The following is a 115343-nucleotide window of genomic DNA, read 5'->3' as shown; positions in this document are numbered from 1 at the left end:
CACGGTTATGCCTTCCTTTTTACCGGTTCAATTTTTCCGCCTAACCACAACGAAATTAATGCTAGTGGAACTAACGCCGCACCTAAAATAAAGAATGGCGTATAGTCACCGCCTTTGGTCATCATTGGCACTAATTGGATGGTGATAATTACACTTAATACTGCCGATGTACCACTAATACCAGCTAAGGTTCCGACAGTTTTACCGGAGAAGTAATCACTTGGTAATGTTTGAACGTTGCCTATAGCTGTTTGAAAACCAAATAAGATAAGCGCTATAAGGCCCATTGCCATCCAAGGCGTTGCAGCAAGAGATGTCAGTAACAGTGCTGGCAGCATAACCATACAACCTAAGACAATTGCACTACGACGGGCTTTATTCACCGACCAGCCTCGGCTCATCAAGTGGCCACTAAACCAGCCACCAAATAATGCTCCGATGGCAGCTCCGACATAAGGTAACCAAGCAAATGCGCCAATTTGTTTAACATCAAAGCCAAATTTTTCGTTTAAATACAATGGTAGCCAAGCAACAAATAACCACCAGATAGGGTCGATAAAGAAACGTGCTGCAATCACTCCCCAAGTTTGACGGTGGCGTAATAACTGTCCCATAGTGGGCACGTATTCTTTGTCCTGTTGTTTTTCTGAAGTGCATCGTTGTCCGGTTAAGATATGTTGGCGTTCTTCTTCAGTGATCCATGGATGTGAGTCTGGTGATGATTTATAAACAATCAACCAAGGTAAAATCCAAAGAATACCCAAACTACCAATGACGATAAAGGTTGCCTGCCATCCTAAAAAGGCATACAAAAAAGCAATTAATGGTGGGGCGATAATCGAGCCTAAAGACGCACCAGCATTGAAGATGCCTTGTGCTAGAGCGCGTTCTTTAATCGGAAACCATTCAGCATTCGCTTTGGTTGCGCCAGGCCAGTTACCCGCTTCACCTAGCCCGAGCATGGCTCTAAAAATAGCAAATGAGGTAACGCTTGCTGCAACAGCATGGAGGGCGATTGAGACCGACCACACTACAATGGATAATAAAAAACCTAGGCGTGTACCAATAGCATCAAATATCTTACCAAATAGAGACTGACCAATTGCGTATGAGATCATGAACACGGTAATAATGTTGGCATAATCACTTTTATCTAAACCTAAATCTTCTGCAATGCCTGGCCACATAATGGCAAGGGCAGATCGGTCGATGTAGTTAATGACGGTAGCGAGTGCCACTAAGCTGACAACAAGCCAACGTAGGTGCTTCAATTTAAGGGGAACTTTTTTCATGCTAAACCCTCAACAAAATCTTCTCTAGCCGGGCTAAAGGTATCAATTAAAATGCCACCAGTTGGGCAAACTGCACCATGGTCTACATGAGGTGGCACAAAGAAGCTGTCTCCAGCCGTTAGCACCTTAATCACACCATCGACATTGACATGAAACTCACCTTCTACCACATAAGATACTTGTGAATGGCGATGAGCATGCACATAGCCTTCTGCTCCCTTATCAAACCAAATCTTTACTGCCATGAGTTCATGATTAAATCCAAGCATTTGGCGCTTTAACCCTCCGCCAATATCTTCGATTTCTGTTTGTTCCCCAAATGAAAAATGTTCACTTTGCTGCATGGTGTTTATTCCTTTTTATTTTAATTTTGTGTTACTTGAATTCTTTAATGTCTAATAATTCGGCGCGTCCGCTAAATGGGTATTGCACCCCATTGACGCTAATGACACTTTGAGTTTCTTGAGTCACAGCGATATCTGCGTGGTTGATTGCTAATAGATATTGTTGTCCATCGGTAAAGCGTATTTGCACCGCTTCTAGATCAGCTTGTTGATGATGAATCAGCTCAGCAATACTGCTGGTGGCTTCTAAGGTGTATTCTTTTGATGGGTTGTACTCGCCGTGTGGCTCCATCACGCTGACATAAGTATGATTAGTAGCATTCACTCGGTGAATGAACGACTGCTGTTGGCGTAAGTTCATATCCGGATCGTTGGCACCCAATTGGGTGAATAACATTTGCTCGTCAGTGGCGTTGTTAAAGTTAGTATTAACTAACGTGCTAAGGGTATAAAAATGGCCGTTATCATTTAACCAAGTGACTTTAGCCAGTTTATTAGCGGCTTTGTCTTTGGCTAGGTTAGCAGTTGCTAACAACCATAGATGTTGATAACCATTTTCGGTACCCAAAGCAGACAATTGAGTCAAGGATGCCTGTCTGTCAAAGTTGGTATCGATTAATTGCCCTTGATAATGCACGGGTAAGTCGTATTGATGTGGCTTGTTAGCTGTAACACGCATTATATCGATGCCAATTACCGCATCACGTTGCTTGATGTTGACTAAGGCGAGAGTGCGCTTAAATGCGACATCATCATAAGCGGTATCGATAGAAGCCGACGCGATGGTGAGGTCTTGCTTTGCTGAGTAGAAGTGTAATGTAGGGTTATTTTTGTTAGCCGCTTTAAGCTTGCCATTAAAATGACTTTTCTCGTCAACAATTAAAGTGTTATGGGCAATGGTTTGTTTAGCCCATGATTCATTTTCAGGTAAATAACGGCCACCAAATTTTGCCTCAACATTTAGAAAACGTGCAGCGCCATAATCGGATACGATTTCATTACCAGCATCGTAAAACTGCCAGGTTAACTTATCAAAATGACCATGACCTAAACCTTGCGCAGTCGCTTTAAATACAATGGCTTGGTCGGTTGCTTTACCTTGACGCATAACCACTAATGCACCGTCATCACCTTGTTGGCCATCACGGAATAATGTCGAAACGAATGGAAAGGGCTGTTGTAGTTTATTGTCTAACCCTTGTGCAACTTTAAGCCCATCACCCGTTAATAAAATATTGTGTTGTTGCTGTGCAATATCTAATAAACGTGGATCGCCGTTGAGACCATAAGCAATGGCGACGCCGTTGACGAGTTCAATAGTGTCGATGCCTTTGCTTTTAATCGCATCGTTAAGGGGAAAAAACAGCTGGTTATAACTGAGTTCAACTGTGCTGGTAATGGCTTTAAGTAAAATACCGTCACGGTATTGAAAAATCTTACGCTGCGGTTCGTTTTGCTCAATAGCTTTAGCAAACGTCACAAATGGCATTAATGCATAACGTTGATAATATGGCCCTTCATTGTAATAACCGTCTGGTGAAAACAATTCGTCCAACTGACGCATAAAACCGCCTTTTTTGGCGAGATTTAAGTCGTATAAAGCACGTTCAACCCAAAGTGGCTTATCGAGTACATATCCGCTCATGCCAACCGCAGCAGTGGCCCAAGTGCCGTGGTTATGAACTTTATTAAAGGTGTGCGGCGATTGTTCTGACAAAAAGAGTGCAGCGGGTATTATTGCACCCGTTTCGATGGTATTACGTTCTGCAGGTGTTAACGCATCATAGATAAAGTCGTACGCCTGAATGGTGTGTACCAACCAAACTGCTTCATTGAGTCCTTGCCAGAAAAGTTTACCTTCATTGTTACTTTTACGCATAGGGTGCAAAGGTAGCGTTGGGTAAAGTGTGGCATATTGCAACAGCATGTCTTTAACGTATTCGGCATATTTTTTATCGCCAGTCAGCTGATAAATAATGCCCGTGTCATACATTTGTTGGTAATTACTTTTATGTTTTTCGTGGGTATAACCACCACCGGCATCTTTGGGTACTGGTACTTCAATTGGCTGAACCAGTCCTTTATCGACACTATTCTGTGTGGCATTGAAAGCATTTTGAAATGTCCCAGGTTGAGTGATGGCCTGTTTCATGGCTGCCACATCTTGCTGGTTGATGACTAAGTTTGGATGTTGCGCAGCCATAACGGGTAATGAAATAACGCACGTCATTGACGCCAATAGCGCTATTTTTCCTACTTGCTTAATGACACGCGTCATCGGGCTTACGCCTGCGGCTATATTGAAGTTATTCATAATTTTTGCACTTTATTATTGTTGATATCTGCAGTGTGTTTACCTATTGCAACTAACTCCGTTACTTGTGGGCTAGGTGTATTAGTAAACTGATTATGCGTAATGCGGGTTTGTGGTTCACCGACGGTGTGAACAACAATAATAGCGGAACTGTCGTTAAATTTATTGTGCTCTATTTGGCTCATTTGAACCCCATGTAACTTCAGTGACGCGCCTGTTTTATTGCGCTTACCTTGACCGACTTTAATGAACACATTGTTGGTTACCGATACATGGGGACCAAAGGTACTCTCATCCGTTCCACCGCGGTATACCGTGGCAATAGCACCTTCAATATCGTCAAACTGGTTATTGTCCAATATGAGGTATTCGGTGTTATAAATTCCTAGGTCGTCGGTTTCTTTGTCGAGGCGAAATAAATCCCCGCTAATATGGCGGAACTGGCTATTGCTGACATTAATACTATCTGCAAAGGCGCGACTGCCCGAATCGAAAAAGTGAAATGAATGATTCACATTGAGTTGCTCAACAATGCTGTTTGTCATTTCAAAACGATAATTCGTTAACATGCCCCATTTGCGGGTTCTTACCACGCTATTACCCGCAGCGTCAGGGCTATTTAAACCCGTAATGACTAGACCATCGAGTTGCAAACTACCATTGTCTTGAATTTCAAATAGACTAGGGCGTTCAAAGCTGATTATTGCTTGGTGAGCATTAGCGGCTTTAAAGCTTAACGTTTTGTTGATCGCCAGTATTCTGCTGATGTTATATTTGCCATCACTGAGTAATAAAATATCGCCTGGTTGAGCTCGTTCAACTGCGCTTGCTAATTCATCGTCACTGGCGCTAACCTTGATGGTGTTGCCAGATTGAAATGCGACAGTAGGCTCTGCTTTTGGATACCAAGATGTGCCGGTATCTTGCTTTAATGTAGGGGTCAGTTTTTTACTGGCACCATATGCTGCAAAATTTTCATCACTTGGGTATAACAAGCCATTAGCAGCGCGTTTCATGGTGATATCTTGTGAACGAATACCTTTAGCCATGAATGGGCTTAACGTTTTGGTCGCAAAATTACTCAGGTTGTCGTTAAAGCTAAGTCCGCTAATATCATCGTATAAAGTAAATGGCGCGGTTGGGCTAATAAACAGATTGTGGTTTAATTTACTGTCTAGTGGCACTGCTGAACGTTCGCTGTCACTGCCCGCGGCCAGCTCAATATGGTCAAGATTAATAAAGCTGTTGTTATTAACATTGGCGTTAACCACCTGATGATAGCGATTAATTGATGAATTTGGCACGCCATTCATAATAGTAAAACCACTGCCAAATCGATTGCCGGTTAAGCCTTCTAGATAGTTGTTAGTAATGGTTTGATCGCGGTTAATCACGCGGATCCCGCCGGTATGTTCAACGCCATTACCCAAAAACACATTACTATCGATAATATTACCGTTACCGTGCCTTAAGGTTAATGTGCCTCTTGATTCATAAAATACGTTATTTTGAATACGGTTTTTACCCGATTTGACTGAAATAATTTCGACTTCGCCATCGCAGCGATCAAAATAATTATTTTCAACCACAGTAAAAGAATCCGTTAGTGAGTAATGGCTGGTGCCAATTCTGAGGGTTTCGCCACCATTAGAGCCTAAGATTGGGCGAGGACCAAAATAGTTATGATCAATTCGGTGATGGTTTTGCTGGCTGTTCTCACTGTCTAAACGCACCGCAACAGTTACGCCAACATTGCGTTTACCAACAAAGTGGTTGTGATCAAGTCGGTTATTTTGTCCATATAAGCTGACCCAATAATCAGACTCTTGGCGATCTAGATTGCTGTAGTTATCGATAACCACTTCGGTTACTCGTGAGTGATTGGCTAACTGAGTTTTACTTTTACGAAAAGCAATAACTTCATTACTTGGCGTAGAGCCATTTTTAAATACTAGCCCCGATACCTGTAAATATTCACCAGCCAGTTTAAGGTTCGATTGGCCAGACAGGATCACTTTACCTTTAGTTTCGGCAGTTAATTCAATAGGCGCATTGGCGGTGCCTGTCGCCATAAACAACACTTCAAAATTTTGCCATGTACCATTTTTTAAAATGATTTTATCGCCAGGCTCAACCAGCTTTAGTGCTTTTTTGTACTCAGCCTGGGTAGTCACTAAGCGATCTTTTGCCTGCACATAGATAGATGGGATGCAAAGCATTAATAAGACTAACAACTGCGTGAATAACCAATGCCTTGACGATGACGTATTGTTATTTGAATGATTCATCTAGTCTCTCGTTTAATACTGTTAAAATGATATCCCCATGGCTACATTAAGTAGTTATCAAGGGGGAAAGGCTCAAAATTACTTTTTCACCTTAGAATTCGTTAGCGCCATAACGTGAATAATCAGCAACTGTGGTGTTATTTTTATTGGGAATTATTTTGAGTTTACCCAACATTTTCATGACTTTGAAACAACATGACAAGAAATCTGCCACTGTAACGTTAGCCAAAAAATTGAGGTCGTCCACTGTCATGCGCATCGTGATAAGAGCTGTCTGGAAATGGTAAGTTATTTGGCTGGGTGTCACTCTCACGGTATTGCTAAGTAAGCGTAACCGTAATTAAGCGTAGCCTAGTCCAATTACCTAGCATTTAAGAGACTGTGACGTGCTGTTTTTGTATTGACTCGTTTGTCTCTGTCGCACGTTCATGATTGCTTAATAGAGATATTAGTGCCGCGTCGTAAATTGCTGATCTTGATTGCGACTTTAATCCTGTTAATCTCAAAGTATTGCTTGTCTTGATAAATTTCACGTTAACCTCCCCAGATTAGTTGATTTCCTTTTCTTTACGTACACACACAAAGTCTAAATTATTCTGTTAATGGATTATTTGTGCTTGAATAGAAACTAACCAATCATTAAGATTATGTCAATAAATTGTTTTACCAATTACTATGATTTTACATTTTTAGTATATTACCAATATTTTTAAAGGTATGACAATGTGCTATTATTTCTATATTGAGATTAACATAACATGTAATTTAGTTGTTTGCTGCTAAGGTATTAACCGATAATATGTCAGCATTAACCAGTAAATTGGTTTTACTTTTCGAAGGAAGGTATATGAAAAACCGTCGTTTATTTTGGCGAATAGTCGATACGATTGAAGCCGCTATCGCCAGTGGCGAGTATCCGGTAGGCAGTCGTTTACCCCCAGAGCGTGAGCTTGCTGAAAAGTTTGAAGTAAGCAGGCCAACCATTCGTGAAGCTATTATTGCACTAGAAGTGCGTGAAAAAGTGGAAGTGAAAACGGGTTCTGGCGTGTACGTGGTTGACCATCAGCAAAAACCGGTAGCGGTGAATAATGTTAACGCATTTGAATTAACCCAAGCACGTGCTTTAGTTGAAGGTGAAATAGCTGCTTTAGCAGCAAAAACCATTACTGCAGAAGAACTTGAAAAACTCCATGACACATTAGTAATGATGAAAGATATGCAAAATGTCGAAGAGGCAGACGAGCTGTTTCATCAGATCATCGCATATTCTACTCGTAACGGCGCGTTGATAAATTTGTTTGAAAACATGTGGGCGCTGCGTTCATCAAGTAATGAAATCATTGAAGATTATAATATTGTTTGTAGCACAGATAATAATAAAACCTTAGCAGAGCATACCGCAATTTATCAGGCATTATCACTGCACGATGCCGCTGAGGCTCGTTTAGCAATGCATAAGCATTTTAATCGCTTAATCAATGTATTGTTTGATAAATTAGAACAGCAGGCATTAGAAGAAGTACGCCGCAAAAATAGTGCTAATCGCGACTTGTATTCAATTGAGAGTTTAGTAAAAACAAAAGGTTAATTGCTTTTAAAGCGGATTAGCTTATTGCGATAAAATTAACGCGCTCACACTTAAGTGTTGGCGCGTTTTTTATGGTTTTTTATGAGTAATGTTATGAGGGATGTTGACCATAATATCGGTAACGATGACTTCATGATTTCAACTGCCAGCTTGAGATAACAAGCAATTTAGTTAACGCCATCAATAATCCTATCCCCAATGCAATGATGTGTCGCATTTTCAGCGGCCACTTTAGCTATTTTGTTACGTGACTTGTTTCTTGCGCTAATGGAGTTGCAACATTCCACATAAATGGCGACCAATTAAAGCAACTTGGTTAGGGGCCGCTGATCTTCATGGTCAACTTACAAAGAAAAGAGGCTGTTAAATTGGTCTTTCAAAAAACATAAAAAACCACTATTAACTTTAATATTATTGCAGAAAATTAGCTTGATTGTTTATTACAGCGGCTATTCTACCTATGGAAATATGATTGAGTTCTATTGTTAACGCCATTTATACCCAGTTTGGTAATGTTATTAGAGGTGTTTTTTATGCTTTCGTGTTAACCAATTATGTTTTCTTGGTAATGCCTGATGTGGATTGTTAAGGCACAGATTGGCGTTCGTCATAAGGTCATTGTGTCTATTTATCATTGTGTTCATTTATCATAGAGGCTATTGATGCCTCGTTATTGCCAACGAGTGCTCAAATCAATGCGGCATATAGTTATTTATTCAAGGGATATGCACATCTAAAAGCGATTTGCTTTTGGTCACAACAAACCAGACCTGTATCGCCGTTTACACTGATGAATGTTCAGTGGTTATTGGTGTCCGTTAATGTGAGTGTTCGAGATAAACAAGGTGTAGCGAGTAGCAAATACATACGAGTGAAGGGCTGCACATAAATTGTGTCGGCCCTCGCTCGTTACTATCAATATTGGTTTAGTTTTATATGCAGGGCCATGCAGGGCCATTTAGGGGAACATGACCTTGGTGCCTCATTCATGGCATTATTTTATCGCTTGTAAAATGACAAACTTACCATTAGAGGCTACCGTGGTGCAGTTTTTAAAAATGCGGTTTATTTTAACGTGGTAGGCTAAATGTCGATTACCAACGATATGTAATAAACCGCCTTTTTTTAGGCGCTTATGTGCATCAACAAACATTTGCCAAGCGATATGGTCGGTAATGGCTTCACCTTGATGAAACGGAGGGTTACATATCACTAAATCTGGTTCAACATCAGCTGGTAAATTACTCAGGCAATCGTCCCAATGGAAAAAAGCTTGTGACGTTTGTTCAGTTTGAGGATCTTGGGATTGAAGATCTTGAGATGGAGTATCTAGCGCGTTCGCTTGCCAATTATGCTTTGCCGAGGCGATGGCCATATCAGAATCATCCACAAAGTGGATTTGCGCATTGGGATAACATTGCTTGGCGTGTAATCCTAAAATACCGTTACCACAGCCTAAGTCTATAATGTGCTTGAATTCACCTTTGGGCATGTTGTCGAGCATAATCCTTGCGCCAATATCGAGCTTATTGGCAGCAAATACATTCGCAAGGTTACTGATAGTGAGTTTTAGCTCATCGACATTCCAATTCACGGCTTTTGCTAATGGCCGTTTTTTACCATCGCTAATACAGCTAATTACCCGTGTTTTTTTCCACGCTAAACTGGCGGATGCGGGACCTAGATTTTTTTCAATACTGGCCAATAATGCTGGATTGATTGACTTGGCTTTAGCACCAATCAGTATTTGGGTTCCCGCAGGAAGCACCGTTGATAAACGCGCAAGCTGCTGGCCAAAATAGTGTAGATTTTTTGGTAACTTCATCAGCACTAATTGAATATTTTGTGGCAGCGTTTCGCGGCTATTTAGCCAATGTATGTTGGTTGGTGCGAGTTTGTTGTGTAATAAATTTTGCTGATAACCTAATAAGCTGGTTTTAGCATCCGTTTCGACAAGCAATTCACTGTGTGGATGTTGCATGGTTAATGCACACGTTAGTGCCCCAAAGTTGTCATTAAGAATGGCGGTTGTGGTTGCTGTTATTTCGGTGTCGATTAAGTACTTTACTAGGTGTTCATCAGCGGCATCCCATGCTTGTAAGTTTGATGCTTGTTGGCTTGGATAACGAAAAAGCTCAAGCTCTATACCTGAACAAGCAAATTGGGTTGTCATAACGGTGTTACCTAATAAAAAAGAATATCGATAAAATAGCCCGATATTATCTCAGATATCACTTACCAGCGCGAGGCTTAGGCTTAAACAAGTTGATAAGGGGAATTTTGTGGAGTGGTGCTAGTTTTATTGAATATCAAAGTTTCTCTGTTTAACTCGTGTTAAACGACATGTTGAATGTAGGATACAGAACAAGATGATATTGATTGTTAACTTTGAAACTAAAACCTAATATCACGAACATGATTGTACTGCAGAGATGATTGCTATTAATTGTACGGTTCAGTAACATCAATATATTGACTTAAGATAATGGTTTCAAGGGATATTGATGAAAGGTGCTGGTGGAACGTCAGGTGGAATGGGTCAGTTCTTTATTGGGCTAGTGATGATGTGCGGTGGCTTTTATATGCTATTAAATGCCATTAAAGTGACAAGCTCATTTGGCTTTAGCAGCCATTTATATCAGCTGGGCGGCTTTGGGCTTACCAGTGGAATGGTGATGATACCCTTTATGTTTGGTGTTGGACTGATGTTTTATAATGGCAGAAACATACTTGGGTGGTTACTGACATTTGGCTCGTTAGTGGCATTGATTTTTGGCGTGATAAGCTCGATTAATTTTAGATTTTCTTACATGAGTGCATTTGATTTAATCGTTATATTGGTACTTTGTGTGGGGGGTATAGGGTTGTTTTTACGTTCGCTAAAAGCGATTGAAAAACGTTATCCTGAGTCTTAATGTTATGGTTTTTTAAACCCATTGATGTCTAACATCCGCTTGTTTGAACATCTATAACAGGTCGTGCGGTGGCTGATGTTACTTGCCTGTAACGTAAATAACATGCCGCAACGCCCGCATCCTCTTTAATGACACCATGCCAATATACCCATGCAGTTATAGGCAATGTACTTTTGCGTTGTTGCCAATCACCTTCGGGAATATTCATTAGCATTGCAATACCAGCGGCAGTTCCATCGGGATAGCCATAAGCTAAGTTAACATTGACCCCATCAATATTAAGCGTCGTAGTCGCAAGTCTTTCTACACCAGCAATAGCGGCTTTTGAATAGGTTAACGTTGCAGCTGATTGCATTGCTGTTTCCATTCCTACCATGGTAGATACAATTGCATCTTTGCGTAAGCTAATGAATTTACTGCTCGCGACAACGGCCAATAAGGCCAAAATAATAATCACAACAACCAACTCTATTAATGTAAAACCGTGCGATGGTCTCATATTATTTCTCATACTATTTTTCATCTTATTTCTCATACTATTTTTCATGTTATTTTTTAGTCGATACTAGCATCATTTTTTCGGCGGTCGTAATCCTGCTGGCCGGCGCCTTATTGTTAAGGCATCTACAATGTTGTGTTTTATTGGTACTATCAGAATATCTTAGTTATATATGCTGGTTAATACTGTGACGAATCCAACGACGACTTCAACTGAGTCAATATCTTCTGCTAAACCTCCTTTAAAACATTCTGTTCTACCTTGGATTTTACAATTTCTGTCTCCTTATCGTATGAAAGTAGTGGCGGCGATTGTATTTCTGTTTATTGGATCGCTGGCATGGTTATCGCTTGGCCAAGGTGTTCGGTTAATGGTCGATGAAGGATTTATTGCCGATAATGCAGGGCGATTGAATGAGATCATGTTGTTTATTATTGCTATTACAGCAATCAGTGGAACTGCGGTTTTCTGTCGTTTTTATCTGATGACTTGGCTTGGCGAGCGGGTCAGTGCGGATATTCGGTTACAGGTTTACAATCATTTATTATCGTTATCGCCAGCTTTTTTTGCGACTCAGCGTACCGGTGAGGTTATTTCACGTTTTACGGCAGACAGTACCTTGTTACAAAGCGTTGTCGGTTCAAGTTTATCTATGGCGTTGCGTTCAAGTGTGACCGTGATTGGTGGCATCGTTATGATGGCGTTTACCAGTGTTAAGTTGACAGCATTAGTGTTGTTAGCCGTTCCTTTGGTATTAGGCCCGGTGATCTTTTTTGGCCGAAAAGTCAGAACCTTGTCGCGTAAAAGTCAAGATAGGGTAGGCGATCTTGGTGCTTATATTGATGAAACCTTACATGAAATTCATACCGTGCAAGCGTATACCCACGAGGCTAAAGACCGCCAGCTATTTGCTGACAGAGTCGAGGCGGTAATGGATGTGGCTAAAGGCCGTATTATGTATCGTGCGCTGCTTATTTCAACGGTAATGTTTTTAAGCATTGCAGCAATTGCTTTTGTTACATGGATTGGGGCGCAAGATGTGATGTCTGGCAGTATCACCGGTGGTGAGCTGTCTGCATTTATGTTTTATGCCGTGATGGTTGCAGGTGCTGTAGCGACCATCAGTGAAGTGTTTAGCGAAATACAACGCGCCTCTGGTGCGGCTGAACGTTTAGTTGAATTAGTCAAAACGCCCGTTGATATACCTCAGCAAGTTGTACCAAATAAGTTATTGTTGCCTGTTAATGGCTTGCTCAGTTTTGATAATGTGTGCTTTGCTTATCCATCTGATCTGGGTCAAGACGTGATCCGCCAATTGTCGATGGACATTGCACCGGGAGAGCGAGTCGCGTTAGTGGGCCCAAGCGGTGCAGGCAAAAGCACCTTATTTGAACTGATGATGCGTTTTTACCAGCCTAAACAGGGGCGGATATTATTAGATGGTATTGATATTTCGACGCTGTCGTTGGCAGATTTACGCCAACAGTATGCTCTTGTGCCGCAAGAGTCGGTGATTTTTGCCATGAACGTACTCGATAATGTGCGTTATGGTCGCTTAGATGCCAGCGATGAAGAGGTGAAGCAGGCTTGTATTGCGGCTAAAGCGGATGAGTTTATTCGCGAATTTACTGATGGTTATTCGACTTACTTAGGTGAACGTGGTGTGCGTTTGTCGGGTGGGCAAAAGCAACGTATTGCAATCGCAAGAGCGATTCTTGCTGACAGACCAATATTACTACTTGATGAAGCGACGAGTGCGTTAGATGCGATAAGCGAAATCAAAGTAAAACAGGCCCTCGATTCACTTATGGCCAAACGTACCACTGTGATTATTGCCCATCGTTTAGCTACCGTGATCAATGCAGACCGGATTTTCGTGATAGATAAAGGACAACTTATTGCCAGTGGTACTCACAACGAATTAATGGCAAGTAATGAGCTATATCGCGAATTTGCCAGTTTACAGTTATTGATGGATAACGAGCCGTCATAATGGTTACTGCTTGGTGCAGTGAGCGTGTCGTTGAGAAATAAAAAAAGATGCCGAAGCATCTTTTTTATTTTCGAATCAATTAACTGTTTCAAATGACATTAATCGCAGTTTGATAATCAGTTATTGCTCTGCATTGAGGTTAGTTGCATAGCGTTTTAAGCAAGATAATATCTACTCTACTAGCGCAGTTTTTTCTTGCTTGTGAAGTTCTTACTTACGTAGCTCTTATAACGTAGCTCTATTTACGTAGTTCTCGACGCAAAATTTTTCCTACAGCACTTTTCGGTAACTGTTCAGTAAACTCAATAATGCGTGGCACTTTATAAGCCGTCAGTTGGCTGCGGCAGTAATCATTAATCGCCTTTTTGACCGCCTCGATATCCGCTGGCGGCTGTTTTAATACAATCACGGCTTTTACTGCTTCGCCAGAACGTTCATCTTCAACCCCGACAACAGCACACTCTAAAACTAACTCATTAGTTGAAAGTACGTCTTCAACTTCATTAGGATAGACGTTAAAACCAGAAACAATAATCATGTCTTTTTTACGATCGACAATGGTGTGATAACCATCTTCGCTGGCAATGCCAATATCGCCAGTTTTAAAGAATCCGTCTTTTGTCATGACGTTAGCGGTTTCCTCTGGTTTATTCCAATACCCTTGCATAACTTGCGGACCGCGCACGGCAAGTTCGCCAGCTTGACCGATAGCCACTTCATTATCATCCATATCGAGCACATGAACTTCAGTGCCCAATACCGGTTTACCAATAGTACCAAGGCGTTGATACCCTGGTGCATTAAGGCTGACAACAGGAGATGTTTCAGACAAGCCATAGCCTTCTGAAATCATACATTGGGTGGTTTGTTGCCATAAGTTAGCTGCTGCACTCGTTAATGCGGTACCACCCGAAATGGTTATTTTCATTTTACTGAAATCTAAGGCTTTAAATTCCGGCTGATGACATAAGCCAACAAATAGAGTGTTTAAACCCGCAAACCCAGTAAATGGATAGGCTTTCATGGTATTGATTAGCCCTGCAATATCACGAGGATTAGGAATTAATACTGAGCAACTACCTGACTCAAAATACAGCACCAAATTAACCATAAATGCATAGATATGGTAAATCGGTAATGGCGCGACAAATACATCATGTCCTTCGGTCATGGTGCTAGCTATTCGTGATTTTACTTGACCAGAATTAGCCAAAAGGTTGCCATGATTGAGCATAGCGCCTTTTGATAAACCGGTTGTGCCGCCAGTGTATTGCAGAGCAATTAAATCATCATGGTTAGGTTTTATTGACTGATAAGGATGCTTAGCACCTTCAACGAGCACAGAGGTAAATGCCACTTTGTTAAACGGGGTTTCTGGTTGAGGTTGCGGTTGGATAAGATCCATTGCGTGGGTCGAAATCACCAACTCTACTGTTGTTTTGTCGATCACGTTAGTTAATGTGGGTAATAAATCCGACAATACGACTAAGGCTTTTGCCCCTGAGTCGTTAAATTGGTGAATGAGTTCACGCTCGGTGTACATCGGATTGGTATTGACTAGCACCATACCGGCTCGAATTACCCCATAAGCCGCAATCACAAACTGAGTAATATTAGGCAATTGTATCGCTACTCTGTCGCCAGGTTGCAATGAAGTGCTGTGTTGCAAATAACTGGCAAAATGGCGCGAGCCTTGTTCTATTTCACGAAAACTAGTGCTTTTCCCAAGACATGCATATGCAATATTGTCTGCATACTTGTCACAAGCTTTTTCGATCAAATCAACTATGGATGTGTATTGGTGTAAATCAAGTACTGAATCTGCATCATAAGCCATGCATACCACCTTAGATATTTTTGGTTATTATTATAAATCAAACGTCCGTTTAGATTATTTTTACTAACCTACACGGGTCAATATCAATTGGCAAAGGTTCACTGAAATTGAATCAATATTAGATTACTCGTTTAATACATCACCATCAAAACACGATTTTTTGTGTAAACTAATGGTTACACTTGTGTTTTGTGTTGATTTAGTTAAAAAAGTTTACTTCTAGTAAATAATTCGATATGTGATCTATATCACTAAAAATCAACTGCTTAGAGTATTTTTTTGTAAATTGCTATTTAGCGCTTACTTATTTATCCCAAAAAGTGTTAGCAATTGTTTTTCAATTGTTATAAAAATGTAGTTGAGATAGGGAGTATTTCGATAGGGATAGACGTGTTTTTCATTCATTTTGTGAGAAACATCGTCGACAAACAACAATAATAAGCAGTTGAGAACATAATAATGATGCAATCAAAAAAATCTAAATTTGGTATCAGCTCTTTGAGCTTAGCCATTTCATTTGCACTTGCCGGATCTGTAGTTAGCACTCAAGCATTCGCAGCCGATGAAGAAGTTGCAAAGAAAGAAAACGTTGAAAAAATCGCAGTCGTGGGTTCTCGTGCGGCACCTCGTTCAATTGGTGACTCACCAGTTCCAATTGATATCATCAGCAGTGATGATTTAAAGAAAAACGGTTCGACCGACATGATCGACATGTTAGTGACATCAGTGCCTTCTTTTAACTCTCGTGCACAACCGATTAGTGATGCAGCAACGCTAGTTCGTCCGGTTAACTTACGTGGTTTACCGTCTGACAGTACGCTTATTTTGGTTAACGGTAAACGCCGTCATCGTGCGTCAGTTATTGCTTTCCAAGGTGGTGGCATTAACGATGGTGCACAAGGTCCAGATATATCTGTTATTCCTGGTGTGGCATTAAAGCAAGTTGAAGTATTACGTGACGGAGCGGCTGCTCAGTATGGTTCGGATGCGATTGCTGGTGTAATGAACTTCGTATTAAAAGATGCTTCTGAAGGTGGTTCTATCACTGTCAGCCAAGGTGAATACTACGAAGGTGACGGCGCAGCAACCACAATTGACGGTAACATTGGTTTACCTTTGACTGATGATGGCTTTGTTAACATCAGTGCACAATATAAAACGGCAGATGCGACTAGCCGCAGTGTACAGCGTCCAGATGCAGCAGCTATCGCTGATGCGGGTAATACCTCAATTCTTAATCCAGCACAAACTTGGGGTAACCCTGAGATCAATGATGATTTTACTGTATTCGTAAACTCCGGTTTTGATATTAACGACAATACCCATTTGTATGCGTTCGGTAACGTGTCATCACGTGAAGCAACTGGTGGTTTCTATTATCGTAACCCGCATAACCGCGGTAACGTTTATTCTGTAGATGGCGGCGAAAGTTTATTAGTCGGGGATGTTGGTTTGGCTACCGATGGGGTAGCAACATGTAACAACATGAATGTCCCTATTCCTAAAATAGATATCGATGGTGATGGCATTCCAGATCAAGACGGAAACGTGTTGGGTACTGACGCTTATCAAGCAATGGTTGCCGATCCTAACTGTTTCTCTATGAACCAAATTCGTCCAGGCGGATATACACCTCAGTTCACCGGTAAAATTGAAGATATGTCTTTCTTCGCTGGTGTAAAAGGCGAGTCTGGCGAGTGGATGTATGATGTGAGCGCTGGTACGGGTAGTAACAAAGCCAGCTTTGGTTTAAAGAACTCATTAAACCCATCAATGGGTTTAGATACACCAACTGACTTTGATACTGGTTCATACGAGCAAGTAGAAACAACTTTTAATGCTGATTTTAGTCGATTCGTTACTATTGGTAGCTTAGAAGACATTAGCTTTGCTACTGGTTTTGAATGGCGTGAAGAGTCATTTGAGATTGGTCAAGGTGATGAAGCTTCATGGATTGCAGGTCCTTATGCTGATCAAGGCTTCAACATTGGCTCACACGGCTTTAAAGGTTTTGGTCCAGAATCAGCCGGTAAAAATGACCGAAGCAACATTGGTGTTTATACCGATATTGAAGCGTATTTAACCGAAGACTTATTATTAGGCTTTGCACTTCGTTATGAAAATTTCTCTACTTTTGGCGACACATTAAACTACAAGTTAACAGCGCAGTATGTTGCAACCGATGAATTATCATTCCGTGCATCGCACAGTACCGGTTTCCGTGCGCCAACCGTTGGTCAAGAAAACGTAGTTAACACTCAAACATCGATTGTTAACGGTGACTTGATTCAAACCTTCATTGCTCCACCAACAAACCCATTAGCGGCTTTCTATGGTGGTGAAGTACTTAATCCTGAAGAGTCTGTTAGCTATGCAGCAGGTTTTGTATACCAATATGATAACTTGTTCTTAACTGTTGATTACTACAACATTGAAGTAACTGGTCGTATTGCACAATCTAGCCAAATTTCGGTTGAAGCTAGTGACTACGATGCATTACGTGCCGCTGGTGTTGAGTTCCCTGAGTTGATTTCTGCGGTAACCTTCTACACTAATGATTTTGACACAACGACTCAAGGTGTTGATGTTGTAGCGTCTTATACTACAGAAATGTTATCAGGTGATGCGAAATTCAGTTTAGCCTACGGTTGGACTGATACCAGTGTTGATAAATATGACCCTGAAACAACTGATGCAGGTAAAGTTCGTCGTTTAGAAGATGGTATTCCTGCACACCGTGCAACCCTTACTTGGGGCCAAAGCTGGGATGATTTAAGCATGTCAGTTCGTGGTAATATGTTTGGTGAGTACTACGCTACACACGCTGATGATACTTCTGATTGGGGTTCTGAGGTGGCAGATGCTGCTGTGACTATCGATCTTGAAGTGAGCTATGCGGTACTTGATAACTTAACGGTATCAGTTGGCGCAAACAATATCTTCGATCAAGAAGCGCAGAAGCTAAAAGATGGCACTCTGGGTGAATTAGGTGCGGTGTACTACGAAAGTGGTCCATTTGATTACAACGGTGGTTTCTACTACGGCCGTGTTAATTATCGCTTCTAAGCGTTAGCGACATTCAATAACTAAATCAATAACTAAAAAGACTGCTTCGGCAGTCTTTTTTATTGTGAAAGTTTTCTAGGCTTTTTGCTTGAAGATTACATATTCTGTTTTGAAGATTAAGTGTCTTACTTGACGACTAAAGCTAATGCTCGATACACATCGTCGATAATCAGCGCTTTGGGCAACTCAATGCCTTCTGGGTAAGACGGGGCATAGATTTTATTAAACGGCGTGCCAGCAACTGCCTGTTGCCCCATATACTGTTCAATGACGGTATCGGCTTGAGTCCAATTACCTTGCATGAGAATAATGTGTGGCTGGTTTAATTTATTTACGACTTGTTCGCGATGAAGTACGTTGGCTTTATTTGTTTGGCAGGGAACACACCAGTCGGCTGTAATATCAACAAACACAATATTACCTTGTTTAACATAGGCGGCAATTTTTTCAGGTTCAAGTGGTTGCCAATTCAATGTTTGATATGCTTGATAGTTTTCACCTTTATTAACAAATGCAATGATCCCCGCAAAACAGATCCCCATCAAAATGAGCATGACTATCACTAAGGTCGGAATCGATTTTCCTTTTATTTTAGCCCAAATCAATATTACTACGGCAATAAAAATAACCAAGAGTAATATCAGCATTAATGTCGTCATAGGTTTCCTCTGTAAATACGTTATTATACTCATCCATATAAGTGACGATACATTAACAACGCATACTTAACTGGTTGTTAAAATGTATTTTTGCAAAATATTAATAACTGGATAGTTGCAAATAAAGGAGTGTTATGACGTTAAGTGCTTGGCTGGGATTATTAGCGATATGCTGTTTGGGTGCCATGTCTCCAGGCCCGAGTTTAGCCATGGTAGTGAGGCATACACTCAGTGGTGGAAGATTACACGGCATAGTATGTGCTTGGGCGCATTCAATTGGTATCGGTGTGTATGCGCTGGTGACTCTATTGGGTTTGGCTGCAATATTAAAAGCATCACCATTAATGTTTAATGCCATTGCGATAATCGGAGCAATTTACTTAGCTTGGATGGGTATTCAAGCGCTTGGTTCCAAAGGCGGGATGCAGCAAAAATTAGCCGCTGGGGAAGCCACTAGTTTATGGATTGCAGCTCGTGATGGACTCGCTATTTCACTGCTTAACCCTAAAATATTATTATTTTTTCTAGCCTTATTTAGTCAGTTTGTCTTGGCAGCACAAACGACCACTGGCCAAGCATTGATTGTATTTACCCCGTTAATTATTGATGGCTTGTGGTATACCGTTATTGCATTTGTGTTATCACATTCTGCTGTATTACCTAAGTTACGAGCAAAGGCAAAACTGATTGATAGGCTCTCAGGTATTGTATTGATTTTGCTTTCTATTAGGGTTATTTACACGTTGTTATAGTACTGGCATCTACTCGGTTAACCGTGATTAATTATGTTGGTTATGCATAGGTCTAGTTGTTAAAGCGAACAGCGACAATAGTATGCGGTGAGCGGGGAGTGTTAAATGTGCTTTATTTTAAAAAGTAATCCCCACCAGATGTGCGGTAGGGATTATTGATTAACGGCTAATTATCAGTGACGTTGTTAGCGAATGCTAGGCACCTTTGAACATTTGTACGCTATCATCGCTTTTCTGCTCTTGTTGCGGTGCTGCTACAGGAGGATTAGCAATATGATCTTCTAAGTTTTCTTTTAACATGGCTTTAAATTCATCAGAAAACCAAGCTAATGCATGATCTTTTTCAGCGGCAAGATCAGCTGATTTAATTGAGGCTTCGAACGCATTAAAGCGTGCTGAAGCAAATCTCATTGCCGTACCCACTTTACCAATATCATTTTCTTGTTGGCTTAGTTGATTGGCTAGGGCAATAAATTGGTCAGCTATTTGATACATTGTTAATTCTGTTTTGGCTTCAGACATCAGATCCACTTTTTTGTGAGTTAATTTTCCATTGAGTGTAACGTCTTTATTGGAAAATATCAGGTAAAAAATTAGCTATTGGGATCTGAATCTACCAAGACTTGGCCGTTACGTGAGTCATAATATATCGACATAAGTGATAGCAAGTTGTAGTTATATCGGCATTGATCTGGATTGATATATTCGGCTTGGTAATCAGATGAACCTTTATCGGTACTGATAGAAACGCTTGGACCATCCTGCAACAGAGTCGGCCAGACGGAAAGGCAGTCATTAACATTATTCAGTCTTGGAGAGGCTTCATAAGGTGGATAATTTTGCGCAGGATAGCCCCATTGGTTCATATCCAGTTCGCCATCGGTTCCGGCTTGACTGAAAATTGCTAAATTATCTGCTGGGCCTGAATACCCCATCGCGGCCCATTTCAAATGAGCCAAGGTTATTGCTGAAGAAAATGCCCCGCCAGTTGCTTTTACACTGGCTATTTTAGCGTCTTGGCCTAAATCGATGAACTTAGGCAAAGCGATAATTGCGATGATCCCAAGTATGATAATAACAACGACAAGTTCAATAAGGGTAAAACCGTTATTAGCAGTGCTTTTGTTATTATGTAATGGCATCATATTATTCATAAGGGTGATTAATCTGTTAATAGTAAACCAAAGACTAAGCAGTTCACAAATTTGTCGTTTTCATTTAAGGAATACATCGAATGACTTCCCATTGGCAAGAGCTGTTTGAGCAACAACAATCGCAGGCATATTATCAACATTTTCAACACTTTATAGCCTCACAAAGAGCCGATAATAAAACCGTTTATCCGCCTGATGATGAAGTATTCGCGGCTTTTGATTTAACACCGCTGTCAGAGGTTAAAGTCGTGATACTGGGGCAAGACCCTTACCATGGGCCCAATCAAGCTCATGGGCTTTCTTTTTCGGTTAAAAATGGCATTAAACCGCCACCATCACTAGCGAATATCTATAAAGAATTAACCAATGATATTGAAGGCTTTGTGACTCCCGAACATGGCAATTTAACCTCTTGGGCTAAGCAAGGCGTTTTATTATTGAATACGGTATTAACGGTAGAGCAGGGGTTGGCTCATTCACATGCTAAATCTGGCTGGGAGACATTTACTAATAATGTATTGCAGCGATTAAACCAACAATCTTCGCCGATTATATTTGTGTGTTGGGGAAATCATGCTATCAAGAAAGGCCGTCTGATTACGGCTGCGCATCACCATGTATTGAACGGCCCACATCCATCGCCATTATCTGCTTACCGAGGTTTTTTTGGTTGCGGTCACTTTTCAAGTATTAATCAATTATTAATTGAACAAGGCAATCCAGCCATAAATTGGCAAGTTTGATCATAAAAAAAGGTGTGAATTGAGTATTCACACCTTTTTATGCATCATCATCAACAATGAATTCATGATTGATTGTGGTAGTTACTAACTAAATGTTACTAACTAATTGTTACTCACTACTGTTAATTACTATTAACTGCTGCGATTAACTGCTGCGATTAACTGACAAATGAGCTAACGAAATGAGTGCTTGCTTGTAGTTACTGTCAGGAAAAACACTGAGTGCATCTATGGCCTTCTGTGCTTCTGCTTGAGCTTTATCCTGAGTATAAACTAATGCGCCAGACTCCTCTAACGCCACCAAAATTTCATCAATTGCTTTGGTGCCATCACTTTGCTCAATTGCATCTCGAATGAGTTTTTTAGCCGTGTCAGATCCGTTTTCCATGGCATAGATTAGCGGTAATGTTGGTTTGCCTTCAGCAAGGTCATCACCGATGTTTTTACCTAGTTCGTCAGCGTTAGCAGTGTAATCCAGTAAATCATCCGTTAATTGAAAAGCTGTGCCGAGGTATTTACCGTAATCAGCTAATGCTTGTTCTTGCTCAGCGCTCACATTGGCTAAAACACCGGCTAACTGAGTTGCCGCTTCAAACAATTTTGCGGTTTTACAGTAGATCACCCGCATGTAGTTTGCTTCGGTGGTATCAGGGTCATTACAGTTCATCAACTGTAAAACTTCACCTTCGGCAAGTACGTTAGTGGTATGAGCAAGGACTTGCAGTACTTTCATGTTATCGAGCTCGGTCATCATTTGAAATGAACGAGTATATAAAAAGTCACCTACTAGTACGCTAGCACTATTACCAAATAAGGCATTGGCGGTTTCACGGCCGCGACGCAATGTCGACTCATCAACAACATCATCATGTAACAAAGACGCAGTATGGATAAACTCGATGATCGCCGCGAGTTTAAGGTGATGTTCACCTTGGTAGTCAACGGTTCGTGCGGCTAATACTGATAATAACGGACGTAAACGCTTACCACCGCCATTGATAATGTAAAAGCCTAATTGATTAATTAGGGCTACATCAGATTCAAGTTGTTTGTATATCAGCTGATTGACTGCTTGCATATCAGTGTCAGCCAGTTGACGAATGGCGTTTAAATCCATAATAGTCTCTGGTTGTTGGGCGACAGGCTTGCACCCTTAATTAGTCATATCGAATTAGAGCGCATATCTTACAGGATATCAGTGCTATTTTTCAAAGTATGTATTTCCACAATTGAACATACAGAATCCTGATTTTACGATAGTTAGTAGGATTCTGACCAATTTAATTATAAAACTTAGGTATAAATTAACATGGTCATGTTAACTAAATTTTAAAGAAGGCACATTAGCTATTAATGAATAGTGTGCAGTGATGAGGTCTTTTTTATTTGATAGTGAATTAAGACTTGCCTGATGATAATTCTTCGCGTAGAATCCGCGCCCATTGTCATTAAAAGTTTTTTAGCACCTAGTCTCGTCAATAATATGAGTTAGTGTGTTAGTCATTTGGAGTAAAATAGCCATGTATGCTGTTTTTCAAAGTGGCGGAAAGCAACACCGTGTTGCTGAAGGTCATACAGTTCGTTTAGAAAAATTAGAAGTTGCTACTGGTGAAACCATAGAATTCGATCAAGTTTTGTTGATCGCTGATGGTGAAACAGTACACGTTGGAGCTCCTTTAGTTGCTGGCGGTAAAGTCGTAGCTGAAGTAGTTGGCCACGGTCGCGGCGAAAAGGTAACTATTATCAAGTTCCGTCGTCGTAAGCATCACGATAAGAAGATGGGCCACCGTCAGTGGTTCACCGAAGTTAAAATCACTGCGATTAGCGCATAATTTAGGAGTCTAACTCATGGCACATAAAAAAGCTGGCGGTAGTACTCGTAACGGCCGCGATTCGGAAAGTAAACGTCTTGGTGTTAAGCGTTTTGGTGGTGAATCAGTTCTAGCTGGTAACATTATCGTTCGTCAACGTGGTACTAAGTTCCACGCTGGTGTAAACGTAGGTATTGGTCGTGACCATACTTTGTTTGCATTAACAGACGGTAAAGTAAAGTTTCAAGTTAAAGGTCCTAATAACCGTAAGTTTATTAGCATCGAAGCTTAATTCTTTCTAAGCTAGATCTCGAAAGCCCTGCCTATGGTGGGGCTTTTGTGTTTTTTATATCATTAAACTGTTATTGATAGTTTAATGATTTTGTTTATATGCAGTAGGCGATATCGTGATGAATGCTATCTTCAGCGCTTTCCTGCAAATTCCAGTGATTTGGGATTATAATTACAGATTAAGTGGCGTCAGGAGTCAGTATGAAGTTTGTTGATGAAGCGAATATTCGCGTAGAAGCAGGTGACGGCGGAAGCGGTTGCGTGAGTTTTAGACGCGAAAAATATGTTCCAGATGGTGGTCCAGATGGTGGTGACGGTGGCGATGGCGGCAGTGTATATCTGCAAGCTAACGAAAACTTGAACACGCTGATTGATTATCGTTTTACTCGTTTTCATATGGCTGAACGTGGCACCAATGGTCGTGGCCGTGATTGTACCGGGCATGGTGGTAGTGATTTGGTTCTGCAAGTACCAGTAGGTACTCGTGCTATCGATCAAGAAACAGAAGAGTCACTTGGCGATCTTACTGTAAATGGACAAAAGCTGCTTGTTGCTAAAGGTGGTTTCCACGGTTTAGGTAACACCCGTTTTAAAAGTAGTACTAACCGTGCTCCGCGCCAAAAGACATTAGGTACCCCTGGTGAAGTACGCTCAATTAAACTTGAGTTATTGTTACTTGCTGATGTGGGTTTACTAGGGATGCCAAACGCAGGTAAATCAACCTTTATCCGCTCTGTATCACGTGCGACGCCTAAAGTTGCGGATTATCCGTTTACGACTTTAGTGCCAAACCTTGGTGTGGTTAATCCGCGTCCAGGTCAAAGCTTTGTTATTGCCGATATCCCAGGTCTAATTGAAGGTGCTGCTGAAGGTGCCGGCTTAGGTATTCGTTTCTTAAAGCATCTTGAACGTTGCCGTATGTTGTTACACATTATCGACATCGAACCTATTGATGGCGTAGACCCAGTTTATTCTGCTCGTGCAATTGTCGGTGAACTTGAAAAATACTCTCCAAAACTAGCGGCAAAACCGCGTTGGTTAGTGTTTAATAAAACTGATTTACTGCTAGATGAAGAGATACAAGCTAAAATCGATCGTATTGTCAAAGAGTTAGATTGGCAGGGTGATGTTTATACTATGTCAGCTTACAATCGAACTGGTACTGAAGAGCTAAGCATTAAGATGCTTGACTACATTAGAAGTTTACCGGCTATTGTGGAAGAAATTACCGCTGATGCTGACGTTGAGTTTAAATGGGATAATTACCATAGCGCTGAAGATGAAAACGCTAATGAAAATTATGATGATGACTTTGACGAAGATTTTGATGATGATGACTATGATGTAGAAGTCATCTATCAACGTTAAAGAGCTCATTTGAGGACGTCGTGTACGAAGATAGCCAAAATGAAATTACCCGCCTTGTAGTACGCTGTGCGCAGCTACTACTGGCATATGGTGCTGAGTCTGATCTCGTTGAAGAGATTAGTCAGCGCCTTGGTAAAGCACTCGGTATTGCTAGCATTGAATTATCAATATCATCCAATGCATTAGTATTAACTAGCTTGGTACACGGTAGATGCATTACCACAACCCGTCGTATTCGTGCTCATGGCATTAATATGATGGTGATTTGTGAGCTTCAACGAATTTGCATACTAGCCGAAAAAGGTATTTATGGTGCCAATGACGTTCGTAGACGCCTCGCTCATATTTCTCCTAAAACATACCCCGCAATTGCCGTAGTTCCTATGATAGGTTTGTCGTGCGCAAGTTTCTGTCACTTATTTGATGGCGACATGATGGCATGCTTGATCACATTTTTTGCCTCAGCGGTTGGAATGATAGTACGCCTTTTTCTGGCATCTCGACATTTCAATTTATTGGTTAACTTCTCACTGACTGCATTTGTGATCACGGCTATAGCTCAAATCGGCTATCTTGGATCTATCTCCGAAACACCTCAAGCAGCAATGGCGGCCAGCGTGTTGATGCTAGTACCAGGGTTTCCGTTGATTAATGCAATTTCGGATATGGTCAAAGGTCACATGAATGTGGGTATTTCCCGCTGGGGTCATGCAACCCTATTAACTTTAGCATCGGTTATTGGTATTACCATTGCGATGCAAATGGGAGGGATATTTTAATGTTATCCTTTCTAAGTTTATTGCTGCATGATGCCTTTTTTTCGGCGATACCTGCGGTCGGTTTTGCGATGGTGTTTAATGTCCCTAAACGCTATTTAATTTATTGTGCCATCGCAGGTGCTATTGGCCACAGCTCAAGAACTTTCTTATTACATTTTTCAATGCCAATTGAATGGGCGACATTCATCGCCGCAGCTATTGTTGGCTTGATTACTATTCAGTTTGCCAAACGTCACCTTGCTCCACCATTGATGTACGCTGTTGCTGCCATTATTCCAATGGTACCAGGAACGTATGCATTCAATACTGTCATTGCATTAATTCAACTCACAGCACAGAGTCAGGTTAGTCCCGAACTCACAGCTCAGGTCATCGTCAACGGTTTAAAAACAGTATTTATCTTAGGTGCGCTGGCGGTAGGGTTAGCGTTACCAAGTTTGCTTTACTACCGTAACAGACCAATTATTTAACCATAAGGATTTTGCTTCAATGCGTATCGCAATGATTGCCGCAATGGCCAACAATAGAGTTATAGGTAAAGACAATAAAATGCCTTGGCATTTACCTGAAGATTTACGCCACTTTAAAGCGATGACCTTGTCAAAACCTGTTGTTATGGGGCGCAAAACCTATGAGTCAATTGGTCGACCATTGCCCGGGCGCCACAATATAGTGATTAGCCGTAATAGTCAGCTGAGTATTGAAGGTGTTACCTGTGTAAAAAGTTTCGATGAAGCTATCACTGCCGCGGGTGATTGTGAAGAAATGGTGGTGATTGGTGGTGGTCAACTTTATCAACAACTATTGCCTCAAGCTGACGTATTATATCTAACGTTAATTGATGTCGATGTAGAGGGTGACACGGTATTTCCTGCCTGGGATGATGGTTCTTGGGATTTACAGAACTCAGTAACTGCAACAAACGACAAAGGATTGCAATATAGCTTTAACACTTTAGTTAAAAAGTGTTAAATTAGTCGGGTTTACCCCTGAAATTAATATGTAAAAGTGATCTAAAGCATGATCTCTATACATAGTTATATAACTATAAAATATAAAGGAGTGTCAGATGCGTCTATTGCCTGTAGCTATTGCAGCCCTGATTGCAGCATCTTTTGTGTCAGCCCCTGCTATCGCCGATACAGATCAATTAGTTGCAAATATTTGTGATTATGTGAAATCAGACGACAAAAGCCGTTTACGTAAGAAGATGAAAGAAAGTCGTGTTAAATTACGTAATGTTTATTCAGGCATTTCTTGTGATGGCAGCAGTTTATTGCGTACTGCCTACAATTCAAATGCTAATGATGTCGGTGAGTTTATCGCAAAGCGTCTACCTTCAAGTGATTTAGCTATTCCTGAGGCTGATGGCAAAACTATTCTAGATTGGGCAGCTGCTAATGGTCATGACGGTAGCCCGATTACTGCCGCGATTAAAGACCGAGTTGGTGGCTAATTCTGGCGATGTGTCATCGTTGAGTCAGTCAATGTAATTAGAAATGCCGATAAGTAATTATCGGCATTTTTTATGTCGATAATTTACCCATTAGGTTGATTAGCAATGACGGATTACATTCGCCTTATATTTATTTGTTGTTTGCTTTCAATTTTCAGCCTGTTTACTGATAACTTGCTACTTACGGCGACCTATCTGCACATCAATTTGAGTCTAAAATCCATGTTTTATTAATGCCAGACAAGCCATTGGTTTCTGGCTTGCGTTACCAATTACAATCAAGGTTAACACACGCGTGAGTTGATAGTTGAAAGCGTGCTCTGTGGCTGTTCAGCGACTAGTTTAGGCATAATATTTTGCTTGTTATAAATCGATTTATTTCATTTACCATCAGAGTGTCAGTTACTCGTAATCAAATATTACAGGCAATAAAAAAGGCCCACTAAGGGCCTTTTGTGAATACTAACTTATATTGTATAGATTAAACCTTGAACTCGCGTACCGACGCTTGTAGTTCTTCAGCAAGCATCGCAACTTGCTGACTTGATTGTGCCGTTTGATCCGCACCTATTGAGGTTTCTTCTGAAATAGAGGCAATATGTTCGAGCTTTTCTGAAACTTGTTGGCTAACGATATTTTGCTCTTGGGCTGCTTGGGCAATATGGTTACCAGAATCAAAGGCTCTGTGAACTGACTTACTAATGGTCTCTAAGGCAAGATTTGATTGTTCATTCTTTTCAACACAGCTCTGTGCTTGAGTACGACCCAATTCCATCACTGCAACGGCTTCTTGCGTACCAAGTTGCAATACTTCAATCATTTGCTGAATTTCACTGGTTGAGTGTTGGGTACGTGATGCTAAGTTACGCACCTCATCAGCCACAACAGCAAAGCCTCGTCCTTGTTCTCCAGCTCTTGCAGCTTCAATAGCCGCGTTTAGCGCAAGTAAGTTAGTTTGATCTGCAATCCCACGGATCACATCTAAAATAGAGCCGATTGACGCACTATCGGAATGGACTTTATTAATAACAATACCGGCTTTAGCGACTTCTTCAGCAAGGGCAATAATGGTATTTTTGCTTTCTTCTGCAAGCGTACGCATATGCTGTGTTTCTTGGTCAGCTTGTTTAATCTCATTCAGTGCTTGATCTGCGCTCATTGATACCTGTTGTGCACTCGAGCTCAGTTCCGTGGTTGCAGCAGCAACTTGGTCCACTTGGCTCTTTTGCTCTTGAATACCGATAGTGGTTTGCGAGGTAATTGCAGAGGTTTCTTCTGCTGCAGCAGCTAACTGATTTGAGCGATCAACTATTCCAATAATAAGACTTCGTAGGCTGTCGACTAACCGGTTGCAGTTTTTGGCTAATTCTGCGAATTCATCATGGCCAGTGTCATCTAATTTATGGGTTAAATCACCTGAAGCTAGCACATTTAACGCTTTATTGACTTTCTCTAACGAGCGGGTCAATGGTTTAACAACAGCAATACTGACAATAATGGCAACGATAATGGCAGTTAATACTACCAGTAACGTTTTAATGGCTGCTGAATCAATGATTTCTAAGGCAGTGGTGCTGATATCACTCGCGAAAGTGTCGATGGCTTTTGCCAAAACAGTCATTTTCTTGTTGACGTCTTTTGCTTCGCTTTGTGTATCGATTAACTGTTTAGCGGCCGCAAACTCGTGATTTAATTGTTGTTGTTTTAGCTCGATAATTGAACCGCTGCCTTTTAGCAACTTAAATACTTTTGCACTTTCAGCGGTTAAATCTTCTAAAACTGAACTGCTGACAATACCACTGCCCTGACGACCAATATGATCTAATTTTGATGAAGCTTCGCTGACCATGTAATCGAGTTCTTTGATGATAAGGTCATATTTACTTTGTTCAGTTGAGGCCACCAAATCATAAATTGTGGTAATGATATTGATGAATGTACCATCAACTAAGCTGGCTGACGCAGCCAAACTGCGTTCAGTTTCATCTTCGCTGGTTTCTAGATCGATGATGTCTAATAAAATAGATGAAGAGTCATCTGCTGCATTTTCCAGGTTACTGCGCATTTTGAGTAACTTCTCTTGCAAGCTAAGAGCACTCTCACGCTCTACGATCATTTTTTTTGCACTCGTTTCATACACTGTGTAGCTTTTCGTTAACGCAGCTAATGGCGCAGTAAGCTGATTCTGTTTGCTTACTAAATTATTTAAGCGAGCAAGATCTTTTTCAAATGCGTTATCTAAATCAGTGAGCTTCTTTTCTATCGCTGGAATCTTTGATGAATGCGCACTGTAATAAGCGAGTAACGCTTCAATTTGCTGGGTGCTTAAGTTTTCACTTAAAATACTCGTCGATTCAAGTGCCGGTAGGCTGATCGTCTTAAGAATAGTCGTCCCGTCTTTAATACTGTTGTTGCTCAGCATGGTCACGCCACCGAGGACCATCAATAACAGTGTCACCACGGTAAAACCGCCAATGACCCTGGTCGCTACATTAATTTTCATACAGTACTCCGGCTATTATTATTTGATCCTGATTTTTATCTTGTATGTGCTATCGCATACCACGATAGGAATTTATTAAAGGGCGATTGTTTCTCAGGCAAGCGTAATAAATTCTACATTTAGCTATCGGCTAAATGGTACTTTAGTTTAACGTTAAATTAACTTTTTTTGGGTAATTTTTTCATTCTTTTCAAGATGCCATAGTGTTAAATGCTCTCCCCAGCAGCAGCCAGTATCTAATGCGAGAACGTGCGGATTACTTGTTTGGCCCATTAAGGCCGCCCAGTGCCCAAATATGATGGTGTTTTGCGGTACTGTTTTTGATTCAAATTCAAACCATGGACGTAACTCGGCAGTATGCTGTTCGCTGGGTGGTGATTTACATTTAAAATCAAGACGGCCATCAAGGTGTAAAAAACGCATACGTGTTAATGCATTGATACAATAACGTAGTCTGTCAATACCGTGCAAAGATGGAGACCAGTGCTCAGAATCTTCTGTGTACATTTTGGCAATTAATGCACTTAGATAATCATTTTGCTGTAATGCAAAGCTGACTTGCTCTGCTTCATGTTCAAGGGTTGCTATATCCCACTGTGGAGGCACTCCCGCATGGGTCATGATGATATTATGTTCAGGTAAGGTTCTGACTAAAGGCTGTTGGCGGAGCCAATTGACTAAATTATCAATATCAGGAGCGTTGAGTAATTCATCAAGATGATCTTGTGGGTTGGCTCGTTTTAGCTTCCCGTGCAGAGCCAAAAGATGTAAGTCATGATTGCCCAGTACCACTTTTGCTGAATCTTGTAATGATTGGAAGAAGCGAAGGGTTGCTAACGATTCAGTACCTCTGGCCACAAGATCGCCAACCGCCCAAAGTTGATCTTTGGATGGGTTAAAGGCCACCTTCTGTAGCAATAGTTGTAACTCGGAGTTACATCCCTGAACATCGCCGACAAAATAGTGTGCCATGGGTTATTGAAATATCCCAGGAACAGCAAGACGAAAAGGTGGAATGGTCGCTAAAAAGCGCTCGCCTTTATGATTTTCCATACCATAAGATCCTTGCATAAAGCCCACCGGCGTTTCCATCACAGTGCCACTGGTATACTGGTAAGCAGTATTGGGTGCAATAGTGGGGGTTTCACCAACAACGCCAGGGCCTTTTACTTCATTCTGTTCGCCGTCAGCATCGGTGATGATCCAATGACGGTCTTTAAGAGTCACCTTATTATCACCTAAGTTGATGATGGTAATGGTATAGCTAAAAAGGTATTTATTATCGGCAGCATCGGATTGTTGTTCTAAATATTGGGTGTCGACTTTAATCTTAATAGGCGATTCAACTTGGGTCATGTTATGTCCTAAAGCAAAAGGGCATGCTCAATATGCATGCCCTTATAATTAATCTTTTTTATCACACAGCATATTAGCCATTGCCACATATTGTGGGACACTAATTTGTTCTGGCCGCAGACTTGCGTCAATTTGCAGTGTTGCAAAATCTTCGTCTGAGATTAAGGTTTTTAAATTATTACGCAAAGTCTTACGGCGCATATTAAATGCTGTCGTGACTAAGTGTCTTAATACATCGACATTTTTACACGGCCAAGGTTTGACTTCAAAAGGCAATAATCTTATCACTGCAGAATCGACTTTCGGAGCAGGAGTAAAGCTTGTTGGTGGCACTTCTAAAACGGGTACCACTTGGCAATAATATTGTGCCATCACCGTTAAACGGCCATAAGCTTTGGTGCCAGGACTTGCTGATAAGCGCAAAACCACTTCTTTTTGCAACATAAAATGCATCGTTTCTATTTGTTCAGCAAACTCAAACAAATGGAACATCAGTGGCGTTGAAATATTGTAAGGAAGGTTACCAAACACTTTCATTTTCTTGCCAGGCTGTTGCAACTGACCAAAATCAAACTGTAATGCATCACCTTGGTGAATGGTCAGTTTGTCTTTAAGTATTGGGTGATATTGTAAGCGTTTCACCAAGTCACGATCTAATTCAACAACGGTTAAGTTATCAATCATATCTGCAACAGGTTCAGTTAATGCACCTAAACCAGGTCCAATTTCAACCATTACATGATCATTATCAGGTGCAATAGCGCCTACGATGCTGCTAATCACGCCTTGGTCGGTTAAGAAGTTTTGTCCAAAACGCTTTCTGGCCGTGTGGCCTAAATGTACTTTATTACTCATTAAAATGGGTTACTTACTTTTTGAGGCCAATTCGATGGCTTTGTTTAATGCACAGGTAAAACTGCCGCAATCCGCTTTACCACTGCCGGCCAATTCTAGCGCGGTGCCGTGATCGACTGAGGTGCGAATATAAGGTAAACCTAAGGTGATATTGACCGACTTGCCAAAACCTAATGATTTAAGCACAGGTAATCCTTGGTCATGATACATAGCTAATACCACGTCAGCTTGTTCGAGATACTTAGGCTGGAATAAGGTATCGGCTGGCAACGGGCCAACAATATCCATGCCTTGTTCTCGTAACTCGTTGAGCGCAGGTATGATGGTATCGATTTCTTCACGGCCTAAATGGCCGTCTTCTCCTGCGTGTGGATTGAGTCCACACACATATATTTTGGGTGAGCCTAAACCAAATTTACTGACCAATTCACGATGCAAAATGCTAATAATGTGATGTAGTCTGTCGCGGGTAATGGCTTTTGCAACGTAAGCTAATGGAATATGTGTGGTCATTAGTGCCACTTGTAACCCTGGGGCTGCAAGCATCATGACGACATCTGCACAATTAGCTTGTAGTGCAAAAAATTCGGTATGACCGCTAAATGGAATACCTGCTTGGTTAATAATGCCTTTGTGCACAGGACCGGTAACGACCGCGTCGAATTCATTCGACATATTTTTTTCACCGGCGTAGCGCAAAGTTTCTACTACATAAGCGCTGTTAGCTTCATTCAGTACACCACACTCAACTTCTTCTGCTACTGCAAAAGGAGCAATGGTTAATGTGCCTGCTGTTTGCGGCTTCGGTGGTTGCGATGGTTGATAAGGCCTGAGTTGTAAAGGCAGTCCAAGCATTTTTGCTCGTGTCATGAGCAAATTTTGGTCGGCACAAACAACTAACTCAACAGGCCAGGCCTGTTGAGCGAGTTTGATGACTAAGTCGGGACCAATACTTGCTGGTTCGCCTGGAGTGATGGCAATACGTTTAGTCATTAATTTTGCTTAGCCTCGTTTGCTTTCTGGCTCAACGATTTCGATATACGCTTCTGAACGCATTTCGTCTAACCAGTTTTGTAGCTCTTCATTAAACTTACGACGGAAGATTAATTGATGAGCACGGTTACTGTTAAATTGTTCGGTTGCATCAGTTTTACGGCGCGATTCAAGTTGCACTACATGCCAGCCATGAGTTGTTCGGAAAGGCTCACTGTATTGGCCTTCCTGAAGACTGGCTAATGTTTGCGTAAACTCTGGCACATACATGCTTGGGTCTGCCCAACCTAACTCACCACCTTTAGCTGCAGAACCTGGATCTTCAGAGTACTGAGTGGCTAATTTAGCAAAATCTGCGTCACCTGCACGAACTTGAGTCAAAAAGTTAGCTAACATCGCTTTTGCGCGATCTTCCGATAATATCGGCGATGGCTTTAACAGGATATGGCGTGATTTTACTTCTTCAACTTCTTGGGTTTGTAAACCACGAGTGTCGACTACTTTAATAATATGGAAGCCTGAACCCGATTTAATCGGACCGATTATGTCACCTTTTTTGGCGTTACTGATAACTTCAGCAAACAAGGTTGGCATTTCGTTAATGTTCATAAAGTCCCAAATCCCGCCTTCTAACGCTTTAGGACCTGATGAAGACGCAATAGCGGTACTACGGAAATCGTCGCCATTGTTTAAACGTTTAAGCACGATTTCTGCACGGCGGCTAGCACTTTCAAGTTGTTCGCTCGTTGGGTTGCTTGGTATTTCAATCAGAATGTGACCAATTTGAAACTCAACATCTTTTAAGCCTTGCTCTTGAATCAATTTCACTAAGCCACTAATTTCTTGTGGTGAAACCTGAATACGGCGTTGCACTTGAATACGCTGAATTTCACCTAGAGTGACTTCTTGACGTAACTGTTCGCGATATTGGCTAAAGCTTGTGCCTTCGCTTTCAATAGTTTGTTGCATTTGCGCAACGGTTACTTTTTGTTCTTTAGCGATGTTTTCAATCGTTTGGTCTAATTGTAAATCACCAATCTGCAAGCCGATACGTTCAGCCATTTGCATTTGCAAATGAGTTAAAATGAGACGTTCGATAACCTGGGTACGTAAGGCATCATCAGACGGTAATGTTTGTTTAGCTGCTTTAGCATTGGCTTTAACAGTTAAAACCATGTTGGTGATTTCACTCTCAAGAATGATGCCATCATTAATTTGTACTGATACGCGATCTAATGGCATTGGCGCAGCAACACTGGTGTTACTCATAGCTAATGCTAGTAATGCAAAAATTATTTTTTTACTGTGTTTCATCCACAAAATCCTTGGCACATTCGATTCAATATAAACTGGCAATACATCACCAAAATAAGGTTACTACTTCATACTCAACAGCATGTTTGTTGTTATTGGACTATGAGTTTGTTGCTAGGTTCAGCAATCTATCACAAAAGAATGCTAATTCCTCAAGTAAAGTGGTTTACGGTAGTTAAATAAGCCTTCATTTAACATGTCGTCTACCCCTAACGGACCTGATCCGCCTAAGCCTTTAATGACAAAGTTTAGGTAAACACCGCTTTCAAACTCTTCGCGTCCGTCAACGCTTTCTGATAAATCATCATCGTAGTTGGTTTTGATACGATAATGATAACTTAAGCGCAATGCCCAGCAACATGACTCGTATTGTACGCCAGTGTAAGTTTCAATATTACGAGATTCATTGAGGTCGTAATAGTAGTTACCGACAAAATATAAGTTGTCACTAATAGGCCACGATGTGCGCACGCCTGCTTGGGAAATATCAACTTGATCATTGGTGTTGGTATTTAATAAGTCGGGTACATAACGGTAGCTTAACTGCAATAGTCGGTCGCTACTTGGGCGATAATCCAAAGTGATTTCATTCTTTTTGTTTTCACCCGTTTCAGTGTCGTGTTGTACTGAACCACTCACAAACCAATCGTTGTATAATTGGGCATCTAATTCAGCCGCTAATACCGATGTTGACTGGGTTGTTTCTTCGAAAGCATCGTCAATACTGACTTTAGAGTTTTCCAAATACATGATTTGCCCCACGCTAAACTTGAGTTTTTCGCGGTTAGTTTGATCAAACAAACGAGTGGTAAAACCTAAGGTAAATTGGTTGGCATCAGCAACACGATCTAAGCCTGAGTATTGGCGATCGCGGAACAGACCATAATAATCTTCTTGCAATTGTGCTGTGTCATAAATACCAATATTAGATTGGTCTTCATAGCCGACATAAAGATATTGAATCTGAGGTTCAAGGGTTTGACGGTATTGTTCATCAAACAATTGGGTTGCTCGCTCAAAATTCACCTGACCGTGTAAACGCGCTTGAGGAATCGTACGGCTTATACTGTCGTCTAATGTTGAGTCTTCGTCGATGTTTTGCTGCCAATACTGAGTTTGCAGTAATTTAACTTCACTGGTAAATGAACCTGCTGGTCCTTGTATTGGCCAAATTAAGCTAGGCACTAAATGTAAGCGGGTAGCGGTATTATATTCATTATCTTGATGACGGAAATTGGTCAGTTCTGAATTAAATTTAAAGTCGATAGAGTTAAAAATGTCTGCAGAACGATAATTAAAGTTTAGCTGTGGCATCACTTGATACGGTTTTTCATCTTCACCGAGCACTTTAATGTCTTGCACGCGCATGTTGAAGTCCCAGTTGCGTTCAAAATAACTGGCTTCACCGATCCGTGATAACTGGTTGTCGGTTGACTGATTAACGTCGGAATTTAAATCGTTGAAATAATTGTTATCAGACACATCGGTATAGTCTGATCTTACTCGCCAGTTTTTGTTGACTGCGCCTTGATGGCTCCAGTGATACAAATAACGGTCAGCATTAGAGGTTAGCTTACTGTCGCTACCTAAATATTCGACATTGAACTGGCCATTTTGCTGTTCGCCAGCGAGATAGCGAAATTCCGTTTTGGTATACAACCCACGCGAAGACATGAAGTCCGGGGTGAAAGTTAAGTCAAACTCTGGGGCGATATTCCAATAATACGGGGTGCTAACTTCTACACCGTTAGTGGTGCTGGTACTAAAACTTGGGAATAAAAAGCCGGTTTTACGCTTATCTGATACAGGCACTGTCATATACGGGATATATAATACTGGGATGTTGGCAATACGCAGCTTGGCATTCCAAATTTCACCCCATTCTTCTTTGCTGTCAATTTTGATCATATCAGCTTCAAGTAACCATGATTCATCACCAGGAGGGCAGGTAGTGAAGTTGGTTTTTGTTAGCAATAGATTATTGTCTGAAGTTATCTGTAGTTTTTCTGCATCGCCATGTACTTGTTGTCCATGTAGCCAATACTGAGCTCCTTTTAAGGTGGCATTATTAGTGCTCATTTGCGCTTCTAAGGTATCTGCTGTGACGGTAAATAACTCATCTTTAAAGATAAGGTTACCTTCTGCATTTAAGCGTTGTTGTTTTTGATCTAATACCGCATTGTCAGCAGCGATATGGCGAAGTCCCTGGCTGAAACTCACATCACCCGAAAACTCAGCTTGGTTATTGTAAGCAACGGCAGAGTGATCGCTAATGATAACAATTTGATCGTCTGATATGCCGGTTAATGCTGCACGGTCTTCGAATGAACGAGACACAGGCGGAGCAACAACGCATTGCAATGAAGGCGCTTCTGTCGTTGTAGGCTCATCGGCCAACACGATATTTGGGAGTAGGCTTAGTGCCAGAAAATAACGGATCTGCATTGTTGTCAATAATTTATGAATTCTGATTCCGGAAAGTTTTGGAGAGAAAAAGATACTCAGCTAGATGAAACATTCCATTCTTTAGCTGTTTCCAAATGTTATGCTGGCTATAATAAAGCAATTTTTCGTTAAGAGCCATTGAGATGATTTTATCTGACCCAAGATTTGTCGCGTTAAGTAACTGGTTATACCAATATTTCGGCGATAAAGTTGCCATTAACTTGATCTGCGGCGACGCCAGTTTTCGACGCTATTCTCGTCTTCATCATCAAGGTATTGATTACATTGTTTCAGATTCACCGATCGACTTAGTGCCCATCGCGCCATTTGTGGCAATGGCCAAGGCTTATAAACATGCAGGCTTACTGGTACCCGAAGTGCTTGCAACCTGCGAAGACTATGGTTTTGTCTTACAAACTGATGTAGGCGAATTACAACTTTTGTCGGTGCTGAATAAAGACAATGTGAGCGACTATTATAAGCAGGCATTAAACTTATTGCCGGTCATTGCCACGGTAACGGAAACCGAAGATGGACCGTTAGCTGATTACGATGACGTTTTTGTGGCAAGAGAATTAGCTATTTTTGTCGATTGGTTACTAAAAGAGCATTTAGATTACGCATTGACGGATAATGAGCAACAAATGATTGCGGCTACGTTTGCAGCCTTAACCGACAATGCACTGGCGCAGCCAAAAGTGGGCATGCATCGTGATTACCATAGCCGTAATTTACTGATAAATGATCAAGCGTTAGCGGTGATTGACTTTCAAGATGCAGTGCATGGGCCAGTGACTTATGATGCGGTATCATTGCTGCGCGATTGTTACGTGCGTTGGCCAGATGATATCGTTAATCACTTGATGAGATATCATTATCAGCTCGCTATAGATCACCAATTAATGGATGAAAATGTTGATTACGCTACTTATACCCAGTGGTTTGATTTAATGGGATTACAACGTCATATCAAAGCTGCGGGTATTTTTGCGCGGTTATATCATCGTGACGGTAAGCGCGGTTATCTGGCTGATATTCCATTAACCTTGCAATATGTCGCAGATATTGGGATGAAATACCCACAAATTACCGATTTTAGTCTGTGGGTTCACAGGGTGATTTTACCGTTAGTAAACCACAAAAATACTAATGAGGCGGTAAGCGAAGCATGAAAGCGATGATACTGGCAGCAGGACGCGGGGAGCGTTTGCGCCCGTTAACAGACTCCTTACCTAAACCATTAGTGAGCGTTGCAGGTAAACCTTTAATTGAATATCACTTAGAAAAGCTCGCGTTAATTGGCGTGACTGAGGTTGTGATCAATCAAGCTTGGTTAGGACATAAGTTACCTGAAATGCTAGGCGATGGGAGTCGATGGGGTTTGCACATTAACTACAGCGAAGAAACCACGGCGTTAGAAACCGCTGGGGGTATCAAGCAAGCATTACCTTGTTTGGGGGACGAACCTTTTTTGGTGATCAATGGTGATATTTTTATCGATCACTTGCCCGACATCAGCTTGGCTTATCAACGCGTTTGCCAAGGTGAAGCACAAGCTTTTTTGTGGTTAGTGGATAATCCAGAACATCATCCACAGGGCGATTTTGCTATTGATGCCCAAGGTCAATTAACCTTGAGCGATGAACAAAGGTTAACGTTTGCTGGACTGGGGATTTATCATCCTCAATTATTTAGCCAGTTGCCTGAAGGTAAACAGGCTTTGGGGCCTTTGCTTAAACAAGCCATTGGCCAGCAACAAATACAAGGTGAGCATTTTGATGCTTATTGGTGCGATGTCGGCACACTTGAGCGCCTGGATAAATTACAGCGCCGGTTAGTTGATATAGAGACTCAGTTACCGTTTTAAGCTACGCCTTTGATAATGGCTAGCTGTTTATTAATTATTAACCGTAGTGGAAAACAACATGCGAATTTGGGGTAAAGTTTTTGGATTTATCATTGGGTATATGTTCGGGCGTTTCTTTGGTGCAATTTTAGGATTATGGTTAGGCCATGCTTTCGATAGGCGCCAAGGGTTAACCTCGATAATGCGTAAAGGCAGTGAACGTCAGGCGATGTTTTTTAATTCAACATTTGCCGTAATGGGCCATGTTGCTAAAGCGTCAGGGCGAGTGACTGAAACCGATATTCGTATAGCGACCATGTTAATGGATCAAATGAAGTTGTCTGGTCAGTCACGTATCGATGCGCAAACGGCTTTTCGTCAAGGCCGCCAAGCTGATTTTGATTTGCTAAAGCAGCTAGAACTGTTTCGACAAGCCACTCAAGGACGAGTCGAGTTAGCGCAAATGTTCTTGGAAATCCAAATTCAAACAGCCTTGGCCGATGGTGAATTACATGCCAATGAAAAGCAAATATTGTCGGTTATTGCCACTAAGCTTGGTCTTGCTGCGCAACTGGATGCTTTACTGGCTCGTTGGCAAGCTGAATTTAGTCATCATCAGTCGCCACAAGGTAATAAAATGCCGCTTACTGATGCCTATGTGCTACTTGGCGTGCAAGAATCCGCTAGCGATCAAGACGTAAAACGAACTTACCGTAAGTTGATGAATGAACATCATCCAGACAAGCTTGTGGCTAAAGGCTTACCTGAAGAGATGATGGAATTAGCCAACACCAAAGCACAAGATATTCAAGCCGCTTACGAGCGCATTAAAACCTCTAGAGGAATGCGTTAGCGCAAGCCAGTAACGTATTTTTGTAAACAATGGAATGGGGTAATAAATGAAAATAGTGGTATTAGATGGTTATACACTTAATCCGGGTGATTTGAGTTGGCAAGCGCTTGAGGCTTTAGGCGAATGTGATATTTACGACCATACCACACTCGAACAAATCGTCAGTCGCTGCCAAGGTGCGCAAATCGTGCTGACCAATAAAACGCTATTGAGTGCCGCGACCTTAAAGCAACTGCCCGCATTAAGCTATATTGGTGTTCTTGCCACAGGAACCAATGTGGTCGATGTTGATGCAGCAACAGCGCAGGGTATTGTTGTCACTAATATTCCTGCTTATGGTCCTGATGCCGTAGCACAAATGGTGTTTGCCCATATTTTACATCATAAGCAACAAGTTGCCTTACATGACCAAGCCGTAAAACAAGGACAATGGGTAACGCAACGAGATTTTTGTTTTACCTTATCACCCTTAACCTCATTAAAAGGCCTCACGCTGGGTGTGGTAGGTTATGGTGATATTGGCCAACAGGTTGCCAATTTAGGTGTCGCGTTTGGCATGAAAGTGTTGATTACCAGTGCTAAACCTAAAACCAATTTACCTGATGCTATTCAATGGTGTGAACGCGACATCCTGCTTCAACAAGCCGATATTATTTCGCTGCATTGTCCGCTGAGTACAGCAACCAAATACATGATCAATAGCGACAGTTTACGCTTACTTAAACCGGGTTGTTTATTAGTGAATACCGCCCGTGGCGATTTGATTAATGAAAATGATCTCGCTCAATGGCTTAACAATGGTAACGGCTTTGCGGCAGTTGACGTGTTATCCACTGAGCCGCCAAGTAGCAATAATCCGTTACTTAGTGCAGCCAACATTACTATCACGCCGCATATTGCATGGGCGACATTACAAGCTAGACAAAATCTACTTAATATTGCGCTTGAAAATGTTCTCCATTTTCAACAAGGTAAAATGTTGAATAGAATTAACGGCTAAAGCTATCACTAAACCAACCACTTTTAACCAGTTTAGTCTCGAGTTTAAAGCTTAGATTAAAATTTAGAGTCTCGAGTTTAGAGTCTCGAGTTTAGAGTCTCGAGTTTAGAGTTTAGAGTTTAAAGCTTAAAGCTTAAAGCTTAAAGCTTATAACTTAGATATAGTGCTGGGTGTTTAGATCTGTCATTTATAGCGTTCGATTAACACTCACAACTAGAGCGGATAACGACACATGTCACTATGGAAAGTCCTGTTTGATTTTGTTGATAAAGAACGTAGCAGATTTAATAATGTGCGCCACGATACCCATGCGCTGCAATTTGAAATTGAATCAAATATTCATTTTGTTGTGGATGGTTTGGCGCAACAACTCAGTGCAGCCGAGATTATCAAGGGGCTAGAAACCCAAGCGTTCGATAAAGCGATACTGTCGGGATTACATATTCGTCAGGCTAAGTTAGTACCGCGAACTATTGAGGGTTATAAAGAGTTCGATAAATACCTAGGTGAGCCAAGCGGCGTGTTGATTAAAAAACTGTACATAAAAATAACGGTACTGAAAAAACTGATTCACGCGGGTAAGCTTGATCAAGATCTTAAACTTAAAGCGCTGTTTCGTTTGCTAATGTTAGTCCACTTTCACTTAGCAGATAAACCACTGCCTAAACCAATGCCAACAGTAAAAAACTAAGCCGCAGATACTCCACGGCTTAGTTCATCGATATTCAGCTAGGTGACAGAACAATATCCTGTGACGTTAAAATAATATCCTGTGACGTTAAAACAGTACCTTGATATGGCTGGCAACGGTTTTCGCTTTTTCGACCGCTTGTTCTACCGAGTTATCGCGGGCTAGCGCTACACCTAAGCGCCGGCGGCCATCAATGTCTGGCTTACCAAACAAGCGTAATTGAGTATCGGCTGGCGCTAAGGCGGCAGCCATACCCTGGTAACGGATATTGGTGGATGTGCCTTCAGCAAGAATAACCGCAGAAGCACTCGGACCATGCTGCACAATATTGCTTATTGGTAAGCCTAAAATCGCACGTACATGCAAGGCAAACTCAGATAAATCCTGGCTGATTAAGGTCACTAAACCTGTATCATGTGGCCTTGGCGACACTTCAGAAAAATACACTTCATCACCACGAATAAATAGCTCAACACCAAAGAGTCCATATCCACCTAATGCCTCAACAACTCGTTGGCTCATGGCTTGTGCCTTGTGTAATACCTCAGCCGACATCGCCTGCGGTTGCCACGATTCACGATAATCGCCATCTTCTTGTCTATGGCCAATTGGGTCGCAAAAATGGATGCCATTTACGGCGCTAATCGTCAGTAAGGTAATTTCGTAATCAAACGGAATAAAAGCTTCAACAATTACTCGTCCTTTACCTGCACGACCACCTTCTTGGGCGTAAGCCCATGCTTGCTGAATGGTTTGTGCTGACTTAATCACACTCTGGCCTTTACCAGACGAACTCATCACTGGCTTAACCACGCATGGAATACCAATGTCGGTAACGGCCTGTTCAAATTCAGCTAGGGTGTCACAGAAAAAGTACTTTGATGTTGGTATCGCTAAGGTTTCTGCCGCAAGTCGGCGTATGCCCTCACGGTCCATAGTGAGTTTGGCTGCGTTAGCGGTTGGCACCACATGTAAACCTTGCTGTTCTAGTTCCACTAACGTTTGGGTGGCAATAGCTTCAATCTCAGGGATCACTAAATCCGGCTTTTCAAGCTCGATAACTGCTTTTAATGCTTTTGCATCCAGCATGTTAATCACATGAAAACGATGGGCAATTTGCATTGCTGGGGCATTGGGGTAGCGATCAACTCCGATAACTTCAATTCCGTAACGTTGAAGCTCAATGGCAACTTCTTTGCCGAGTTCACCGCAACCTAATAGCATCGCCTTAATCGTGCCAGAAGTATTTGCTGTGCCAAATGTAGTAGCAATAGACATGGTATTTTACAGCCTCTGTGTAGGGATATTCTTATATGCCGAACAGTGTAACGAGATGAGGTATTAAAAATCCAATATAAAATACACTAATTGGCTAAAAACGCCTGTATTTCGAGGTTTTTTGTGATGAAAGATTGTATTTAATTACGACAAGTCTAGATGTATCGGTGTGTAGAAGTGTCGTTGTTGAAAGCACCAAGTGTGAGTGGGTAAGTGTCATAACACTATAGTGTTGTATTAGAGGGTGCTGACTCAAAAGAGTAAGTTAAAAAAGCCAACATTATTGGATTAATGTTGGCTAGATTCTATTTGAATTTGGCGTTAACTAAGGTTTAACGAGTAACTCTGCAGCGGTTAAAATTAGCTCTGGCGCAGGGCGAACCTTGTAGTTTGGATTCACATATTGAAAATGAATTAAACCACTTTTATCTGCCAAATAGACAGCTGGCACGGGTAACACTAAGCGTTTTTCACCCTCTGGGGTAGTAAACAGTTCATTGGTTACCGCTAAACTGGCAGTATATTTTTTAGTGATATCTGCACTGGTGTAATAGGCTAAACCAAATGCTTGCGATGCCGCCATTGAGGTGTCAGACAGCAATAAATAATCGAGTTCTTGTTTATTCATCGACGCGCGCATCTTTTCTGGCGTGTCTGGTGAAATACCCACTAACTGGAAACCCATTTCAAGCAATTTAGGTTCAATTGCTTTTAGCTGACCCATTTGCGAATTACAAAATGGACACCAACCGCCACGGTAAAAGAAAAATATAGTCGGCTTTTGCGCCACAAGTTTACTGAGTTCAACCGCTTTACCATCAACATCTTGCAGGGTTATTGCTGGTATTTGGTGGCCATTGAGCAGTGGCATGACATTGTTCTCGTCACTGGCAATAGGCTTAGCCACACTGGCTAAGGTGGTTAACGTAAGTGCGGTGGCAATAAGCAGAGTTTTTAACATGATAAGTCCTTATAGAGTAATGTCCCGACTAAAGTAGACCTCATAATCACACAATTCATTTCATTCAAACACAAAAAAAGCGCCTAAGCGCTTTTTTCGATTACCATTAACTCTTTCGAGTTGAGTTATTTAATCTTTTTGTATTTAACCGTGCTGCTGACTTTACCCACTTTAACACGACGTCCGTCCATGTTTTTCTCAGCAATCATCTGGGCGCCAGCGTTATCTCCACGTTGTTGTTTTTTAGCAAAACTACGGCGCTTTTCAATCTGCTTAAGCAGTACTTCACGGCTACCGACTTCATAACCCGGGACTGTGACTCGACGAATTGGCTGACCGATTAGCTTTTCAATATCAGCTAGGGTGCGTTCTTCTTCGCGGCTCACAAACGAAATTGCCACACCGGTTTTACCTGCACGACCTGTACGGCCAATACGGTGCACGTAATCTTCGGCTAAAAATGGTAAATCGTAGTTAACAACGTATTCAAGATTTTTAATATCAAGGCCACGAGCGGCGACTTCGGTGGCCACTAATACGCGAATTTTACCTTCAACAAATTCACGTAACGCACGACGACGGCTGCCTTGTGCTTTCTCACCATGAACCACACCCGATGGAATACCATCTAAGTTAAGCTCTTTGACCAATTTGTCTGCAGCGTCACGAGTCGCGGTAAACACCAACACCTGTTGCCAGTTTTTGGTACCAATAAGTTCAGATATTAATTCACGCTTACGACGCTGCTCTACTGGATATACCACCTGGCTAACGGTGTCGGCAGTAGTATTTTGTTTATCAACAGTAATCACTTTAGGCTTTTCAAGCATGTCATTCGCTAGCTTTTTAACCTCAGAAGAGAAGGTCGCAGAGAACAACATGTTTTGACGTTTTTTGTTTACTGCTTGGAGAATCTTTTTAATGTCAGCACTAAAGCCCATATCAAGCATACGGTCGGCTTCATCGAGTACTAAAAACTCAACATTCGACAAACTTAAGTTACACGCCACAATGTGTTCAAGTAAACGACCTGGTGTAGCAACAATAACGTCGGCACCGCGTTTAAGTTTTTGTGATTGGGTCTCTATTTTAACGCCACCATAAATGGTTAATACCGTTAAATTAAGATGCTTACTGTAAGCGCTAATGTTGTCTGCAACCTGTGCGGCAAGCTCACGAGTTGGAGTCAGAATTAAGGTACGAGTGTTAGACGGCATCGTCTCTTTTGGGTTATCACACATTCTTTGTAATATAGGCAGTGCAAATGCTGCTGTTTTACCCGTGCCTGTTTGAGCGCTTGCTAGGACATCTTCACCACGACGGATCGCTGGGATCGCTTGTTGTTGAATTGGCGTCATAGATTGATAACCGCACTCAGCGATCGCGCGTAATATTTCTGGGGCGAAGCTAAAAGATTCGAATTTCATGGTGCGGTTCCTGTATGTACATCAAAACAAAGCGATTTAGTTGCAACAAGCTAAGTTAGCTGCACAAGGTCAATCTAGAGTATTTGGGCCGATAGCCATTGTTAATGGCAGATATCATGCTTAACTGGGTTGATTAACGTCTTAGGATAGTTGAAAAACGTTAAGCTTGAATGATACACCCCATTGAGTGCCATCGATAAGCGGCCGCGGAGTATAACAAACTTTTGTTTAAATCCTGAACTTTATCTGTGTCAAAAGGGAAGATTTTTTAGAACAGAATAGTTTAGATGATATGGATTGATAGTCATGGCAATTACAGCATCTTAAGTGCGGGGCTGCTAACTCGTTTTTGAACATTTCCGAGTTAGAACATTAATCAATTTATATTTTTTCAGATAAGGTTTTGTACTGAAAACTGCTGAGTCAGTGGTAAAATTCACAGCTCGACTTCACAATTGCACAGACTACTGTTCACAACTGATACCTTCTACTGGTGAGCTCGGCACATTCTGCTGATTAAATTGCCTTCTTCAGCGCAACAAAAAGCCCCAATGATTGGGGCTAATTTAGGAGTGAATAAGTTAACAACATTAAACGCGACCTAAATTCGATTGGTCATACCTGTCCTGATAAATATTCTCTATTGGTTTTTTACACATTCACTAACAATAACTCCATAATTAGATATGTCTTTTCGCACCCTTAAGAAAATATTCCAAGTCCCCTTTATTACTTTTGCTATTCCTTTTACAACCTCACCACAAGAAATATCCAACCCACCACTCTCCTTTAGGGCTACATAGCTTCCAAGCCTAATTGATTTCTGATAGAGCTCTTTTGCTTTAGTTAAATTAGGTTGAACACCATGCCCGTAACGATAAATACGAGCTAACATCAATGTGGCTACTAGTCCGTCCATATTCGCAGCTATCAAATACAACTGTTTTGATTTTATGTAGTCTTGATCCACACCGACACCGAAAAAGTAAAGCCTTCCAAGAGCTGTATAAGCATACATGTCATCACTTAAATCAATCGCTTTTTTATAATATGTAGCCGCTTTTGAAAAGTCTTGTTCAATAGTCGCTGTTGATGGCATTTCATACAGCCGCCCTATTTCGACCAACGCCTCATCTATTCCATTTTTAGCCATACTTTTATATAGATAAATAGCTTGGTCGTATTTATTTTCACTCACCAGACGTATTGCATCATCCCATAAAGACAGTTCATCATACTCTGGATGCATTATAGAGCCCTCTTCAGTTTATTCCTCCCCCAACACCAGATATTGAAACACATTAATGGTATGAGGAAAAGTAAGCCAAATGAAGTTCTACTGAACTGAGTGGGTAATCGGCCCTAACATTGAAAGGGGCATAAATGATTTGCATACCTTGCTCGCAATTGGTGTGATTCAACTCAGAACTTGAGGACGTTGAAGAAAATAGCGTGAGCCTGACAGGACGTCAGGCTAGCTTTCGTTGGCCAGGGATGGCCTATCGGAAGCGTTAGCATTTTCGAATAAGGCCGAAGCAAGTTTCAAATGAAATTAAAAGCTCATTCAATCCCCATGGCGACCTTTTCGCAGCTGTTGTTTTGTAAATAGCGAAAATGTTGCGGGGCGGCTGGGAGTTCCAAGAGGGAATAGCCGTTGATTTCCTCTTGGTCTGGTGTGGGCGAAGCACCACGACGTTAGTGACCGCAGGTCATAGCCTAACCAACGTTGGGGCAAAACCAAGTTAGCTTATATAGTTGTTGAAAACAAAAAGGCCAGCCTCGGCGGCTGGCCTTAATATTGAATTTATAATTGAGTTTACAATTGGGTTAAATCGCCCAGCCACCCATGTAAAAGGCGACTAAACCAAGGGTGATTAAGATAACCCCAAGTCGCAGTTTACGCCATTCGCCGCTGCATATGCGGCCAATAACCAAGGTAACAAAACCAAGCATAATCCCAGTAACGATATTACAGCTTAAAATGATAAATACCGCGCAGGTTAGGCCCGCCATTGCGTCCACTTTATCATCAAAATTAAGCTTGGTGACGTTACTTAGCATTAGTAATCCAACATACATTAGCGCTGGAGCTGTCGCATAAGCAGGTACTAAAAAGCTTAACGGCGCTAAGAACATCATTATCAAAAATAGTAAGCCGACGATGGTCGCGGTCAGGCCGGTTTTGCCACCTGCTGCGGTTCCTGCTGCGGATTCAATATACACCGCTGCTGGTGCGCCGCCGACCACGCCTGCAAAAATACTGCTGACTGAGTCTGATGTCAGTGCTTTTCCACCACCAACAATATTGTCTTTATCATCGAGAAGTTCCGCTTGCCCTGCAACCGCTCTAATTGTGCCTGTTGCATCAAAAATAGCGGTCATCACTAATGCCAACACAATAGGCAGTACCACTGGATTCAGTGCGCCCATAATATCGAGCTGGCCAATTAGCGACGTTTCAGACATCAAGTCAGGTAAAGCAAATAGGCCTTGATAAGTCACGCTAGGATCAAATATTAACCCAAAGATCGATAGCCCGACGATGACCAACAATATGCCACCCGGTGTGCCTCGGCGCTCAAGCCCAATTGTCATAGCAAGACCAATTATTGTTGCTATAACCGGTAAACTATTAATATCACCAAGCTTTACGGGTAAACCGGCATCGTTTGATACAATCAATTTCACGCTATTGGTCGCGATAAGGAGTAAAAACAAACCAATACCAATACCTGTACCGTGAGCGATGCCGGTTGGCAAGTTAGTGAGTACCCATTGACGAATACCGGTGACACTTACAAGTGTAAATACGATACCCATTAGGAAAATAGCGCCAAGGGTGACAGGAATCGATATTCCCTGGCCTAGCACCATGCTAAATGCAGTAAATGCAGTGAGTGAAATTGCACAACCAATGGCCATTGGCAAATTAGCCCATAGCCCCATGAGCAACGAACCAAATGCGGCAATTAAGCAGGTAGCGATAAATACCGCCGCAGGATCAAACCCCGCAGTGCCCAACATGTTTGGCACCACAATCACCGAATAAACCATAGCCAAAAACGTCGTTAAGCCAGCAATGACTTCACGTTTTAAGGTACTTCCACGGGCAGAAATATTGAAATAGCGATCCAAAAACGAATCAGAAACAGCAGCAGTATTAGAGAGAGTCTGTTCAGACTTCATAGTGATGATACCTTTTGATCTCTTAAATTATCAGTTAACCAATGGTTATTCATTGGCGACACGGCTATGGCAGGTAGAGCCCCAAACGAGAACGACTTAGGTGAGAGATCCACTTGGCGCATATAGCGTTAGTGACCTGCGAGTATTGTGGTAAACAAATTTGTTATACACATGTCTGGTAAAATTTACTCTTACCAACACAGCCTTTGTTGGCGCGGAGTTTACAACAATCGACAATGGGGAAATAGGAAGCGGCTAACATTTTTTTGCTATGTGGGTAAAAAACGCACCACAAAAACAGATTGCTCGTATATCTCACCATAAAAGTCACTCGTTGTAGTAATGACAGCTTTTGAGCATTTATCACTAATAACTGATTACCGTCTTGGCATGGCAATTTAATACCATTTTTTAGGAATTATAATGTTTGCTGTGAGTAGGTAGATTCACTGGCGTTTTAGTTTGCACTTGATGGTGCTTTATTTAAAAGGGCTTTGGACGTGTTATTGGTCCAAAGCCCTATATTTAATGCTAAAGCGTTATGCTGAATTGGATGGCGCTTAAATCGCGACAGTCACTTTATTGAGCCATGCTAACTCGTCACCTTGCATTAATGGCGCTAAGGTTTGACGTACTTTTTGTTGATATTGATTAAACCAATTCACTTCAAAGTCGGTTAGCAATGATTTGTCGATTAAGCGTGCATCCATTGGAATATGGGTTAATACATCAAACTCATACATTTCACGCTCTGCACCTGCCAATGCTTGGCAATGTTGCACTGTGACGAGGTTTTCGATGCGAATACCAAAACCATCGGCGCGGTAATAACCAGGCTCATTCGACAATACCATGCCTGGCAGTAATGCCACGCCATTGACGTTTTTACCAATGCGCTGCGGGCCTTCGTGAACACTTAAAAAGTGACCGACTCCATGGCCAGTACCGTGGTCATAATCAAAACCATGTTGCCATAAATATTGGCGAGCAAACGCATCGAGTTGCACACCAGAGGTGCCTTTAGGGAAGCGTGCGGTATCAAGGGCTATGTGGCCTTTTAATACCAGGGTGACCATTTTTTTCTGTTCGTCTGTCACCTTGCCAATGGCGATGGTGCGGGTGACGTCGGTGGTGCCGTCTATGTACTGAGCGCCAGAATCGACCAAGTAAATACTGTCCATGGTCATGGTGCTTGGGGTGCCATTATTATGGTTGTAATGACACATTGCGGCATTGGCACCAGTGGCAGAAATAGTGTCAAAGCTTGGCTCGCGATACAGCGAGTCTTGCAATCTAAAGCTCTCTAATTTGTCAGCCAGTTGTGCTTCATCGTGCATAATGTTTTGTTCAACTTGGCTGTCTAACCAGGCTAAAAAGCGGCTCACCGCAACACCATCACGAATATGACACGCTCGTATACCAGCTAATTCGGCGTTATTTTTTTGTGCTTTAGGTAATGCAACCGGGTCGGTACCCACAATCAGTTTAGCACCGCCTTTTTGGGCCAGTAATTGCGAATAGGCGTTGGCAGAATGTGGGTCGGCCAATAGCTTAACGCCATTCATTTGCGCTAATACGGTTGCCAGTTCTGCTTCATCTTTAAAGCTCACCCCAGCACCTACGTGTTGTTCAATATTTTGCGGCACTTTAGCTAAATCGGTAAAAAAGGTCATGTCGCCATTACTAGATAATAATCCGCAGCCAAGTATGACGGGGAAGCGTGGAACATCGTTTCCACGGATATTTAGTAGCCAACAACATGAATCTAATGCGGCAACAAGGGCAACATCGGCGCCTTGCTTGTTAACCAGCTGACCAATTTGTTGACGTTTGTCGACACTATTACGTCCTGCACCTTGGTGGCTCAATAAAGTCATGGTGGATGCTGACGGTGCAGGGCGGTCTAACCAACTCACATCAATCGGGTTGCTATCTACTTCAACTAAATTGATTTGGGCTTTATCAAATTGTGCTTTGGTTTGTTGATACCAAGCAAGGGTATGTAAGCGACTGTCGATGCCGACGTTAGCGCCTGCAGGTAATGTATCGATTAACCAGTCAATTTGCGGGTCGTCATACAGGCTTAAATATTCAAATAAGTTACCGTCTACTTGTTGGCGTACTTGCACTGTGTAACGGCCGTCGGTAAATATTGCTGCGCGGTCTTTTAACACAATTGCCATGCCAGCAGAACCGGTAAAACCAGTGGCCCAATGTAAACGTTCATTACGAGCAGGGACATACTCACCTAAATATTCGTCAGCTCGAGGAATGATGAATGCATCTATTTGGTTTACTTCAAGCTGTTGGCGAATGGCGTTAAGACGCGTAGCAATAATATTGGACATGGTTTCTCCGTTGGAGGCGACTGATGAACTCAGCTCTGTAGAATGAACTGCGATTATCGCAAGCGTGACGGCAAACTGGCAAGTGAAGTCGCTGACATAATGTGGAGCAGACTGATTAAAATTGTAAACTTATATTGTATACAATGGTAACAAAGCGATACAGACGGTATCCTTGTTGATATTGATTATCTTGTATATTTAAACAAGGTAAGATGATTTGATTTCCACAGACTCTAAATAAATAACAATAAAAATAACCAAAGGAAAACCTATGACAATCGGTGTCGGCGGCGTTAGCCCGCAACAAGCATTAGCCACACTCACTAATATGACTCACGGTGTAGCAGCGATAAGTGATGATGAATTTAATCAACGAATTCAACATGCACAACGATTGATGGCGCAACATGGTTTAGAAGCAATCTATGTGAATGCTGGTACTAATTTGTACTATTTTACGGGTACTCGTTGGTTTTCTAGCGAACGTATGGTGGGTGCTATTATCCCCGCTGTGGGTGAGGTTCAGTATATTGCACCTGCATTTGAACTCGACACGTTACAGGGTTATATGACCATAAAAGGTCAAGTAAATACGTGGCATGAAGATGAAAGCCCATATCAGTTATTTGCCGATGTGCTGGATAACATCGGCTTGAGCCAAGCAAAAATCGGTATTGATGAGTCAACCGCCTTTTTTATTAGCGATGGCATTGCCCAAGCAGCTCCTCAGCATCGATTTGTAAGTGCGACAACAGTAACGGCAGGATGTCGGATGATTAAGTCGGTTGCCGAAATTGCCTTAATGCAACGCGCTAAAGACATGACCCTTGAAGTGCATAAAGCCACTGCCAGTATTTTACGTGAGGGCATCACCACTGCAGAAGTGGAAGACTTTATTAACCAAGCTCACTATGCCGTGGGCGCAGCCAAAGGTTCGTATTTTTGCATCGTGCTATTTGGTGAAGATACAGCGTATCCGCATGGGGTTAAATCACCTAAAGCGCTTGAGAAAAATGACACGGTATTGATTGATACCGGTTGCCAATTACAAGGCTATAACTCTGATATTACTCGCACTTATGTATTTGGTGAGCCTAATGATCGTCAGCGTCAATTATGGCAACTTGAACAGGATGCACAAATGGCTGCGTTTGATGCTGCTACCTTAGGAACCTTGTGTAGTGAAGTGGATGCAGCTGCTCGTGTCGTGTTAGAAGCCGCAGGCTTTGGTCCAGATTACAACGTGCCAGGTTTACCTCATCGTACTGGTCATGGTATCGGTTTAGATATTCATGAATGGCCATATTTGGTGCGTAATGATGTTACGCCACTGGCGGTTGGTATGTGTTTTAGCAACGAGCCAATGTTATGTGTACCAGGAGAATTTGGGATCCGTCATGAAGACCATTTTTACATGACCGCGCAAGGGCCTAAATGGTTTACAGCGCCAGCGAAGTCGATTGATGATCCGTTTTATCTAGCATGATATTTTTTTAATTATCACTGACAAATATAGTCAGCTTAACGTCGTGGCGCTTCGCCCACACCCGACCAAGAAGGGAAACACTGCTTTCCCCTCTTGGATCACCCCAGCAGCTCCGACAAAGTGTTGATCCTCATAGCATAACAAAAATCGCCTAACGGCTCAGATGGTACATCTGATGTGAATGGACTGACGAATGTCGTGATGACATGGATGTCACTGAACGACCATGTACCCCTGAGTCTGTGTCATATCTGCAAGACAGGAGTCTACATGCCTTGAAACACATGGATGTGTTATAAAGGCCATGATGTCACTACGGCATTTTTATCACGCTATTTCGGACACTTCGGACGGAGAATCCTTGAAGCTGCAGATTTATGAGTTTTTATTAAGTTGTTTTCGGGGAACTGGAGGATTAAGAAAAATTAGCTAAGTGGTATGAGTCAAGCAATAGCAAAAAGCCTCCGCTATGGAGGCTTTGGGTTTTTGGTGTAGTTCTTAGTGTGAAAACTATGTCATCTATTATTTAATTTTTAGTTAATTTCAAATAACTCAACATCAAAAATCAATACTGAACCACCTTCAATTTTACCGGTTGAGCGATTGCCGTAAGCCAATTGGCTTGGAATATAAAAACGGAATTTATCGCCAATACTCATGAGTTGTACACCTTCGGTCCAACCGGCTATCACTTGATTTAAACCAAAGCTGATTGTTTCGCCGCGATCAACAGAGCTGTCGAATACGCTACCGTCAATGAGTGTGCCGTGATAATGCACGGTAACCTTACTTTTTGCGCTAGGGTGTTCAGTATTATCGCTTTTAACGAGTACTTCATATTGTAAGCCAGATAAGGTTTGGATTACGCCTTCGCTTTTGGCATTATCAGCTAAAAAAGTCTTACCTTTCTCAATATTTTCTTTGGCGGCTTTAGAATTGTTAGATTGAGTGAAAAAATAAAAAATAACGCCCGCAATGACCAGTACGGCCAAAATCATACGCATAATTGATCTCGAATTGTTGGGTAGATAGTGCGACTAGTTTAGCGTAAAAATTGCTGAGCTAATACTCATCAACACGATTGAAGCGACAATTGAACCAACAGCTTAACGGTATGCATCGAATAACGGATACCACAGCTGATAACACAATAAGCTGACCCCAACTGAGTTGAGTACGATGCAACACCACAATATCCGTTTAAAAGACGATTTTTGGGTTTTATGACGTAAGTGATACTGACCGAGTAGCGCTGCTGGCCAGCCGCCAATTAAAGAAAAAAATTGTAAGGTGCTTTCTTTTATGCGCCATTGCCCCTGTTTAGCGGCAGATTTATCACGATAATACAAACTATAAGTGACCAGATTAATTAGGCCATATACCCCAGCTAACCAGGGCTGAATAGTGGCAAAAATAGCGCCAATGAGCAGCAACATCAACCAAGCAAACTTATTCATTTTAGTGCCTGCTCTGTGAGATTAATTTTATCATATTGATTTCGTCATACTGATGAGACCAATCAGCATTGCACACAATGGTAGTTGCATAGATTCTTCTTTTAAATGTATATGTTTCATTAGCTTGTGCGGGAGACTAACACACGCCAAAGCTTTTCTAATGGGCCTTGATTGAATTTTCGTAAATAGACATCCGCTAACAACAGTTGAAATACACTGTAGATAATCGCAATTGAGACGTAACCTATCCTGTCTAGTGAGTACAGCCAGTCTGGTGCGATATAACGTAACAGTAAAATACCGACTATTGACTGGAGAATGTACAAACTAAACGCCATCCGCCCGACGTTTTGCAGTATTTTCAGTCTATGTGGCGTATTTTGGCAGAATTTAACAATAATGTGGATATAAATCAAAGCTGTCGCAATAGCGCTGAACCACAATAAAAGATCAGACATCGACTCCAACATCTGATTGCCACTTAGACTTAATATCGAGTCTAATGATGCTAATGTGATGGCCCAAAATACACATTGCCACAGGGTTTTATTATCCAATCCATCAACAAAGATATTGCGTTTATATAACGCCATCCCTAAAAGCATTAAGCCGGTGATATACCACATTAACGTTAATGGAATAACCGCCAGCATGTACGCAAACATGGTTAGGTGCAGGGTCAGTTGTTGTTGGTAGCTGCCTGTCCAAGCAGCAAGTTGCTCGATGAAGAAAGCAGAATCTCGTGAATAAACTTGATCGTCTGGCATGAGCGAAATAAGTGCGATGGGTATAAATGATAAAAAGATAAACCATTTAGCTTTACGGATTAGTTCATCGGCACTGAGGCTAATGTAGCGAAAAGCTAATAATCCACTGACACCATAAGACAATAATATATCGCCAGGAAAGATGAAAATAGCGTGTATTACGCCAAAGGCAATTAACCAATACAGACGGCTTTTTATGCGTTTATTCTGCTGAGTAGTGGTGGCTGTCTCCATTCTCATTTGCTGGCGTTGGTATTGGATTAGCATTCCCACCCCAAAAATCATCGCAAATAGGCTAAAGAAACGACCTTCTAAAAAGAAATTGCTAAAAATGAGTAGGATAATGTCGCTGGTGGGTTGAACCTCATGAGGAGCGTAACCGAAAAAACTATTGCCCATAAAATAGATATTAAGGAAGAAAATACCTAATACGCCAAGCCCTCTGATAGCGTCAAGATTAGCCAAACGAGCTTGTTGGACCGGAGCGCTATGCTCATCCATGTAGGTTGCAGTGTTAATCGCTTAATTCCTTTTATTTTTAGCTGTTTATAAACCCTCTTTATTCATTAAAGAGGCGCTGTTAGAGATTACCAGCCAAAAGCGGTAATGCAACTAGATAATACGTTTAGGTGAGGCAAGATGATGATAAAAAAACAAGCGTTCAGTATTAATACCGAACGCTTGGTTTGTGAAGTATGCAGTTTGGTTTATTTGGTTGTTTGCACTTCAAGAAACGGGATAGTACCAGTAGGTAGCATGGTTGTTGGTAAGCGCCCATCCCAACGTTCTGCTTTAGTCAATTCAACTAAATTTTGATTTTGCGCTAGCGCTTCAGCACGAATTTTAATGGCTGATGCTTCTGCGTTACCTTTAATACGGATACTTTCTGCTTCGGCAATTGCGCGGGCCAATTGTGAATCTGCTTCCGCTTGTGCTTGAGTGACGGCAATTTGGGCACTAACACGCTCTTTTTCAAGATTCTGTAATTGGGTTTGTACTTCTACTTCTGCACGCATTCTGTCTTCTACTGATTTCTCGTATGCGTTGCTAAAGTCGATATTTTCAATCTGTACCGAATTAATGGTCACCGGGCCTTTAATAGGTATGCATTCTGGGGGGATTCATCCTGGACGGCAGAAATAGCAGTGTATTTACCAAAAATATTCTCAATTTGGGTTGGCACTTGGCGGTCGAGTAAGCGCGACACCATTAAGTCGATACTTTTGAAATTAGCATATACTTCTTCAACACGATCTGGCGGTATGCTAAATGTGACTGATGCGCGTAAAGTGGCAGGTTGTTGATCGCGGCTATATGCCTGTAAACCTTGGTAGTTTGCGGTATGAGTTTGGGTTGATATTTTAACCACGGTATCCATCAGTGGAATTTTAAATCCAAGACCGGGTTCTGCAGTATCGATAATTTTACCGTTACGCAGCAATACCCCACGTTCACCCTGATCAATGGTATACCAGCTACCATATAAACTGATCAGCATTAGCAGTAAAACTGCGACAGGAATGATTTTACCGAGATGATTTGTGTTAGCTTGCGCCAGACCATTTTTTAACATTATGCTTCCCTAGCAAAAGTGAATAAAGGTGATTAAATTACTTGGTTATTTTTGAGGTTTCTCTGAAATCCATAGCTTAATATGCCCTTGGACCACCACAACACCATTAGTGTCATAGGCTTTTACGTCGACTAACATATCACCCACTTGCCATTGCTCTGGTTTTACCTCTGCAACACATAAAATGTCGCTGCCCGCTTTGGCGGTGTAATCAACGCTCATGCCTTTAGGGATCCAGCGTAAATGAGCCGGGATAGATGCTTCTGCCATCGTACCCATGGCCATTTCAAGACCATTACAAATGGCAATCACATGCACGGTTCCAATATGATTTTGGACTTTCTTGCGCTTTTTGATTAAACATTCGCAGCGGTTAACGCGTAAATCACTTATGTAAGGGTGTACTGTGCCAAAATAGGGCGCCATTCGAGACACCATTTTAGAAAAAATCTGTTTACCAAATGGATAAGCAGTGACTTTCTTATACAGCGACATGACTTTATTGGGTTTAGTTGGGATCATAAATGAACTCTAATCGTTATCTGGTCGGATGAGATTAACATTGTTGTAACCTGCGGAAAAGCCCCGTTGAATATTTTCCATCGCTCATTGCAAAGGGCACAGGTATAATTTACGTGATTAGACACATTAAGGATGAATTTTGAAAACTGACTCACTGTTATTGAATTATTTCAAAGGTATGGCCATGGGCGCTGCAGATGTTGTGCCGGGCGTGTCGGGTGGCACTATTGCGTTTATTACCGGTATTTTAGACCCATTATTGGATGGCATTCGCAAAATAAACTGGTCGTTAGTGGGCATTATCAAACAAAAAGGCATTAAAGCCGCCTTTTTACACATTAACGGTCCTTTTCTCGTGTGTGTATTTGGTGGGATCCTCACCAGTATTTTTACCTTAGCTAAATTGATTTCTTGGCTATTGGTCACTCACCCCATTCCTGTGTGGTCGTTCTTTTTTGGATTAATTTTATTTTCAGTGGTTCATATGCTTAAGCAAGTGAACAAATTCACTGCTATGCGGATTGCCATGTTCATTGTCGGTGTCGCCTTTGCGTGGGCTATTACAGTGTTACATCCTATTGAAATGCAGGTGAGTTACCTTAATTTCTTCTTTTGTGGTGCTATTGCTATTTGCGCCATGATATTACCTGGGATTTCAGGCAGCTTTATTTTGTTGCTTTTAGGGATGTATCCAGCGGTATTAGCGGCAGCTAAAGGCTTTGATATTGTTTATTTAGCCTGTTTTGCGATTGGTGCTGTGGTTGGATTATTAAGTTTTAGTCATGTGTTATCGGCCTTGTTACGTAAATTCCATGACACGACGTTATTATTTTTAACGGGATTAATGCTCGGGACGCTAGGTAAAATTTGGCCATGGAAACAAGTGATCAGTTGGCGCGAGAATTCTAAGGGTGAATTAGTGCCTTTGGTTGAGCAAAATTTATCTCCGTTTCAGTTTGAGCAAATCACTGGCGAATCATCACAAATTATCATTGCCATAGTGTGTCTGCTGGTGGGGATTGGTTTGGTGTGGGGATTAGAACGCGTCGGCAACAAAGCGAATAGTTAATCCTGTTGAAGCTTAATCTGGGCCGTTCAGGTGGAAGACAAGTAAAAGATGAATAATGAAGCAGAACTTAGGTTCTGTTTTTTTGTGTGCGTTATTTGACTAATATGTAGGCTCATATTGCAAAAACGATAAATAACCCTATAAATAATGAACTTAATGGGTGTTTTATTCGTATTTTTGCTTAATAGTATATGTAGTTAGCATGACATCTTTTTTTATCCCACTTTGGGAATATTACAGTTGCCACAGGAGTGCATAATATGCCAAATATCGATACATTTGTGCCAGAAAAAATCCAAATTGGGATCAGCAGTTGCTTGTTGGGTAACCAAGTCCGCTTTGATGGCGGACACAAAAACTCTTATTACTGTAGACAAGAAATAGAACCATTTTTTGAATACACCACTGTTTGCCCTGAAATGGCGATTGGCATGGGCGCACCACGCAAAAGTATCCGTCAAATACGAGATGGCGATGTAGTGCATATTCGCAGTGCTGATGGAACGCTCGATGTGACAGACAAGCTTAATGAATACTCCCAAGCCAAAGTGGAAGAGCTTGATTACCTTGGCGGTTATATTTTATGTGCCAAATCACCAACCTGTGGCATGGAAAGGGTTACCGAGTACAAAATTGGTACCAATCATGGCACTAAAACCGGCATCGGTGTTTTTGCAAAAAAATTAATGGAACGCTACCCATTTCTGCCAGTAGAAGAAGAAGGCCGTTTACATGACTTGCCATTAAGAGAAAACTTTTTTACCCGTGTATTTGCTTATAACGATTGGAAGCAAATGACTAAATCGGGCATCACTAAACATAAGCTAATGCAGTTCCATTCGCGTTATAAGTATTTATTAATGGCTCACAGCCCAAAGTGGTATCGTGATTTAGGGCCTATATTGGCCGATATTCAAGATGTTGAGCAAACTGCGCAACAATATTTTGAAGGCTTTATGACGGCACTTAAAATTATTGCCACCCGTAAAAATCACACCAGTACTTTGCAGCATATTCAAGGCTATTTTAAGAAGCAGTTAACCGCTGAACAAAAAGAAGAGTTGAGTGAGTCAATTTTAAAATATCGCCAAGGGCTGCTGCCTTTGCTAGTGCCAATTACCTTGATTAACCATTATGTGCGTGAGTTTCATACCCCGTATATTCAAGACCAAGTGTATTTAAATCCACATCCAGAAGCGCTTAAGCTTCGTTATGCTTATTAGGTCGATTGTGAATGACTTCTATGAATAGTTTAATGTGGTTTAGGCAAGATTTACGCTTGGCGGATAACCCTGCTTTAGTGGCTGCGTGTGAGTTTGCTGCCAGTAATCATAGTCATGTTCGAGCTGTGTATTTTGTCACACCAGCACAATGGGCGCAGCATGATGTTGCACCGATACAAATTGATTTTATCCAGCGACATGTCAATTTGTTAGCGCAGGCATTGGCGGTGTTAGGTATTCATCTAGATGTGTTGCACGCACAAGACTTCGATGAAGTACAAACCCTGTTAGCCGCTTATATCGAGCAGCATGATATAGCAGCTGTGTATGCAGCCAATGAGCCTGAAATAAATGAACGTCGTCGAGACCGCGCATTAATTGATAGCGGTGTACCATTAACGTTAATCGACCAAGATTGTGTATTAGCAGCTGGGCAAGTGAAAAACTTGGCTGGTGATATGTACAAAGTCTTTAGCCCTTTTGCTAAAAAGTGGAAAAGCATTGCCGGCCAGCGCGCGATTGTTCCGGTCGCGGTGCCTGCGCCAATCGCTGCAGTACTGGCAACTCCCAGTGAAGTGGTATTTAACTGCGATAAAATGTCTAGTGAGCAATGGTCTGCTGGAGAAGGCGCAGCAAAGCGAATACTCGATCAATTTCTAGCAAACCAAGTTGCAGATTATCAAGCCGAAAGGGATTTTCCTGCCCTTGAAGGAACCAGTCGGTTATCGCCATTTTTAGCTATTGGGGTTATTAGTTCCCGTCAATGTGTCGCAGCGATATTAGCGCGTTATCCTCAAGCCTTAGTTGATGACACTTGCCCCGCAAAAACGTGGTTAAATGAATTAATTTGGCGTGAGTTTTATCGCCATTTACTGGTGGCATTTCCACGCTTATCCATGAACCATAACTTTAATGAGTTAGGCGACGGCATTGTGTGGCGTAATAATCTTGCTGAGTTTACCGCCTGGTGTGATGGCCAAACAGGCTATCCAATTATTGATGCTGCTATGCGTCAATTAAATCAAACCGGTTGGATGCATAATCGATTACGCATGGTGGTAGCCAGCTTTTTAACTAAACACCTATTGGTGGATTGGCGTTGGGGCGAGCGATATTTTAGGCAAAAACTAATTGATGGTGACTTAGCCGCCAATAATGGTGGTTGGCAATGGTCAGCCGGAACAGGCTGCGATGCGCAACCTTATTTTCGCGTATTTAACCCAATGACCCAAAGTAGCAAGTTCGACCCTGATGCCAGTTTCATAAAGCGTTATGTACCCGAATTGTCTACTTGGCCTTTGGCCGATATTCATCAACCCAAAACCATCAATGTGAATGACTTATTTGCACAACGCCAGGATGACCGATACCCACAACCTATTGTCGAACACAAGATGGCACGCTTGCGGGCGATAGAAGTACTAAGTGCGCTAAAGCGTGGTTAATTGTTTCGATCAACATTTAACGCAGTTCGCAAGACAAAGGGCTGTTTGAGAGCCGTTTGTTATCTTGAACTCAGGTTACTGAGTCCATTTTAGTTCGAGAAATCAGCAACAACACAATTAAGCCGCTATTATCTCTTATGATAATAGCGGCTTTTTTTGCGTTAGATCACACTATGAGCTTGGCTGGTGAGTGGATTGATGAGTATTGATTGAAGCACATCAATTAACAGCATAGAATGGCCATATTAAAGATTTATATATTATGCATGTTTAAATCTTGTTGATGTTAATCCACTAAGTGAGTGCACTGCTTATGCTGAATATTGATGATCCTGCTGAAATTGATAACACTCCTGCAATATGGCGTTTGGGTTTTAGACCGTTTTTTTTAGGTGGAGCAAGTGTCGCAGCGTTATACATCCCGTTGTGGTTAATGGGCTGGTTTACTCCGCAATATAGCTTATTTAACAGTGAATTTTGGGCCAACGTTGTGCCGCTATGGTGGCATCCTCACGAAATGTTATTTGGTTTCGCTATGGCTATTGTGTGCGGTTTTTTACTCACAGCAGTGCAAGCGTGGACCAATCAACCCACTATTACGGGGCGCGCGTTAATGGTCACCTTTGGTTGTTGGCTCATTGCCCGCTTAATGTTGCTATTACCAATGAACATTCCTTTGATATTACCTGCAATATTTGACAGCTTATTTTTAGGATTAAGTGCGTTGGCATTATGGCGCTGTATTTATCCGGTTAAACAATGGCGCAATATAGGTTTTCCTATCATGCTGGTGGTCGCATTGTTGGTTAATTTAGCCAGTTATTACGCCTTGTCCGAACGTAACTTTTCGTTGTCGACCCAATTATGGCAAGGAATGATTTGGTGGCTTGCCATGGTTATTACCATTGTTGGTGGTCGAGTTATCCCCTTTTTTACCGCAATGAAAATTCAACAACCCAAGCCTGATCCCATTAATGTGTTAGAAAATACATTATTATTAGCAATGGGTTTACTGTTTATTCAAGCAATAAGTCATTGGTTTCCAAAGGGGATTGAACAAGCACTGCTTGCAGTAGCAGGCATATTGCATTTAGTCCGTTTTGCTCGTTGGCAAGCACATAAAACCCTAAAAGAGCCGATGCTGTGGTCATTGCATATTTCGTATCTATCGTTGCCAATCACATTGTTATTGATGGCAATCAACATTGATAACGAATATGCCTATCGTACCTTACTGCATTTGTTTGCTATCGGTGGCATCGCATCGTTATGTTTATCAATGATTTCACGCGTTTCACTTGGGCATACTAGTCGCAATATCTATCAAGGCCCTAATATGACGTGGGCATTTTTATGTTTGCCTCTCGCCGCTATTTTACGTGCAGGAATGCCTTTGTTGATGCCTGAATACACCCAAATTTGGTTATGGGCAGCTGGAGCATGTTGGTTTATCGGTTTTGGTTTATTTGTATGGTTTTACGCGCCGATTTTACTGCGTCCACGTCTTGATGGTCGTCCTGGATAACGTGAGCTAAATTGATGACGCTATACTAAACAGTTCAAAAGTAGTGCTACAGACTTATCGAACAATGTAGCGCTGTAAATTAAGAGATTGGAGAAAGGTTAGCAATATGATGGATCTACTTATCGATGTAATAATGAAAGCGACTCGGCCAATGCGAAGCAAGGTAGGGTTAAGCATTATTATTAGCGCAATGGCATTGCTGAGTCTAACGTCTTGGTCGCTTCAAAGTGCTGAAGTGGATCCTAATCAACTGAAGTTTCCACAACAATATGATTCTTGGCAAGCAACAGAAGAGCAAGTCGAACGAGACGATATACTGGCACAATATCCTGCCAATATCATTTTGTGGGCAGGTTCATCATTTGCCAAAGAATACCATAGCCCTCGAGGGCATCAGTTTGCTGTTGCTGACGTGACGCATACCTTGCGTACTGGTGTTGCAATAGCTGAAGGCGACAAAGGTTTATCTGCCAGTTGCTGGACCTGTAAAACACCTGATGCCCCTAGATTGATTAAAGAAATGGGTATGCAAGGTTTCTCAGATGCCAATTTTGTCGATTTAGGCCGTGAAATCAAATCCGTTGTTTACTGCAGTGATTGTCATGTTGATGGCAGTGCTAAACTCGCATTACCACGCCCTCATGCTCAAAATGCGATGGAAAAAATTAAACTGCCTTTTGAAAAGCAAGACCGCAGCATGCAAGGCGCTCAGGTTTGTGGTCAATGTCATGTGAGTTATTATTTCCAGCCTGAAAATAATAACAAAGTTAATATTCCATGGATTTTTGGCAGCACTGCTGATGAAATTGAAAAATATTACGACACTCGTCGCTTTTACGAATGGATCCACCCAATTTCTAAAACCCCAATATTAAAAGCGCGTCATCCAGAGTTTGAGCATTGGAGCCGTTCGGCTCATGCTAAGCAAGGCGTGACCTGTATAACTTGTCATATGCCGCCTGCGACCGATGAAAAAGGCGCTACATTTACTGACCATAAGGTGGGTGGCGCATTAGACAATTTTGATCGTAGTTGTGCAAATTGTCATAGCAGTAAAGCGGCCATCACCAAAAAGCTTGATAAAACCAAAGCCAATATTGATGCTAAATCACGAAATGTAGAGTCATTACTGATTAAAGCACATTACGAAGCCAAAGCAGCATGGGATGCCGGAGCCACATGGCCGCAAATGAATGATGCGATTATGGCTATTCGTCATTCACAATGGCGCTGGGATTTTGCCACCGCATCGCATGGTATGTACGCTCATAATCCTAAAGAAGGGATTGAGTTACTGGATAAATCAACTGAACAGGTTACGTATGCCCGTGAAGCATTAGCCCGCATATTGAGTCAAATGTCTGTTACCGAAGTTGAGTATCCAGATTACAGTACCAAACAAAAAGCCCATGCCGCTATTGGATTTATTGAAGCTGATGCCATTAAAGCCAAACAAGCTTTTATTAAACAAGAAGTTGATAAGTACTGGCAGCCGGTAGCCAAAAAGGGTTACTAAAGAACAGTTTCAATTTATAAACGTTATTAACGCCTAAGCCATGCTTAGGCGTATTACTTTGTGATTCGTTTAAAGGGTGATCTACTTCCTGCGCTATCTCGTATAAATACCAAGTTAGTTTTTATTTACTGCACGGCCATGAAATACTGTTATCTTATTGTCATATAAGGCATTGTTATATCTGGTTGCGTGTATTCTTTCTTGGTCGTGTAATAGGAGTCCGTTAATGCAAGGTGCACAGTCGACAGTTGATACTCAATCCGAATCATTAAATGCTGACAGCTCTGCGTCCGTTAATGGTCATCCAATTATTGTTGATGATTTTATTAATATGTATCAACAGCTTAATAAAGATAATCTATTTTTACTACGTCAAGTTTATCGGGATGATATTTGCTTTCGAGATCCCATGCATCATGTTGAGGGAATCGAAGCATTAACCGAATACTTTGCCAACATGTATCAAAATGTCACTCACATTGAATTTGATATTAAAGAAGCGGTGATCAGTGCTGATAAGCAACAAGCAGCATTGTATTGGACTATGAGCTATTCACACCCTAAATTAAGTAAGGGACAGCTGATTAATGTTGAAGGCATGTCGCAACTTAAATTCTCTGATAAGATTTTTTCTCACCGTGATTATTTTGATCTGGGCCAAATGCTGTACGAGCAAGTGCCGTTTTTAGGTGGGTTAATTGGCTTACTCAAAAATAGGGTGACTAAGTAATGGCAATGGTTCCTGCGGATACAACAGCGGTTTTGATAACCGGTGCAAGTTCTGGTATTGGTTTAGCTTTAGCGGAGCATTATCTGGCTAAAGGCGTGGCCGTTATAGCCTGTGGTCGAAATGCCCAAGCCTTACAAGCCATAACTGGGGCCACTCCGCTTGAATTTGATATTACCGATAGTTCTCAGGTACAAGCCGCCGCCGCCAAACTTAAGCAACTGTTACACGATAATCACTGGCAGTTGCAGCAGGTGATTCTTAATGCTGGCAGCTGTGAATACATTGACGATGCATTGCATTTCGACTCAGCGTTATTTGCCAGAGTCATCAATACTAATGTGGTTGCCATGGGTTACTGCCTTGAGCATTTTTTACCTTTATTGAGCCGTGGTGCACAACTGGGGTTAATGAGCTCAAGTGCCACTTATTTACCGTTTCCGCGTGCCGAAGCTTATGGTTCATCAAAAGCGGCTATTGGTTATTTAGGCCGTAGTTTACGAGTTGACCTTGCTCAGCATGGTATTGGGGTGAGCGTTATTTGTCCGGGCTTTGTTAAAACCCCGTTAACCGCCAAAAACGACTTTGCTATGCCAATGCAAATCACCGCTAAGCAAGCGGCTGAGGCTATTTATAATGGTATGCAGCGTCAACGCCGTGAAATCCATTTCCCAACTAAATTTACTTGGTTACTTAAATTAGCCTCTTTATTGCCAGAAAAATTACTAGTATTTTTGCTGGCACCTAAATAGTAAACCCAAGTCAATTCACCATAAGAACAAGTATTAGCGTCAAGGATTAACTAAATGAAAAATATTGCTGTAATTGGTACTGGGATTTCGGGGTTAACGTGTGCCCACCTATTAAGCCGTGAACACACGGTAACCGTGTTTGAGGCTAATGATTATATTGGTGGCCATACAGCGACCATTGATGTGGAAGTAGCAGGGCAGCAATACGCAATTGACTCTGGTTTTATTGTGTTTAATGATCGGACTTATCCGCTGTTTGAAACATTAATGGCGCAACTTAATATTAAGTCTTTACCGACTGAAATGAGTTTTAGTGTGAATAATGCACTCACAGGACTTGAATATAACGGCCATAATTTGTGGAGCTTATTTGCCCAACGTCGTAATTTGTTACGCCCAAGTTTTTACCGGTTTTTAGGTGAAATTGTTCGTTTCAACAATGGTTGTAAAGTTATTTATGAGGCCGACAATTACCCAACGTCTTCACTCGGTGAGTATCTTGATCAACAAGGTTTCTCAGCCTTTTTCTGTGAGCATTACATTTTGCCTATGGGCGCGGCGATTTGGTCTGCCAGTATTGATGATATGCGCGGCTTTTCATTGCGATTCTTTATTCGTTTTTTCCAGCATCATGGTTTATTAAATATTAATGATCGCCCGCAATGGTATGTACTTGAAGGTGGATCGCGCAGTTATATCCCAGCCTTAACCGCACCGTTTAAAGAACGTATCCAGCTTAATTCTCCAGTGAGTGGTATCAAACGTAGCGATGATGGTGTGTATGTTCAGGTTGCTAACGGTGAATGGCAGCACTTCGACGATGTAGTGTTGAGTTGCCATAGCGATCAAGCGTTAGCGATGTTAACCGATGCCACTCAAGATGAGATCGACGTGTTAGGCGCAATGGAATATCAGAATAATGAAGTGGTGCTGCACACAGATATTAATTTATTGCCTAAGCGTAAAGCGGCATGGGCAAGTTGGAACTATCGTTTAGATGGTGTTAATCAGCAAGATATTGCTCAGCGTCCGGCTAGCGTGACGTATAATATGAATATTTTGCAGTGTTTACCGAATAGTGCACCTACATTTTGTGTCACCCTAAATCAAACTGCATCGATTGATGAAAGTAAAATTTTGCGAAAGTTTAATTATGCTCACCCAGTATTTAATGATGCCAGCATGAAGTCGCAAGCGAAAAAATCACTCATTAATGGTAAACATAATACCTATTTTGCTGGTGCTTACTGGCATAATGGATTTCATGAAGACGGCGTTCGTAGCGCAGTTGAAGTATGCGATCTGTTTGGGATTAGTCTATGAGTCAAACCACATCGATAATGGAACATGATCAATTAAACAGTGGCATTTATTGCGGCAAGATAAACCATCGCCGTCATACGCCTAAGTTGCACAGTTTTGGTTATAACATTGCGATGATGGCAATTGATTTAGATGAACTGCCGGCAGTAACGGCAGTCAGTAGATTGTTTTCCACAGACAAGTTTACTCCGCTTAAATTTAATCCTAGCGATTACCTCAATTCCCTAAAGCAACAATTTGGTGAGCAACTCGTGCTGAGCGGGGCGAGCAAGGGGGATGATGCTGCTGCATTAAAGCAACGCGTGCTGGCAACCATTAAGCATTTAGGTGCCACACAGATATGCGATAAAGTGATATTTTCTGGGCAGATACGCCATTTTGGTTTTTATTTCAGTCCGGTCAATTTTTACTTTTGTTATCATCAAAATGACATGGTTTATATGCTTGCCGAGGTCAGTAATACCCCTTGGAATGAGCGCCATTGTTATCTGGTTGATATTGCGAATACCGTTCAAACAGACAAAGTCTTTCATGTGTCTCCGTTTATGAATTTAGACATGCATTACTTGTGGCGTATTACGCCTCCGGCCAAAAACTTGAAAGTGACCATTGAAAATCGAAATGCCAATAACGATAAATTATTTGATGCCGGTTTAGTGTTAAAACGCCAATCGATAAATTCGCGATCTATGCGCCGATTTATGCTGAATTATCCCTTGATGACTAGCAAAATTATGCTGGGTATTTATTGGCAGGCAATGAAGCTATTTATTAAACGAATCCCTTTTGTAGGCAAGCAAACGATTAAAGCTAACTAATTTTACAAAATGTAAACCAAATAGATGCTTATCACGTATTACTCTTTAATTACGCCAATAAAGCGAACGAATTAGACAGTGTATGAACTGGAGAGATGACATGGAAAATACGGCGACAGAAAGCAGCATGACTCAAGCGAGTTTATCTGACAGCCTAGCAAGGAAAATTCTTCTTCGTGCATTAGCACATCTTGCAGAAGGTCATTTAACCATTGTCGATGGTAATCAAACATCAGAGTTTGGCGATCCCAAAAGCGAAGTTCACGCAACTATGCAAGTTCAGCATGCCAACTTTTATCGTCAAGTGGTATTTGGTGGTTCAATTGGGGCTGGCGAAGCTTATATTCAAGGCCATTGGTGTAGCCCTGACTTAACCAAAGTGGTGCAGGTTTTTGCGCAAAATTTAGCATTACTAGACAACATAGAACGTTATTTTTCATGGTTGAGCAACGGCGTTAATCGCATTAAGCATATATTTAATCGTAATTCTGAAACGGGTTCAAAACGCAATATTCTGGCTCATTACGACTTAGGTAATGACATGTATAAGGAGTTTCTTGACCCAGAAATGATGTATTCAAGTGCGCTTTATCCTGCAGATGACAGCAGCTTGAATGAAGCGCAATTACATAAATTGCACACCATTTGCGAGCGCTTAGAGTTAACCCCAGGTCAAACCTTGCTTGAAGTGGGAACTGGTTGGGGCGCGTTGGCCATTTATGCTGCAAAACATTATGGCGTACATGTGACCACTACTACCATTTCTGATGCCCAGTTCGATTATGCACAGGCGCGAGTAAAGCAAGAAGGGCTTGAAGACAGGATTACCTTGCTAAAACAAGATTATCGTTTACTGACTGGTGAATATGATCGCGTGGTTTCAATTGAAATGATCGAAGCTGTGGGACACGAATATTTAGCAGGATTTTTTGAAAAGCTACAACATCTGCTTAAGCCAAGCGGTCGCATGCTCATTCAAGCCATTACTATTGCCGATCAACGTTACAACAGTTATCGTAAGAGTGTTGACTTTATTCAGCGTTATATTTTTCCCGGTGGTTGTTTACCGTCGGTGAGTGAAATGACCAAACATATTGCCAAGAAAACCGACATGGTAACCTGGTCTATCGACGATATGGGCAAGGACTATGCGCGTACCCTAAAACACTGGCATGAAAATTTTGATGCTGCCTACGATAAAATAAAAGCCTTAAATTACGGCGATGACTTTATCCGTATGTGGAAGTTTTATTTGAGCTACTGCGAAGGTGGGTTTTTAGAGCGCACTACTAGCACGGTTCACCTTGTTGCCGTTCGACCGCAATACCGCCCACTATAATATAGTTCTACAGCCCAATAGCCATTATATTCCCCGGTAATACGTTGCCGGGACGTCTCATCCTGTTAGTGTGAGGTGTTATGTCTTCTTACGGTATTCCTCCAAAATTATATATTTTAATCAATGCATTGTGCTTTCAATTGGTGTGGTGGGCAGGCGTATTAGCTCATAACCAACTTATCTTACTGTCTATTTTATTGCTCATTGGCCATTTTTTGTTATCAACATCAGTTCGTCATGATGCACTGGTAATGTGTGTCTGTGGTGTGATTGGCATCGCGGTTGACAGTCTATTGGTGTGGTTTGGCGTATTTAAGTTCGCCAATATTCCTTACTGGTTGGGATTGTTGTGGTTCTACTTTGCGCTTTGTTTGGATTACAGCTTAGCTTTTTTTAGAAAGTTTCCTATTTGGTTACAAGCCTTATTTGGTGGTGTATTTGGCTGTTTAAGTTATCTCGCAGGAGCTAAATTTAACGCAGTAATGTTGCCTTTAGGCGAGATGTGGAGCGCGTTTATACTGGCATTGATCTGGAGTTGCTTATTTCCCGTATTGCTAGCTGTTAGCTCTCGAATCACAACGGTGGATCTTGCTTTGGAGAATCGTAGATGAAAACTTTACATAATGGCGTCAAGTCGCAACCACACATTAAGTTACATCAATCATCACATTGGTTGGTCGAACTACTGTTCGGTGTGGTGGGCGCATTAGTGTTAACGTTGATTGTTGCGGTGAGCATTAACGATGCGTCTGCAAATGATATCAACGATAAGGGCGAAAAAAGCGATATAAGCGACAAGAACGACAAGAACGGTATAAGCGATAAGAGCGATATAAGCGATATAAGCGATATAAGCGATATAAGCGATATAAGCGATATAAGCGATATAAGCGATATAAGCGATGCGACATTGATTCAAGTTGGCACTGCTGAAATGAGTCTGTTATGGCTTGATATTTATAGTGCGAAGTTATTCTCTATTGACGGTAAATACCAAGCTAATCGCTTTCCAATGATTCTCGACATTCAATACCACCGCGATATCGATGCTGTTGATTTGGTTGATGCCACTATTGAACAATGGCAGCACTTAGGTTTTACCGAAGCCAATATTGAATTGTACAGGCAGCAGTTAGTTAATGCCTGGCCAGATGTTAAACAGGGCGACAGGCTGACCTTTAAGGTTAACACCCCTGAAGATGCGGCATTTTTACTCAACGACACCCCTTATTATCAAGTCAGTAATGCCCAATTCCCAGAGGCGTTTCTCGACATTTGGTTGTCTGAAAAAACCAGCCGTCCTGAGTTACGTAACCAACTGATTGGAGTTAACTAATGCACGCGATTCTATTATTCATCCGCCAGCAGCGACATTTTTGTGCCCGAACGCTTATTCAAGGTGTAACTCAACCCTTAACTAAGCAATTAGCGCGAAGGCTGGCTCAAACCGGCTTATATGTAGGACTAGCATTAGGCGTTATGTCATGTTCATCAGCATCGATTGAAGATTATCAACAAACGACTCCAACGTTAGATTTAGCCACATTTTTTGACGGTAAATTAACGGCAGCTGGAGTAGTGCAAGATTTTTCAGGTAAGGTGACCCGCAAATTTACCGTCACCATGGAAGCGCACTGGGTTGATTCGCCTGAAGGTAAGCAGGGTGTGATAAACGAATGGTTTATTTACGATGATGGCGAAAAGCAAACTCGTGTGTGGAACATTACTGACAAAGGAAATGGCCTCTATGAGGGCACCGCCAATGACATATTAGGCATTGCTCAAGGTGAGTCTCGCGGTAGTGCATTGCGATGGCGTTATGACATGATATTGCCAGTTGATGGTAGTGAATATGAAGTCCATTTTGATGACTGGATGTTTCTGGTCGATGAGCAAACCATTATCAATAAAAGCGATATTATTAAATTTGGTATCACAGTCGCCCAAGTCACCTTGGTGATTTCTAAACAGCCTGACTAAGTGGTATCGTTAAGTCATTGAATAGTTAAATCGACTAAGCATAAAAGCTGAGCCCTGAAAGTATTAAGCAATAGTCGGGCACTAAGTTAGAGCGTACAGTCACTTTTACTAAATCTAAATAGACATGAAAACAGACACAAAAATGGACTCATTAGAGTCCATTTTTCGTTTGCTCAACAGGCCATGTTAGCCTTTAAGTTTAGACGCGTCTGACTGTTTCTTATCGTAATACTCAAATGGAAACTGGTTACGAATTTGCTGGACTAAGTTATCGCCAATATTGGCCGACACGTGTAAACGTACGTCACCAGATTTTTCAGCTCTGACCGTGCAAGTCAGTTTATTAGATTTGGCTATGGCACGACAATCACGTTCAAACTTCTCCGGTATTTTTCCTTTATGCTTATTGAGCTTGCCATCTTTAAAATGCATCTCAAAAAGTGTTAATCCACGGTTACCACTAAAAATCAGTTTATAGGCCAGAAAAAATAACCCTGCGATTATCAGTATTTTTATGATGGTATCAGCCATAGTTCGCTCCTTTGTGCCGTATATTCAACGGTTGCTATAACAATAAGATACTCTGGTATGCCATGGATGCAATGCTATTTTATTGAAATCTATGCGCAAGATCTAAATTATATCGCATCAATAAAACCTCATTTATGAATCCATCAAATGTTGTCATATCATTTTTTCATATAAGTGCTTTAGATTAGCAGTTCATTGTTTGACTCATATTAATTGAATGCGTGTTTCTTTTTTATGAAACAAATTTCTTTTAAATCAGCTAAAAGCTTAATTGGTATGTGTGTGGCGTTTTTTTAAGCTGATTTACGGTGTAAATATAGCTTTCTAAAAAAGTGTGCTGTGCTACATTAATGTACATACATGAACGCATGTAAACGGATGTACAACTTATTTAAGGATTGAAAAATGCCATTATCTAATGCTGATCGTTGGGCCGAAATTTGTGAGATTCAATCATCACTGATGCGTAATTTAGCCAGCCAGTTTCCGCAACGAAACGAGCAATTACAAAATCTTGCAGATGGTTGGCAATGCGTTAAAAAACAAGCACTAGGGCAGCCGCTAACAGGTTTGAATACTAAGTAATTTCCGTTTTTTCTTTTGTTGTATCGCTACTGTTTTTCGTTAAATATTAGTCATAAAAAAACCGCCATTGGCGGTTTTTTGTTTTTAAGACTGACTTGTAATCATGGGTACTGATTAACTCACTCGGCTTAGAACGCGTAACTAACGCTCGCTAATAAAGTACCGGTGTTTTTATATAGATCAGAACTTACTTCATTATCACCATCAATGTCGGTGTCTAAATACGCAACCGAGATGCCAAAACCTGACACTTCTGTTGATACACCAATAGAGTAGTCTGAATAGCTGTCAAAGCCTTCTCCGTCATCAATGGCGTCGCCAAAATTGTAACCATAATGCAAATCTAGGCTCCAGTTTTCAGCAAACTCCCAGCCATAATTGATTTCGGTGTAATGTAGGTCAAGATCGCTGCCACCATAATCATTAGTAAACCAGTAAGCGGCTCTAAAACCACTAAAGTCGATACCTGCGCTGACTTCTAGATAGTCTAAATCACTTTCTCCAGGGTAGTTATAACGGTACAAGGTTAAGTCATAGCTAGTGTCATCGTTAATTTCACCGTAATAACCAGCATACAAATCAATCTCTACATCTGGGCCATTGTATTCAGGCTCATCAAAATCAATGGTACTTGCCCAAGCACCGACGAAAAATCCGCTATCATGGCTCCAGTCAATATTACCTTGTAGTGCGGGATCTGCTGCACTTTGTGACACACCTCGGAAGCGGTAGTCGTTGGTTACAGTGATTGCACCAGAGACTTCTGCCGTAGCGAGTGGAGCCAGTAGGGTAGCTGATAATGTTAATCCAGTTAACAGTGCAATTCGCGTTCTTTTTAATGTGTTCGACACGATATTATCTCCATTTACATAAAATACAGTTGTTGGTATTTAGGTACACAACGGCTGCGAATGCCACTTATCAGACCTAAAACCGTAACGATTTAGTCTGTACCGCATGGCGGTTAAACACTATGTTTGTTCAAGCTGTTGTTCAAACATAACGTAGATTTTTTTACAATGATTGACGACTTCCCATGTGCCGGTAAAGCCAGCAGGAATAACAAATTTATCACCAGCATTGACGGTTAAGCTTTTGCCTTGGCTGTCGGTGATAATGCTACAGCCTTCGAGAATATCGCAATACTCATATTCGCTATAATTGATATTCCAACTGCCTGGTTCACTTTGCCAAATGCCAACATTAAACTGCTTGCACGGGCTTTCGAAATGGTTTTGCATTGACTGCAGTGGATCACCAGTAAGCAGTTTTTCATCCGTTAAGTGATACGACTCAACCGCAGTTGATTGACTACTAAAAAGCGTAATATCGTTAATATGCTTCATCGTTGGCTTCACTTATTTCATGGTCGGCATAATAAATGCCGAAGGTTCATTAGTGTCGGTTTTAGCTTGTGGCCAGCGAGCGGTAATGGCTTTGCGCTTGGTATAAAAACGAACGCCATCGGGTCCGTGCATGTGCAGCGGCCCAAATAGCGATCGTTTCCAACCGCCAAAGCTATGAAATGCCATCGGCACCGGGATCGGCACATTAACGCCGACCATGCCCACTTCAACATGGTGACAAAAGTGACGAGCTACTTGGCCACTTTGAGTAAAAATAGCGGTGCCATTACCAAATTCGTGTTGGTTAATCAGCGTCAATGCATCGGCATAGTTGTCGACGCGGACGATGGCTAACACAGGACCAAAAATTTCCTGTTGGTAAATGCTCATCGTTGGCGTGACATGGTCAAATAAGCACGCACCTAAAAAGTAACCTTGCTGGTGGTCTTGAATACTGATGTCTCGGCCATCAACGACTAATGTTGCACCTTCCTTAACACCCGCTTCGACATAATCGCGTACTTTAGCTAAATGCTGGGCCGAAATTAACGGTCCCATGTCCATTTCAGGGGTAATACCGCTGCCAATTTTTAAGGCACTAATTTGCGGTAATAATGCCTCGACTAATTTGTCGCCCACATCGCCGACCGCGAGTACCACCGAAATAGCCATACAGCGTTCACCTGCACTACCATATGCTGCCCCCATTAATGCATTGACCGCTTGATCTAAGTCAGCATCTGGCATTAATAACATGTGATTTTTAGCCCCGCCCAATGCTTGCACTCGTTTACCGTGGGCAGAGGCGGTGCTGTAAATGTATTCGGCAATCGGGGTTGAGCCAACAAAACTAATCGCGTGAACATCGGGATGAGTTAATAAAGCATCAACGGCTTCTTTATCGCCATTAATCACGTTAAACACGCCATTTGGCAGGCCTGCTTGTGTCAGTAATTCGGCAATAAACATTACTGCACTGGGGTCTTTTTCAGACGGCTTCATGATAAAGGTATTACCGCAGGCTATGGCGATAGGGAACATCCACATTGGCACCATGACCGGAAAGTTAAACGGTGAAATACCTGCGACGACACCCAACGATTGGTTAACAGACCATGAGTCAACGCCACCACCCACTTGTTGAGTATGTTCACCTTTGAGTAAATGCGGAATGCCGCAAGCAAACTCAACAACTTCAAGCCCTCGGGTAATTTCACCTTTAGCATCATCCAACACTTTGCCATGTTCAAGAGTGATGAGTTGGGCCAATTTATCAATATTTTGCTCTACTAACGCTTTAAACTTAAATAATACCCGAGCACGATTAAGTGGCGTCACTTGCGACCAAGTCTGATAGGCATTTTTGGCAACCGTTACCGCCAAGCTTACTTCATCGTGACTCGCCAGTGATACTTGGCCACGAGTTTCCCCCGTAGCAGGATCATAGATGGTTTGATTACGTTGACTGGCTGGGGTGTGTTGCCCATCGAAAAAATGAGTGATGTTAAGCATGAACGGGATCCTTTTAAGCAAAATATGTATTCAGAAAATATTAACTAACAGCGTTAACCAACAGCGTTAATTGCATCGGTAATGTGATTAACCATGTCGTCGATTTGTGACTTTTCCACTATAAGTGGCGGAGATATTGCAATAATGTCAGCCGTTGCCCGTACTAACGCGCCATGCCTAAAGCAATGATCAAAAATGTCATAACCTCGTTTACCCACGCCTTTATCACTTGGTGCTAATTGAATACCTGCAACTAAACCGGTATTACGAATATCAATGACGTTTGGTAAACCTTTAAGGCTGTGAACCGCTTGCTCGAAATAAGACTCAAGCCCTTTTGCGCGTTCAAATAATTGCTCATCTTCATATATGGATAAGGTCGCAAGTGCTGAGGCAGCCGCGACCGGATGACCGGAATAGGTATAACCATGGAAAAATTCTATTAATTCATCAGGGCCATGCATGCAGGTGTCGTGAATGGTATTGCTAACAAATACCGCCCCCATTGGAATTGCACCATTATTAATGGCTTTGGCTGTGGTTATCATGTCTGGGGTAACTTGCCAGCGCTCGCTGGCAAAGGCGGCACCGACTCGGCCAAAGCCGGTGATCACTTCATCGAATATTAATAAAATGCCGTGCTTTTGGGTGATTTCGCGTAACCGCGTTAAGTATCCATCTGGCGGTAAAATAACCCCAGCAGAACCAGACATAGGCTCAACAATGACCGCGGCAATGTTCTCGGCGCCATGTAAGGTAATCAGTTGCTCAAGCACTTCGGCTTTATCCAAACCGTGTGGCGGTAAACCGTGGCTAAAGGCATTATTGGCAATATCGAGCGTATGAGGCAGGTGATCGATCCCCTGGAGTAATTGCTGACTAAAGGTTTTGCGATTATTACTGATCCCACCGACTGAAATCCCGCCAAAACCGACACCATGATAACCAAGCTCGCGGCCGATAAACCGAGTACGCGTGGCTTGACCATTAGCGCGATGATAACAAAGCGCCATTTTTAGGGCGGTATCTACCGATTCTGAACCGGAATTGGTAAAAAACACCTTATCCAATCCGTCAGGGCTCAGCTGACTGAGTTTATGCGCTAATTCAAAGGCGAGCGGATGGCCCATTTGAAAAGACGGTGCATAATCCATTTGGCTAATTTGTTGGCTTACCGCTTGGGAGATTTCTTGGCGGCCGTGGCCAGCATTGCAACACCATAAACCGGCAGTAGCATCGAGTACTTTATTGCCTTCAATATCGGTGTAATACATTCCTTGTGCCGAAACCAAAAGCCTAGGATTAGTCTTAAATTGCTTATTGGCAGTAAACGGCATCCAAAAATGTGCCATGTTCGGCAATGTTTGCGATGAATCGCCAGTTCCATTTTGCTGATATTCGCTCATAAATTGACTCTACATTGATAGCTACAATTACTAGGGATTCATCTCAAATTGATTAAATAATGAGTGACGAATATTCGCTATGCTATGTCAAAAATAATGAACGTTAAAGTGTTTTGTGCATTTATTTAAACTAAATGTGCCTATTTTGTAAAATATATTGAAAATATCTTGCTGTTGAGCATGATCAGGTGACAATATTCATCAAGGTTATTGTGTCGATAATCCATTTTATGTGGCACAAATTTTAGGTTTAGCACCTGCTTTTTAGCGCAGTTTGGTGCTTATCAATCCATTTATTATTTCGAGGTCACAATGAGTACTCCAACAAGTCGTAGCGATTGGGAAGCACTAGCAGCAAGTCTAAAAATTACTGGGCAAGCTTTCATTAATGGTCAATATCAAGGTGCCGCTTCTGGTGACACATTTGACTGTATCAGCCCTATTGATGGCCAAGTATTAGCTAAAGTGGCTAGTTGTGATTTAGCCGATGCTAACCTTGCTGTCGCGAACGCGCGTGAAGTGTTTGAAGCGGGTACTTGGTCAATGTTACCGCCAGTAAAGCGCAAGCAAGTAATGATTAAGTTTGCTGATTTACTCGAAGAAAATGCCGATGAATTGGCGTTACTTGAAACGCTTGATATGGGTAAGCCGATTCAGCATTCCAAAGGCGTTGATGTGGTCGGCGCTGCCCGTGCTATACGTTGGTATGGTGAAGCGATAGATAAAATTTATGATGAAATTGCTCCCACTGCTCATAATGAAATAGGCATGATCACTCGCGAACCCGTTGGTGTGGTTGCAGCCATTGTGCCATGGAATTTCCCAATGATTATGGCATGTTGGAAGCTTGGGCCTTCACTCGCCACGGGTAATAGTGTGATTTTAAAGCCATCTGAAAAATCACCACTTACGGCTATTCGCATGGCGCAATTAGCGATAGAAGCGGGTATTCCGGCAGGGGTATTAAACGTATTACCAGGCTATGGTCATACAGTTGGTAAAGCGTTGGCACTGCACATGGATGTCGATACTTTAGTATTCACTGGTTCAACTAAAATTGCTAAGCAGTTAATGATTTACGCAGGCGAGTCGAACATGAAGCGCGTGTGGTTAGAAGCGGGCGGTAAGAGCCCTAATATTGTGTTTAATGACGCGCCAGACTTAAAAGCCGCTGCAGAAGCCGCCGCAGTCGCCATTGCTTTTAACCAAGGCGAAGTGTGCACTGCAGGTTCTCGTTTATTGGTTGAGTCAGGGGTAAAAGATGAGTTAATCAAGCTTATTGTTGAAGAAATGCAAGGGTGGCAACCTGGGCATCCACTTGATCCTAAAACAACCTGCGGTGCAATGGTTGATCAACAGCAACTGACTAACGTGCTTAATTACATTAAAGCCGGTAGCGAGCAAGGTGCTACCTTGGTTGATGGTGGTAAGCAAGTGATGGCAGAAACTGGCGGCATGTATGTACAACCTACCATTTTTAGCAATGTTAGAAATGACATGACCATTGCCAGCGAAGAAATCTTTGGCCCTGTGTTATCAGTTATCGAGTTTGATGGCATGGAACAAGCCGTCAAGATTGCCAACGACACTATGTATGGTTTAGCGGCAGGTGTGTGGACATCAAACTTAAGCAAAGCTCACAAAACAGCCAAAGCGCTGCGCAGCGGTATGGTATGGATTAACCATTATGATGGTGGCGACATGACTGCACCGTTTGGTGGTTATAAACAGTCAGGTAATGGCCGAGATAAATCATTACATGCGTTTGATAAGTACACCGAAATCAAAGCAACTTGGATAGCCCTATAATAGGCATTTCAATGTAGATTAATAGCAAGCCCTTTAGCAATAAAGGGCTTTTTTATTGGTCATATTAGCGCTGGACAACTCATAGCAATGACTCAAATTTTGTTTAACAAGTGCATCTATATTGCTGAGGCCTTAATGCGAGCGGAGGTTAAGCAAAATTAACGCTAAAATGCTAACTATTCGTTGTAGACTCAAAGGCATTATTTACCTCAACATGTCATACACGGATGAATACAGATGACCCATAAGAGCTTCTCTCGTTTAGCTATTATTGTTGCTGGTGGCTTTTTTAGTTTTATTTTGTGGATTATTTACCTCGCCAATACTGGCAGTCAAAGTGTGTTTTTCGACGTAATAAAACATGTTCCCTATGGTGACAAGATTTGTCACATGTTGTTATTCGGGTTATTAACTTTTGTGGCCAATTTAGCGCTGCAGAGTCGTCATTTTTGTATCGGGCGTCTTCCGCTTTATTACGGCACTGTGTTAGTGTCGATATTCGTCCTGAGTGAAGAAATCAGCCAGGGTTTTATCCCATCAAGAACATTAGACATCATCGATTTAGTTGCCGATGCTGTAGGTATAATTTTATTCAGTTATTTAAGTGGGTTAACTCAGCGTTATATAGACAATCATCATGAGAGTACTCGTGTGAGTTAGCATCAATATTTTCAATCAATATTTGCCATCAATTGTAAGAGAGGTTTAATGTGAATTTTCCTTTAGTGACCACCGATTGGTTAGCGCAACACTTAGAAGACCCAGACCTTGTATTACTAGATGCCAGCATAGACATTGTGCTGGGAAAAGAACCACTTGTTTATGATGAGCTTTACGTTATTCCTGGTGCATTATCGTGCCAAATAGATAAACTTTTTTTCAATCATCAATCTCCACAAACTCACGCTATGCCCACGGAAGATCAATTTACTGTTGCAACTAAATCATTAGGAATAAGCCATAATAGCACCGTAGTTATTTACGATGACCAAGGCATTTATTCTGCACCGCGTGCGTGGTGGACCTTTAAAGCAATGGGATTTGATAAAGTATTTGTACTCGATGGCGGTTTACCACAGTGGCGCAGTGAAGGGCGAGACACAGTGCGTCAGTTTGCGACAGCAACTGACTCTGGTGATATTAAAGGCCGCTTGCAGCAATATAAGGTGTGTGACACTGAGTTTGTGTTAACCCATCTTGGTCATGCAAAAGTTGATATTATTGATGCGCGAGCAGCAGGGCGGTTTAACGGTACGTCACCAGAACCTCGTGTTGGCATGCGCAGTGGTCATATACCCGGTTCACTCAACTTGCCTTTTGCACAAGTATTAAACGGTTTTAAAATGAAATCTATCCGTGAATTACATACAATTTTCGCTAGCTTAGATACCAGTAATAATGCTCAACGGGTGTTTAGCTGTGGTTCAGGAATTACCGCCTGTATTTTGATTCTGGCTTCGTATGTAGCAGGGCATCATCAAGCGGCTTTATATGATGATTCTTGGGCGGTATGGGGCGGCGATGCTGCGCTTCCTATTGAATAATAGGCTTAATTTTTTATGGCCTGTGGCCACTAACGCTTAAGATCGCAAGGTTCCACCCTGCACGGGCTATTAGATTATGGCCTACGGCCACTAACGTCGTGGCGCTTCACCCACACCAGACCAAGAGGAAACCAACGGCTGTTCCCTCTTTACTCTTTATAAAAGAATTGGCCCAGCCGCCCCGCAACATTTTCAAACAGCGAAAAGGTCGCCATGGGGTCAGATCCAGCTTTTGACCTCTCTTATAGACAGCCTCGGTCTTATTCGAAAATGCTATCGCTTCCGATAGGACATCCATAGCCACCGAAAGCTAGCCTGACGTCCTGTCAGGCTCACGCATTCTTTTATAAAGAGTCTTCAACGGCCTCAAGTTAAGAGTTGAATTTGGATATTTAAAGCAAACAAACTACGCGTTTGGACAATAATGACTTAGAACTTATCTTTTTATAAAAGTTTATGCGGACCCAATTAAATTCCCAGCTTTTAACTTCGTCTGAGTGTTCTTAGGCCAACTCTTTATGATAAAGAATGAAAATGCTAACGCTTCATATAGGGAGTCTGATGTGAATGGATTCACAAATGTCGTGATGGCATGGTCAATGATGTTCCCTACATCATTATGACATTTCCAATATCCATATAGGTCAGATGTGCGAGAAAGGCCATGTCAGGCTCACGCATTCTTTTATAACACGCATTCTTTTATAAAGAATCTTCAACGTCCTCAATCAAGCTGAAACCGGATGGTTAAAGTAGCAAAATAATCTTAAAGCTATATAGTCCAACGACCTGCAATGAGAAGTCTCTGGCGATAATGTTCAGTTAGAGTCTGATTAATCAATATCATCGAGGAATTGAAATTATTTACTTGTGAATAATGAGCTTGTTATGCTAATTTTTTGCGAACTCAACATCATGATGGAATATGAATGCGTTATCTACTGCTAGCCATGCTGCTAACCTTAACTGGTTGCGCAAGTAAACAACCCTCTTTTAGTCTTGTTATCGACCCCTTATTGCCCTCTGTCATTAATTATAGCGGTGAAATTGATCCAGATAATGTTGCCGCTTTTGAACAAGGCATAACAAATAGTCCAACTCAAATAACCTCATTGGTTATTAACAGTGGTGGGGGAGATGTACTTGCTGGCATACGATTAGGTGAGTTGGTATATCAGCACAAATTAAAGGTTACAGTTGATAAAGTCTGTGCATCATCGTGTGCTAATTATGTTGTAACCGCCAGTGATGAAGTGACTATAAAACAAGATGCCCTGTTAGGTTGGCATGGTGGGGTGTTACAACCACTATTATACGGCTCGGAAGACTTCCATAAGTACAACAAAAGTATGGTTGAATATATTATGGCGTGGGCAGAGGCCGAGCGCGTCTTTTTTGACATGGTTAAGGTTAATCAAGCTGTCACGGTATTGGGGATGATGCCAGGCTTAAAAGGTAAACGAAACACGCCATTATATAGTTATGACCAGCAAACGTTAAAGGCGTTAGGTTTACATATCACTTTTGAAGACAAGCAAGCAACGGTTTCTAAAACTGGCGAAGAAATTGTACAAATATTTAGCTTAAGCCCTGAAGTATTAGACACTTTACTGATGAAGCATGCACAAAGGTTGCAGCAATTGTAATTAAGTTAGCTTGTCTTTTAAGCGATGGCCTACAGGCACTAATGTCGTGGCGCCTCGCCCACACTAGAGCAAAGGCCTCAACGTGTTCTCATGTTTACGTTCAGATTAACGTCAACTATTAACAAGCAAATAAATCAGGACTCAATCGAGTATATTTTCTCATTGGATCAGCTAGACTAAAAAAATGTGATGGAACACCAAACGATAAAGGAATTTCAATGAATATGTACAATTCAATCCAATTAATCAGTTCAAAACTGCTCTACAGCCCAGATCCAGCATCAAAAAAATCAAATTCCTATAGCATAAAGAGTACTAATTAATCTGGATTCGGCATAGGCCAAGTTCAACAAGTGATTTAAGCCATGTAAACAACGCAATGTATAAATGCTAAAACGTTATATGACAAAGTTAAATGTCTTAGATTTTGACGATTGATTAGAACCGTTACTTTTAGGGAAAATAATATGGATGTTTTACAAGCTTTTTTTGTCACAATTGTATTGGTGTTATTTAGTAATACATATGCATTTGGCTCATCAGACATGGAATTTGATAGTCAGAAAAATGATATTTTTGCTGCTATAAAAAAAGATGAAAACTTAAAGCCCCATTTTACTTATGAAAGTTCTATATCGAACTTTGTTAGTAAAGATCAATGTATTCGTATTAATCATAACCTTCACAAAGGTGAACGTCAAAAATCCAAAAGGGCATTCAAGTGGGTAATCGATGTGCCCACAAAGGGAAAGGTTTCAAGTAAAGAAGCCATTGGTATTAAAGAACTAAATGCCTTAGTCACAGTAAAGCTTCTCTCAAAAAAAACAGTCTATATAGATATTGATTCCATAAAACAAAAATTTAATAGGTATCGCCTTACTGTGAAAGGTTGGAAGGAGTCGGTTGGTAGGGATTGTTTTTACCTTGGTAAAGCGAAACACCTTTCCGTAACCAAGGTAAAAAAAATCCAAGTACCGATTAGCCGCGACAGTAAAGAAACTCTTTATAAAGTAACTACTATAGTCGGGATTGCTAGAGAACAAAAGTTACCTGATTGGGCAAATCATCAAGATGTACGACAGGCTTTCCCTCTTGTTGATAAATTAGTTAAAGGGTATGAGCGAATAATTTCAATGAATAAAGTCAATGGTCAGTGGGCTGAATATCTGTCACCGTCTTCTATAAAACGAATGGCTAAGTCAGGGAGGACCCAATCGAGCAATTATTTTAATACCAATGCGTCAATCACAAAAAAAGAAAGCATGCTTGATGCATTTGAAATTGAAGAGCATAGAAATAAATATTGGAGTTGTATCAGTTTACCAGGACAAAGTTCTAATGGAGTTAGGGTTGATAAGGAACTTAAATCAAGTAGTCAATACAATTATAGCGTAGCAATATTTGATAATATGAAACGTTCTAAATGGGATGATATTGAGATAAAAACAAAGCCTTACTTAGAGCGTCTGGTTGATGCGGGTTTATTGACGTCTCATTTACAAAAAGGAATTGAAGGAGATAAAAAGAACCGAGGAAAATTATTTAATGGTACCGTTTATCAACTTAGCTCTAATTATAACCATATTATTGATAAAAATAAGGGGTGTATCTACTTAGGTAAAGGAAAGGTAAACCTAGTCGAACTAAAAATAATTGCAAGTAATGCTAGAGGTAATCATTCTCTACAAGAAATAGTTAAGTACAAATATATAATGACATATCCCGAACCTCCAGAATGGGTAAAAGATCCTGTCCTTCAATCTCAATGGTCTGATTTAAAAGGTGCGCTTGATTACGGGCTTGCCTGTGATGGAACATTTGAAATTGATTTGACAGAAGAAAGAAAAATGGGGGCAGGTAGTGGAAGTTGCTGGTGGGCTTACGATAGCGTTGCAGAGCTATAAAAATATGATTGTGTGCTTAGCGCTAATAGTAAGTGTTGCCATATAATCGGGTAGCCTAAAAAATTTAGTGGGGTTAGGGTAAACTTTTATAAAAAGTAAATTGAAACACTGGCTTTTCTAAAACGTTTATGTCCAAAAACAAGTTGTTCTTAGCTTTCAAATGCCCAAATTCAACTCTGAACTTGAGGTCGTTGAAGAAAATGATGTAAGCCCAGACATGGATGTCTGGCTAGCTTTGGAGGGGAAGGGACGCCCCATCTGAAGCGTTAGCATTTTCGAATAAGGCCGAAGAACACTAAAATGAAGTTCAAAGCTGGATTAATCCCCATGGCGACCTTTTCGCTGTTTGAAAATGTTGCGGGGCGGCTGGGAGTTCCAAGAGGGAATAGCCGTTAATTTCCTCTTGGTCTGGTGTGGGCGAAGCGCCACGACGTTAGTGGCCGCAGGCCATAAAGTACAAAAGTACAAAGCAAAAATAATACCTGGATTCCGGCTCAAAAGCATTGCCGGAATGACGCCGTATTTGGCCTGTGCAGGGGGGAACCTTGCGATCTTAAGCGTTAGTGGCCGCAGGCCATAAAAAGAACAAAGGTTGACCCTTTTGCCAACCCGCAGCAAATCCATCAACCTATAGTAAATCCTTCATCCTGTGATAAAACATTCCAGCTGCAAGCAATGGTGATCGCAACATGGGTCCGCCTGGGAAGGTCATGTGTTTAATGTCATTAAACACATCAATACGTTGTGATTGCTGGCTAATGGCTTCAGCAATTAATCTTGCTGCCATATGCGTAGCGTTTACCCCGTGGCCAGCATAGGCTTGAGCAAAGTAGATATTGGCTGCGTCAGGTAAACGGCCGATTTGTGGCATGCGATTGGCGCCGATGCCCATCATTCCGCCCCATTCATAATCAATTTTGATGCCTTTTAATTGTGGGAACACTTTTTCAAGATTAGGTCTTAATTCGGCTTCAATGTCTTTTGGGTCTTTACCAGAATAAGTGCATAAACCACCAAACAATAAACGACGGTCTGCTGATAAATGGAAGTAATCTAACGCCACGCGCATATCGGCAAATGCCATGTTTTGCGGGATGATACTGGCACATTGTTGCTCGGTTAATGGCTCAGTGGCTAATAAATAGGTGCCTGTTGGCAACACTTTTCCACCAAGGAAAGGGCTTAATTTATTGCCGATATAACCATTACCGGCCATGACTAGATAGTCACAAGTTACTTCGCCTTCAGCGGTAATGACTTTGGGTTTAGGGCCTTTAATGATTTTTTCTGCGGCGCTGAATTTAGTGGGGTCAGGGTAAACTTTTAGGAATTTAGTGGGGTCAGGGTAAACTTTTATAAAAGTAAATTGAAACACTGGCTTTTCTAAAACGTTTATGTCCAAAAACGAGTTGTTCTTAGCTTTCAAATGCCCAAATTCAACTCTGAACTTGAGGCCGTTGAAGAAAATGGCGTGAGTCCAGACATGGATGTCTGGTTAGCTTTCGGTGGCCATGGATGGCCGATCGGAAGCGTTAGCATTTTCGAATAAGGCCGAGGCATGCTACAAATGAAGTCCAAAGCTGGATCAATCCCCATGGCGACTTTTCGCTGTTTGAAAATGTTGCGGGGCGGCTGGGAGTTCCAAGAGGGAAAAGCCGTTGGTTTCCTCTTGGTCTGGTGTGGGTGAAGCGCCACGACGTTAGTGGCCGCAGGCCATAAAGTACAAAAGTACAAAAGTACAAAAGTACAAAGCAAAAATAATACCTGGATTCCGGCTCAAAAGCATTGCCGGAATGACGCCGTATTTGGCCTGTGCAGGGGGGAACCTTGCGATCTTAAGCGTTAGTGGCCGTAGGCCATAAAAAGAACAAAGGTTGACCCCTTTTGCCAACCCACAGCAAATCCAGCAACCTATAGCAAATCCTTCATCCTATGATAAAACATTCCAGCTGCAAGTAATGGCGATCGCAACATGGGCCCACCGGGGAAGGTCATGTGCTTAATATCATTAAACACATCAATACGCTGTGACTGCTGGTTAATCGCTTCTGCAATTAACCTCGCGGCCATATGCGTGGCGTTCACTCCATGGCCGGCATAGGCTTGAGCAAAGTAGATGTTGGCTGCGTCAGGTAAACGGCCTATTTGCGGCATGCGATTGGCGCCGATGCCCATCATTCCGCCCCATTCATAATCAATTTTGATGCCTTTTAATTGTGGGAACACTTTTTCAAGATTAGGTCTTAACTCGGCTTCAATGTCTTTTGGGTCTTTACCAGAATAAGTGCATAAACCACCAAACAATAAACGACGGTCTGCCGATAAATGGAAGTAATCTAACGCCACGCGCATATCGGCAAATGCCATGTTTTGCGGAATAATACTGGCACATTGTTGCTCGGTTAATGGCTCAGTGGCTAATAAATAGGTGCCTGTTGGCAACACTTTTCCACCAAGGAAAGGGCTTAATTTATTGCCGATATAACCATTACCGGCCATGACTAGATAGTCACAAGTTACTTCGCCTTCAGCGGTAATGACTTTGGGTTTAGTGCCTTTAATGATTTTTTCTGCGGCGCTGTATTCAAATAATTGTGCACCAAGTTCGCGGGCGACACGCGCTTCGCCTAGGGCTAAATTAAGTGGGTGTAAATGTCCGCTGCCCATATCGACCAAAGCGCCTTGATAAAAGTCTGAACCGATAACTTCACCAATTTGTGAACGATCAAGCAGCTTGATTGTTTTTTGATAACCTTGGTCTTGAAGATCTTGGTATTCTGCCGCTAAATCATCCATGTGCCGTGGCTTTACGGCTAAATCACAATAACCCATGTGTAAGTCGCAATCGATTTTGTGCTCGGCAATGCGCTCGGTGACAATATCAACGGCTTCAAAACCCATTTGTTGAATAGATTTTACACCTTCGTCACCAATTTCATTTCGAAATTGACTAGCGTCATGACCGATCCCACGGATAAGTTCACCACCATTTCGGCCAGATGCGCCCCAACCAATCCGTTTGGCTTCGAGCAATGCGACACTGTAGCCGCGTTGTCTGAGTTCAATTGCAGTATTGATCCCGCTAAATCCACCGCCGACAATACACACATCGACAGTAATGTTTTCGGTTAGCTTGGGATGCTGATAAAGCTCTTTGGCGGTCGCGACATAAAAGGAGTCTGGGTAGTGTTGGCTATGAATCGGGGATTTATGCGACATAAACGCTCCAAGCTATTGATTATAGTTGTAATAATAACTTTTAAATGAATAGTTAGATGCAATCTAAGCCATCTGCGGTGTGCATTTTATTTAACACTTATTTGGTGTAAAATACAATTGCTTTGATTTAAGTAAGATATCATGCTTAATGAATACAGATTTTTGGTAAAGTGTTAATAATCTGCAACACTTTAGCAGCAGGATATTGGTCAACATTTACTAGGAGAACGAATTTGGATATTGGTACAAGCCTAAAAGCTGTTCGTAAATTGAAAGGGTTATCTCAACGTGAGTTAGCCAAGCGTGCAGGGGTTACCAACAGTACAATTTCAATGATTGAGAAAAACAGTGTTAGCCCTTCGGTGAGTTCACTTAAAAAGGTTTTAGCCGGGATCCCGATGTCATTAGTGGATTTTTTCTCTATTGATGATGGCTCTATCGGTGACCAAAAAGTGGTTTATCGGGGTAATGAGTTGCTGGATATAGGTACGGGTGAATTAGTCTATAAGCTTATTGGCCGTGATTACCCAAACCGTGCGATGTCGCTAATGAGTGAAACATATCCTGTCAATGCTGATACAGGCGCTGAAATGCTGCAACACAAGGGTGAGGAAGGTGGCATCATTATAGAAGGTAAGCTTGAGCTTACTGTTGGCGAAGAGGTTTTTATCCTCGAAAAAGGCGACAGTTACTATTTTAATAGTGAACAACCTCATCGATTTCGTAACCCATTTGATGAACCTTGCAAGCTAACTAGCGCCACAACACCAGCTGATTTTTAATGATTTATTATTCAACTTTTTCTGCTTATATCTACTACGTTTGTTCAAGGGAATAGCCCAAGATTATCAATTAATCTTGCTATTCCTACTTCTCAAAAAGCTAATTTCTAACTCACGTTTAGCCGTTGTCGTGTTACTTCCTAGCATGAGATTATTGGCTTGTGTAAAGAATATTAAGCAACAAATTCCCTTTTTTCGTGCATTGTCCTCCCCATTTTGGCGCATTTCTTTATGATATTTCATCAAAGTTACTTGGAATATTTTTTTATGCATTGCGGTTAATTTAAAGTTACTAGTTTGTTTTTAAAGTGTTTTAATTTATTTTTGTTAAAAGTTGTTTTTATCATCAGTTATCCTCTTGCCTAGCTAAAAAAATCCGTGTAGTGTGTGAAAAAACGAACACGTAAAACATTAAGTTCGTCACATTCTTTGCTAAAGGTGAGATATGTCTCTGTCAGGTCTTCCCCTCATAGGGGTAGTAGCGTGCAACCAGCAAATTGGTCTTCATCCATTTAACATTGTGGGTGAGAAATACTTGTTAAGTGTAGTTAATGGCGCTAAAGGGTTCCCCTTAGTCATCCCATCACTGGGCGTAGATACGCCTATTGACGCTATTCTTGCTCGTCTCGACGGAATCCTTTTTACAGGTTCTCCATCGAATGTTGAACCTCATCATTACCAAGGTCCTGCCAGTGATGATGGAACCCATCATGATCCCAAGCGTGACGAATTAACCTTACCACTGATAAAAGCCGCTATTGATGCAGGGATCCCTGTATTAGGTATTTGTCGTGGTTTTCAAGAAATGAACGTTGTTTTTGGTGGCAGTTTGTATCAGAAGCTACATGAAGTTGGCACGTATATTGAACATCGTGAAGATAAGAAAGCCCCATTAGATGTGCAATATGGTATTTCGCATCCAGTTAATCTGGTTGCTGGCGGGCTTCTTCACGATGCATGGGGCTGTGACACCGCAGAGGTTAACTCTGTTCATACTCAAGGCGTTGAACGTCTTGGTGAGGGGTTACAGCCAGAAGCATTCGCTCCAGACGGTTTAGTAGAAGCATTTTCTGTTAAAAATGCTAAAAATTTTGCATTGGGAGTCCAATGGCATCCAGAATGGAAAGTAACCGAAAATGCATTCTATACTGCAATTTTCGAAGCATTCGGACAAGCCTGTAGACAACATGCGGCAACACAAGTGAGATAAAAATGGATAAGTTAATCGCTTTTTTAAAAGACAAAAAAATTACCGAAGTAGAATGTGTTATCAGTGATATGACTGGCATTGCACGAGGCAAAATTGCCCCAGTAGATAAGTTTGTATCCGAAAAAGGCATGCGTTTACCTGAGAGCGTGCTGTTGCAAACGGTCACCGGTGATTTCATTAACGAAGAAATTTATTATCAACTTCTCGATGATGCCGATATCGATTTTGTCTGTGTTCCAGACGAAAATGCAGTATTTATGTTGCCATGGACCGTTGAAGCCACGGCTCAGGTTATCCATGATTGTTATGATCGTATGGGTAATCCAATTGAATTGTCACCGCGTAACGTGTTGAAGAAAGTACTTAAGCTTTATGAAGATAAAGGTTGGGAACCGGTGATTGCTCCTGAAATGGAATTTTACCTCACCAAACGTTCTGATGATCATGATTTACCGCTTAAGCCACCTATTGGGCGCTCTGGCCGCCCAGAAGCAGGCCGTCAGTCTTTCTCTATCGATGCTGCTAACGAATACGATCCATTGTTTGAAGATATGTATGATTGGTGTGAAATCCAAGGGTTAGATATTGATACTTTGATTCATGAAGACGGTCCAGCACAAATGGAGATTAACTTCAGCCACGGTAATGCATTGTCATTAGCCGATCAGGTGTTCATTTTTAAGCGCACCTTAAAAGAAGCCGCATTAAAGCATGATGTGTGTGCCACCTTTATGGCTAAGCCTGTTACCGATGAACCTGGCAGCGCGATGCACATTCACCAGAGCGTACTGGACATTAAAACCGGTAAAAACATTTTCACTAAAGAAGATGGCACTCAAAGTAAATTATTCCTCAGCTATATTGCGGGTTTACAACAGTACATTCCTGAATTGTTACCGTTAATGGCGCCAAGTGCTAACTCGTTCCGCCGCTTCTTACCGGGCACTTCTGCTCCAGTAAACTTGGAATGGGGCGTGGAAAATCGTACTTGTGGTCTTCGTATTCCTGAATCATCGCCACAAAATCGTCGTATTGAAAACCGAATTCCGGGTGCTGATGCTAACTGTTATCTTGCGATTGCTGCCAGCTTATTATGTGGTTATATCGGTATGGTTGACGACTTAAAACCTTCTACACCAGTCACGGGCAAGTCGAACGAAAGCCGTACTAATAACGAAAACTGCTTACCTTTGACCTTAGAAGAAGCGTTAGTGGCGATGCAAAGCAGTGATGCTTGTATTGAGTATTTAGGCCAATCTTTTACCACTGGTTTTGTGGCGGTAAAACAAGCTGAACTTGAAAACTTTAGACGCGTTGTGAGTTCGTGGGAACGTGAGTTCTTATTACTAACAGTGTAATGATGGCTGAGCGTATTGGCTTACATTATTAATGTGTGTGGATAGCAGCAGATAGCAAATACCAACGGATTTGCTATCTGTTTGAAAGGATACAAGTATGACAAAACCATTATCGACAGATGCGATGATCCAACAGCAAAAGCTTGAACGTCTGCAAACAGCAGACAAACAGCATTTTATTCACCCATTTACCGATTCAAAGGGGTTAGCTGAAAAGGGCACTCGGGTGATCGAACGGGCTGATGGAGTATATCTGTGGGATGTAATGGGTCATAAACTGTTGGATGGCATGGCAGGTTTATGGTGTGTCAATGTGGGCTATGGTCGGCAGTCAATTGTGGATGCTGTCAGCAAACAAATGCAAAAGCTGCCCTTTTATAATAGTTTTTTCCAATGCTCTCATCCTCCAGCGATTGAATTAGCACAAAAAATTGCTTCTCTTGCCCCTGCGCACATGAACAATGTGTTTTTTACCGGGTCGGGTTCTGAGTCAAATGACACCAACTTACGTATGGTGCGACGTTACTGGGATTTAAAAGGCAAACCAAGCAAGAAAACTATTATCAGTCGGGTTAATGCTTACCATGGTTCTACTGTCGCGGGTGCCAGTTTAGGTGGTATGTCGGGCATGCATGAACAAGGCGATTTACCTATTCCTGGCGTGGTGCATATTGCGCAACCTTATTGGTATGCAGAAGGTAAAGATTTATCCCCAGAAGAATTTGGTTTGAAAACTGCGCAAGCACTGGAAGCCAAAATTATTGAGCTAGGCGAAGACAATGTTGCCGCTTTTATTGCCGAACCTTTTCAAGGCGCAGGTGGGGTGATTATTCCTCCATCAACGTATTGGCCTGAAATAAACCGCATTTTAGCCAAATACGATATTTTATTTATTCTTGATGAAGTGATCAGCGGTTTTGGCCGTACCGGAAAGTGGTTTGCCGCTGAGTATTTTGATTTGCAGCCAGACCTTATCACGATAGCCAAAGGCATGACGTCCGGTTATGTGCCAATGGGCGGGGTGATTGTGTCAGACAAAGTGGCCGAGGTTATTAAGCAAGACTGCGGCGAATTTACCCACGGTTTTACTTATTCTGGTCATCCGGTTGCCGCAGCAGCTGCATTAGAAAATATTCGTATTATTGAACAAGAAAAATTAGTTGAACGTGTGGCTAACGATACCTCGCCGTATTTACAGTCGTGCTTACAACAATTGGCCGAACATCCATTAGTGGGTGAGGTGCGTGGTGTTGGGTTAGTTGCAGCTATAGAGTTAGTCAAAGATAAATCGTTACGACAACGATTTGATGCCAACGTCGGCGTTGGAACATATTGCCGCGATGCGTGTATCACCCATGGTTTGGTGATGCGTTCTGTCGGCGACACCATGATTATTTCACCGCCATTAACCATTAGTCATAGTGAGATTGACGAGTTAGTCGCGAAAGCGACGCAAGCGTTAAATGATACTTATCAACACGTAAAAACCATGGAGTGATGTCCCGTTACTGAATGATTATTGCAATATAGTGATTTTTTAACCAATTGCATTTACACGATCTAGTAATCGAAAGTGTTTTTGATAGAATCGCGCTGAAGGAAACAAGTAATGTCGCGTTAACCATACCGATGCATAGTTAAGTTGTAGCATTGGATAATTTCTTTCATTAGAAAGAAGATTTTACACGCTGGTAAGACCTAGCGAAAAAAACAAATGTCAGTACCATTCTGACCATTATCCAACAGGGAGAAAGTATGAAGCTATTAAACAAACTATCCACATTGGCCTTAATTACTGCGGGTGTGTTTTCAAGCACTGCTATTCAGGCTCAGGAAGTGGTTAAAATGTACAACTGGTCGGATTATATTGCCGAAGATACCTTAGCCAATTTTGAGAAAGAAACCGGTATTCATGTTATTTATGACGTGTTTGACAGTAATGAAGTACTTGAAGCGAAATTACTTTCTGGCCACAGCGGTTATGACATTGTTGTTCCGTCTAATCACTTTTTAGCTAAGCAAATTAAAGCGGGTGCATTTCAAAAGCTTGATCGCGCTAAGTTGACTAATTATGCCAACTTAAAGCCTGATTTAATGAAACAACTACAAAAAGCTGATCCGGCCAATGAGCACGCAATTCCGTATTTATGGGGCACTAACGGTATTGGATATAATATCGAAAAAGTGAAAGCGGTATTAGGTGAAGATGCGCCATTTGATTCTTTAGAGCTTATCTTTAACCCTAAGTATGCTGAAAAAATTGGCTCATGTGGTTTCTCGATGCTTGATTCTGCCGACGACATGTTACCTCAAGCCCTGATTTACTTAGGCTTAGATCCAAACAGTAAAAATGCTGCTGATTATGAAAAAGCCGCCGCAGTGTTGGAAAAAGTACGTCCTTACGTCACTTACTTCCATTCATCGCGCTACATTTCAGACTTAGCTAACGGCGATATCTGTGTCGCGTTTGGTTTCTCTGGTGATGTATTCCAGGCTGCTGCACGTGCTGATGAAGCCGGTAACGGTAATAAGATTAGCTATTCTATTCCAAAAGAAGGCGCCAACTTATGGTTTGATATGTTAGCCATCCCACAAGATGCCACTAACGTAGATAACGCCCATAAACTGATTAACTACTTACTTCGTCCTGAAGTGATTGCACCTATCAGTAACTATGTTGCTTACGCTAACCCTAACGCTCCAGCACAAGCCTTAGTTGACGAAGCGATTCGTAATGACCCAGCCATTTACCCACCACAGTCGGTAATTGATAAGTTGTACATTGGCGATATTCGTCCATTAAAAATTCAACGTGTAGTAACGCGTGCATGGACCAAAGTGAAGTCAGGTCAATAACCTAACCTCACTAGCACTCAGGGCGAGCCCTCTCGTCCTGTTTTTATAGCAGTATTGATGTATTTATTGGCTAATTTTGCCACTTTAACAGATTGTTACGTGTGCCCAGAAACAGGCTGTTCTGTTGCGGTACGCATACTCCAAAAGGCGGAGCAGTATTATGGTAAACACCTCGAGCGTCACTCATAAACCAACCACAAAGACGCAAGATAAAGTGCTGCTCAAAATTGAGCGTGTCAGCAAACTTTTCGATGATGTGCGTGCAGTAGACGACGTCTCGTTAACCATTAACCGTGGCGAAATATTTGCGCTTTTGGGTGGTTCAGGTTCGGGTAAATCAACCTTGTTACGCATGCTCGCGGGTTTTGAAAAGCCAACTGAGGGGCGTATTTTTCTTGATGGTGTCGACATTACTGATATGCCACCGTACGAACGCCCTATTAATATGATGTTCCAATCGTATGCTTTATTTCCGCACATGACGGTTGAACAAAATATTGCTTTTGGATTGAAGCAAGACAAGATGCCTAAGGCTGATATTGCTGTGCGGGTTAAAGAAATGCTTAAACTGGTGCACATGGACAAATACGGTAAACGTAAACCGCATCAGTTATCGGGTGGCCAACGTCAGCGTGTCGCCTTAGCTCGTTCATTAGCAAAGCGACCTAAATTATTATTACTTGATGAGCCAATGGGCGCATTAGATAAAAAGCTGCGTACTCAAATGCAGTTAGAAGTGGTCGATATTTTAGAAGCGGTAGGTGTTACCTGCGTGATGGTAACCCATGACCAAGAAGAAGCCATGACCATGGCCGGACGTATTTCGATTATGCATGAAGGTTGGATTGCCCAAACCGGCAGCCCAATGGACATTTACGAGTCGCCAGCTAGCCGTATGGTTGCTGAGTTTATTGGTACGGTTAACTTATTCGAAGGTGAAATCATTAAAGATGAAGTTGACCACGCAATTATTAAATCGCCAACTTTATCGCAACAGTTTTACATTGGTCACGGTATTTCAACCAGTCTAGAAAACAAAAATGTATTTTTAGCCCTACGACCAGAAAAAACCATTATTAGCCGTCAGAAGCCCGAAAGTGAATATAACTGGGCTCACGGCGTAGTGCATGACATCGCCTACCTAGGTGGTTTGTCGGTGTATTACATTAAGTTGAAAAACAACCAAATCGTTCAATGCTCAATGATTAACCGTGAACGCCGCGCCGATCACCCAACGTGGGAAGATGAGGTTTACATCAGTTGGGAAGACACCAGCGGGGTTGTATTAAACTCATGAAGAATCCATTGAAAATATTCAAAGGCCGACATCTCACCATGGGGATTCCATACCTATGGTTGTTACTGTTTTTCGCCTTACCGTTCGCCATAGTATTAAAGCTGAGCTTTTCTACTGCTGCGATTGCCATTCCACCGTACGAACCAACGTTTAATTATGTTGATGAGGCGCTAAATATATTCGTTAATCTGGGTAACTATTTATTGTTGCTGCAAGATTCAATGTATTACATGGCGTACTTAACCTCATTAAAAATGGCCTTTGTTGCCACACTTGGCTGTTTGGTGCTTGGTTTTCCGATGGCTTATGCCATTGCCCGCGCCCCAGTAAGAATGCAGGCGGTATTGCTGCTACTGGTGATGTTGCCGTCGTGGACCTCCTTTTTGATTCGGGTATACGCATGGATGGGTATTTTAAGTAACAACGGTTTAATCAATAACGCCCTGACTTGGTTAGGCATTATTTCTGAACCAATACAAATGCTGAATACTAATTTTGCAGTATACATTGGTATTATTTATGCCTACTTACCGTTTATGATTCTGCCGCTATACGCCACCCTAGTAAAATTAGATTTAAGCTTACTAGAAGCAGCTTCAGATTTAGGGTCTAGCAGTATCAATACTTTCTGGAAAATTACTCTGCCATTATCAATGGGCGGTGTAATCGCTGGCTCGATGTTGGTATTTATCCCTGCCGTGGGTGAGTTTGTTATCCCTGAACTGCTGGGTGGTCCTGACTCATTAATGATTGGTAAGGTGTTGTGGCAAGAGTTCTTTAATAACCGCGACTGGCCGGTAGCGTCATCATTAGCGATTGTTATGCTAGCGTTATTGATTGTCCCAATTACTTTGTTCCACCGTTATCAGTCACGCAACATGGAGAGCGACGTATGAAGAAGTTAAGTTTCTCTAAAGTGATGTTGTGGGTGGGGTTAATCTTTTTATATGCGCCAATGCTGATTTTGGTCATCTATTCATTTAACGACTCAAAACTGGTTACCGTGTGGGGAGGATTTTCGCCTAAATGGTATGGCGAGCTATTTGAGGACCAGCAAATATTAAATGCAGTCTGGACCAGTTTACGCATTGCCTTTTATAGCTCCACCATGGCAGTGATTATTGGAACGATGGCAGCGTTTGTGATGACCCGTTTTAGACGCTCATGGGCTAAGTTAACCTTGTCTAACATGATCACCGCACCTTTGGTTATGCCTGAAGTTATCACTGGTTTGTCGTTGCTACTGTTATTTGTACAAATGTCAGAAACCTTTGGTTGGCCAACTGAGCGCGGCATGTTTACGGTATGGATTGCCCACTCTACTTTCTGTGCTGCTTATGTTGCGGTGGTGGTATCGTCAAGACTGCGTGAACTGGATTTGTCGATAGAAGAAGCGGCGATGGACTTAGGTGCAACGCGATTAAAAACCTTCTTTTTAATCACTATACCAATGATAGCGCCATCACTTATTGCCGGTTGGTTGTTATCATTTAGCTTGTCGTTAGATGACTTAGTGATTGCCAGCTTTACCTCTGGTCCTGGTTCTACAACCTTGCCTATGGTGGTGTTTTCGTCAGTACGCTTAGGGGTTTCACCTAAGATTAACGCGCTGGCGACGATTATTATTTTAGCGGTTTCTTTAGTGGCTTTCTTATCTTGGTATTTTGCACGCCGAGCAGAGAAAAAAGCTAAAATTGCGATGGAATAACAGTACTCAATAACACAATGTAAAAGCCACGCTGATGTCAGTGTGGCTTTTTATTTTCGATAATCTATTTGCTATATTCTACTGACACAGGTGTTTAATATATTCAACAAAGTGTCAAAAATTACGCGATTAATGCTAGTTTTTAAATTTGCATAAGTGTAGGATGAGTGAGTTGAATTACGTTTTGAACCTATAAAGGAAGTGCTATGTCCGCCACACCTCATGCTAGTTCATATTATGCTGCATCGGCTAATGATAAAGTCGAACGTCCTCGCTTAGAATCTACAATTGAAACAGATGTTTGTGTTATTGGCGCGGGCTATACTGGTTTGTCTTCTGCGTTACATTTATTAGAAAGCGGCATGAAAGTTGTGGTGCTTGAAGCGGCAAGAATTGGCTGGGGAGCATCAGGTCGAAACGGCGGTCAAATTGTCAATTCTTTTAGTCGTGACATTGATTCTATCGAAGGCGTTGTCGGCAAAGAACAAGCTAAACTTTTTGGTCAAATGGCGTTCGAAGGTGGTCAGATTATTCGTGACCGTATTGCCAAATACAACATTGATTGCGACTTAAAAGATGGTGGTGTTTTTGCCGCCATGAACGCCAAGCAAATGGGCCATTTACAGAGTCAAAAATCATTATGGGAAGCTCATGGTCATAACAATCAATTAGAGTTACTCGACCAGGATGGCATTCGCAAAGTGGTTAATACCGATTTATATGTCGGTGGTTTACTCGATAAAAGCGGTGGCCATATTCATCCTCTAAACCTTGCATTAGGTGAAGCCCGTGCGGTGGAATCCCTTGGTGGATTGATTTTTGAAGATTCAGCTGTCATTAAAGTGGACGATGGCGCATCACCGGTTGTGCACACAGCACAAGGCCAGGTTAACTGTAAATTTGTAGTGGTAGCTGGTAATGCTTATTTAGGTAAATTATTGCCAGAGCTACAAGCTAAATCCATGCCTTGTGGTACTCAAGTGATTACCACTGAACCATTGTCAGATGAAATAGCTGCGAGTTTACTACCGCAAGACTATTGCGTTGAAGACTGTAACTACTTATTAGATTATTACCGTCTTACTGGCGATAAACGCCTTATTTTTGGTGGTGGCGTGGTTTATGGTGCTCGCGATCCGGCCAACGTTGAAGCCTTGATTATGCCTAAACTATTAAAGACCTTTCCGCAGTTAAAAGGGATTAAAGTTGACTATGCTTGGACGGGTAACTTTTTAATGACGTTATCGCGCCTGCCACAAGTTGGCCGTATTGGCGATAATATTTATTACTCACAAGGCTGTAGTGGTCATGGGGTTACCTATACTCATTTAGCCGGTAAGTTAATTGCCGAAATGCTTAATGGTCAAGCCACACGTTTTGATGCCTTTGCCGCATTGCCGCATTATCCATTCCCTGGCGGGCATGCACTTAGAGTGCCGTTTAGTGCCTTAGGTGCGTGGTATTACACGTTACGTGACAAGTTTGGCATATAACCATCAGTTGATTACCAGCTGGCTGTTAATGATTAACTGAGTTTTATTAGAATTTAGTAGGAGCGCATTGTGATTTTAAATGATCCAAGCTTATTGCATGAACAATGTTATATCGATGGCCTATGGGTGGGTGCTAACAGTGGCGAAACGGTTGCTATAGCTAACCCTGCTACCCAAGAAATCATCGGTAATGTGCCTGTTATGGGCAAAGCAGAAACCGAAGCAGCCATTACAGCAGCCAATAATGCCTTACCTGCATGGCGCGCGCTGACTGCAAAAGAGCGTAGCCAGAAGTTACGCCGTTGGTTTGAGTTAATGCATGAAAATGCTGAAGACCTAGCGTTAATGATGACGACCGAGCAAGGTAAACCGCTGGCAGAATCAAGAGGTGAAGTAACCTATGCTGCCTCGTTTATCGAATGGTTTGCCGAAGAAGCTAAGCGTATCTATGGTGATACCATTCCTGGTCATCAAGCAGATAAAAGACTGACTGTTATTAAGCAACCTGTTGGCGTGACTGCGGCGATTACCCCGTGGAATTTCCCTGCTGCGATGATCACCCGTAAAGCCGGGCCTGCACTAGCAGCCGGTTGTACTATGGTCGTTAAGCCTGCGCCGCAAACTCCATTTACCGCATTAGCATTAGCTGAGCTTGCACATCGTGCGGGCATTCCTGCTGGTGTGTTTAGTGTTATTACTGGTGATGCGATTGCGATTGGTAATGCTTTATGTGAAAGCCCTATTGTGCGTAAATTATCTTTTACTGGTTCAACTGCGGTAGGAATTAAGTTAATGGAGCAATGTGCTCCAACACTTAAAAAACTGTCATTGGAGCTAGGTGGTAATGCACCGTTTATCGTTTTTAATGATGCCGATATTGATGCCGCAGTTGATGGCGCAATGATTGCTAAATACCGTAATGCCGGTCAAACCTGTGTGTGTGCCAACCGTATTTATGTCCAAGCAGGAGTGTATGAGCAATTCACCCAAAAGTTTGCTGCCGCAGTGGCTAAATTAAGCGTCGGTAATGGCGTGGATACAGGGGTGAATATCGGCCCGTTAATCAATGCTGATGCAGTGACTAAAGTACAGCGTCATTTAGCCGATGCTGTTGCTAAAGGCGCAAGTATCGTCACTGGCGGTAAAACACATAGCTTAGGTGGCTTTTTCTTTGAACCTACTATTTTACGTGACGTTGATAAATCGATGTTAGTTGCCAAAGAAGAGACTTTTGGCCCATTAGCACCGCTATTCAAATTCGACACAGTAGATGATGTGATTAAACAAGCTAATGACACTGAATTTGGCTTAGCCGCTTACTTTTATGGCCGTGATATTTCGCTGGTTTACAAAGTAGCAGAAGCACTTGAATACGGTATGGTGGGCGTTAACACCGGATTAATCTCGACCGAAGTCGCGCCATTTGGTGGCATTAAATCGTCTGGATTAGGCCGCGAAGGCTCAAAATTTGGTATCGAAGAATACCTTGAAATGAAATATATCTGCATGTCAGTTTAAGAGAGCGGGCTATGACTAAAACAAATGATGGATTAATGGCTCGTCGCCAAGCTGCTGTGGCTCAAGGTGTAGGGCAAATTCACCCAATTTTTACTGAACGTGCTGAAAACGCCACAGTATGGGATGTTGAAGGTCGTGAATATATCGACTTTGCCGGTGGTATTGCGGTACTCAATACTGGTCATTTACACCCTAAAGTTAAAGCGGCAGTGGCAGCGCAGTTAGATGCATTTTCTCACACATGTTTTATGGTGTTGGGTTACGAAAGTTACATTGCGGTATGTGAAAAACTTAACCATTTGGTACCGGGTGATTTTGCTAAAAAAACCGCCTTATTTACCAGTGGTTCTGAGGCGGTAGAAAACGCAGTAAAAGTAGCTCGTGCTTATACAAAACGAGCAGGCGTTATTGCATTTACCTCTGGCTATCATGGTCGAACCATCGCTGCGTTAGCATTAACTGGTAAAGTAGCACCGTACAGTAAAGGCATGGGCTTAATGTCTGCCAACGTGTTCCGAGCTGAATTTCCGTGTGAAATGCATGGCGTGTCTGAAAATGATGCTATGGCATCAATTGAACGTATTTTTAAGAATGATGCTGAGCCTGCCGATATTGCCGCAATTATTTTAGAGCCGGTACAAGGTGAGGGTGGCTTTTACGCGGTTACGCCATCATTTATGAAGCGCTTACGTGAATTGTGCGACAACCATGGCATCGTATTAATTGCCGATGAAGTACAAACCGGCGCTGGTCGTACTGGTACTTTCTTTGCGATGGAGCAAATGGGCGTAGCCGCAGACATTACTACCTTTGCCAAGTCTATAGCCGGTGGTTTCCCACTATCAGGTATTACCGGTAAAGCAGAAGTCATGGATGCTGTTACCGCTGGTGGCTTAGGTGGTACTTATGGTGGTAGCCCGATTGCCTGCGCTGCTGCGTTAGCGGTTATTGAAGTGTTTGAAGAAGAGCAGTTATTAACTCGCGCTAATGAAGTTGGTCATCGGCTTAAATCGGCACTCACTGATATGCAAGCTAAGTATCCGCAAATTGCTGATGTGCGTGGATTGGGTGCAATGATCGCCATAGAGTTAATGGAAGATGGGCAACCTGCTCCGCAGTACAGTGGTAAGATTTTAACTGAAGCACGTAACCGCGGACTGATTTTATTGTCTTGTGGCACCTACGGCAACGTTATCCGAGTGCTGGTACCATTAACTGCGCCAGATGCACAAATTGATACTGGTCTTGCGATTATGGACTCTACATTTCAGACCGTGTTTAAATAGCGGCTCTTTTTGTCAAAATAATCAATAGAATCCCGTTTTTACGGGATTTTTTATATCTCATACTTACTTAATTTTTAAAGCTGACTACACTTTATTGTATCTGAAAATTAATACTAAAGCGGGAGCTCAATTGAATGAAGGCATTATCCATTAAGTCAAAGTTGTTATGGATCACCTCGGCGTTATTTGTTGCCACAGTCATTACACTCTCTTTAAGTTTGTGGCTAGGGTTAAAAGATAAGAATACCAGTCTGGCCGCAGAGGTTGAGGTTGCGTTACAACAAGAGATTAATGACAAACTCTCAGCAAGAGCGGGTGAGTATGGTGAGCGTATTGCTGGATTTATCAATGAAGCTTATCGGGTTCCCTTTTCGTTTGCAGGCTTACTGGAACAAACCTCAAAAAAAGATCCTTTAAGTCGTGAGCGGGTGGAGTTATCGCTTGCGGCAATATTGCAGAAAAATAACATCATATCATCGATGTATGCGCAATTTGAACCTAATGGCTATGATGGTCTCGATGACAGTTATCTTCAAGGTGAAAGCCACAGTGTACCGAATGCGGGCACATTAGAAATTTACTACACCCGCAATGATGACGGCACAGTAGAGCAGAATCAAGTTGATGAGGCGGCTGAAAAATACGTTACCACGTTAAATGAGTTTGGCGTTCGCGAGGCTGAGTGGTACTTGTGTGCCAAAGACACTAAAAAGCCGTGCTTAATGGAACCATATTTGTACGAAATCACTCCAGGCAATACTGCACTCATGACCTCGTTAACCGTGCCCGTTATAGTGGATAACCAATTTAAAGGTCTCGTTGGCGTGGACATCAACTTGCCGATATTTCAAACCATGATTATGCAATTATCTAAAAGTTTGTATGGTGGGCAAGCTAAGGTGACGTTGGTGAGCCAGAAAGGGTTTGTGGTGGCCGCTAGCCATTATAAAAAATTTGCACGACCTTTTAGTGAATCTGTCGGGCCAGAATTGGCTAAAAAGCTGTTGGCATTAAATAGTTCATCGGGGTTTGTAAATGAACCAACCACCATTGCCGTGGCATATCCTATTAACATCCCTATTGCTAATGCAACTTGGTCATTGATTATTGAAGTGCCGAAAACCCAAGCGTTTATGGCGGTAGATCATATGAATACTGCCATGAATGACATGGCGATGTCTCTGGGCAGCTTGCTATTAACCATCGGTATTATTGTCACGGTTATTGCGGTGCTTATTATCAGTTTGGTTATTCGCAGCATTATTGCGCCGCTTAATATGATCCAAGCTCGCGTCGAAAACCTTGCCAGCGCCGAAGGCGACTTAACTCAAGCGATAGAAGTCGATGCCCATGCGGAGTTAATTGCATTAGGCAGTGGTATTAATGCCTTCATTGCTAAATTGCGCCATCTCATTTCCGAGCTCAAAATTCTTGCCGACCGTTCGCAACAAGAAAGCATAAAATCGGCAGACATTGCTAAGCACACACGCGAAAGTGTTAATCGCCAATATGGTGAAATTGAAAGTGTGGTAACAGCGGTTAATCAAATGAGCGCCACCGCGCTTGAAGTGGCTAAAGCCTCTGAGCAAACCGCAATGGAAACCGAATCCATGACGGTTAATGTGAAAGACGGTCAGTCGCGATTAACTCAAGCGATGGTATTTGTTGAGGGAGTCTCGGGTGATTCAGCACAAGCTCAGCAAGCGGTAGGTATGGTGTCGCAAAGCAGCGCCAATATTAGCCGTATTTTAGAGGTGATCAGTTCCATTGCAGAGCAGACTAACCTATTAGCGTTAAATGCGGCTATTGAGGCTGCTAGAGCGGGGGAACAAGGCCGAGGCTTTGCTGTTGTTGCCGATGAAGTCAGAACCCTTGCGTCTCGAACTCAAACGTCGACTAATGAAATTAGTACCTTAATTGAGTCGTTACAAAAAGAAGTTAAAAATGCCTCGAGCATTATTGATAAAGGTGCCCAAGGCGCACAAAAAGCGGTTGAGCAAACTCAGCTAGCATTACAATCGCTGAATGCCATCGTTGAACAAATTAACCAAGTGTCAGGTCAAGTGACCCACATCGCTACCGCAGCTGAAGAGCAGAGTGCAGTAACCGAAGAGGTCAATCGTAATATTACTGGCATTTCAGACTCGGCTGCTGAGTTATCTCAGCTGGCTGACAGTGCTCAGCAGAGCAGTGACAGCCTAGCTGATTTAGTTCAGCAGCAGCATCAGCAATTGGGACGATTACGAACTTAACCCTGCTTTAACCTAGCGCGAACAGTATGAAAGGTGGCTTACAAGCCACCTTTTCTATTATTATTCCCGCTTAGATAGTTACCACTAAGATATTATGGCTGAATTTATTGCTCCACCCTGCGATGGCAACATTGAGGTTTTATACCAAGATGAACATTTGTTATTGATCAATAAACCGACGGGATTATTAAGTCTCTCGGGGAAGAATCCATTAAACAAGGATTCAGTACATCATCGTTTAGTGCAAGATTATCCAACGGCTACGTTAGTACACCGTCTCGATTTTGGTACGTCAGGTATTATGTTAGTGGCGCTAAACAAAGAGATTAATGGATTATTAACTAAACAATTTCAGCTACGTACTGTCACAAAAACCTACACTGCAGTGTTATATGGTGATTTGGTTGAGCAACATGGTGATATTGAATTACCGATCGCCAAAGATAGCGATAATTTCCCGTTTATGAAAATTTGTCAGCAAACTGGCAAACCCGCTCACAGTCAATATCAAGTAATTGAACGCCATCAACAAGGGCTGTCAACACGGGTCACCTTTACCCCTATTACCGGCCGGACTCATCAGCTACGCATACACAGCCAGCAAATAGGCCATCCTATTTTAGGTTGTGACTTATATGGTAATGACTATTCGCAAGCGATGTCGGACCGATTAATGTTGCATGCCACTTCATTATCGTTCACTCATCCAGTAACAGAACAACGGATTGATTTTGTTTGCCCAAGCCCATTTTAACCACTTCTAGCAACAAACTGATGTAAGCATGGTGAAAACTGATGCATAATCAATCTATTATTTATTCTTACATAGGTTAATCAGCATGGTGATTTCATGGTTAGATTCGCTGGCTTTAATTGTATTTTTAGTTAGTTGGATAGGGTATACCGGTTTTGCCCGTCGTAAAGCCAAAACCTCTAATTGCATTGCACGAGTAATGCATCAGCAACGTATTCATTGGATGTCGCAGGTGATAGCCAAAGAGATACGCGTAGCGGAAGCGGCATTATTGGCTAATTTAGAACGTAATATTGCCTTCTTTGCTTCAACAACTTTACTGATCCTGGCGGGTGTGTTGACGTTATTTTCGCAGGTTGAAAAGCTTGAAACCGTGATTGGTTCTATTCCCTTCACCTCGTCGCCTAATCACGCGCTGGTACAGATCAAACTGGCTCTTTTAGCTGGGATTTTCGTGCTAGCATTTTTCCAATTTACCTGGTCAATGCGTCAATATGGTTTTGTGAATATTATGATTGGCGCGGCACCATTAGATAAAACCGGTAGCGATAAAAATGCATTGGGCTATGCAAGGCAAATGGCCGTGGTACAAGATCAAGCGGCGCATTCATATAACTATGGCTTACGTTCTTATTACTACTCTATGGCGGCGCTGTGCTGGTTTATGCATCCAGGAATGTTCATTTTAGCCAGTTTATTTGTGGTATATACCTTGTACCAACGTGAATTTAATTCTAAAGCCGTGGTTGCTATCACTGCAGCACAGGCTTATTTAGAACAAAATCCGAGTTATATTCGTCGAGATTAACCCCAAAAAATATGCATTGTTTGTTAACATTAACGGATATGGCGTAATAACATGACTTAATGCAAGATGATTTGAGTGAGTTTATGTGTTCAATTCAAAGTCTATGCAATCATGATTTAATGGTATTGCATCAGTACGACATAATGCTAACCACCAGTCTATACCATTAAGTGTCATCAATTTTTTGTGATTTATATATATTTTAGTGTGTTAAGCAAACGTTTTCAGGGGTGATATGTTTCATAGTATAAAAGCCAAGGTTATCACTATTTTCTCTTTAGTCATGATAGCTTTCACGTCTGTGCTTTTAATCACTATATTTATCAATGAGCGTGATCGTGTACTGGATTTAGCATTAGAAAACTCTACCAAAATTTCGAAAATGCACGCAAACCTCCTCAGCCAAGAGTTTGCTCGATATGTTGTTATGTTAAAAATGCTCAGCAATAACCCAAAGACAAAGCTAGGTGATAAAGCGACTATCGCTCGACAGCTGCAAAGGCTGATGACAATGGGGCGTGGTAATTTCATTAATGCTATTTATGTAGACAAAAATTTAAATTTAACTGATGTGTTAGGTAATACAAATAAAGTCACTCATTCTTCATTTATACGCGCTGAACAATGGGTGGGCAAAGAATATAATATTAGCACGCCAGTAATCACTCGGTTTGAAAAGGCCCCCGTTATCATGGTGGGAGTACCTATTTTAGACACGCAAAATAACTGGATAGGAACACTTGCAGTGGCGGTGCCTCTCACCATCATCTCCGCTAAATTAGCAGAAATTAAGCTCGCAAAAGAGAGTTACGCTTGGTTAACTGACTCGAATGGCTTAATGGTTTCACATCCGAATAAAAGTTTTATAATGAAGAATAAACTTTCAATGACAGAAAGTGCTGATTATCCAGGATTTTATAAAATAGTCCGACAAACTAAATTACAAAATGATGGCTACGGTCGTTATAGGGATGCCAAATTAAATGAATCGAAGATAGTCACATTTTCAAAAGTTGATTATCTGCCTGGCTGGACCTTGTTTGTCACAACTAAAGAGTCTGAAATTTTTCACGCTATATATACAATAATGTACGACGTTTTAGTCACTTCGATCATTTTGATGGTGATATTTTTATTACTCATCAGTGAACTATCCAATAGAATAACAAAACCAATCGTGCAACTGACCAAAGATGTAAAAGCCTCTGTTAAAGATAAAAAAAGTTATCTAAAAATAATCGATTCAGATGATGAAATAGGTCAACTGTCTAAAGCTTTCCACGATAGTCTTCAAAAAATACATTTACACACTATCCATTTAGAACAAATGGTCAATCATCGAACCCAAGAAATCACCGACAAAAACTTACTGCTTAATCAGCAAAATGAAAAGCTTGAACAGCTTGCCTCTAAAGACCCGTTAACCTTGCTTTATAATCGTCGAGCTTTTAGTGCTCTGGTTGATAAAGAGATCTCCCGCGCTAAGCGACATCATTTCCCTGTTACTCTGGTCATATTAGACATAGATTATTTCAAAAAGATTAATGATGAGTTTGGCCACAATGTTGGTGATGATATTTTGTGCCGTTTTGCGGATGAACTGTCTGTAAATATGCGCAAAGAAAATCTCATCTGTCGCTGGGGGGGAGAAGAGTTTGTGATTTTAATACCAGAAGCGACCTCGGCTATGGTCTTTAAACATATTGAAGCGCTACGGCAAAAAATCTCACAGATGGACTTCGCGCCAATCGACAAGTTAACCTTTAGTGCCGGCATGGCAACTCTGCGTATTGAAGAGCCTTTTAAAGAGTGGTTCCAACGAGCTGATAGCGCTTTGTACAACGCTAAAGGATCGGGTCGAAACAAGATAGTAGTTGATGACATTATTGGCTAGAAAGAAGCTGAGGCATATACGATAGCGAAGCTTAAATTAGTTACCTTGGTTTTTACTTAAGCCGATTGGCTATCCTCTAATGCATCACGCAGATTGTTCAAGAGCGTTATAAGCGCTTATCGTGGAGTTATTTGATGGTTGGTGATTTGCATAACTATCAAAATGGCAAGCGGATTCAAATTCCTTCAATTACTGACTTTTATTTACGTATCTGCTACACATTTGCTACAACACAGAACGCCAGATATGAAAAAGCCGTAGTAGGTATTAACCTACTACGGCTTATCAGAATTGGTGGCCCCTCCCAGACTCGAACTGGGGACCTGACGATTATGAGTCGTATGCTCTAACCAACTGAGCTAAGGGGCCGACTTAAGATAGTCGTCACTATCGAAAGCGGGGAAAGTATACGAAGTTTGTTGGCACTTGTCACCCGTGTTTTTAGTTGTATTTACTTATCTTGTTTCAATTGGTTATCTGTTAAGCAATTATTGCGTTTTTGGACATAAAAAAACCTGCCGAAGCAGGTTTTTATACTATTTTTTCAGTGAGCTTATTCGTCTAAGAACGACTTTAAGATTTCTGAGCGAGAAGGGTGACGTAATTTACGTAACGCTTTAGCTTCAATTTGACGAATACGTTCACGTGTAACATCAAATTGCTTACCCACTTCTTCTAACGTGTGGTCAGTATTCATATCGATACCAAAACGCATACGCAGTACTTTTGCTTCACGGGCTGTTAGGCCAGCTAACACTTCGTGTGTGGCGTTCTTTAGACTTTCGCTAGTTGCTGAGTCAAGTGGTAGCTCGAGGGTAGTATCCTCGATAAAATCACCTAAATGCGAATCTTCATCGTCACCGATTGGGGTTTCCATTGAGATTGGCTCTTTAGCGATTTTCAGCACCTTACGAATCTTATCTTCAGGCATCATCATACGTTCTGCCAATTCTTCAGGAGACGGCTCACGGCCCATTTCTTGAAGCATTTGACGAGAAATACGGTTCAGCTTGTTAATCGTTTCGATCATGTGTACTGGAATACGGATCGTACGTGCTTGGTCGGCGATTGAACGAGTGATTGCCTGACGGATCCACCACGTTGCATAAGTCGAGAACTTGTAACCACGGCGGTATTCAAACTTATCTACTGCTTTCATCAAACCAATGTTACCTTCTTGGATTAAATCCAAGAACTGTAAACCACGGTTGGTGTACTTTTTGGCAATAGAAATAACCAAACGTAAGTTAGCTTCAACCATTTCTTTTTTCGCACGACGAGCTTTCGCTTCACCGATAGACATACGACGGTTAATGTCTTTAATGCCTGCGATGGTTAAATCTGTTTCAACTTCTATAGCACCTAGCTTGGTCACACAACGCGTTACGTCATCGGTGATCATACGCAAACCTTCAGCGTAAGGCTTAGTGCTTTCTTTTTCTTTGTTAAACCAATCTAAGTTTGTTTCGTTACCAGTGAAAGCCTTAATAAAGTTTTTCTTTGGCATCTTAGCGTGTTCAACACAAAGCTTAATGACTAGACGTTCTTGAATTCGTACGCGGTCCATCATGTTGCGCATGCTTTTCACTAAACGGTCAAACTGTTTAGGTACTAAACGGAATTCTTTGAATAATTCGCCAATAACAAATAATGAGCCAATCGCTTCAGGGTGGTCACGGCCTTTTTCGGCAATAATTCCTAAGCTTTTTTCGTAGGCTTCTCTGAGTTGAGTGAATTTTTCTTTGGCTTCTTCAGGGTCTGGCCCTTTGTTGCCTTCTTCCTCTTCCTCATCGTCATCATCGTCGTCATCGTCATCATCATCATTTTTAGAGTCAGCTAATTCTGAACCAACATTGGTGGCAGTTGGTGCGACGTCATCGTCGTCAGGATTGATAAATCCAGAGATAATATCAGACAAGCGCAATTCTTCAGCTTCATACTTATCGAATTGCTCTAAGATCATTGCGATCGCTTGAGGGTACTCACTGACAGAACTCTGTACTGTGTTGATACCTTCTTCGATACGTTTAGCAATAACAATTTCGCCTTCGCGAGTAAGTAGCTCTACCGTGCCCATTTCGCGCATATACATGCGGACAGGGTCTGTGGTTCGGCCTAACTCACTTTCTACGGTTGCGAGAGCTGCCGCTGCTTCTTCTGCAGCATCTTCGTCTGTGTTGTCTTCCGACATCATCATGTCATCGGCATCTGGCGCTTCTTCAAAAACGCGGATACCCATGTCATTTATCATCTGGATAATATCTTCAATCTGATCGGAATCGACCATGTCTGCAGGTAAGTGGTCGTTCACTTCTGCATAGGTTAAGTAACCTTGCTCTTTACCTTTAGCGAGCAACAGTTTGAGTTGCGACTGCGGAGTGTGATCCATAGATATCATCCAATTTTGGGTAACTGATAAAACGATAGGCCAGTTAGCTGTGCTAAGTGGCGCGCAAATCGTCAATTATAGCTGTGTGGACTAACCTTAGCTAGTCCATGGCAATGTTTGTACGCATATTCTTCACGAATAAATTGCGTATTACTTCGCTATGCCTTTCATTATAGAAATCAGCTTTGTTAGCTGCATTTTTTCAACTTTCGTTAAAGCCTGTTTTAGGCTTAATTCCTGATATCGTTGTTCAATATATTGGTTGTTTAACCAAATCAGGGTTTGCTTAAACTCTGGCAATACGTTTTCATCCGCCACTTGATGTTCCCATTGGGCTAGCTTTATTAGAGTGCTCTTTTGATTATGCTCTCTATGCATTTCAAGTAGTTGTGCGCTGTTTAACGTTTGCTCTCGAGTTATATCTAACAAATGATTGAGCAATTCTATGCCGGTCATCTGTAATCGATCTAGTGCAGGCTGTTTTGCCAAACCAAAGCCTAAACTTGGGTTTTGGACCAGTAGGGCAATGGCCAATCTTAATGGCGTACCACGACCTTGTAAGCCTTTCGCATTTAACGGTTTTGGCTGTTTTACAGTAAAACCTAATTTTTTCTTTAAATCTTCGCTACTGTTCATGCCTAATTTGTGTGCTAAATTTTCTAACAGTAAATTCTGTAGGACGGTATCTTGTACCTTTTCGATTAGCGCAATGGCTTGCTTGGCTAATGCCCCTTTATCGGTACCGTGGTTAGCACTTAATGTGTCAAACAAAAACTCGGGCAGTAACATGGCTTTTTGCATTAATGCTTCGAATGCTTCTTTGCCAATTTTGCGGACCATAGTGTCAGGGTCTTCACCTTGCGGTAGAAACATAAACTTGACTTGGTCACCCGGTTTTAACAGTGGTAGCGCTGTTTCTAGTGCACGCCAAGCTGCTTCGCGGCCTGCGCGGTCACCGTCATAACAACAGACCACTTGTTTTGCACTACGCACTAAAAGCTGAAATTGTTCAGCTGTAGTCGATGTACCTAACGATGCAACCGCATAATCAATCCCAAATTGGGCGAGTGCGACGACATCCATATACCCTTCAACAATTAACACATGTTGTGGGTCACGGTGTTTTTGCTTTAGCTCATATAAACCATAAAGCTCATTACCCTTATGAAATATGGGCGTTTCTGGAGAATTCAAGTACTTTGGGGTGCCGTCACCCAAAACTCTTCCTCCAAATCCAACAACACGACCACGACGATCGCGTATTGGGAACATTAATCTGTCGCGAAAACGGTCATAGCGTTTACCGCTATCATTGGCAATTAACATGCCTGCGGTCAGTAATTTATCTTGGGCGGGCAAATTTTGCCTGTAACGACCCAGTAATCCATCCCAACCATCGGGTGCAAACCCAATGCCGAACTGCTCAACAACGTCACTCGATAATCCGCGAAATTCAAGATAATCGACAACTTTTTGTTTGTCTGTATGCTGCCTAAGTTGGCTTTGATAGAAGAGGTTAGCTTCTTCCATCAGTTCGTATAAGTCTCGACTTAATCCTTGATCTGGCCTTTTCCCTGTGCCTTGCTCTCGTGGTACGGCAAGACCAAGTTGACCTGCAAGTTCTTCAATGGCATCAACAAATTCTAGGCGATCATATTCCATGACAAAATCAATAGCATTGCCATGGGCACCGCAACCAAAACAGTGGTAAAACTGTTTGTCTCTGCTGACGGTAAAAGAGGGTGATTTTTCGCTATGAAAAGGACAACAAGCCGAATGGTTCTTACCGGCTTTTTTCAACGGCACTTTACGGTCAATGAGATCGACTATGTCTATTCGAGCTATTAGCTCATTGATAAAATCACGAGGTATCGCCATTGATTGCTGTTGTTCTCGAATTTACTTTATCAACTGATGTAAACAAACAAGCCGTGCAAGTGCACGGCTTATTCAACATTAAAAATTGATTACTTCAATTTAGCGCGGATCATTGTACCAATAGCACTCATATCTGCACGGCCTTGAACTTTAGTTTTTAATGCTCCCATTACTTTACCCATATCCGCCATGGATGCAGCACCAACATCAATAATAGTAGCATCGATAATCGCTGCTACTTCATCTTCTGTTAGCGGTGTAGGCAGAAAATTTTCGATAACTCGAATTTCATCTGCTTCTACGGCTGCCAACTCCGGACGATTCGCTGCTTCATATTGAGCAATCGAATCACGGCGTTGTTTAACCATTTTGGTTAATACAGCTATTGTCTGTTCATCAGTCAGAGTTTCGCGGGTATCCACTTCAATCTGTTTGATGGCAGAAAGTGCCATACGAATTGTTCCTAAGCGCACTTTATCTTTAGCGCGCATGGCATCTTTCATTTGGTCTTTTAGCTGATCGGTTAAGTTCATAATGAGATTAATATAAACGTACGCGACGTGCGTTTTCGCGAGAAAGCTTCTTAGCTAGACGCTTAACTGCAGCTGCTTTTGCACGCTTACGGGCAGTAGTTGGCTTCTCGTAAAATTCACGAGCACGCACGTCAGCTAAAATACCAGCTTTTTCACAAGAGCGCTTGAAACGACGAAGAGCTACGTCGAATGGTTCGTTTTCACGTACTTTAATAATTGGCATACGCCATCACCCCTTAGGTGTAGTTATGTTGGATGATTAAATCGACTAAACATTTTTAGTGACTTCACTCAAACCAAAGGCTATTTAAAATGGTGCGGAATTTTACACCGAGCGGCGACCATTTGTAAACCCCTGATTGATTTTCTCTTCGGGGAAATAGCCTACTGTTTCATTTTTTTAATATTTAACCTGAACTCGGGATATAGAGTTGAGAATATAATTATAAATATCATAATTTTAGTAATTAACCTCTATCAAACTTGTCATTTTTTACTAACAAGGCGAAATGACGCGTCAATAGCGGGCTTATTGCAAGTCTTCTTGTGTAAAGAATCTCGACGTTAGCAAGGCAAAGGGCTGTTTGGGAGGAATTTGTTATCTTAAGTTCAGGTTATTTAGGAAAAAGTAGCCGTTATATGTCTATTCGTTTGAGTCGCTAGTTGTACAGCAGTGCCTGTTTTGTTGGATAACGCGCATGGACAATATCATGGTTGCCCCTTGGTAAGTGTATTTAACACTAATTGTGACTGTTTAAAATCGGTTTGTTATCTATGTTTTGCTGGTTCAGAGTCTTGAGTTGATCTCTTACTTATAAGCTTACTTATAAGGATAGGTATTTAATCGTTAAACATTGGAGTATTTACGCTGAGACGGGTAGAATTGGCGGCCTTATTTTTAATGAAGACGAGAGATTATGCGGGTTATTGGTATTGAGACATCCTGTGACGAGACTGGGGTTGCAGTGTATGACGATAAATTAGGCTTATTGTCGCATGTGCTATACAGCCAAGTTAAATTGCACGCCGATTATGGTGGTGTTGTGCCTGAGCTTGCCTCTCGTGATCATGTTCGCAAAATTGTGCCATTGATTAAGCAGGCTTTATCAGAGGCTAATTCAAGCCTAGATAATATCGACGGTGTTGCTTATACCAAAGGTCCTGGACTAATAGGTGCATTACTTGTTGGCGCTTGTGTGGGACGCTCTTTAGCGTATGCATGGAATAAACCGGCGATCGGTGTGCATCATATGGAAGGACATTTATTGGCACCCATGCTGGAAGAAAATGCACCTGAATTTCCTTTTTTAGCCTTGTTAGTGTCTGGCGGCCATTCAATGTTAGTGCAAGTTGAAGGCATTGGACGATATCAAGTGTTAGGTGAATCTGTCGATGATGCTGCAGGCGAAGCGTTTGATAAGACAGCCAAGCTCATGGGATTAGATTATCCTGGCGGCCCTCGTTTAGCCAAACTAGCCCAGAAAGGCTTGCCTGCGGGGTATAAGTTTCCACGTCCAATGACGGACAGGCCAGGTTTAGATTTTAGTTTTTCTGGATTGAAAACATTTACCGCAAATACGATTGCTGCAGAACCAAATGATGAACAGACTCGTGCCAATATTGCCCGTGCATTTGAAGAAGCAGTTGTTGATACCCTTGCGATAAAATGTAAACGAGCCTTGAAGCAAACAGGTTATACACGTTTGGTGATTGCCGGTGGTGTAAGTGCTAATACTCGCTTACGTGAGACATTGGCAGAGATGATGACCAAGTTAGGCGGTCAAGTGTATTATCCTCGTGGGGAGTTTTGTACTGACAATGGTGCCATGATTGCTTACGCTGGATTACAGCGTTTACGTGCAGGGCATATAGAGGGGCTTGAGGTTAAAGGTCAACCTAGATGGCCTTTGGATACGCTGCCTGCAGTAGACTAATTGATGAGTTAGCGTGTTTGAGTCGGTAAGCTTGAAAGTAATGATTTACTTTCAAGCTGCCAAGAAAACCTAATACTATTTGGTGTTGGGTTTTTTTATGGATTTTTTTCGTGTGACCTTACTTTCTTCGCCATGGCGCAAACGACCAATATTGTCTTTGTGGCGGATTAAAATAAGGGTTGAGAGCATCGCAACAGGCAGAATAAAACGTTCGTCTAACCACCAAGTGTAAAAAGGCGCTAAGGTTGCGGTTGCCATTGCGGCTACAGAGGAATAACGCGTTAATAGTAAAAACACAATCCAAGTGAGGATGAGGCATATTGCTAAATCACCGCCAATGGGGGCCATTGCACCAAAGGCCGTTGCAACACCTTTTCCGCCTTTAAAAGCAAAAAATATTGGGAATATATGCCCTAAGCAAGCGCTGACAGCAATAAAACCTAATGATGCGGCATCAAGTCCCATTTTATAGCCCAGATAAGAAGGCAGGGCGCCTTTGAGCATGTCAAAAAATAACACAAGCGCTGCAGAACTAACTCCACCAATGCGTAGCACATTAGTGGCACCGGGATTGCCGGAGCCGCTGGTTCTTGGATCAGGTAAACCTCTTAATTTACAAACCAGTACGGCACTTGAGATCGAACCCGCTAGGTAGGCGGTAATGATCATCAAAATGGTGACTGTAACGGCGTTCAAATTGGTTTCCTTACTCTTCTTAGGGTATCATCGCGCATTCATTTGTGAGACAAGTCATTTTAGTATCCACTGAAGCTGTCTTCGCGTTAACATTAACCATTTAGTTGATGTTAATTGAACAACAGCGCCTATCCTACTGCTTTAATTCATTAGGAAAAAGCTTAAATGTGCATATTAGGCATATAATCGGTAATAAAGTTTGATTAGGATGAACTTAACGTCTTTTTACATCGGTTAAGGTAGGAATTTATATGGATAAAGTACTCATTCGCCAGTTAGCGATAGAGACCATTATTGGTATCTATGAGTGGGAAAAAAAACTTCATCAAACATTGCTTATCGATTTAGATATGGCATGGGATAATCGTCTTGCGGCCGCTAGTGATAGTTACGAAAATGCATTGTGTTATGAAACGGTATCAAATCGTTTAACGGCATTGATTACTGAGAATCCGATAGAGCTGATTGAAACTGTTGCTGAAATGATTGCGCATTGTTTGCAAGACGAATTTAATGTGCCTTGGGTTAAAGTGGTTGTGATGAAGCCAGGTGCAATACCTCATGCTGTTTCTGTCGGTGTCGAGATCGAACGCGGTAGCATTTAACTGTTATTTTTTTTACTGTTTAGCATTAGGTCAGTCAATGGCACGTATTTACATAAGTTTGGGCACTAATATTTCGCCAGAGAAACACCTGAAAGCCGGTTTGGTTGATTTACAACAATATTTTGGCCCATTACAATTATCACGGGTTTTTGAGAGTGAATCGGTAGGGTTTAAAGGCACTAATTTTTTAAATATGGTGGCTGCGGCTGATACCGATTTATCAATTGCACAGGTTGTGGCGACATTTAAGCAAATTGAACAAGACAATGGCCGTATTCGAGGTGAGAAAAAATTCAGCCCGAGGAGCCTTGATATTGACTTATTGCTGTATGACGATGTTATTTGTGACATCCCCGTTGAATTGCCTCGTGGCGAAATTTTGTTTAATGCGTTTGTATTGTGGCCTTTGGCAGAATTAGTCCCTAATCTGTCTCATCCGGTGACGTTACAAAGCTATCAAACACTTTGGCAGAATTATGACAAACAGTGTCAACAATTGTGGCCTATTGTATTTGAGTTCCCACCAGAACTATTACCCATTAACACGTTATAACTAATCGATAAGTTAATCTCTAACAAGGACAAATATGGAAACGTTTCAAGTTATTCTGCTGGCATTAATCCAAGGGCTTACGGAGTTTTTGCCTATTTCTAGCTCGGCACATTTAATTTTACCATCACAAATATTAGGTTGGGCAGATCAAGGTTTATCATTTGATGTAGCAGTTAATACAGGCTCTTTATTTGCCGTGGTCATTTATTTTCGCCATGAGATTGTTGTACTGGCAAAAGCTTGGTTTACCAGTTTAGCTAGTAAGCAACAAACTCAAGAAAGTAAACTCGCTTGGTGGATTATTTTAGCGACTATTCCTGCTGTTATTGTCGGATTTACTGCCAAAGACTTTATTGAAACCCATTTCAGAAATACTTTAGTGATTGCAATAACTACGATTGTTTTTGGTTTGCTGTTGTGGGCGGCAGATAGAATGTCAAAAGCACAGTTAACTGAATTTCAAATGGGTTGGAAAAAGGCTTTGCTTATCGGTTTAGCACAGGCTATGGCATTAATACCTGGCACGTCGCGCTCTGGCGCCACGATGACAGCAGCACTGATGTTAGGGCTAACCCGTGAAGCCGCGGCTCGCTTTTCATTCCTTATGTCTGTTCCTGTTAGCTTTGGTGCCGCGTTACTGGTTACCAAAGACTTAGTCAGTAGTCCTGCACCTATCGATTACCAAGCGCTTGGTTTAGGGATTGTTGTATCATTTGTTGCTGCGTATTTATGTATTCATTTCTTTTTAAAATTTATTAGCAAAATAGGCATGACGCCGTTTGTATTATATCGCCTTGCTCTTGGTGCGTTATTGCTTGGATTGCTCTATCTTTAATATAAGCATTTAAGCGACTTTTTATTTGCATAGCGGGTAGGCTTACCACACTAGGTATTTCTACCCGTTTGTTTTACCGTCTTTCAATTAACTATCAGTGTAATTATGACTTTATCTTTATTATGTCCAGTGTGTTCAGCTCCACTAAATCAACATCAAGCTTCAGCGGGATTTTATTGCGACAACAAACATCATTTTGATAAACACCCTAATGGTTACTGGCCACTGCTGAGCAACGTAAAGGGCAAGAGTAAGCCGCAAGTGGAGTCTCGCCAACAAATGCGCGGGCGACATTTTTTATTAGAAACAGGCTTGTTTGCACCGTTAATTAAACAACTTCAAACAGTATTGCTGGACTTATGTGCCTCTACCTCTAATGGTGACACACAATTACAGCATATCGATTACCAATGTGCTGATGGTTATTATTTACGTCAGCTTGTGCCTGCGTTAGTGGAAGCCAATGTATCGTGTCAGCATTGGGGCATTACCGATGCTGAAAATGCTATCTTTGCCGCGGCAAAATCTGAAACACCGGCGAATTTATTGTTGTTGGCGTTAAAGAAATTGCCCTTTGCCTCGCAATCAGTCGATATTGTGACGGTGCTTGATTCACCGTTAAAAGGGAAAGAATGCATTCGGATTTTAAAAGATGACGGTCGAATTGTATTGTTGCAGCCTGGTATTAGGCATTTATGGCAAATTAAACAACAAGTTTATCCAGACTTAGTCGAAAAGCCGCTGCAGTTAAATTTACCCAATGATGTGGAAATTGATGCCCAGCAACAAGTGGTGTTTACTCAGTCAGTTACCGGTGAGCAGGCATTAACATTGCTTGATATGTCGGTATTTGGTTGGCGTGCTAATGATCAGCTAAAGCATCAAGTTAAATCTACTGCAATTAGTGAACTAGAGTTTGACTGGCAGATTATAACGCTCAAAAAACGCTTATAAAAATGTAAAAGCTGATGGAAAGCGATAACAAGCGATAAGATGAAAGTGCGGTGAGGGCGTTAGAGCCTAAGAGCTAGGACGCTTCGCGGCTAGATGATATACAAGCTAAGATTGGTTGCGATCGATGACAAGCGATAAGGACGACAATGCGGTGAGAGCGTTAGAGCCTAAGGGCTAGGGCGCTTCGCGGCTAGATGCTATAAGAGCTGGTGCTAAGATTTCTGTGATGACAAGCTATAACGAACGGTGAGCGCGTTTACAAGCCTAGGGGCTAGAGCGCTTCGCTGCTAGATGCTATAAGAGCTAATGCTAGTATTGAACTTTGTGTTAATGGTCAATCCAGATGATATCTGTGAGATTGTTTAGAAAGATTAACTGGTTGAACAATGTATAGATTAATAGCGAAAAAGCTGGTGTGGAGAAGCTGTAGGTGTTTAGATTTTTCGCTTGATACCGCTTGATACCGCTTGATACCGCTTGATACCGCTTGATACCGCTTGATACCGCTTGATACCGCTTGA

The 115343-nt window shown here is 41.8% G+C and carries 99 protein-coding genes, 1 tRNA gene and 2 pseudogenes (1 of these 102 running past the window's edge); 58 read left to right on the top strand and 44 right to left on the bottom strand.

Features of this window, described 5'->3' with window-relative positions; translation table 11 throughout:
* The 5 genes in view from AAEY97_RS14850 to AAEY97_RS14830 are tightly spaced (at most 32 nt apart) and all read right to left on the bottom strand, a layout consistent with a single transcriptional unit that may run on beyond the window.
* Positions 1 to 3, bottom strand: partial view of a sugar kinase gene (locus tag AAEY97_RS14850; RefSeq protein ID WP_350999693.1) — the beginning only. The gene continues 939 nt to the left of window position 1, outside the view; 3 of the gene's 942 nt are visible here — the first part of the coding sequence; the start codon lies at positions 1 to 3; its stop codon lies off the left edge, out of view.
* 2 nt (positions 4 to 5) lie between these two features.
* The gene (locus AAEY97_RS14845) at positions 6 to 1292 is read right to left on the bottom strand and encodes an MFS transporter (RefSeq protein WP_101088732.1); all 1287 of its coding nucleotides are present in this window, start codon (positions 1290 to 1292) and stop codon (positions 6 to 8) included.
* Positions 1289 to 1636 carry a cupin domain-containing protein gene (locus AAEY97_RS14840; protein ID WP_162023764.1) on the bottom strand — a complete coding sequence of 116 codons (348 nt, stop codon included), beginning with the start codon at positions 1634 to 1636 and terminating at the stop codon, positions 1289 to 1291. Before AAEY97_RS14840 ends, AAEY97_RS14845 begins: the two co-directional genes overlap by 4 nt.
* A gap of 31 nt (positions 1637 to 1667) precedes the next feature.
* Positions 1668 to 3914 carry a heparinase II/III domain-containing protein gene (locus AAEY97_RS14835; protein WP_350999712.1) on the bottom strand — a complete coding sequence of 749 codons (2247 nt, stop codon included), beginning with the start codon at positions 3912 to 3914 and terminating at the stop codon, positions 1668 to 1670.
* Positions 3915 to 3946: 32 nt separating this feature from the next.
* A complete protein-coding gene (locus AAEY97_RS14830; protein ID WP_350999690.1) occupies positions 3947 to 6238 on the bottom strand; it encodes a chondroitinase-B domain-containing protein in 2292 nt (763 codons plus the stop codon).
* An 847-nt stretch (positions 6239 to 7085) separates the two neighbouring features.
* Here AAEY97_RS14830 and AAEY97_RS14825 point away from each other — a divergent pair.
* A complete protein-coding gene (locus AAEY97_RS14825; RefSeq protein ID WP_101088735.1) occupies positions 7086 to 7826 on the top strand; it encodes a FadR/GntR family transcriptional regulator in 741 nt (246 codons plus the stop codon).
* Between the two features lie 994 nt (positions 7827 to 8820).
* On the opposite strand, the gene AAEY97_RS14820 is transcribed toward AAEY97_RS14825, so the two are convergent.
* Entirely contained in the window at positions 8821 to 9999 is a 1179-nt protein-coding gene (locus AAEY97_RS14820) for a methyltransferase (RefSeq protein WP_350999687.1), read from the bottom strand.
* A 331-nt stretch (positions 10000 to 10330) separates the two neighbouring features.
* Between AAEY97_RS14820 and AAEY97_RS14815 the strand changes: the two genes are divergently transcribed.
* Complete coding sequence (locus AAEY97_RS14815) at positions 10331 to 10741, top strand: hypothetical protein (protein ID WP_101088737.1); 411 nt, start codon at positions 10331 to 10333, stop codon at positions 10739 to 10741.
* Positions 10742 to 10769: 28 nt separating this feature from the next.
* Here AAEY97_RS14815 and AAEY97_RS14810 read toward each other — a convergent pair whose 3' ends face one another.
* Positions 10770 to 11240: a type II secretion system protein gene (locus AAEY97_RS14810; RefSeq protein WP_350999684.1), complete on the bottom strand. Its 471-nt coding sequence runs from the start codon at positions 11238 to 11240 to the stop codon at positions 10770 to 10772.
* 172 nt (positions 11241 to 11412) lie between these two features.
* Between AAEY97_RS14810 and AAEY97_RS14805 the strand changes: the two genes are divergently transcribed.
* Complete coding sequence (locus AAEY97_RS14805; RefSeq protein WP_182744283.1) at positions 11413 to 13233, top strand: ABC transporter transmembrane domain-containing protein; 1821 nt, start codon at positions 11413 to 11415, stop codon at positions 13231 to 13233.
* A gap of 238 nt (positions 13234 to 13471) precedes the next feature.
* Here the strand turns inward: AAEY97_RS14805 and AAEY97_RS14800 are convergent, their stop codons facing one another.
* Positions 13472 to 15070, bottom strand: a complete 1599-nt coding sequence (locus tag AAEY97_RS14800; RefSeq protein WP_350999681.1) for an AMP-binding protein — start codon at positions 15068 to 15070, stop codon at positions 13472 to 13474.
* 459 nt (positions 15071 to 15529) lie between these two features.
* Between AAEY97_RS14800 and AAEY97_RS14795 the strand changes: the two genes are divergently transcribed.
* Positions 15530 to 18136 carry a TonB-dependent receptor plug domain-containing protein gene (locus AAEY97_RS14795; RefSeq protein WP_162023757.1) on the top strand — a complete coding sequence of 869 codons (2607 nt, stop codon included), beginning with the start codon at positions 15530 to 15532 and terminating at the stop codon, positions 18134 to 18136.
* Positions 18137 to 18261: 125 nt separating this feature from the next.
* Here the strand turns inward: AAEY97_RS14795 and AAEY97_RS14790 are convergent, their stop codons facing one another.
* On the bottom strand, positions 18262 to 18795 hold the full coding sequence (locus AAEY97_RS14790) for a thioredoxin family protein (protein WP_101088741.1): 534 nt from the start codon (positions 18793 to 18795) through the stop codon (positions 18262 to 18264).
* A 134-nt stretch (positions 18796 to 18929) separates the two neighbouring features.
* On the opposite strand from AAEY97_RS14790, the gene AAEY97_RS14785 reads away from it, so the two are divergent.
* A complete protein-coding gene (locus AAEY97_RS14785) occupies positions 18930 to 19547 on the top strand; it encodes a LysE family translocator (protein ID WP_101088742.1) in 618 nt (205 codons plus the stop codon).
* Between the two features lie 195 nt (positions 19548 to 19742).
* On the opposite strand, the gene AAEY97_RS14780 is transcribed toward AAEY97_RS14785, so the two are convergent.
* Both AAEY97_RS14780 and AAEY97_RS14775 read right to left on the bottom strand, forming a co-directional pair.
* Entirely contained in the window at positions 19743 to 20069 is a 327-nt protein-coding gene (locus tag AAEY97_RS14780; RefSeq protein WP_101088743.1) for a DUF3144 domain-containing protein, read from the bottom strand.
* Between the two features lie 71 nt (positions 20070 to 20140).
* A complete protein-coding gene (locus tag AAEY97_RS14775; RefSeq protein WP_392342428.1) occupies positions 20141 to 20692 on the bottom strand; it encodes a prepilin-type N-terminal cleavage/methylation domain-containing protein in 552 nt (183 codons plus the stop codon).
* An 89-nt stretch (positions 20693 to 20781) separates the two neighbouring features.
* Between AAEY97_RS14775 and ung the strand changes: the two genes are divergently transcribed.
* Positions 20782 to 21444: a uracil-DNA glycosylase gene (ung, locus tag AAEY97_RS14770; protein ID WP_350999678.1), complete on the top strand. Its 663-nt coding sequence runs from the start codon at positions 20782 to 20784 to the stop codon at positions 21442 to 21444.
* 145 nt (positions 21445 to 21589) lie between these two features.
* Here the strand turns inward: ung and ispB are convergent, their stop codons facing one another.
* On the bottom strand, positions 21590 to 22561 hold the full coding sequence (ispB, locus tag AAEY97_RS14765) for an octaprenyl diphosphate synthase (RefSeq protein WP_182744166.1): 972 nt from the start codon (positions 22559 to 22561) through the stop codon (positions 21590 to 21592).
* A 403-nt stretch (positions 22562 to 22964) separates the two neighbouring features.
* Here ispB and rplU point away from each other — a divergent pair, with 403 nt between their 5' ends.
* From rplU to AAEY97_RS14730, 7 genes are all read left to right on the top strand, one after another.
* Positions 22965 to 23276, top strand: coding sequence for a 50S ribosomal protein L21 (gene rplU, locus AAEY97_RS14760; RefSeq protein WP_101088747.1), 312 nt, complete (start codon positions 22965 to 22967; stop codon positions 23274 to 23276).
* 16 nt (positions 23277 to 23292) lie between these two features.
* Complete coding sequence (rpmA, locus tag AAEY97_RS14755; protein WP_011638531.1) at positions 23293 to 23547, top strand: 50S ribosomal protein L27; 255 nt, start codon at positions 23293 to 23295, stop codon at positions 23545 to 23547.
* A gap of 200 nt (positions 23548 to 23747) precedes the next feature.
* Positions 23748 to 24914 (top strand): Obg family GTPase CgtA, encoded by a 1167-nt coding sequence (cgtA, locus tag AAEY97_RS14750; protein WP_011638530.1) that lies wholly within the window; start codon positions 23748 to 23750, stop codon positions 24912 to 24914.
* A gap of 20 nt (positions 24915 to 24934) precedes the next feature.
* A complete protein-coding gene (locus AAEY97_RS14745) occupies positions 24935 to 25693 on the top strand; it encodes a threonine/serine exporter family protein (protein ID WP_350979175.1) in 759 nt (252 codons plus the stop codon).
* Positions 25693 to 26163, top strand: coding sequence for a threonine/serine exporter family protein (locus AAEY97_RS14740; protein WP_101088749.1), 471 nt, complete (start codon positions 25693 to 25695; stop codon positions 26161 to 26163). The genes AAEY97_RS14745 and AAEY97_RS14740 overlap by 1 nt, the downstream gene beginning before the upstream one ends.
* A gap of 19 nt (positions 26164 to 26182) precedes the next feature.
* A complete protein-coding gene (gene folA / locus AAEY97_RS14735; RefSeq protein ID WP_101088750.1) occupies positions 26183 to 26665 on the top strand; it encodes a type 3 dihydrofolate reductase in 483 nt (160 codons plus the stop codon).
* Positions 26666 to 26762: 97 nt separating this feature from the next.
* Entirely contained in the window at positions 26763 to 27149 is a 387-nt protein-coding gene (locus AAEY97_RS14730) for a DUF3718 domain-containing protein (protein ID WP_101088751.1), read from the top strand.
* A gap of 481 nt (positions 27150 to 27630) precedes the next feature.
* Here the strand turns inward: AAEY97_RS14730 and AAEY97_RS14725 are convergent, their stop codons facing one another.
* The 7 genes from AAEY97_RS14725 to lptD all read right to left on the bottom strand — a co-directional run bounded on the left by AAEY97_RS14725 (position 27631) and on the right by lptD (position 36615).
* Positions 27631 to 29652, bottom strand: coding sequence for a HAMP domain-containing methyl-accepting chemotaxis protein (locus AAEY97_RS14725; RefSeq protein ID WP_350979174.1), 2022 nt, complete (start codon positions 29650 to 29652; stop codon positions 27631 to 27633).
* A 153-nt stretch (positions 29653 to 29805) separates the two neighbouring features.
* On the bottom strand, positions 29806 to 30624 hold the full coding sequence (locus AAEY97_RS14720) for a symmetrical bis(5'-nucleosyl)-tetraphosphatase (protein WP_192114347.1): 819 nt from the start codon (positions 30622 to 30624) through the stop codon (positions 29806 to 29808).
* A 3-nt stretch (positions 30625 to 30627) separates the two neighbouring features.
* Positions 30628 to 31008, bottom strand: coding sequence for a Co2+/Mg2+ efflux facilitator ApaG/CorD (gene apaG, locus AAEY97_RS14715; protein WP_101088754.1), 381 nt, complete (start codon positions 31006 to 31008; stop codon positions 30628 to 30630).
* Positions 31009 to 31056: 48 nt separating this feature from the next.
* Entirely contained in the window at positions 31057 to 31863 is an 807-nt protein-coding gene (rsmA, locus tag AAEY97_RS14710) for a 16S rRNA (adenine(1518)-N(6)/adenine(1519)-N(6))-dimethyltransferase RsmA (protein WP_182744170.1), read from the bottom strand.
* 9 nt (positions 31864 to 31872) lie between these two features.
* Positions 31873 to 32856: a 4-hydroxythreonine-4-phosphate dehydrogenase PdxA gene (pdxA, locus tag AAEY97_RS14705; RefSeq protein ID WP_162023751.1), complete on the bottom strand. Its 984-nt coding sequence runs from the start codon at positions 32854 to 32856 to the stop codon at positions 31873 to 31875.
* Positions 32857 to 32865: 9 nt separating this feature from the next.
* On the bottom strand, positions 32866 to 34170 hold the full coding sequence (surA, locus tag AAEY97_RS14700) for a peptidylprolyl isomerase SurA (RefSeq protein WP_350999674.1): 1305 nt from the start codon (positions 34168 to 34170) through the stop codon (positions 32866 to 32868).
* A gap of 144 nt (positions 34171 to 34314) precedes the next feature.
* Positions 34315 to 36615 carry an LPS assembly protein LptD gene (gene lptD, locus AAEY97_RS14695; RefSeq protein WP_101088758.1) on the bottom strand — a complete coding sequence of 767 codons (2301 nt, stop codon included), beginning with the start codon at positions 36613 to 36615 and terminating at the stop codon, positions 34315 to 34317.
* A gap of 143 nt (positions 36616 to 36758) precedes the next feature.
* Between lptD and AAEY97_RS14690 the strand changes: the two genes are divergently transcribed.
* From AAEY97_RS14690 to AAEY97_RS14670, 5 genes are all read left to right on the top strand, one after another.
* Entirely contained in the window at positions 36759 to 37787 is a 1029-nt protein-coding gene (locus AAEY97_RS14690; protein WP_350999670.1) for an aminoglycoside phosphotransferase family protein, read from the top strand.
* Positions 37784 to 38482 (top strand): N-acetylmuramate alpha-1-phosphate uridylyltransferase MurU, encoded by a 699-nt coding sequence (murU, locus tag AAEY97_RS14685; RefSeq protein ID WP_350999667.1) that lies wholly within the window; start codon positions 37784 to 37786, stop codon positions 38480 to 38482. The genes AAEY97_RS14690 and murU overlap by 4 nt, the downstream gene beginning before the upstream one ends.
* A gap of 58 nt (positions 38483 to 38540) precedes the next feature.
* A complete protein-coding gene (djlA, locus tag AAEY97_RS14680; RefSeq protein WP_011638516.1) occupies positions 38541 to 39314 on the top strand; it encodes a co-chaperone DjlA in 774 nt (257 codons plus the stop codon).
* Positions 39315 to 39360: 46 nt separating this feature from the next.
* Positions 39361 to 40314 carry a D-2-hydroxyacid dehydrogenase gene (locus AAEY97_RS14675; protein ID WP_350999663.1) on the top strand — a complete coding sequence of 318 codons (954 nt, stop codon included), beginning with the start codon at positions 39361 to 39363 and terminating at the stop codon, positions 40312 to 40314.
* A 232-nt stretch (positions 40315 to 40546) separates the two neighbouring features.
* On the top strand, positions 40547 to 41005 hold the full coding sequence (locus AAEY97_RS14670) for a hypothetical protein (RefSeq protein WP_162023746.1): 459 nt from the start codon (positions 40547 to 40549) through the stop codon (positions 41003 to 41005).
* An 87-nt stretch (positions 41006 to 41092) separates the two neighbouring features.
* Here the strand turns inward: AAEY97_RS14670 and purT are convergent, their stop codons facing one another.
* The 6 genes from purT to AAEY97_RS14640 form a co-directional block, all read right to left on the bottom strand.
* The gene (gene purT / locus AAEY97_RS14665) at positions 41093 to 42283 is read right to left on the bottom strand and encodes a formate-dependent phosphoribosylglycinamide formyltransferase (RefSeq protein WP_192114352.1); all 1191 of its coding nucleotides are present in this window, start codon (positions 42281 to 42283) and stop codon (positions 41093 to 41095) included.
* Between the two features lie 325 nt (positions 42284 to 42608).
* Positions 42609 to 43244, bottom strand: a complete 636-nt coding sequence (locus tag AAEY97_RS14660; RefSeq protein WP_350999660.1) for a peroxiredoxin-like family protein — start codon at positions 43242 to 43244, stop codon at positions 42609 to 42611.
* 125 nt (positions 43245 to 43369) lie between these two features.
* Entirely contained in the window at positions 43370 to 44671 is a 1302-nt protein-coding gene (locus tag AAEY97_RS14655) for a DEAD/DEAH box helicase (RefSeq protein ID WP_059744719.1), read from the bottom strand.
* A 640-nt stretch (positions 44672 to 45311) separates the two neighbouring features.
* Positions 45312 to 45920 (bottom strand): tetratricopeptide repeat protein, encoded by a 609-nt coding sequence (locus AAEY97_RS14650; protein WP_123777245.1) that lies wholly within the window; start codon positions 45918 to 45920, stop codon positions 45312 to 45314.
* A gap of 578 nt (positions 45921 to 46498) precedes the next feature.
* Positions 46499 to 47857, bottom strand: coding sequence for an NCS2 family permease (locus tag AAEY97_RS14645; RefSeq protein WP_350999656.1), 1359 nt, complete (start codon positions 47855 to 47857; stop codon positions 46499 to 46501).
* Positions 47858 to 48417: 560 nt separating this feature from the next.
* Entirely contained in the window at positions 48418 to 50205 is a 1788-nt protein-coding gene (locus tag AAEY97_RS14640; protein ID WP_350999653.1) for an aminopeptidase P family protein, read from the bottom strand.
* Positions 50206 to 50476: 271 nt separating this feature from the next.
* On the opposite strand from AAEY97_RS14640, the gene AAEY97_RS14635 reads away from it, so the two are divergent.
* Positions 50477 to 51691: a M24 family metallopeptidase gene (locus tag AAEY97_RS14635; protein WP_350999650.1), complete on the top strand. Its 1215-nt coding sequence runs from the start codon at positions 50477 to 50479 to the stop codon at positions 51689 to 51691.
* Positions 51692 to 52224: 533 nt separating this feature from the next.
* On the opposite strand, the gene bamJ is transcribed toward AAEY97_RS14635, so the two are convergent.
* From bamJ to AAEY97_RS14610, 5 genes and pseudogenes are all read right to left on the bottom strand, one after another.
* Positions 52225 to 52695: a BamJ family beta-barrel-assembly machinery protein gene (bamJ, locus tag AAEY97_RS14630; RefSeq protein ID WP_350999646.1), complete on the bottom strand. Its 471-nt coding sequence runs from the start codon at positions 52693 to 52695 to the stop codon at positions 52225 to 52227.
* Positions 52696 to 52797: 102 nt separating this feature from the next.
* A complete protein-coding gene (locus AAEY97_RS14625; protein WP_350999643.1) occupies positions 52798 to 53148 on the bottom strand; it encodes a DUF1294 domain-containing protein in 351 nt (116 codons plus the stop codon).
* Positions 53149 to 53267: 119 nt separating this feature from the next.
* Entirely contained in the window at positions 53268 to 54416 is a 1149-nt protein-coding gene (locus tag AAEY97_RS14620; RefSeq protein ID WP_350999640.1) for a DUF418 domain-containing protein, read from the bottom strand.
* 206 nt (positions 54417 to 54622) lie between these two features.
* Positions 54623 to 55488 (bottom strand): annotated as a pseudogene (locus AAEY97_RS14615) (SPFH domain-containing protein).
* Positions 55489 to 55533: 45 nt separating this feature from the next.
* On the bottom strand, positions 55534 to 56010 hold the full coding sequence (locus AAEY97_RS14610) for a hotdog fold domain-containing protein (RefSeq protein ID WP_101088780.1): 477 nt from the start codon (positions 56008 to 56010) through the stop codon (positions 55534 to 55536).
* Positions 56011 to 56149: 139 nt separating this feature from the next.
* Here AAEY97_RS14610 and AAEY97_RS14605 point away from each other — a divergent pair, with 139 nt between their 5' ends.
* From AAEY97_RS14605 to AAEY97_RS14545, 13 genes are all read left to right on the top strand, one after another.
* Positions 56150 to 57079, top strand: a complete 930-nt coding sequence (locus AAEY97_RS14605) for a polyprenyl-phosphate transporter (RefSeq protein WP_502959465.1) — start codon at positions 56150 to 56152, stop codon at positions 57077 to 57079.
* 260 nt (positions 57080 to 57339) lie between these two features.
* On the top strand, positions 57340 to 58302 hold the full coding sequence (locus AAEY97_RS14600; RefSeq protein ID WP_194956051.1) for a DUF523 and DUF1722 domain-containing protein: 963 nt from the start codon (positions 57340 to 57342) through the stop codon (positions 58300 to 58302).
* An 11-nt stretch (positions 58303 to 58313) separates the two neighbouring features.
* Entirely contained in the window at positions 58314 to 59747 is a 1434-nt protein-coding gene (gene phrB / locus AAEY97_RS14595) for a deoxyribodipyrimidine photo-lyase (RefSeq protein WP_350999637.1), read from the top strand.
* Between the two features lie 313 nt (positions 59748 to 60060).
* Entirely contained in the window at positions 60061 to 61272 is a 1212-nt protein-coding gene (locus AAEY97_RS14590; protein ID WP_192114362.1) for an NnrS family protein, read from the top strand.
* Positions 61273 to 61381: 109 nt separating this feature from the next.
* On the top strand, positions 61382 to 62788 hold the full coding sequence (locus AAEY97_RS14585; RefSeq protein ID WP_502959466.1) for an ammonia-forming cytochrome c nitrite reductase subunit c552: 1407 nt from the start codon (positions 61382 to 61384) through the stop codon (positions 62786 to 62788).
* Positions 62789 to 63119: 331 nt separating this feature from the next.
* Entirely contained in the window at positions 63120 to 63518 is a 399-nt protein-coding gene (locus AAEY97_RS14580) for a nuclear transport factor 2 family protein (protein ID WP_335692421.1), read from the top strand.
* Entirely contained in the window at positions 63518 to 64267 is a 750-nt protein-coding gene (locus AAEY97_RS14575) for an SDR family NAD(P)-dependent oxidoreductase (protein ID WP_350999633.1), read from the top strand. Before AAEY97_RS14580 ends, AAEY97_RS14575 begins: the two co-directional genes overlap by 1 nt.
* A 54-nt stretch (positions 64268 to 64321) precedes the next feature.
* The gene (locus AAEY97_RS14570) at positions 64322 to 65590 is read left to right on the top strand and encodes an NAD(P)/FAD-dependent oxidoreductase (RefSeq protein WP_350999631.1); all 1269 of its coding nucleotides are present in this window, start codon (positions 64322 to 64324) and stop codon (positions 65588 to 65590) included.
* The gene (locus tag AAEY97_RS14565) at positions 65587 to 66408 is read left to right on the top strand and encodes a DUF1365 domain-containing protein (RefSeq protein WP_350999628.1); all 822 of its coding nucleotides are present in this window, start codon (positions 65587 to 65589) and stop codon (positions 66406 to 66408) included. Before AAEY97_RS14570 ends, AAEY97_RS14565 begins: the two co-directional genes overlap by 4 nt.
* Positions 66409 to 66508: 100 nt before the next feature.
* Complete coding sequence (locus tag AAEY97_RS14560) at positions 66509 to 67747, top strand: class I SAM-dependent methyltransferase (protein WP_350999625.1); 1239 nt, start codon at positions 66509 to 66511, stop codon at positions 67745 to 67747.
* 80 nt (positions 67748 to 67827) lie between these two features.
* Positions 67828 to 68358, top strand: coding sequence for a DUF2878 domain-containing protein (locus tag AAEY97_RS14555; protein WP_101088789.1), 531 nt, complete (start codon positions 67828 to 67830; stop codon positions 68356 to 68358).
* Positions 68355 to 69083 carry a chalcone isomerase family protein gene (locus tag AAEY97_RS14550; RefSeq protein ID WP_350999622.1) on the top strand — a complete coding sequence of 243 codons (729 nt, stop codon included), beginning with the start codon at positions 68355 to 68357 and terminating at the stop codon, positions 69081 to 69083. The genes AAEY97_RS14555 and AAEY97_RS14550 overlap by 4 nt, the downstream gene beginning before the upstream one ends.
* Positions 69084 to 69226: 143 nt before the next feature.
* A complete protein-coding gene (locus AAEY97_RS14545) occupies positions 69227 to 69727 on the top strand; it encodes a DUF3833 domain-containing protein (RefSeq protein WP_254439938.1) in 501 nt (166 codons plus the stop codon).
* A gap of 186 nt (positions 69728 to 69913) precedes the next feature.
* On the opposite strand, the gene AAEY97_RS14540 is transcribed toward AAEY97_RS14545, so the two are convergent.
* The gene (locus AAEY97_RS14540) at positions 69914 to 70258 is read right to left on the bottom strand and encodes a DUF3634 family protein (protein ID WP_182744190.1); all 345 of its coding nucleotides are present in this window, start codon (positions 70256 to 70258) and stop codon (positions 69914 to 69916) included.
* Positions 70259 to 70663: 405 nt separating this feature from the next.
* Between AAEY97_RS14540 and AAEY97_RS14535 the strand changes: the two genes are divergently transcribed.
* On the top strand, positions 70664 to 70843 hold the full coding sequence (locus AAEY97_RS14535) for a hypothetical protein (RefSeq protein ID WP_101088793.1): 180 nt from the start codon (positions 70664 to 70666) through the stop codon (positions 70841 to 70843).
* 128 nt (positions 70844 to 70971) lie between these two features.
* On the opposite strand, the gene AAEY97_RS14530 is transcribed toward AAEY97_RS14535, so the two are convergent.
* From AAEY97_RS14530 to aptA, 4 genes are all read right to left on the bottom strand, one after another.
* The gene (locus tag AAEY97_RS14530) at positions 70972 to 71694 is read right to left on the bottom strand and encodes a TorF family putative porin (RefSeq protein ID WP_162023730.1); all 723 of its coding nucleotides are present in this window, start codon (positions 71692 to 71694) and stop codon (positions 70972 to 70974) included.
* Between the two features lie 120 nt (positions 71695 to 71814).
* Positions 71815 to 72189 (bottom strand): cupin domain-containing protein, encoded by a 375-nt coding sequence (locus AAEY97_RS14525; protein ID WP_350999617.1) that lies wholly within the window; start codon positions 72187 to 72189, stop codon positions 71815 to 71817.
* Positions 72190 to 72201: 12 nt separating this feature from the next.
* A complete protein-coding gene (locus AAEY97_RS14520) occupies positions 72202 to 73701 on the bottom strand; it encodes a CoA-acylating methylmalonate-semialdehyde dehydrogenase (RefSeq protein WP_350999614.1) in 1500 nt (499 codons plus the stop codon).
* A gap of 53 nt (positions 73702 to 73754) precedes the next feature.
* A complete protein-coding gene (gene aptA, locus AAEY97_RS14515; protein WP_182744192.1) occupies positions 73755 to 75107 on the bottom strand; it encodes an omega-aminotransferase AptA in 1353 nt (450 codons plus the stop codon).
* 312 nt (positions 75108 to 75419) lie between these two features.
* Here aptA and AAEY97_RS14510 point away from each other — a divergent pair, with 312 nt between their 5' ends.
* The 5 genes from AAEY97_RS14510 to AAEY97_RS14490 all read left to right on the top strand — a co-directional run bounded on the left by AAEY97_RS14510 (position 75420) and on the right by AAEY97_RS14490 (position 82010).
* Positions 75420 to 76916 carry an aldehyde dehydrogenase gene (locus tag AAEY97_RS14510; protein ID WP_011638465.1) on the top strand — a complete coding sequence of 499 codons (1497 nt, stop codon included), beginning with the start codon at positions 75420 to 75422 and terminating at the stop codon, positions 76914 to 76916.
* A 237-nt stretch (positions 76917 to 77153) separates the two neighbouring features.
* Positions 77154 to 77576 carry a VanZ family protein gene (locus tag AAEY97_RS14505; RefSeq protein ID WP_162023727.1) on the top strand — a complete coding sequence of 141 codons (423 nt, stop codon included), beginning with the start codon at positions 77154 to 77156 and terminating at the stop codon, positions 77574 to 77576.
* Positions 77577 to 77626: 50 nt separating this feature from the next.
* On the top strand, positions 77627 to 78460 hold the full coding sequence (locus AAEY97_RS14500; RefSeq protein ID WP_350999609.1) for a sulfurtransferase: 834 nt from the start codon (positions 77627 to 77629) through the stop codon (positions 78458 to 78460).
* 929 nt (positions 78461 to 79389) lie between these two features.
* Complete coding sequence (locus AAEY97_RS14495; RefSeq protein WP_350999606.1) at positions 79390 to 80106, top strand: hypothetical protein; 717 nt, start codon at positions 79390 to 79392, stop codon at positions 80104 to 80106.
* Between the two features lie 467 nt (positions 80107 to 80573).
* Positions 80574 to 82010 (top strand): hypothetical protein, encoded by a 1437-nt coding sequence (locus AAEY97_RS14490; protein WP_350999603.1) that lies wholly within the window; start codon positions 80574 to 80576, stop codon positions 82008 to 82010.
* 628 nt (positions 82011 to 82638) lie between these two features.
* Here AAEY97_RS14490 and AAEY97_RS14485 read toward each other — a convergent pair.
* Together AAEY97_RS14485 and AAEY97_RS14480 are read right to left on the bottom strand one after the other, a co-directional pair.
* Positions 82639 to 83313, bottom strand: a pseudogene (locus tag AAEY97_RS14485) (NAD(P)/FAD-dependent oxidoreductase); the annotation flags it as partial.
* A 608-nt stretch (positions 83314 to 83921) separates the two neighbouring features.
* On the bottom strand, positions 83922 to 85229 hold the full coding sequence (locus AAEY97_RS14480) for an NAD(P)/FAD-dependent oxidoreductase (protein WP_350999600.1): 1308 nt from the start codon (positions 85227 to 85229) through the stop codon (positions 83922 to 83924).
* A gap of 233 nt (positions 85230 to 85462) precedes the next feature.
* On the opposite strand from AAEY97_RS14480, the gene AAEY97_RS14475 reads away from it, so the two are divergent.
* The 15 genes from AAEY97_RS14475 (at position 85463) to AAEY97_RS14405 (ending at position 104445) form a co-directional block, all read left to right on the top strand.
* On the top strand, positions 85463 to 86011 hold the full coding sequence (locus tag AAEY97_RS14475; protein WP_101088804.1) for a cupin domain-containing protein: 549 nt from the start codon (positions 85463 to 85465) through the stop codon (positions 86009 to 86011).
* A gap of 445 nt (positions 86012 to 86456) precedes the next feature.
* On the top strand, positions 86457 to 87221 hold the full coding sequence (locus AAEY97_RS14470) for a gamma-glutamyl-gamma-aminobutyrate hydrolase family protein (protein ID WP_335692388.1): 765 nt from the start codon (positions 86457 to 86459) through the stop codon (positions 87219 to 87221).
* 2 nt (positions 87222 to 87223) lie between these two features.
* Positions 87224 to 88579: a glutamine synthetase family protein gene (locus AAEY97_RS14465; protein ID WP_101088806.1), complete on the top strand. Its 1356-nt coding sequence runs from the start codon at positions 87224 to 87226 to the stop codon at positions 88577 to 88579.
* Positions 88580 to 88676: 97 nt separating this feature from the next.
* Entirely contained in the window at positions 88677 to 90077 is a 1401-nt protein-coding gene (locus AAEY97_RS14460; protein ID WP_208062785.1) for an aspartate aminotransferase family protein, read from the top strand.
* A 257-nt stretch (positions 90078 to 90334) separates the two neighbouring features.
* Positions 90335 to 91435, top strand: a complete 1101-nt coding sequence (locus AAEY97_RS14455; RefSeq protein ID WP_350999595.1) for a polyamine ABC transporter substrate-binding protein — start codon at positions 90335 to 90337, stop codon at positions 91433 to 91435.
* Between the two features lie 160 nt (positions 91436 to 91595).
* Positions 91596 to 92732: a polyamine ABC transporter ATP-binding protein gene (gene potA / locus AAEY97_RS14450; protein ID WP_350999592.1), complete on the top strand. Its 1137-nt coding sequence runs from the start codon at positions 91596 to 91598 to the stop codon at positions 92730 to 92732.
* Positions 92729 to 93628, top strand: coding sequence for an ABC transporter permease subunit (locus tag AAEY97_RS14445; RefSeq protein ID WP_101088809.1), 900 nt, complete (start codon positions 92729 to 92731; stop codon positions 93626 to 93628). The genes potA and AAEY97_RS14445 overlap by 4 nt, the downstream gene beginning before the upstream one ends.
* Positions 93625 to 94440 carry an ABC transporter permease subunit gene (locus AAEY97_RS14440; protein ID WP_101088810.1) on the top strand — a complete coding sequence of 272 codons (816 nt, stop codon included), beginning with the start codon at positions 93625 to 93627 and terminating at the stop codon, positions 94438 to 94440. Before AAEY97_RS14445 ends, AAEY97_RS14440 begins: the two co-directional genes overlap by 4 nt.
* A gap of 206 nt (positions 94441 to 94646) precedes the next feature.
* Positions 94647 to 95933 (top strand): NAD(P)/FAD-dependent oxidoreductase, encoded by a 1287-nt coding sequence (locus AAEY97_RS14435; RefSeq protein ID WP_350999589.1) that lies wholly within the window; start codon positions 94647 to 94649, stop codon positions 95931 to 95933.
* 69 nt (positions 95934 to 96002) lie between these two features.
* Complete coding sequence (gene gabD / locus AAEY97_RS14430; protein ID WP_101088812.1) at positions 96003 to 97451, top strand: NADP-dependent succinate-semialdehyde dehydrogenase; 1449 nt, start codon at positions 96003 to 96005, stop codon at positions 97449 to 97451.
* 11 nt (positions 97452 to 97462) lie between these two features.
* A complete protein-coding gene (gene gabT / locus AAEY97_RS14425) occupies positions 97463 to 98737 on the top strand; it encodes a 4-aminobutyrate--2-oxoglutarate transaminase (RefSeq protein ID WP_350999586.1) in 1275 nt (424 codons plus the stop codon).
* Positions 98738 to 98871: 134 nt separating this feature from the next.
* Positions 98872 to 100989, top strand: coding sequence for a methyl-accepting chemotaxis protein (locus AAEY97_RS14420; protein ID WP_350999583.1), 2118 nt, complete (start codon positions 98872 to 98874; stop codon positions 100987 to 100989).
* A gap of 94 nt (positions 100990 to 101083) precedes the next feature.
* Positions 101084 to 101743, top strand: a complete 660-nt coding sequence (locus tag AAEY97_RS14415; protein ID WP_101088815.1) for an RluA family pseudouridine synthase — start codon at positions 101084 to 101086, stop codon at positions 101741 to 101743.
* Between the two features lie 85 nt (positions 101744 to 101828).
* Positions 101829 to 102551: a DUF599 domain-containing protein gene (locus tag AAEY97_RS14410; protein WP_101088816.1), complete on the top strand. Its 723-nt coding sequence runs from the start codon at positions 101829 to 101831 to the stop codon at positions 102549 to 102551.
* A 235-nt stretch (positions 102552 to 102786) separates the two neighbouring features.
* The gene (locus tag AAEY97_RS14405; RefSeq protein WP_350999579.1) at positions 102787 to 104445 is read left to right on the top strand and encodes a sensor domain-containing diguanylate cyclase; all 1659 of its coding nucleotides are present in this window, start codon (positions 102787 to 102789) and stop codon (positions 104443 to 104445) included.
* A gap of 292 nt (positions 104446 to 104737) precedes the next feature.
* On the opposite strand, the gene AAEY97_RS14400 is transcribed toward AAEY97_RS14405, so the two are convergent.
* The 5 genes from AAEY97_RS14400 to rpsU form a co-directional block, all read right to left on the bottom strand.
* Positions 104738 to 104814: transfer RNA gene (locus AAEY97_RS14400), tRNA-Ile, on the bottom strand.
* 184 nt (positions 104815 to 104998) lie between these two features.
* Positions 104999 to 106834: an RNA polymerase sigma factor RpoD gene (rpoD, locus tag AAEY97_RS14395; RefSeq protein WP_101088819.1), complete on the bottom strand. Its 1836-nt coding sequence runs from the start codon at positions 106832 to 106834 to the stop codon at positions 104999 to 105001.
* A 150-nt stretch (positions 106835 to 106984) separates the two neighbouring features.
* Positions 106985 to 108712, bottom strand: a complete 1728-nt coding sequence (dnaG, locus tag AAEY97_RS14390; RefSeq protein WP_162023713.1) for a DNA primase — start codon at positions 108710 to 108712, stop codon at positions 106985 to 106987.
* Between the two features lie 89 nt (positions 108713 to 108801).
* The gene (locus tag AAEY97_RS14385) at positions 108802 to 109245 is read right to left on the bottom strand and encodes a GatB/YqeY domain-containing protein (RefSeq protein ID WP_011638441.1); all 444 of its coding nucleotides are present in this window, start codon (positions 109243 to 109245) and stop codon (positions 108802 to 108804) included.
* Between the two features lie 7 nt (positions 109246 to 109252).
* Positions 109253 to 109468, bottom strand: coding sequence for a 30S ribosomal protein S21 (rpsU, locus tag AAEY97_RS14380; protein WP_006080725.1), 216 nt, complete (start codon positions 109466 to 109468; stop codon positions 109253 to 109255).
* 694 nt (positions 109469 to 110162) lie between these two features.
* Here rpsU and tsaD point away from each other — a divergent pair.
* Positions 110163 to 111179 carry a tRNA (adenosine(37)-N6)-threonylcarbamoyltransferase complex transferase subunit TsaD gene (tsaD, locus tag AAEY97_RS14375; protein WP_162023712.1) on the top strand — a complete coding sequence of 339 codons (1017 nt, stop codon included), beginning with the start codon at positions 110163 to 110165 and terminating at the stop codon, positions 111177 to 111179.
* Positions 111180 to 111254: 75 nt separating this feature from the next.
* On the opposite strand, the gene plsY is transcribed toward tsaD, so the two are convergent.
* Positions 111255 to 111848, bottom strand: coding sequence for a glycerol-3-phosphate 1-O-acyltransferase PlsY (plsY, locus tag AAEY97_RS14370; protein ID WP_392342525.1), 594 nt, complete (start codon positions 111846 to 111848; stop codon positions 111255 to 111257).
* Between the two features lie 278 nt (positions 111849 to 112126).
* On the opposite strand from plsY, the gene folB reads away from it, so the two are divergent.
* The 4 genes from folB (at position 112127) to AAEY97_RS14350 (ending at position 114822) form a co-directional block, all read left to right on the top strand.
* The gene (folB, locus tag AAEY97_RS14365; RefSeq protein WP_011638438.1) at positions 112127 to 112480 is read left to right on the top strand and encodes a dihydroneopterin aldolase; all 354 of its coding nucleotides are present in this window, start codon (positions 112127 to 112129) and stop codon (positions 112478 to 112480) included.
* A gap of 37 nt (positions 112481 to 112517) precedes the next feature.
* Positions 112518 to 113033, top strand: a complete 516-nt coding sequence (gene folK, locus AAEY97_RS14360; protein ID WP_162023710.1) for a 2-amino-4-hydroxy-6-hydroxymethyldihydropteridine diphosphokinase — start codon at positions 112518 to 112520, stop codon at positions 113031 to 113033.
* A gap of 34 nt (positions 113034 to 113067) precedes the next feature.
* Complete coding sequence (locus tag AAEY97_RS14355) at positions 113068 to 113868, top strand: undecaprenyl-diphosphate phosphatase (RefSeq protein WP_101088826.1); 801 nt, start codon at positions 113068 to 113070, stop codon at positions 113866 to 113868.
* Positions 113869 to 113973: 105 nt separating this feature from the next.
* Entirely contained in the window at positions 113974 to 114822 is an 849-nt protein-coding gene (locus tag AAEY97_RS14350) for a putative RNA methyltransferase (RefSeq protein ID WP_101088827.1), read from the top strand.
* Between the two features lie 327 nt (positions 114823 to 115149).
* Here AAEY97_RS14350 and AAEY97_RS14345 read toward each other — a convergent pair.
* A partial coding sequence (locus tag AAEY97_RS14345) for a hypothetical protein (RefSeq protein ID WP_350999574.1) occupies positions 115150 to 115343 on the bottom strand: 194 nt, incomplete at its 5' end.

The organism is Shewanella sp. TB7-MNA-CIBAN-0143 (assembly GCF_040310065.1).
GTDB lineage: Bacteria > Pseudomonadota > Gammaproteobacteria > Enterobacterales > Shewanellaceae > Shewanella.
This window is presented reverse-complemented; position numbering and strand designations above follow the sequence as displayed.

Coding starts and splice junctions, on each gene's coding strand:
- AAEY97_RS14845 (WP_101088732.1), bottom strand. CDS start 1,292: ATGAAAAAAGTTCCCCTTAAATTGAAGCACCTACGTTGGCTTGTTGTC.
- AAEY97_RS14840 (WP_162023764.1), bottom strand. CDS start 1,636: ATGCAGCAAAGTGAACATTTTTCATTTGGGGAACAAACAGAAATCGAA.
- AAEY97_RS14835 (WP_350999712.1), bottom strand. CDS start 3,914: ATGACGCGTGTCATTAAGCAAGTAGGAAAAATAGCGCTATTGGCGTCA.
- AAEY97_RS14830 (WP_350999690.1), bottom strand. CDS start 6,238: ATGAATCATTCAAATAACAATACGTCATCGTCAAGGCATTGGTTATTC.
- AAEY97_RS14825 (WP_101088735.1), top strand. CDS start 7,086: ATGAAAAACCGTCGTTTATTTTGGCGAATAGTCGATACGATTGAAGCC.
- AAEY97_RS14820 (WP_350999687.1), bottom strand. CDS start 9,999: ATGACAACCCAATTTGCTTGTTCAGGTATAGAGCTTGAGCTTTTTCGT.
- AAEY97_RS14815 (WP_101088737.1), top strand. CDS start 10,331: ATGAAAGGTGCTGGTGGAACGTCAGGTGGAATGGGTCAGTTCTTTATT.
- AAEY97_RS14810 (WP_350999684.1), bottom strand. CDS start 11,240: ATGAGACCATCGCACGGTTTTACATTAATAGAGTTGGTTGTTGTGATT.
- AAEY97_RS14805 (WP_182744283.1), top strand. CDS start 11,413: ATGCTGGTTAATACTGTGACGAATCCAACGACGACTTCAACTGAGTCA.
- AAEY97_RS14800 (WP_350999681.1), bottom strand. CDS start 15,070: ATGGCTTATGATGCAGATTCAGTACTTGATTTACACCAATACACATCC.
- AAEY97_RS14795 (WP_162023757.1), top strand. CDS start 15,530: ATGATGCAATCAAAAAAATCTAAATTTGGTATCAGCTCTTTGAGCTTA.
- AAEY97_RS14790 (WP_101088741.1), bottom strand. CDS start 18,795: ATGACGACATTAATGCTGATATTACTCTTGGTTATTTTTATTGCCGTA.
- AAEY97_RS14785 (WP_101088742.1), top strand. CDS start 18,930: ATGACGTTAAGTGCTTGGCTGGGATTATTAGCGATATGCTGTTTGGGT.
- AAEY97_RS14780 (WP_101088743.1), bottom strand. CDS start 20,069: ATGTCTGAAGCCAAAACAGAATTAACAATGTATCAAATAGCTGACCAA.
- AAEY97_RS14775 (WP_392342428.1), bottom strand. CDS start 20,692: ATGATGCCATTACATAATAACAAAAGCACTGCTAATAACGGTTTTACC.
- ung (WP_350999678.1), top strand. CDS start 20,782: ATGACTTCCCATTGGCAAGAGCTGTTTGAGCAACAACAATCGCAGGCA.
- ispB (WP_182744166.1), bottom strand. CDS start 22,561: ATGGATTTAAACGCCATTCGTCAACTGGCTGACACTGATATGCAAGCA.
- rplU (WP_101088747.1), top strand. CDS start 22,965: ATGTATGCTGTTTTTCAAAGTGGCGGAAAGCAACACCGTGTTGCTGAA.
- rpmA (WP_011638531.1), top strand. CDS start 23,293: ATGGCACATAAAAAAGCTGGCGGTAGTACTCGTAACGGCCGCGATTCG.
- cgtA (WP_011638530.1), top strand. CDS start 23,748: ATGAAGTTTGTTGATGAAGCGAATATTCGCGTAGAAGCAGGTGACGGC.
- AAEY97_RS14740 (WP_101088749.1), top strand. CDS start 25,693: ATGTTATCCTTTCTAAGTTTATTGCTGCATGATGCCTTTTTTTCGGCG.
- folA (WP_101088750.1), top strand. CDS start 26,183: ATGCGTATCGCAATGATTGCCGCAATGGCCAACAATAGAGTTATAGGT.
- AAEY97_RS14730 (WP_101088751.1), top strand. CDS start 26,763: ATGCGTCTATTGCCTGTAGCTATTGCAGCCCTGATTGCAGCATCTTTT.
- AAEY97_RS14725 (WP_350979174.1), bottom strand. CDS start 29,652: ATGAAAATTAATGTAGCGACCAGGGTCATTGGCGGTTTTACCGTGGTG.
- AAEY97_RS14720 (WP_192114347.1), bottom strand. CDS start 30,624: ATGGCACACTATTTTGTCGGCGATGTTCAGGGATGTAACTCCGAGTTA.
- apaG (WP_101088754.1), bottom strand. CDS start 31,008: ATGACCCAAGTTGAATCGCCTATTAAGATTAAAGTCGACACCCAATAT.
- rsmA (WP_182744170.1), bottom strand. CDS start 31,863: ATGAGTAATAAAGTACATTTAGGCCACACGGCCAGAAAGCGTTTTGGA.
- pdxA (WP_162023751.1), bottom strand. CDS start 32,856: ATGACTAAACGTATTGCCATCACTCCAGGCGAACCAGCAAGTATTGGT.
- surA (WP_350999674.1), bottom strand. CDS start 34,170: ATGAAACACAGTAAAAAAATAATTTTTGCATTACTAGCATTAGCTATG.
- lptD (WP_101088758.1), bottom strand. CDS start 36,615: ATGCAGATCCGTTATTTTCTGGCACTAAGCCTACTCCCAAATATCGTG.
- AAEY97_RS14690 (WP_350999670.1), top strand. CDS start 36,759: ATGATTTTATCTGACCCAAGATTTGTCGCGTTAAGTAACTGGTTATAC.
- murU (WP_350999667.1), top strand. CDS start 37,784: ATGAAAGCGATGATACTGGCAGCAGGACGCGGGGAGCGTTTGCGCCCG.
- djlA (WP_011638516.1), top strand. CDS start 38,541: ATGCGAATTTGGGGTAAAGTTTTTGGATTTATCATTGGGTATATGTTC.
- AAEY97_RS14675 (WP_350999663.1), top strand. CDS start 39,361: ATGAAAATAGTGGTATTAGATGGTTATACACTTAATCCGGGTGATTTG.
- AAEY97_RS14670 (WP_162023746.1), top strand. CDS start 40,547: ATGTCACTATGGAAAGTCCTGTTTGATTTTGTTGATAAAGAACGTAGC.
- purT (WP_192114352.1), bottom strand. CDS start 42,283: ATGTCTATTGCTACTACATTTGGCACAGCAAATACTTCTGGCACGATT.
- AAEY97_RS14660 (WP_350999660.1), bottom strand. CDS start 43,244: ATGTTAAAAACTCTGCTTATTGCCACCGCACTTACGTTAACCACCTTA.
- AAEY97_RS14655 (WP_059744719.1), bottom strand. CDS start 44,671: ATGAAATTCGAATCTTTTAGCTTCGCCCCAGAAATATTACGCGCGATC.
- AAEY97_RS14650 (WP_123777245.1), bottom strand. CDS start 45,920: ATGCATCCAGAGTATGATGAACTGTCTTTATGGGATGATGCAATACGT.
- AAEY97_RS14645 (WP_350999656.1), bottom strand. CDS start 47,857: ATGAAGTCTGAACAGACTCTCTCTAATACTGCTGCTGTTTCTGATTCG.
- AAEY97_RS14640 (WP_350999653.1), bottom strand. CDS start 50,205: ATGTCCAATATTATTGCTACGCGTCTTAACGCCATTCGCCAACAGCTT.
- AAEY97_RS14635 (WP_350999650.1), top strand. CDS start 50,477: ATGACAATCGGTGTCGGCGGCGTTAGCCCGCAACAAGCATTAGCCACA.
- bamJ (WP_350999646.1), bottom strand. CDS start 52,695: ATGCGTATGATTTTGGCCGTACTGGTCATTGCGGGCGTTATTTTTTAT.
- AAEY97_RS14625 (WP_350999643.1), bottom strand. CDS start 53,148: ATGAATAAGTTTGCTTGGTTGATGTTGCTGCTCATTGGCGCTATTTTT.
- AAEY97_RS14620 (WP_350999640.1), bottom strand. CDS start 54,416: ATGGATGAGCATAGCGCTCCGGTCCAACAAGCTCGTTTGGCTAATCTT.
- AAEY97_RS14610 (WP_101088780.1), bottom strand. CDS start 56,010: ATGATCCCAACTAAACCCAATAAAGTCATGTCGCTGTATAAGAAAGTC.
- AAEY97_RS14600 (WP_194956051.1), top strand. CDS start 57,340: ATGCCAAATATCGATACATTTGTGCCAGAAAAAATCCAAATTGGGATC.
- phrB (WP_350999637.1), top strand. CDS start 58,314: ATGACTTCTATGAATAGTTTAATGTGGTTTAGGCAAGATTTACGCTTG.
- AAEY97_RS14590 (WP_192114362.1), top strand. CDS start 60,061: ATGCTGAATATTGATGATCCTGCTGAAATTGATAACACTCCTGCAATA.
- AAEY97_RS14585 (WP_502959466.1), top strand. CDS start 61,382: ATGGATCTACTTATCGATGTAATAATGAAAGCGACTCGGCCAATGCGA.
- AAEY97_RS14580 (WP_335692421.1), top strand. CDS start 63,120: ATGTATCAACAGCTTAATAAAGATAATCTATTTTTACTACGTCAAGTT.
- AAEY97_RS14575 (WP_350999633.1), top strand. CDS start 63,518: ATGGCAATGGTTCCTGCGGATACAACAGCGGTTTTGATAACCGGTGCA.
- AAEY97_RS14570 (WP_350999631.1), top strand. CDS start 64,322: ATGAAAAATATTGCTGTAATTGGTACTGGGATTTCGGGGTTAACGTGT.
- AAEY97_RS14565 (WP_350999628.1), top strand. CDS start 65,587: ATGAGTCAAACCACATCGATAATGGAACATGATCAATTAAACAGTGGC.
- AAEY97_RS14560 (WP_350999625.1), top strand. CDS start 66,509: ATGGAAAATACGGCGACAGAAAGCAGCATGACTCAAGCGAGTTTATCT.
- AAEY97_RS14555 (WP_101088789.1), top strand. CDS start 67,828: ATGTCTTCTTACGGTATTCCTCCAAAATTATATATTTTAATCAATGCA.
- AAEY97_RS14550 (WP_350999622.1), top strand. CDS start 68,355: ATGAAAACTTTACATAATGGCGTCAAGTCGCAACCACACATTAAGTTA.
- AAEY97_RS14545 (WP_254439938.1), top strand. CDS start 69,227: ATGTCATGTTCATCAGCATCGATTGAAGATTATCAACAAACGACTCCA.
- AAEY97_RS14540 (WP_182744190.1), bottom strand. CDS start 70,258: ATGGCTGATACCATCATAAAAATACTGATAATCGCAGGGTTATTTTTT.
- AAEY97_RS14535 (WP_101088793.1), top strand. CDS start 70,664: ATGCCATTATCTAATGCTGATCGTTGGGCCGAAATTTGTGAGATTCAA.
- AAEY97_RS14525 (WP_350999617.1), bottom strand. CDS start 72,189: ATGAAGCATATTAACGATATTACGCTTTTTAGTAGTCAATCAACTGCG.
- AAEY97_RS14520 (WP_350999614.1), bottom strand. CDS start 73,701: ATGCTTAACATCACTCATTTTTTCGATGGGCAACACACCCCAGCCAGT.
- aptA (WP_182744192.1), bottom strand. CDS start 75,107: ATGAGCGAATATCAGCAAAATGGAACTGGCGATTCATCGCAAACATTG.
- AAEY97_RS14510 (WP_011638465.1), top strand. CDS start 75,420: ATGAGTACTCCAACAAGTCGTAGCGATTGGGAAGCACTAGCAGCAAGT.
- AAEY97_RS14505 (WP_162023727.1), top strand. CDS start 77,154: ATGACCCATAAGAGCTTCTCTCGTTTAGCTATTATTGTTGCTGGTGGC.
- AAEY97_RS14495 (WP_350999606.1), top strand. CDS start 79,390: ATGCGTTATCTACTGCTAGCCATGCTGCTAACCTTAACTGGTTGCGCA.
- AAEY97_RS14490 (WP_350999603.1), top strand. CDS start 80,574: ATGGATGTTTTACAAGCTTTTTTTGTCACAATTGTATTGGTGTTATTT.
- AAEY97_RS14480 (WP_350999600.1), bottom strand. CDS start 85,229: ATGTCGCATAAATCCCCGATTCATAGCCAACACTACCCAGACTCCTTT.
- AAEY97_RS14470 (WP_335692388.1), top strand. CDS start 86,457: ATGTCTCTGTCAGGTCTTCCCCTCATAGGGGTAGTAGCGTGCAACCAG.
- AAEY97_RS14465 (WP_101088806.1), top strand. CDS start 87,224: ATGGATAAGTTAATCGCTTTTTTAAAAGACAAAAAAATTACCGAAGTA.
- AAEY97_RS14460 (WP_208062785.1), top strand. CDS start 88,677: ATGACAAAACCATTATCGACAGATGCGATGATCCAACAGCAAAAGCTT.
- AAEY97_RS14455 (WP_350999595.1), top strand. CDS start 90,335: ATGAAGCTATTAAACAAACTATCCACATTGGCCTTAATTACTGCGGGT.
- potA (WP_350999592.1), top strand. CDS start 91,596: ATGGTAAACACCTCGAGCGTCACTCATAAACCAACCACAAAGACGCAA.
- AAEY97_RS14445 (WP_101088809.1), top strand. CDS start 92,729: ATGAAGAATCCATTGAAAATATTCAAAGGCCGACATCTCACCATGGGG.
- AAEY97_RS14440 (WP_101088810.1), top strand. CDS start 93,625: ATGAAGAAGTTAAGTTTCTCTAAAGTGATGTTGTGGGTGGGGTTAATC.
- AAEY97_RS14435 (WP_350999589.1), top strand. CDS start 94,647: ATGTCCGCCACACCTCATGCTAGTTCATATTATGCTGCATCGGCTAAT.
- gabT (WP_350999586.1), top strand. CDS start 97,463: ATGACTAAAACAAATGATGGATTAATGGCTCGTCGCCAAGCTGCTGTG.
- AAEY97_RS14420 (WP_350999583.1), top strand. CDS start 98,872: ATGAAGGCATTATCCATTAAGTCAAAGTTGTTATGGATCACCTCGGCG.
- AAEY97_RS14415 (WP_101088815.1), top strand. CDS start 101,084: ATGGCTGAATTTATTGCTCCACCCTGCGATGGCAACATTGAGGTTTTA.
- AAEY97_RS14410 (WP_101088816.1), top strand. CDS start 101,829: ATGGTGATTTCATGGTTAGATTCGCTGGCTTTAATTGTATTTTTAGTT.
- AAEY97_RS14405 (WP_350999579.1), top strand. CDS start 102,787: ATGTTTCATAGTATAAAAGCCAAGGTTATCACTATTTTCTCTTTAGTC.
- rpoD (WP_101088819.1), bottom strand. CDS start 106,834: ATGGATCACACTCCGCAGTCGCAACTCAAACTGTTGCTCGCTAAAGGT.
- dnaG (WP_162023713.1), bottom strand. CDS start 108,712: ATGGCGATACCTCGTGATTTTATCAATGAGCTAATAGCTCGAATAGAC.
- AAEY97_RS14385 (WP_011638441.1), bottom strand. CDS start 109,245: ATGAACTTAACCGATCAGCTAAAAGACCAAATGAAAGATGCCATGCGC.
- rpsU (WP_006080725.1), bottom strand. CDS start 109,468: ATGCCAATTATTAAAGTACGTGAAAACGAACCATTCGACGTAGCTCTT.
- tsaD (WP_162023712.1), top strand. CDS start 110,163: ATGCGGGTTATTGGTATTGAGACATCCTGTGACGAGACTGGGGTTGCA.
- plsY (WP_392342525.1), bottom strand. CDS start 111,848: ATGATCATTACCGCCTACCTAGCGGGTTCGATCTCAAGTGCCGTACTG.
- folB (WP_011638438.1), top strand. CDS start 112,127: ATGGATAAAGTACTCATTCGCCAGTTAGCGATAGAGACCATTATTGGT.
- folK (WP_162023710.1), top strand. CDS start 112,518: ATGGCACGTATTTACATAAGTTTGGGCACTAATATTTCGCCAGAGAAA.
- AAEY97_RS14355 (WP_101088826.1), top strand. CDS start 113,068: ATGGAAACGTTTCAAGTTATTCTGCTGGCATTAATCCAAGGGCTTACG.
- AAEY97_RS14350 (WP_101088827.1), top strand. CDS start 113,974: ATGACTTTATCTTTATTATGTCCAGTGTGTTCAGCTCCACTAAATCAA.